The organism is Sphingomonas sp. PP-CC-3A-396 (assembly GCF_004343105.1).
Taxonomy (GTDB): Bacteria; Pseudomonadota; Alphaproteobacteria; order Sphingomonadales; family Sphingomonadaceae; genus Sphingomonas.
Window position 1 is genome coordinate 171,720 of the sequence record NZ_SLYF01000008.1, and the last position, 93,922, is coordinate 265,641.

At 65.4% G+C, this 93,922-nt stretch carries 95 protein-coding genes and 4 tRNA genes (1 of these 99 running past the window's edge); 52 read left to right on the forward strand and 47 right to left on the reverse strand.

Annotated features, from left to right (window positions below; translation table 11 throughout):
• On the forward strand, positions 1-1,285 hold the 3' portion of the coding sequence (locus C8J40_RS16285) for a DUF885 domain-containing protein (protein WP_207901250.1). It extends 497 nt beyond the left edge of the window; only the last 1,285 of its 1,782 coding nucleotides appear in the window; the start codon falls outside the window, past its left edge; it ends in the stop codon at positions 1,283-1,285.
• Between the two features lie 111 nt (positions 1,286-1,396).
• Positions 1,397-2,542, forward strand: coding sequence for a CaiB/BaiF CoA-transferase family protein (locus tag C8J40_RS16290; RefSeq protein ID WP_132897900.1), 1,146 nt, complete (start codon positions 1,397-1,399; stop codon positions 2,540-2,542).
• Between the two features lie 100 nt (positions 2,543-2,642).
• Here C8J40_RS16290 and C8J40_RS16295 read toward each other — a convergent pair whose 3' ends face one another.
• The 4 genes from C8J40_RS16295 to C8J40_RS16310 form a co-directional block, all read right to left on the reverse strand.
• Positions 2,643-2,891 (reverse strand): hypothetical protein, encoded by a 249-nt coding sequence (locus C8J40_RS16295; RefSeq protein ID WP_132897901.1) that lies wholly within the window; start codon positions 2,889-2,891, stop codon positions 2,643-2,645.
• A gap of 489 nt (positions 2,892-3,380) precedes the next feature.
• A tRNA-Ile gene (locus C8J40_RS16300) sits at positions 3,381-3,456 on the reverse strand.
• A 135-nt stretch (positions 3,457-3,591) separates the two neighbouring features.
• Positions 3,592-3,858: a hypothetical protein gene (locus C8J40_RS16305; RefSeq protein ID WP_031393308.1), complete on the reverse strand. Its 267-nt coding sequence runs from the start codon at positions 3,856-3,858 to the stop codon at positions 3,592-3,594.
• 154 nt (positions 3,859-4,012) lie between these two features.
• Positions 4,013-5,416: a M20/M25/M40 family metallo-hydrolase gene (locus C8J40_RS16310; protein ID WP_132897902.1), complete on the reverse strand. Its 1,404-nt coding sequence runs from the start codon at positions 5,414-5,416 to the stop codon at positions 4,013-4,015.
• Positions 5,417-5,538: 122 nt separating this feature from the next.
• Between C8J40_RS16310 and ettA the strand changes: the two genes are divergently transcribed.
• Positions 5,539-7,218: an energy-dependent translational throttle protein EttA gene (ettA, locus tag C8J40_RS16315; RefSeq protein WP_121884658.1), complete on the forward strand. Its 1,680-nt coding sequence runs from the start codon at positions 5,539-5,541 to the stop codon at positions 7,216-7,218.
• Between the two features lie 171 nt (positions 7,219-7,389).
• Positions 7,390-7,692, forward strand: a complete 303-nt coding sequence (locus C8J40_RS16320; protein ID WP_243693442.1) for a hypothetical protein — start codon at positions 7,390-7,392, stop codon at positions 7,690-7,692.
• On the opposite strand, the gene C8J40_RS16325 is transcribed toward C8J40_RS16320, so the two are convergent.
• Complete coding sequence (locus C8J40_RS16325; protein WP_132897904.1) at positions 7,693-8,265, reverse strand: Uma2 family endonuclease; 573 nt, start codon at positions 8,263-8,265, stop codon at positions 7,693-7,695. It lies immediately after the preceding gene.
• An 84-nt stretch (positions 8,266-8,349) separates the two neighbouring features.
• On the opposite strand from C8J40_RS16325, the gene C8J40_RS16330 reads away from it, so the two are divergent.
• Positions 8,350-9,543, forward strand: a complete 1,194-nt coding sequence (locus C8J40_RS16330) for a histidine kinase dimerization/phosphoacceptor domain -containing protein (RefSeq protein WP_243693443.1) — start codon at positions 8,350-8,352, stop codon at positions 9,541-9,543.
• A gap of 196 nt (positions 9,544-9,739) precedes the next feature.
• On the opposite strand, the gene C8J40_RS16335 is transcribed toward C8J40_RS16330, so the two are convergent.
• Entirely contained in the window at positions 9,740-10,624 is an 885-nt protein-coding gene (locus tag C8J40_RS16335; protein WP_132897906.1) for a diacylglycerol kinase family protein, read from the reverse strand.
• 92 nt (positions 10,625-10,716) lie between these two features.
• Between C8J40_RS16335 and hemB the strand changes: the two genes are divergently transcribed.
• Genes hemB through C8J40_RS16350 form a run of 3 tightly spaced genes read left to right on the forward strand, consistent with a single transcriptional unit; the run spans position 10,717 to position 14,460 of the window.
• Positions 10,717-11,709, forward strand: coding sequence for a porphobilinogen synthase (gene hemB / locus C8J40_RS16340; protein WP_132897907.1), 993 nt, complete (start codon positions 10,717-10,719; stop codon positions 11,707-11,709).
• Positions 11,706-12,245, forward strand: coding sequence for a GNAT family N-acetyltransferase (locus tag C8J40_RS16345; protein WP_132897908.1), 540 nt, complete (start codon positions 11,706-11,708; stop codon positions 12,243-12,245). The genes hemB and C8J40_RS16345 overlap by 4 nt, the downstream gene beginning before the upstream one ends.
• A complete protein-coding gene (locus C8J40_RS16350; RefSeq protein WP_132897909.1) occupies positions 12,238-14,460 on the forward strand; it encodes a fused MFS/spermidine synthase in 2,223 nt (740 codons plus the stop codon). Before C8J40_RS16345 ends, C8J40_RS16350 begins: the two co-directional genes overlap by 8 nt.
• A gap of 140 nt (positions 14,461-14,600) precedes the next feature.
• Here C8J40_RS16350 and C8J40_RS16355 read toward each other — a convergent pair whose 3' ends face one another.
• A complete protein-coding gene (locus tag C8J40_RS16355; protein WP_132897910.1) occupies positions 14,601-15,110 on the reverse strand; it encodes a hypothetical protein in 510 nt (169 codons plus the stop codon).
• A gap of 94 nt (positions 15,111-15,204) precedes the next feature.
• Between C8J40_RS16355 and C8J40_RS16360 the strand changes: the two genes are divergently transcribed.
• The 3 genes from C8J40_RS16360 (at position 15,205) to C8J40_RS16370 (ending at position 16,650) form a co-directional block, all read left to right on the forward strand.
• Positions 15,205-15,281, forward strand: a tRNA-Arg gene (locus C8J40_RS16360).
• 50 nt (positions 15,282-15,331) lie between these two features.
• Positions 15,332-15,408 (forward strand) — tRNA-Arg (locus C8J40_RS16365).
• Positions 15,409-15,699: 291 nt separating this feature from the next.
• A complete protein-coding gene (locus C8J40_RS16370) occupies positions 15,700-16,650 on the forward strand; it encodes an alpha/beta hydrolase (RefSeq protein ID WP_243693444.1) in 951 nt (316 codons plus the stop codon).
• A gap of 262 nt (positions 16,651-16,912) precedes the next feature.
• Here C8J40_RS16370 and C8J40_RS16375 read toward each other — a convergent pair whose 3' ends face one another.
• The 5 genes from C8J40_RS16375 to yaaA all read right to left on the reverse strand — a co-directional run bounded on the left by C8J40_RS16375 (position 16,913) and on the right by yaaA (position 22,075).
• The gene (locus C8J40_RS16375; protein WP_132897911.1) at positions 16,913-17,263 is read right to left on the reverse strand and encodes a DUF952 domain-containing protein; all 351 of its coding nucleotides are present in this window, start codon (positions 17,261-17,263) and stop codon (positions 16,913-16,915) included.
• Complete coding sequence (gyrA, locus tag C8J40_RS16380) at positions 17,260-20,025, reverse strand: DNA gyrase subunit A (RefSeq protein ID WP_132897912.1); 2,766 nt, start codon at positions 20,023-20,025, stop codon at positions 17,260-17,262. Before gyrA ends, C8J40_RS16375 begins: the two co-directional genes overlap by 4 nt.
• A 121-nt stretch (positions 20,026-20,146) precedes the next feature.
• A complete protein-coding gene (locus C8J40_RS16385; RefSeq protein WP_132897913.1) occupies positions 20,147-20,431 on the reverse strand; it encodes a hypothetical protein in 285 nt (94 codons plus the stop codon).
• A 211-nt stretch (positions 20,432-20,642) separates the two neighbouring features.
• Positions 20,643-21,329, reverse strand: a complete 687-nt coding sequence (locus C8J40_RS16390) for an SDR family NAD(P)-dependent oxidoreductase (RefSeq protein ID WP_132897914.1) — start codon at positions 21,327-21,329, stop codon at positions 20,643-20,645.
• Positions 21,326-22,075: a peroxide stress protein YaaA gene (yaaA, locus tag C8J40_RS16395; protein WP_132897915.1), complete on the reverse strand. Its 750-nt coding sequence runs from the start codon at positions 22,073-22,075 to the stop codon at positions 21,326-21,328. Before yaaA ends, C8J40_RS16390 begins: the two co-directional genes overlap by 4 nt.
• 163 nt (positions 22,076-22,238) lie before the next feature.
• On the opposite strand from yaaA, the gene C8J40_RS16400 reads away from it, so the two are divergent.
• Positions 22,239-23,531, forward strand: a complete 1,293-nt coding sequence (locus C8J40_RS16400) for a hypothetical protein (RefSeq protein ID WP_132897916.1) — start codon at positions 22,239-22,241, stop codon at positions 23,529-23,531.
• A 221-nt stretch (positions 23,532-23,752) separates the two neighbouring features.
• On the opposite strand, the gene C8J40_RS16405 is transcribed toward C8J40_RS16400, so the two are convergent.
• Positions 23,753-24,220 carry an Lrp/AsnC family transcriptional regulator gene (locus tag C8J40_RS16405; protein WP_055880606.1) on the reverse strand — a complete coding sequence of 156 codons (468 nt, stop codon included), beginning with the start codon at positions 24,218-24,220 and terminating at the stop codon, positions 23,753-23,755.
• A 167-nt stretch (positions 24,221-24,387) separates the two neighbouring features.
• Here C8J40_RS16405 and C8J40_RS16410 point away from each other — a divergent pair, with 167 nt between their 5' ends.
• Together C8J40_RS16410 and C8J40_RS16415 are read left to right on the forward strand one after the other, a co-directional pair.
• Positions 24,388-26,370, forward strand: coding sequence for a HAMP domain-containing sensor histidine kinase (locus C8J40_RS16410; protein WP_207901251.1), 1,983 nt, complete (start codon positions 24,388-24,390; stop codon positions 26,368-26,370).
• Positions 26,367-27,350, forward strand: coding sequence for a polysaccharide deacetylase family protein (locus tag C8J40_RS16415; RefSeq protein ID WP_132897917.1), 984 nt, complete (start codon positions 26,367-26,369; stop codon positions 27,348-27,350). The genes C8J40_RS16410 and C8J40_RS16415 overlap by 4 nt, the downstream gene beginning before the upstream one ends.
• Before the next feature lie 273 nt (positions 27,351-27,623).
• Here the strand turns inward: C8J40_RS16415 and rpsI are convergent, their stop codons facing one another.
• From rpsI to C8J40_RS16430, 3 genes are all read right to left on the reverse strand, one after another.
• Positions 27,624-28,181 (reverse strand): 30S ribosomal protein S9, encoded by a 558-nt coding sequence (rpsI, locus tag C8J40_RS16420; RefSeq protein ID WP_082443995.1) that lies wholly within the window; start codon positions 28,179-28,181, stop codon positions 27,624-27,626.
• Positions 28,181-28,660 (reverse strand): 50S ribosomal protein L13, encoded by a 480-nt coding sequence (gene rplM, locus C8J40_RS16425; RefSeq protein WP_060524218.1) that lies wholly within the window; start codon positions 28,658-28,660, stop codon positions 28,181-28,183. The genes rpsI and rplM overlap by 1 nt, the downstream gene beginning before the upstream one ends.
• A gap of 124 nt (positions 28,661-28,784) precedes the next feature.
• Positions 28,785-29,837, reverse strand: coding sequence for a COX15/CtaA family protein (locus C8J40_RS16430; protein ID WP_132897918.1), 1,053 nt, complete (start codon positions 29,835-29,837; stop codon positions 28,785-28,787).
• 312 nt (positions 29,838-30,149) lie between these two features.
• On the opposite strand from C8J40_RS16430, the gene C8J40_RS16435 reads away from it, so the two are divergent.
• Both C8J40_RS16435 and C8J40_RS16440 read left to right on the forward strand, forming a co-directional pair.
• Positions 30,150-30,533, forward strand: coding sequence for a MerC domain-containing protein (locus C8J40_RS16435; protein WP_132897919.1), 384 nt, complete (start codon positions 30,150-30,152; stop codon positions 30,531-30,533).
• Positions 30,534-30,575: 42 nt separating this feature from the next.
• The gene (locus C8J40_RS16440) at positions 30,576-31,043 is read left to right on the forward strand and encodes a transcriptional repressor (RefSeq protein ID WP_132897920.1); all 468 of its coding nucleotides are present in this window, start codon (positions 30,576-30,578) and stop codon (positions 31,041-31,043) included.
• 128 nt (positions 31,044-31,171) lie between these two features.
• Here the strand turns inward: C8J40_RS16440 and C8J40_RS16445 are convergent, their stop codons facing one another.
• On the reverse strand, positions 31,172-31,702 hold the full coding sequence (locus tag C8J40_RS16445) for a GNAT family N-acetyltransferase (RefSeq protein WP_132897921.1): 531 nt from the start codon (positions 31,700-31,702) through the stop codon (positions 31,172-31,174).
• A gap of 92 nt (positions 31,703-31,794) precedes the next feature.
• On the opposite strand from C8J40_RS16445, the gene dxs reads away from it, so the two are divergent.
• A complete protein-coding gene (gene dxs, locus C8J40_RS16450) occupies positions 31,795-33,717 on the forward strand; it encodes a 1-deoxy-D-xylulose-5-phosphate synthase (RefSeq protein ID WP_132897922.1) in 1,923 nt (640 codons plus the stop codon).
• Positions 33,714-33,881 carry a hypothetical protein gene (locus C8J40_RS20420; RefSeq protein WP_165911487.1) on the forward strand — a complete coding sequence of 56 codons (168 nt, stop codon included), beginning with the start codon at positions 33,714-33,716 and terminating at the stop codon, positions 33,879-33,881. The genes dxs and C8J40_RS20420 overlap by 4 nt, the downstream gene beginning before the upstream one ends.
• A 143-nt stretch (positions 33,882-34,024) precedes the next feature.
• On the opposite strand, the gene C8J40_RS16455 is transcribed toward C8J40_RS20420, so the two are convergent.
• Positions 34,025-34,696 (reverse strand): alpha/beta hydrolase, encoded by a 672-nt coding sequence (locus tag C8J40_RS16455; RefSeq protein ID WP_132897923.1) that lies wholly within the window; start codon positions 34,694-34,696, stop codon positions 34,025-34,027.
• A 201-nt stretch (positions 34,697-34,897) separates the two neighbouring features.
• Between C8J40_RS16455 and C8J40_RS16460 the strand changes: the two genes are divergently transcribed.
• The 5 genes from C8J40_RS16460 (at position 34,898) to C8J40_RS16480 (ending at position 38,189) form a co-directional block, all read left to right on the forward strand.
• The gene (locus tag C8J40_RS16460; RefSeq protein WP_132897924.1) at positions 34,898-35,698 is read left to right on the forward strand and encodes a TlyA family RNA methyltransferase; all 801 of its coding nucleotides are present in this window, start codon (positions 34,898-34,900) and stop codon (positions 35,696-35,698) included.
• 210 nt (positions 35,699-35,908) lie between these two features.
• Entirely contained in the window at positions 35,909-36,460 is a 552-nt protein-coding gene (locus tag C8J40_RS16465) for a TspO/MBR family protein (RefSeq protein WP_243693445.1), read from the forward strand.
• A gap of 28 nt (positions 36,461-36,488) precedes the next feature.
• The gene (locus C8J40_RS16470; protein WP_132897925.1) at positions 36,489-36,788 is read left to right on the forward strand and encodes an accessory factor UbiK family protein; all 300 of its coding nucleotides are present in this window, start codon (positions 36,489-36,491) and stop codon (positions 36,786-36,788) included.
• A 100-nt stretch (positions 36,789-36,888) separates the two neighbouring features.
• Complete coding sequence (locus tag C8J40_RS16475; RefSeq protein WP_132738469.1) at positions 36,889-37,392, forward strand: YbjN domain-containing protein; 504 nt, start codon at positions 36,889-36,891, stop codon at positions 37,390-37,392.
• On the forward strand, positions 37,389-38,189 hold the full coding sequence (locus C8J40_RS16480; protein ID WP_279432599.1) for a pyrroline-5-carboxylate reductase dimerization domain-containing protein: 801 nt from the start codon (positions 37,389-37,391) through the stop codon (positions 38,187-38,189). The genes C8J40_RS16475 and C8J40_RS16480 overlap by 4 nt, the downstream gene beginning before the upstream one ends.
• Before the next feature lie 407 nt (positions 38,190-38,596).
• Here the strand turns inward: C8J40_RS16480 and C8J40_RS16485 are convergent, their stop codons facing one another.
• A complete protein-coding gene (locus C8J40_RS16485; RefSeq protein WP_243693446.1) occupies positions 38,597-39,085 on the reverse strand; it encodes a helix-turn-helix domain-containing protein in 489 nt (162 codons plus the stop codon).
• Positions 39,086-39,143: 58 nt separating this feature from the next.
• On the opposite strand from C8J40_RS16485, the gene C8J40_RS16490 reads away from it, so the two are divergent.
• The 4 genes from C8J40_RS16490 to C8J40_RS16505 all read left to right on the forward strand — a co-directional run bounded on the left by C8J40_RS16490 (position 39,144) and on the right by C8J40_RS16505 (position 41,624).
• Complete coding sequence (locus C8J40_RS16490) at positions 39,144-40,253, forward strand: branched-chain amino acid aminotransferase (protein WP_132897928.1); 1,110 nt, start codon at positions 39,144-39,146, stop codon at positions 40,251-40,253.
• Positions 40,254-40,305: 52 nt separating this feature from the next.
• A tRNA-Gln gene (locus tag C8J40_RS16495) sits at positions 40,306-40,380 on the forward strand.
• Positions 40,381-40,466: 86 nt separating this feature from the next.
• Positions 40,467-40,883, forward strand: coding sequence for a secondary thiamine-phosphate synthase enzyme YjbQ (locus C8J40_RS16500; RefSeq protein WP_132897929.1), 417 nt, complete (start codon positions 40,467-40,469; stop codon positions 40,881-40,883).
• A 123-nt stretch (positions 40,884-41,006) separates the two neighbouring features.
• Positions 41,007-41,624 carry a hypothetical protein gene (locus tag C8J40_RS16505; RefSeq protein WP_132897930.1) on the forward strand — a complete coding sequence of 206 codons (618 nt, stop codon included), beginning with the start codon at positions 41,007-41,009 and terminating at the stop codon, positions 41,622-41,624.
• A gap of 166 nt (positions 41,625-41,790) precedes the next feature.
• Here C8J40_RS16505 and mfd read toward each other — a convergent pair whose 3' ends face one another.
• Both mfd and C8J40_RS16515 read right to left on the reverse strand, forming a co-directional pair.
• Complete coding sequence (mfd, locus tag C8J40_RS16510; protein ID WP_132897931.1) at positions 41,791-45,261, reverse strand: transcription-repair coupling factor; 3,471 nt, start codon at positions 45,259-45,261, stop codon at positions 41,791-41,793.
• 118 nt (positions 45,262-45,379) lie between these two features.
• Positions 45,380-45,646 (reverse strand): succinate dehydrogenase assembly factor 2, encoded by a 267-nt coding sequence (locus C8J40_RS16515; protein ID WP_132897932.1) that lies wholly within the window; start codon positions 45,644-45,646, stop codon positions 45,380-45,382.
• Between the two features lie 74 nt (positions 45,647-45,720).
• On the opposite strand from C8J40_RS16515, the gene recG reads away from it, so the two are divergent.
• Positions 45,721-47,772 carry an ATP-dependent DNA helicase RecG gene (recG, locus tag C8J40_RS16520; protein ID WP_132897933.1) on the forward strand — a complete coding sequence of 684 codons (2,052 nt, stop codon included), beginning with the start codon at positions 45,721-45,723 and terminating at the stop codon, positions 47,770-47,772.
• 2 nt (positions 47,773-47,774) lie between these two features.
• Here recG and C8J40_RS16525 read toward each other — a convergent pair whose 3' ends face one another.
• The 5 genes from C8J40_RS16525 to serS form a co-directional block, all read right to left on the reverse strand.
• On the reverse strand, positions 47,775-48,092 hold the full coding sequence (locus tag C8J40_RS16525) for a PilZ domain-containing protein (protein ID WP_132738446.1): 318 nt from the start codon (positions 48,090-48,092) through the stop codon (positions 47,775-47,777).
• A 106-nt stretch (positions 48,093-48,198) separates the two neighbouring features.
• Positions 48,199-49,422, reverse strand: a complete 1,224-nt coding sequence (gene tyrS, locus C8J40_RS16530) for a tyrosine--tRNA ligase (RefSeq protein ID WP_132897934.1) — start codon at positions 49,420-49,422, stop codon at positions 48,199-48,201.
• A 252-nt stretch (positions 49,423-49,674) separates the two neighbouring features.
• Positions 49,675-50,838 (reverse strand): M23 family metallopeptidase, encoded by a 1,164-nt coding sequence (locus C8J40_RS16535; RefSeq protein ID WP_132897935.1) that lies wholly within the window; start codon positions 50,836-50,838, stop codon positions 49,675-49,677.
• Complete coding sequence (surE, locus tag C8J40_RS16540; RefSeq protein WP_132897936.1) at positions 50,838-51,602, reverse strand: 5'/3'-nucleotidase SurE; 765 nt, start codon at positions 51,600-51,602, stop codon at positions 50,838-50,840. Before surE ends, C8J40_RS16535 begins: the two co-directional genes overlap by 1 nt.
• Entirely contained in the window at positions 51,602-52,864 is a 1,263-nt protein-coding gene (serS, locus tag C8J40_RS16545; protein WP_243693456.1) for a serine--tRNA ligase, read from the reverse strand. Before serS ends, surE begins: the two co-directional genes overlap by 1 nt.
• Between serS and C8J40_RS20930 the strand changes: the two genes are divergently transcribed.
• Entirely contained in the window at positions 52,808-52,930 is a 123-nt protein-coding gene (locus C8J40_RS20930) for a hypothetical protein (protein WP_279432601.1), read from the forward strand. The two genes, serS and C8J40_RS20930, sit on opposite strands and share 57 nt — an antisense overlap.
• A 95-nt stretch (positions 52,931-53,025) precedes the next feature.
• Positions 53,026-53,466 (forward strand): host attachment family protein, encoded by a 441-nt coding sequence (locus tag C8J40_RS16550; RefSeq protein WP_132738434.1) that lies wholly within the window; start codon positions 53,026-53,028, stop codon positions 53,464-53,466.
• Between the two features lie 72 nt (positions 53,467-53,538).
• Here the strand turns inward: C8J40_RS16550 and C8J40_RS20425 are convergent, their stop codons facing one another.
• On the reverse strand, positions 53,539-54,450 hold the full coding sequence (locus C8J40_RS20425) for a hypothetical protein (RefSeq protein ID WP_165911488.1): 912 nt from the start codon (positions 54,448-54,450) through the stop codon (positions 53,539-53,541).
• A 430-nt stretch (positions 54,451-54,880) separates the two neighbouring features.
• Between C8J40_RS20425 and dksA the strand changes: the two genes are divergently transcribed.
• Together dksA and C8J40_RS16570 are read left to right on the forward strand one after the other, a co-directional pair.
• Positions 54,881-55,351 carry an RNA polymerase-binding protein DksA gene (gene dksA, locus C8J40_RS16565; protein ID WP_132897938.1) on the forward strand — a complete coding sequence of 157 codons (471 nt, stop codon included), beginning with the start codon at positions 54,881-54,883 and terminating at the stop codon, positions 55,349-55,351.
• A 134-nt stretch (positions 55,352-55,485) separates the two neighbouring features.
• Positions 55,486-55,869, forward strand: a complete 384-nt coding sequence (locus C8J40_RS16570) for a PilZ domain-containing protein (protein WP_132897939.1) — start codon at positions 55,486-55,488, stop codon at positions 55,867-55,869.
• A gap of 114 nt (positions 55,870-55,983) precedes the next feature.
• On the opposite strand, the gene C8J40_RS16575 is transcribed toward C8J40_RS16570, so the two are convergent.
• On the reverse strand, positions 55,984-56,139 hold the full coding sequence (locus C8J40_RS16575) for a YdcH family protein (RefSeq protein ID WP_082463337.1): 156 nt from the start codon (positions 56,137-56,139) through the stop codon (positions 55,984-55,986).
• Between the two features lie 268 nt (positions 56,140-56,407).
• On the opposite strand from C8J40_RS16575, the gene C8J40_RS16580 reads away from it, so the two are divergent.
• Positions 56,408-56,623 carry a DUF465 domain-containing protein gene (locus tag C8J40_RS16580; protein ID WP_132738422.1) on the forward strand — a complete coding sequence of 72 codons (216 nt, stop codon included), beginning with the start codon at positions 56,408-56,410 and terminating at the stop codon, positions 56,621-56,623.
• A 143-nt stretch (positions 56,624-56,766) separates the two neighbouring features.
• Positions 56,767-57,231: a DUF1465 family protein gene (locus tag C8J40_RS16585; RefSeq protein WP_132897998.1), complete on the forward strand. Its 465-nt coding sequence runs from the start codon at positions 56,767-56,769 to the stop codon at positions 57,229-57,231.
• Between the two features lie 156 nt (positions 57,232-57,387).
• Here the strand turns inward: C8J40_RS16585 and C8J40_RS16590 are convergent, their stop codons facing one another.
• The 4 genes from C8J40_RS16590 to paoA all read right to left on the reverse strand — a co-directional run bounded on the left by C8J40_RS16590 (position 57,388) and on the right by paoA (position 62,228).
• Positions 57,388-58,347 (reverse strand): nitronate monooxygenase family protein, encoded by a 960-nt coding sequence (locus C8J40_RS16590; protein ID WP_132897940.1) that lies wholly within the window; start codon positions 58,345-58,347, stop codon positions 57,388-57,390.
• 91 nt (positions 58,348-58,438) lie between these two features.
• Positions 58,439-60,631 carry an aldehyde oxidoreductase molybdenum-binding subunit PaoC gene (gene paoC, locus C8J40_RS16595; protein ID WP_132897941.1) on the reverse strand — a complete coding sequence of 731 codons (2,193 nt, stop codon included), beginning with the start codon at positions 60,629-60,631 and terminating at the stop codon, positions 58,439-58,441.
• A gap of 5 nt (positions 60,632-60,636) precedes the next feature.
• The gene (locus tag C8J40_RS16600) at positions 60,637-61,587 is read right to left on the reverse strand and encodes a xanthine dehydrogenase family protein subunit M (protein WP_132897942.1); all 951 of its coding nucleotides are present in this window, start codon (positions 61,585-61,587) and stop codon (positions 60,637-60,639) included.
• Positions 61,584-62,228 (reverse strand): aldehyde dehydrogenase iron-sulfur subunit PaoA, encoded by a 645-nt coding sequence (paoA, locus tag C8J40_RS16605; protein WP_132897943.1) that lies wholly within the window; start codon positions 62,226-62,228, stop codon positions 61,584-61,586. The genes C8J40_RS16600 and paoA overlap by 4 nt, the downstream gene beginning before the upstream one ends.
• 108 nt (positions 62,229-62,336) lie before the next feature.
• Here paoA and C8J40_RS16610 point away from each other — a divergent pair, with 108 nt between their 5' ends.
• Positions 62,337-62,534 carry a hypothetical protein gene (locus C8J40_RS16610; RefSeq protein ID WP_132897944.1) on the forward strand — a complete coding sequence of 66 codons (198 nt, stop codon included), beginning with the start codon at positions 62,337-62,339 and terminating at the stop codon, positions 62,532-62,534.
• Between the two features lie 152 nt (positions 62,535-62,686).
• Here the strand turns inward: C8J40_RS16610 and C8J40_RS16615 are convergent, their stop codons facing one another.
• The gene (locus tag C8J40_RS16615) at positions 62,687-64,105 is read right to left on the reverse strand and encodes a dihydrolipoyl dehydrogenase (RefSeq protein ID WP_132897945.1); all 1,419 of its coding nucleotides are present in this window, start codon (positions 64,103-64,105) and stop codon (positions 62,687-62,689) included.
• 102 nt (positions 64,106-64,207) lie between these two features.
• Between C8J40_RS16615 and C8J40_RS16620 the strand changes: the two genes are divergently transcribed.
• The 3 genes from C8J40_RS16620 (at position 64,208) to C8J40_RS16630 (ending at position 67,610) form a co-directional block, all read left to right on the forward strand.
• Positions 64,208-64,834, forward strand: a complete 627-nt coding sequence (locus C8J40_RS16620) for a glutathione S-transferase family protein (RefSeq protein WP_132897946.1) — start codon at positions 64,208-64,210, stop codon at positions 64,832-64,834.
• Positions 64,835-65,084: 250 nt separating this feature from the next.
• Positions 65,085-66,122, forward strand: a complete 1,038-nt coding sequence (locus C8J40_RS16625; RefSeq protein WP_132739517.1) for a LacI family DNA-binding transcriptional regulator — start codon at positions 65,085-65,087, stop codon at positions 66,120-66,122.
• Positions 66,123-67,610 carry an MFS transporter gene (locus C8J40_RS16630; RefSeq protein ID WP_132897947.1) on the forward strand — a complete coding sequence of 496 codons (1,488 nt, stop codon included), beginning with the start codon at positions 66,123-66,125 and terminating at the stop codon, positions 67,608-67,610.
• 4 nt (positions 67,611-67,614) lie between these two features.
• On the opposite strand, the gene C8J40_RS16635 is transcribed toward C8J40_RS16630, so the two are convergent.
• Genes C8J40_RS16635 through C8J40_RS16650 form a run of 4 tightly spaced genes read right to left on the reverse strand, consistent with a single transcriptional unit; the run spans position 67,615 to position 69,721 of the window.
• A complete protein-coding gene (locus tag C8J40_RS16635; RefSeq protein ID WP_132897949.1) occupies positions 67,615-68,007 on the reverse strand; it encodes a VOC family protein in 393 nt (130 codons plus the stop codon).
• 45 nt (positions 68,008-68,052) lie between these two features.
• Positions 68,053-68,622, reverse strand: coding sequence for a DUF1190 domain-containing protein (locus C8J40_RS16640; protein WP_132897950.1), 570 nt, complete (start codon positions 68,620-68,622; stop codon positions 68,053-68,055).
• An 11-nt stretch (positions 68,623-68,633) separates the two neighbouring features.
• Complete coding sequence (locus C8J40_RS16645; RefSeq protein WP_132897951.1) at positions 68,634-69,047, reverse strand: DUF350 domain-containing protein; 414 nt, start codon at positions 69,045-69,047, stop codon at positions 68,634-68,636.
• 32 nt (positions 69,048-69,079) lie between these two features.
• Complete coding sequence (locus C8J40_RS16650; RefSeq protein ID WP_132897953.1) at positions 69,080-69,721, reverse strand: DUF2491 family protein; 642 nt, start codon at positions 69,719-69,721, stop codon at positions 69,080-69,082.
• A gap of 126 nt (positions 69,722-69,847) precedes the next feature.
• Here C8J40_RS16650 and C8J40_RS16655 point away from each other — a divergent pair, with 126 nt between their 5' ends.
• Genes C8J40_RS16655 through C8J40_RS16670 form a run of 4 tightly spaced genes read left to right on the forward strand, consistent with a single transcriptional unit; the run spans position 69,848 to position 72,737 of the window.
• Positions 69,848-70,282, forward strand: coding sequence for a YjfI family protein (locus tag C8J40_RS16655; protein ID WP_056058971.1), 435 nt, complete (start codon positions 69,848-69,850; stop codon positions 70,280-70,282).
• 25 nt (positions 70,283-70,307) lie between these two features.
• The gene (locus C8J40_RS16660; protein ID WP_056049207.1) at positions 70,308-71,057 is read left to right on the forward strand and encodes a PspA/IM30 family protein; all 750 of its coding nucleotides are present in this window, start codon (positions 70,308-70,310) and stop codon (positions 71,055-71,057) included.
• Positions 71,057-72,226 carry a glutathionylspermidine synthase family protein gene (locus tag C8J40_RS16665; protein ID WP_132897954.1) on the forward strand — a complete coding sequence of 390 codons (1,170 nt, stop codon included), beginning with the start codon at positions 71,057-71,059 and terminating at the stop codon, positions 72,224-72,226. Before C8J40_RS16660 ends, C8J40_RS16665 begins: the two co-directional genes overlap by 1 nt.
• On the forward strand, positions 72,216-72,737 hold the full coding sequence (locus C8J40_RS16670) for an ankyrin repeat domain-containing protein (protein ID WP_347812484.1): 522 nt from the start codon (positions 72,216-72,218) through the stop codon (positions 72,735-72,737). The genes C8J40_RS16665 and C8J40_RS16670 overlap by 11 nt, the downstream gene beginning before the upstream one ends.
• A gap of 138 nt (positions 72,738-72,875) precedes the next feature.
• Here the strand turns inward: C8J40_RS16670 and C8J40_RS16675 are convergent, their stop codons facing one another.
• The 5 genes from C8J40_RS16675 to hppD all read right to left on the reverse strand — a co-directional run bounded on the left by C8J40_RS16675 (position 72,876) and on the right by hppD (position 77,482).
• Complete coding sequence (locus tag C8J40_RS16675) at positions 72,876-73,832, reverse strand: rhodanese-related sulfurtransferase (RefSeq protein WP_132897956.1); 957 nt, start codon at positions 73,830-73,832, stop codon at positions 72,876-72,878.
• A gap of 55 nt (positions 73,833-73,887) precedes the next feature.
• A complete protein-coding gene (locus C8J40_RS16680) occupies positions 73,888-74,253 on the reverse strand; it encodes a Rieske 2Fe-2S domain-containing protein (RefSeq protein ID WP_132897957.1) in 366 nt (121 codons plus the stop codon).
• Positions 74,250-74,894: a maleylacetoacetate isomerase gene (gene maiA / locus C8J40_RS16685; protein WP_132897958.1), complete on the reverse strand. Its 645-nt coding sequence runs from the start codon at positions 74,892-74,894 to the stop codon at positions 74,250-74,252. Before maiA ends, C8J40_RS16680 begins: the two co-directional genes overlap by 4 nt.
• Positions 74,891-76,228: a homogentisate 1,2-dioxygenase gene (hmgA, locus tag C8J40_RS16690; RefSeq protein WP_132897959.1), complete on the reverse strand. Its 1,338-nt coding sequence runs from the start codon at positions 76,226-76,228 to the stop codon at positions 74,891-74,893. The genes maiA and hmgA overlap by 4 nt, the downstream gene beginning before the upstream one ends.
• A gap of 183 nt (positions 76,229-76,411) precedes the next feature.
• Positions 76,412-77,482 (reverse strand): 4-hydroxyphenylpyruvate dioxygenase, encoded by a 1,071-nt coding sequence (gene hppD / locus C8J40_RS16695; protein WP_132897960.1) that lies wholly within the window; start codon positions 77,480-77,482, stop codon positions 76,412-76,414.
• Positions 77,483-77,561: 79 nt separating this feature from the next.
• On the opposite strand from hppD, the gene C8J40_RS16700 reads away from it, so the two are divergent.
• Positions 77,562-78,062 carry a MarR family winged helix-turn-helix transcriptional regulator gene (locus C8J40_RS16700; RefSeq protein ID WP_207901252.1) on the forward strand — a complete coding sequence of 167 codons (501 nt, stop codon included), beginning with the start codon at positions 77,562-77,564 and terminating at the stop codon, positions 78,060-78,062.
• Here C8J40_RS16700 and C8J40_RS16705 read toward each other — a convergent pair.
• Entirely contained in the window at positions 78,017-78,892 is an 876-nt protein-coding gene (locus C8J40_RS16705) for a LysR family transcriptional regulator (protein WP_132897961.1), read from the reverse strand. The two genes, C8J40_RS16700 and C8J40_RS16705, sit on opposite strands and share 46 nt — an antisense overlap.
• Positions 78,893-78,994: 102 nt before the next feature.
• Here C8J40_RS16705 and C8J40_RS16710 point away from each other — a divergent pair, with 102 nt between their 5' ends.
• Positions 78,995-81,094 (forward strand): malate synthase G, encoded by a 2,100-nt coding sequence (locus tag C8J40_RS16710; protein WP_132898000.1) that lies wholly within the window; start codon positions 78,995-78,997, stop codon positions 81,092-81,094.
• Positions 81,094-81,621: a gamma carbonic anhydrase family protein gene (locus C8J40_RS16715; RefSeq protein ID WP_132897962.1), complete on the forward strand. Its 528-nt coding sequence runs from the start codon at positions 81,094-81,096 to the stop codon at positions 81,619-81,621. The genes C8J40_RS16710 and C8J40_RS16715 overlap by 1 nt, the downstream gene beginning before the upstream one ends.
• Positions 81,622-81,651: 30 nt before the next feature.
• On the opposite strand, the gene C8J40_RS16720 is transcribed toward C8J40_RS16715, so the two are convergent.
• Together C8J40_RS16720 and C8J40_RS16725 are read right to left on the reverse strand one after the other, a co-directional pair.
• On the reverse strand, positions 81,652-83,817 hold the full coding sequence (locus tag C8J40_RS16720) for a TonB-dependent receptor (RefSeq protein WP_132897963.1): 2,166 nt from the start codon (positions 83,815-83,817) through the stop codon (positions 81,652-81,654).
• A 166-nt stretch (positions 83,818-83,983) separates the two neighbouring features.
• A complete protein-coding gene (locus C8J40_RS16725) occupies positions 83,984-84,796 on the reverse strand; it encodes an N-formylglutamate amidohydrolase (RefSeq protein WP_132897964.1) in 813 nt (270 codons plus the stop codon).
• A gap of 16 nt (positions 84,797-84,812) precedes the next feature.
• On the opposite strand from C8J40_RS16725, the gene C8J40_RS16730 reads away from it, so the two are divergent.
• From C8J40_RS16730 to C8J40_RS16740, 3 genes are all read left to right on the forward strand, one after another.
• Positions 84,813-85,721: a transglutaminase family protein gene (locus tag C8J40_RS16730; RefSeq protein WP_132897965.1), complete on the forward strand. Its 909-nt coding sequence runs from the start codon at positions 84,813-84,815 to the stop codon at positions 85,719-85,721.
• Positions 85,722-85,735: 14 nt separating this feature from the next.
• Positions 85,736-86,569, forward strand: coding sequence for a transglutaminase family protein (locus tag C8J40_RS16735; protein ID WP_132897966.1), 834 nt, complete (start codon positions 85,736-85,738; stop codon positions 86,567-86,569).
• A gap of 203 nt (positions 86,570-86,772) precedes the next feature.
• Positions 86,773-87,009 (forward strand): hypothetical protein, encoded by a 237-nt coding sequence (locus tag C8J40_RS16740; RefSeq protein WP_235982616.1) that lies wholly within the window; start codon positions 86,773-86,775, stop codon positions 87,007-87,009.
• Positions 87,010-87,153: 144 nt separating this feature from the next.
• On the opposite strand, the gene C8J40_RS16745 is transcribed toward C8J40_RS16740, so the two are convergent.
• Together C8J40_RS16745 and C8J40_RS16750 are read right to left on the reverse strand one after the other, a co-directional pair.
• On the reverse strand, positions 87,154-87,882 hold the full coding sequence (locus C8J40_RS16745; protein ID WP_165911489.1) for a Crp/Fnr family transcriptional regulator: 729 nt from the start codon (positions 87,880-87,882) through the stop codon (positions 87,154-87,156).
• A 175-nt stretch (positions 87,883-88,057) separates the two neighbouring features.
• Positions 88,058-88,798 (reverse strand): arylesterase, encoded by a 741-nt coding sequence (locus tag C8J40_RS16750; protein WP_243693447.1) that lies wholly within the window; start codon positions 88,796-88,798, stop codon positions 88,058-88,060.
• Here C8J40_RS16750 and C8J40_RS16755 point away from each other — a divergent pair.
• The 4 genes from C8J40_RS16755 to C8J40_RS16770 all read left to right on the forward strand — a co-directional run bounded on the left by C8J40_RS16755 (position 88,797) and on the right by C8J40_RS16770 (position 93,632).
• Positions 88,797-89,495 (forward strand): ABC transporter ATP-binding protein, encoded by a 699-nt coding sequence (locus C8J40_RS16755; protein ID WP_243693448.1) that lies wholly within the window; start codon positions 88,797-88,799, stop codon positions 89,493-89,495. The two genes, C8J40_RS16750 and C8J40_RS16755, sit on opposite strands and share 2 nt — an antisense overlap.
• A complete protein-coding gene (locus C8J40_RS16760) occupies positions 89,492-91,990 on the forward strand; it encodes an FtsX-like permease family protein (protein WP_132897968.1) in 2,499 nt (832 codons plus the stop codon). The genes C8J40_RS16755 and C8J40_RS16760 overlap by 4 nt, the downstream gene beginning before the upstream one ends.
• Before the next feature lie 62 nt (positions 91,991-92,052).
• Positions 92,053-93,243, forward strand: coding sequence for a YihY/virulence factor BrkB family protein (locus C8J40_RS16765; protein ID WP_165911490.1), 1,191 nt, complete (start codon positions 92,053-92,055; stop codon positions 93,241-93,243).
• A complete protein-coding gene (locus C8J40_RS16770) occupies positions 93,243-93,632 on the forward strand; it encodes a ribonuclease HI family protein (protein ID WP_132897969.1) in 390 nt (129 codons plus the stop codon). Before C8J40_RS16765 ends, C8J40_RS16770 begins: the two co-directional genes overlap by 1 nt.
• The last annotated feature ends 290 nt before the right edge of the window (positions 93,633-93,922 follow it).

Consider the following 93,922-nt stretch of genomic DNA (forward strand, 5'->3'; position numbering starts at 1 on the left):
ACTGCTGGCGCAGGCGCGCGCGAACATCGTGGTTGCGCGGGTGCCCTCGATCTATGCGACGACGGTGGCGAAGCAGAACAGCGGTATCGTCGATATCGCCGAGAGCATGCTCGCGCCGCATAAGAGCGAGTTGTCGGCAGCGGACGCCAAGCGGTTCGACGCCGCGCTCGTGAAACTCAAGGCGGCGGTCGCCGAGCATCAGGTCTGGCTCGACAAGACGCTCGTCCCCGGTGCGAAGGGCGACTTCCGCCTTGGTGCGGCGCTCTACGACAAGAAGCTCCGCTTTGCGCTTCAGTCGGATCTGACCCGTACCGAGATCAAGCGTCGTGCGCAGGCCGCGATCGTCGATACTCGCGCGCAGATGTACGCGATCGCGCGGCAGATCTTCGGTGCCAAGAAGGACGCGCTCCTGCTCCCCGAAAAGCCCTCCGATGCGCAGCAACAGGCGGGGATCCAGCTCGCGCTCGAACTCACCTACGCCAAGCGGCCTGCACGCGACGGCATGATCGACGCCTCGACCAAGGCGCTGGCGCAGGCGACTGCCTTCGTCCGCGACAAGGGGCTGGTCGGGATGCCCGACGGTCCGGTGAAGATCATCACGATGCCCAAGTTCCAGCAGGGCGTCGCGGTCGCCTATTGCGATTCGCCGGGCCCGCTGGAGAAGAATCTCGGCACGTTCTTCGCGGTGTCGCCGATCCCCGACGACTGGACCGAGGCGCAGGCGACGTCGTTCCTGAGTGAATATAACGACTATATGATCCACGACCTGGCGGTGCACGAGGCGATGCCGGGGCATTTCCTCCAGCTCGCGCACGCCAATGCCACGCAGTCGACGCTGCGCGCGGTGCTCGGCTCGGGGCCGTTCGTCGAGGGCTGGGCGGTGTACGCCGAGGGGATGATGGCGGACGAGGGCTATCTGAACGGCGATCCGCTGTTCAAGCTGACCGTGCTGAAAATGCGGCTGCGCTCGATCTCGAACTCGCTGCTCGACATCGGCATCCACACCGAGGGCATGACGCGCGAGCAGGCGATGCAGCTGATGACGCACACTGCGTTCCAGCAGGAGCGCGAGGCGGCCGGCAAATGGGTCCGCGCATCGCTCGGCTCGACGCAGCTGCTGAGCTATTTCACCGGCTATTCGGAGCACATGGCGCTGCGGGAAGAGGTCAGGAAGCGTGAAGGCGCGGCGTTCGACCTGAAGCGCTACAACGATGCGCTGCTCGCGCATGGTTCGCCGCCGGTCCGCTATGTCCGCGAGCTGCTGCTCGACCTGCCGATCGGCTAAGTGCCGGTCGCTTGACCGGGTCTGCTAATGCTGTGACGCTGCTCCGATAAGAAGCCATCGGAGAGGTATCATGGCGGCAGGAGATGGTCTGCGCGGGACGGGGCTGCGGCGATGAGCGGCCCGCTTGCCGGGATCCGGATCGTCGAGCTTGCCGGGATCGGCCCCGCGCCGTTCGCCTGCATGATGCTCGCGGATCACGGGGCAGAAGTGATCCGGATCGAGCGCCCGGACGCGAAAAGGGGCGGGCCGGGCGGCGATCCTGCCAAGGACATCCTCCTGCGATCGCGGAAAACGATTGCGATCGATCTCAAGTCCGCCGCGGGAATCGGTGTCGTCCGCGATCTGGTCGCATCGGCGGATGGCTTCGTCGAGGGGTTCCGGCCTGGCGTGACCGAACGATTGGGGCTCGGGCCGGACGTGCTGCTCGGGACCAATCCGCGGCTCGTCTATGGCCGGATGACCGGCTGGGGGCAGGATGGGCCGTACGCGCAGGCTGCGGGCCACGACATTAATTACATCGCGCTGGCCGGCGCACTGCACGCGTTCGGGCGGGCAGGCGAGAAGCCGACGCCGCCGATCAACATGGTCGGTGATTTCGGCGGGGGTGCGATGATGCTCGCATTCGGCATGGTCAGCGCGCTGCTCCACGCGCGGACGACCGGGCAGGGGCAGGTGATCGACTGTGCGATGACTGATGGTGCCGCGCTACTGATGAGCATGATCTGGAGTTTTCGCGGGCAGGGCTTGTGGCGCGATGAGCGCGGCGTGAACCTGCTCGATAGCGGCGCGCATTTCTACGACACCTATGCCTGCGCAGACGGCAAATACGTGTCGATCGGCGCGATCGAGCCGCAATTCAACGCCGTGCTGCGCGAGAAGGCGGGGCTGACGGCAGATCCCGCGTTCGATCGCCAGATGGATCCGCGCGGCTGGCCTGCGCTGAAAGAAAAGCTGGCGGCGGTGTTCGCGACCCGGACTCGCGATGATTGGTGCGCGATCCTCGAACACACCGATGCGTGTTTCGCGCCGGTACTGTCGCTGGCCGAGGCGCCCGCGCATCCGCACAATGCTGCGCGGGGGACGTTCGTCGAGGCGGGTGGTGTGATCCAGCCAGCGCCTGCGCCGCGCTACTCGGTAACACCGACCACCACACCGCAAATGGCGGGCGAACGGACCGATACGGAGAACGTGCTGGCGGAGATCGGCTATACGACCGCAGCTATCGCGGCGTTGAAGACCGGCGGGGTCGTCGCCTGAGGCTCAAGGTCAGCGGTTCGGTGCGATCGGGTTCAGCCGGTTACCGGATAGCTGGCACGAGACAGAATGCGGGCCGGTGCTTGCACACCGGCCCAGTAGATTAGTTGCTGTCCGAGTTGTCGCTATCGCCGTCGATGGCGAGATACAGACCACCGCCAACTGCGATCGCGGCGAGCGCGATGATGATGATGCCGCCATCGCCGCCGACCTTGCTCTTGTCTGCGGTCTGCGAACCCGAGCGAGCAGCCTTGCTGACCGACAGGCTGGCAGCCGGAGCAGCACTTGCAGCGACAGGTGCGGCAACGAGGGCGAGGCCAGCAGTCGCCATGGCGAAGGATTTGATAAACATTACAAAGTCTCCCGAGAGCACGGCGAACACCGCCGTAGCCACCAAAAACCTACATGCAGGGTCGATTGTTCACAAACGTTAAAGACCGGGACTCTAATATTTGTAAAGTTGTGGTGGGTAGTATGTCCGCCACAGTTCACCGCAAGCTGCTCCTGGCTAGATATGGCGGGCAAGCTGTTGTTATTCGATAATTTAAAGCCATGAGAACCGCCGCAAGGTTTTTAGCGAACCGGGATTTTCGATGGATCAGGGGGGGCAGCGGCTCAGCGCAAATGATATGCCGCGCGAAATGCGGAGCAGTTGGTGGGCCCGGCAGAATCGCACTGCTTGGGGGTATCGTCGGCGCCGTTTCAGGCGATACCCCCAAATATCCCCCCATCTGCACCACCCTCTCAGTTCGCCATATGGAACGTGTGAGAAGAAAGACCCCCACAAACCACGCATTTCTGCGGCTTCTTGACGAGGTAAGGTAGTGATGATCGAGGAGATTGGTGGGCCCGGCAGGAATCGAACCCGCAACCTAGCCGTTATGAGCGGCCAGCTCTAACCGTTGAGCTACAGGCCCCACCGGCGCCTGCGTTAGCGCAAGCGATCATCGGGCAAAAGGGCGCAAAGCAAATGCGCAAAGAAAAAGGGCGCTCCCGAAGGAACGCCCTTTCCGACACTAAATCCTATCGAGCGTAAAAACGCCCGACAGATTTTAGTTCATGTTGTCGGTCTTCTCGTCGGCAGCGTCACGGACGTTGTCGGCAGCTGCGTTCATGTTGTCAGCAGCGTTCTCGAGCACGTCGGTAGCGACTGCGTTTGAGGTGTTGTCCGCCATGGCGTCCATGTTGTCAGCCTGCATTTCCATGTTGTCAGCCAGCATGTCCGCGTTGTTCTCAACGGCGGCGGCTTCTGGCGACTTGCTGCAGGCTGCGACGGACATCAGGCCGGCGGCAGCAGCGATCAGAACGATCTTCTTCATTCGAATGCTCCCAAGCATAGTTTCACTCGCGGCCGACCCGATTGCCGTCGCGAAGTCACGTCAAATAGCGGACCCCGGCGGGCGGTCAATCCGCTAAATTCATCTGTCCGCAAGGTTTGCGGCAGAACGATGACGTTTCGGTTGCTGCGACTGGTCACTTTCCGGGCACGATTGAACCGATTTCCTCAGGCGCGTTGGCGACCGTCGCGATCATCGCGGTCCAGGCCGCGACGTTCTGGCGAAGCTGTTCGGGGTCGATCAGATCCAGCGTATCCTCGGGCGTATGATGGTAATCGAAGTAGCGCAGGCCCGATTGATTGAGGTCGATTCCGGCTACCCCCGTGGCGATTACCGGGCCGACATCGGTGCCACCATGGGGGGTGTCGGCACCACGGACGATCCCGAGCGGGGCGAGCGCGACCGCCAGGCGATCCTCGATGGGCTTGGCGGCGGCGGGCAGGCTGCTCTCGAACCGCCAGACGCGATCGGCACCGAAATCCGATTCGGCAGCGGTCGCGTGGCGCTCGCCGGCGTGCGCCTTGGCGTAGGCGGCACCACCGAAGCCACCGCTCTCCTCGTCGCCGAACCAGACGACGCGGATCGTCCGGCGTGGGCGCTGGCCGCTGTCCATGACGAGCTTGGCGGCAGCCGCGGTGATCGCGATGCCCGCGCCGTCATCGATCGCGCCGGTGCCGAGATCCCAGCTGTCGAGATGGCCACCGACCAGCACGATGCCGGCCTTGGGATCAGTGCCCGGAACCTCGGCGACGACGTTACCCGATTCCTGCATCCCGGCCTGCTTGTCCTCGAGCACCAGCTTCAGCGTCACCGGCTTGCCCAACTTTACGAGCCGCTCAACATGCTCGGCATCCGCAACCGACAGCGCCGCAGCAGGGATCGGCGTCACGCCCGCTTCGAAATTGGTGTTGCCCGCGTGCGGCCCGCGGCCGTGATCGGTGCCGATCGACCGGATCACGATCGCCGCCGCGCCCTTCTTGGCGGCGACGTTCGGTCCGACGAAGCGCGCGGTGCCCTGCGATCCATAGCTCGACCCGTCCTGGGTCGGCTGCATCGCGTTCGAGACGAACGCGATCTTGCCTTTCAGGCTGCCGTCGGCGGCGAGCGCCAGATCGTTGTACGTCGCGAAATACACGATCGGCAGCGTCAGCCCGCCCGGCGGTGTCGCGCCCGAATTGCCGAGGCCGACCAGATGCAGTGTCTGCGCATAGGGGGCGACCAGCTCGCCACTTTCCGTGCCGCGCGACCAGACCGGCAGCTGGTATGGCTCGATCCGCACGTTCTTGAACCCTAGCGCCTTCAGCTTGGCGACCGACCAGGCGCGGGCCCGCGGTGCCGCCTCGGTGCCGGTCATGCGCGGGCCGACCTCGGTCGTGATCCCCTCGACGATCTTGTAGGCGGTGTCGTCGGTCAGCGCCTTGTCGCGGAGTGCAGCGACCTTCGCATCCGCCGCAGTCGGCGGGGCGGCGGTGCGCTGCGCCACGACGGGAACGGCGGTGATGACGGCACAGGCCGCCAGAAGTGGTGCGATACGCGTCATCGGCTATTCCCCTTGGTAGTCGACCCACCGTTAGGTCCGAGCGCGCGCGTTGCCAACCTTCGCGCCTGCCCTTACATGCGCAGATCAATCCCGCCCTCACGAACACCCGAACGGAGACCCACGTGGCCGGCCAATACGCCTATGTCATGAAGGACATGACGAAGACCTTCCCCGGCGCGCCCAAGCCGGTGCTGTCGAACATCAACCTGCAGTTCTATCATGGCGCCAAGATCGGCATCGTCGGCCCCAACGGTGCGGGCAAGTCGACGCTGATCAAGATCATGGCCGGCATCGACAAGGATTATACCGGCGAAGCATGGCCGGGCGAGAACGTCACCGTCGGTTATCTCGAGCAGGAGCCGCAGCTCGACGCCTCGAAGACGGTGCTGGAGAACGTCAAGGACGGCGCGCGCGGCGTCGCCGACATGGTCGACCGCTTCAATGCGATTTCCGCCGAGATGGGCGATCCCCAGGACGACACCGACTTCGACGCGCTGCTCGAGGAAATGGGGACGCTCCAAGAGAAGATCGACGCGGTCGATGGCTGGACGCTCGACAACCAGCTCGAGGTCGCGATGGAAGCGCTGCGCTGCCCGCCGGGCGACTGGCCGGTCGATAAGCTGTCGGGTGGTGAGAAGCGCCGCGTCGCGCTGACCCGCCTGCTGATCCAGAAGCCGGGGATCCTGCTGCTTGACGAGCCGACCAACCACCTCGACGCCGAAAGCGTCCAGTGGCTGGAGAACCACCTGAAGGATTATGCGGGCGCGGTGCTGATGATCACCCATGACCGCTATTTCCTCGACAACGTCGTCGGTTGGGTCCTGGAGCTCGATCGCGGCAAGTATTTCCCGTACGAGGGGAATTACTCGACCTATCTCGAGAAGAAGGCGAAGCGCCTCGAGCAGGAGGATCGCGAGGAATCCGGTCGCCAGACCGCGATCAAGAACGAGCTCGAATGGATCCGCCAGGGTGCCAAGGCGCGCCAGACGAAGTCCAAGGCGCGTATCGCCAACTTCGAACGCCTCGTCGCCCAGCAGGAAAATCGCAGTCCCGGCAAGGCGCAGATCGTCATCCAGGTGCCCGAGCGCCTCGGCGGCAAGGTCATCGAACTCGAGAACGTGTCCAAGGCCTACGGCGACAAGCTGTTGTTTGAGAACCTCTCGTTCACGCTGCCGGCGGGCGGCATCGTCGGCGTCATCGGTCCCAACGGCGCGGGCAAGTCGACGCTGTTCAAGCTGATCACCGGGCAGGAGACGCCCGACAGCGGCACGATCGACAAGGGGTCGACCGTGCGACTGGGTTATGTCGACCAGAGCCGCGATCATCTCGACGACAAGAAGAACGTCTGGGAGGAGATCTCCGACGGCCTCGATTCGATGAAGGTCAACGGGTTCGACCAGTCGACGCGCGCCTATGTCGGCGCGTTCAACTTCAAGGGCCAGGACCAGCAGAAGAACGTCGGCAAACTGTCGGGCGGCGAACGCAACCGCGTCAACATCGCCAAGATGCTGAAGCGCGGCGGCAACGTGCTGCTGCTCGACGAACCGACCAACGATCTCGATGTCGAGACGCTGGGCGCGCTCGAGGAAGCGATCGAGAACTTCGCGGGTTGCGCGGTGGTGATCAGCCATGACCGCTTCTTCCTGGATCGTCTCGCCACGCACATCCTGGCGTTCGAGGGCAACAGCCATGTCGAATGGTTCGAAGGCAATTTTGAATCCTACGAAGAGGACAAGCGCCGCCGTCTGGGAGATGCAGCGGATCGTCCGACCGCGCTGTCCTACAAGAAGCTGACTCGCTGATCATGGCGTGCTGAGAGGCTTGACGAGGAACTGGCGGCTCACAAATACTCGCATGTCGAGCGTGAGCGGTGGTTCCTCGTCGATCCTCTGAAGCGGCCATCGCTGGCTGGTTGCCGGTCGATCCTGATCGAGGATCTCTACATTACGGATACGCGGTGCCGGCTGCGGCGGATGGCCGACAGCGTCGGCGGGCGCGTGGTGCTGAAGCTGTCGAAGAAATACGACGTCCCTGATCCGCTCGCGCGGCCGCTGGTGACGACGTATCTGACGTTTGAGGAATACGCGCTGTTCGCGGCGCTGCCCGGGCTTGAGCTCGCGGAAATCGAGCAGTCGGATGCCGCCTCGCTGGACGCGGTGCAGGTGCCTGAATGGGCCCGGTCCGAGGTCATGTATGATCCGAACTTTCAGGGCGGCACGTTGGCGTTGCTCGATCCGGCAGGCGCACAGAGTTTCGTCCGGCAGGCGATGCGCTGACTAAAGCGCGGTGGTGTTTACCCTCAAGTCCGGGATCGTCGTCGACTCGATTCCCGTGTCGAAGGGCACATCACGCGACTGGGTGAAGCGATCACCGACTGGCGCCCACATCTGGTGGATCATCCCGGCGCGGACGTTGACTACCCAATATTCAGCAATACCTTCGCGCGCATAGATCTTGCGCTTGCGGCCGAGGTCGTTGCGCAGCGTAGTATCGGCAACTTCGATCACCAGTGCGAGCGATGCAAGCGGGATCAGGCCCTCGCCCTCCGGCTCTGCGGTCACGGCGATATCGGGCTCCGGGACGTTGTAGGGCGGCATCGAAACCGATCCTTCGACCAACGCCTCCAGATTGATCGGCAGATTATCGAGCGCATCAGCGATCAGGCGGAACAGCCGTGACTTGATCCGCGCGTGCGGCCGGTGCCGCGCGTTCATGTAGACGATTTCCCCGTCCAGCAGCTCGGTCTTGCCATAGCCCTCGAACGCGCCGGCGGCGTCGAGCATCAGATAGTCCTCGACCCGAAGCTTTACGGGGAGCGGCACGGTGGTAAGAGGCACCATCTCGTTCATGGGAGGCAATCTACCATGATCTGCGAGAGTCCCCAAGGCGTTCCGATCACGCCACCGGGCGCGTCCAGTATAGCGGAGTTCAACGTGGCTATCGTCGAAAACTCTCCCGGCGGGGATACTGCTCCGGGTGCGGGCGAGCTTCAGTATCGCCTTCGCCAGCAGTCGATCCTCGCCGATTTCGGGATCGAGGCTCTGCGCGCGCGGGATCTGCAGCCGATGTTGCAGCGCGCCACCGAATTGTGCGGCGAGGGGATGCGCTCGAAATATTGCAAGTTCCTCGAATATCGCCCCGAACAGGATACGCTGCTGGTGCGGGCCGGCATCGGCTGGGAGCCGGGCGTGGTCGGGTCGACCGAGATGCGCACCGATCTCGGCTCGCCTGCTGGGTTCGCGCTGGAGACGGGGCTGCCGGTGATCTCGAACCATCTCGAGAACGAACAGCGGTTTCGGACCCCTGAGTTCATGGCGAGGCACAATATCCGGCGCGCGATCAACGTGCTCGTCGAGACCTCGGGCAAGCGCTTCGGTGTGCTCGAGGTCGACAGTCCCGACGAAGGGCAGTTCGAGCCCGCCGATTTCGCGTTCATGCAAGGGTTCGCCAACCTCATCGGCGTCGCGATCGAGCGGCAGCAGGCCGAACAGCGGCTGAGCGAGGCGATGGAGCATCAGGAGCTGCTCACCCGCGAAGCGAGTCACCGCGTCAAGAACAGCCTCGCGCTGGTGTCGGCGATGCTCAACCTGCAGATGCAGGAGGACGACGATCCGCGGATCCGGCGGCTGCTCGGCGATGCGCAGGCGCGGATCACCGCGATCGCGCAAACGCACGACCAGCTTTGGCGCGGCGATCAGGTCGGCATCGTCGCGCTCAACGATCTGGTCTGCGGGATCGCGACGGGGCTGGGCGAGCAATCGCTCAACCACCGGATCGACTGCGATATCGAACCCATCCTGATCAGCGCTGACGTGGCGATCCCGATGGGGCTACTGGTCACCGAGTTGGTCACCAATGCGATCAAATATGCCTATGGCGACGACGGTGGCGTGATCCTGATCACCGTGCGCAGCGCGGATGGGCGAATCGTCCTGACGGTGTCGGACGAGGGCGGCGGATTGCCGGTGGACTTCGACCTGAAGACGGCGTCGCGCAAGAGTCTCGGAATGCGGATGATCGGCAGCCTTGCGCGCCAGCTGCGCGGGACCGTGACGATCGAGAATGCTGCGGTAGGGACGTGCGCGACGCTCGACGTGCCTGATCCGCGGGTTGAGGAGGCTGCTTAGGCAGCGTCTCTAAACTGAGCGCTGCGCTTCGCTACTGCGACCTTTCCAATTGGGCCCCGGCCTTCGCCGGGGTGGTGCGATCTAGGACGATGTTGCCCCGGTAATTGTTTCCCCGCGAAGGTGGGAATCCAGACTGGGCTCCCGCCTTCGCGGGAGAACAAGGAAGTTAGAGGTGACGCTACTTGCGACCGCGCCCTTAGGCCGGCGCCATCACGCGGATGATCCCGGCCGCGACCTTCGCCGTCACCGGCGTCTTCGCCAGCACCTCGCCATCGATCGAGATCGGCAGCGGCGGGATCGTGTTGATCTTCAGGCTCTTGCCGCGAAAATCGCGCACCTTTTCATGCCGCGACTCAAGCCGGAACACGCTGGAGAACCAGTTCTGCACCAGCCGGCGCTTCACATGGCCCATCACCGCCTGCACGACGATCTCGCCCGAATCGACCGCTGCTGCGTCGACCAGTTCGGTGCCGCCGTGATACGGCCCGTTCGAGATCCGCACTTCGACGACCCGAATCTTCACCGCGGTCGGGCCTTCGCCGACGATCAGCGTGAACGGGCGGAAGCGCATATATTGATACGTCGCCCAGGCCAGATAGCCGACCTTGCCGAAGACCTTTTTCAGTCCGTGCGGCACGGTCTCGGCGATCTTCGGGCTGATGCCCATCGCGGCGCAGTTCGCGAAATAATCGCCGTCGATCATGCCGAGATCGATCCGCCGTGGCTTGCCGGTGCGGATGACTTCGACCGCGCCTTCGATATTCAGCGGAATGCCAAGCGTGCGTGCGAAACTGTTGGCGGTGCCGAGCGGGAGGACGCCGAGGATCACGTCGTGCCCGACCATCAGGTCGACCAAGCCGCTGACCGTGCCGTCGCCGCCGCCGAGGATCAGCAGGTCGGGCTTCTTCGCCAGCGCGCGCAGGACGGTGGCCTCAAGGTCCTTCGGATCCTCGACCGCATGCGCATCGACCTCATAGGGCAGCCCCGACATCGCCGCACAGGCGCGCTTGAACAGCTTCTGCCCTTTGCGCGACTTGGCGTTGACGACGAGCGCCGCGGACGTGATCGTATCGTTCGACATAAGGCCCCCAACGCACGGCATGCGGTTTCGCACCCGTAACGCTTTACCCGTAAAACTTGATCCGTCGCCGCGCATCCCGCAAAGCCCGCCGCATGACCGCAAGCTATCCCGCGCTTCGCCTCCGTCGCACCCGCGCCTCCGCCTGGAGCCGCCGCCTCCATGCCGAGACCGTGCTGACTCCCGCCGACCTGATCTGGCCGCTGTTCATCGCCGAGGGGGAGGGCGTTGAGCAACCGATCGCCAGCCTGCCGGGCGTGTCGCGCTGGTCGGTCGACGGGATCGTCGCGCGCGGCCGCGAGGCGCGCGACCTCGGCATTCCGTGTATCGCGCTGTTCCCGTACACGCAGGTCGAGCGGCGGACGGAGGATGGTCGCGAGGCGCTCAACCCGGACAATCTGATGTGCCAGGCGATCCGCGCGCTGAAGGACGCAGTGCCGGAGGTCGGCGTGCTGACCGACGTCGCGCTCGATCCGTACACGAGCCACGGCCATGATGGTCTGGTCGATGATGCCGGCTACGTCGTCAACGACACCACTGCCGAGATGCTCGTCGCGCAGGCGCTCAACCAAGCGAATGCGGGCGCGGACATCATCGCGCCGTCGGACATGATGGATGGTCGGATCGGCATGATCCGCAACGCGCTCGAGGCGGAGTCGCACCACAACGTGCAGATCATGTCCTACGCCGCCAAATATGCGAGCGCGTTCTACGGCCCGTTCCGCGATGCGGTCGGCTCGCGCGGGCTGCTCAAGGGCGACAAGAAGACGTACCAGATGGACAACGCCAACGCGGAAGAAGCCCTGCGCGAGGTCGCGATGGACTTGGCCGAGGGCGCCGACACAGTGATGGTCAAGCCCGGCCTGCCGTATCTCGACATCATCGTTCGCGTTCGCCAGGCGTTCGAGGTACCGGTGTTCGCGTACCAGGTGTCGGGCGAGTATGCGATGATCGAGCATGCCGTCGCGGCGGGCGCGGCGGAGCGCGACGTCATGGTGCTGGAGACGCTGATGTCGTTCAAGCGCGCCGGTTGCTCGGGCGTGTTGACGTACCACGCGGCGCATGCGGCCAAATTGCTCGGCGGATGATCGAGACCGAGCGGCTGACCTTGCGCGGCTGGCGCGATGACGATGCCGCCGCGCATCACGCGATGTGCGCCGATCCGGCGGTGATGGCGTATCTCGGGCCGGCACCGTCGCCGACCGATTCCGCCGCGTGGGTGATGCGCCAGAACACGATCCTCGCCGACTACGGCGCTTGCTTCTGGGCGCTCGAGCGACGCGATACCGGGGCGTTCATGGGCTGGTGCGGGATCAAGCCGGGCCCTGTCGGTACGCCGATCGACGCTGAGCCGGAAATCGGCTGGAGCCTCGTGCGCGAGCATTGGGGGCAAGGTTACGCACGTGAGGCAGCCGATGCGGCGCTCGCCCGGGGCTGGCGGGTGTTGAACCTCCCGACGGTCTGGGCAATCACTGTCCCTGCAAACACGGCCAGCCGGGCGCTCATGGAGCGGCTCGGGATGGCCCGCGTGGTCGATGGCGATTTCGACCACCCGAAGCTCGCCGAAGACGACCGTCTCCGCCGCCACATCCTCTACCGGATCGACCGTCCCGCTTATGTCTGAAGCCCCTTTGATGGCGCGCTGGTGCCGGACGATGTTCGTCGCCACCATCCTGACCGGATCGTTCCTGCTGTTCCTCGTCCAACCGATGGTGGCGCGGATGGCGTTGCCGCGTCTGGGGGGCGCGCCGGCGGTGTGGAACTCGGCGATGCTGGTGTATCAGGCGCTGCTGCTGGCGGGTTATGCGTATGCGCACTGGCTCGGGCGGGTGCGACCGCGTGCGCAGGCGGCGATCCACCTCGGCGTGCTGATCGTTGCAGCGTTGTGGTTGCCGATCGGGCTGGTCGCGATGGCGCCGTCGGCGGAGGCGCAGCCGGCGCTGTGGGTGCCTTGGCTGCTCGGGCTGTCGATCGGACCGCTGTTCTTTGCGGTCTCCGCGCAGGCGCCGCTGATCCAACGCTGGTTCAGCGATGCAAGTGGCGGCGGCGATCCGTATGCGCTGTATGCCGCTTCCAACCTCGGCAGTTTCGCGGGCCTGATCGCCTACCCGCTGCTGGTCGAGCCATTGATGGCGGTGCACGGCCAGAGCCTGCTCTGGAGCGGCGGGTATCTGCTGCTGATCGTGCTGGTGCTCGCCTGCGCCACGCGGCTGCCTAAGACTGCGGCGGTCGATCACGTCGCCGCGACCAGCGCGCCGCCGAGTGCGAAGCGGATCGCGCACTGGATCGCGCTGGCGCTGGTGCCGTCGGGGCTGATGCTCGCGACGTCGACCTATATCACCACCGACATCGTCGCGATGCCGCTGCTGTGGGTGATCCCGCTCGGGCTGTATCTGTTGAGCTTCAGCGTGGCGTTCGCGAACGATCGCTGGCTCGCCGACCTGCTGACACGGATCGCGCCGATCACGATTCTGCTGTTCGGCGGGATCATCATGGGCGGCGTCAACGAACGCCCGTTCTTCAGCGCGGGCATCGCGCTGGTGCTGCTGTTCATGATCTCGGTCGCTCTGCACACCACGCTGTACCGGAAGCGGCCTGCGCCCGATCGGCTGACCGGCTTCTATCTGGCGATGTCGGCGGGTGGGGCGCTTGGCGGGGTGTTTGCCGCGCTAGTCGCGCCGGTGGTGTTCGACTGGACCTATGAGTATCCGCTGCTGATCCTGGCGGCCGGCGCACTGGTGCCGCAAAAGTATCTGTTCGGCCAGTTCCGCAGCATCTGGATGGCGCAGGGGCCGACCAGGTGGATCGCGCTCGCGGCGATTACCGTCACCCTCGTTGTCGTCGCCGGATTGCGGATTACCGACCCGACCGGCGTGTTCGGCGAGAGTCGGCAAGGTCTGGACTTCCTCGTCATCGCGACGCTCGGCTTTGCCGTCATCGGCGCGCGCGTCCCGTACATGATCGTTCTGTCGGGCGCACTCGTCCTGTTCGGCGGGTATCGCAGCCTCGAACTCTCGCTCGAATCAGGCGCGCGCGTCCGGAGTTATTTTGGCGTCTATACCGTGCGTGACGAGCCGGGACCCAATGGCGGTACGCGCGAGCTCGATCACGGCACGACCGTCCACGGCATCCAGTTGCGCGGCTCGCCCGACCGTGAGCGGACGCCGACCACCTATTACGCGGCCGGCTCAGGCGTTGGGCAGGCGATGCAGGCCGCACCGGCGTTATACGGTCCGGCCGCGCGGATCGGCGTCGTCGGGCTGGGGACAGGGACGCTGTCGTGTTACGCCAAGCCAGGCCAGCGCTGGCGGTTCTACGAGATCGACCCGGCGGTCGTCCGCATCGCGCGCGATACCGGCCAGTTCACCTATCTGTCGCGGTGCCTGCCAAACCCGGAGATCCGGTTGGGCGATGCCCGCGTGGCGCTCGCGCACGATGCGTCGAACAGTCTCGATTTGCTCGCGCTCGATGCGTTTTCCTCGGACTCGGTGCCGATGCACCTGATGACGCGTGAGGCGTTCGCGACCTATGGCAGGGTGCTGGCGCGAGACGGGCTGTTGCTGGTGCACATCTCGAATCGCTTCATCGATCTCGAACCGGTGATCGCCGCGGCGGCGCGGGAGGGCGGCTGGATCGCGGTCGAGATGAAATACCGGCCGTCGAGTTTGCTGGTCGACCGGGCCTCGGCATCGGACTGGGTGGCGTTGTTGCGTGACCCGCGTGCGATTGCGGCATTGCGCGCAAAGGATCTGGATTGGGTCCCGCTGACACCGCGGAAAGGCTTTGCGGCGTGGACCGACGATTACTCGACGATCCTGCCGCTGTTGAAAGGGTTGTGAGCTTAGTATCCTCCCCCGCAAGGGGGAGGTGGCGCGAAGCGACGGAGGGGGAGGGCACGGAGCGAGGGTTGCGCTTACCTCCCCCTCCGACTGGCAAGCGCCAGCCACCCCCCCTGGCGGGGGAGGATTGAGAGCGTACGCTACGCTGACGGCATGCTTGCCTGGATGCGGGTGATCGTAGCGCCCTGACGATCGCTCTCCGCCTGCGCCTTCGTGCGGATCGCCGCCAGCGCCGGATAATCCGGCTGCAACTTTGCCGCACGATCGGTCGCCAGCGCCTCGATATCCGTCACCAATGACGAGCCCTGCGCACGCCAGTCGTCTAGACCCGCCAGGGCGGTCTGTGCGGTAATCCACGCGTCGCTGCCGACCGCTGCACCGCGCGCCGATCGTGTCAGCGTCTCCGCCTTCGCCGCATCGCGCGCAAAACCGGTCGTGATGGCATCGAGCTTGCCCGAGATCGCCGCAATGTCCTTGTCGAGCGCGGGATCGGGGGCCGCTGCCGCGGCCTTCACCTCGGGCTCGGCAAATCCCAGCTTCTCGACCGGGCGCTTCCCGAGCGACGGATAGGTGTTCGGATCCTCGCTGCAGGCACCGGTTGCGAGGACCAGCGCGAACGATGCGAAGCGGAGCGAAGAGGCGTGTTTCATGCTTGCCGCTCTATGCCGCCAAGCGTTCGTGCACAACTTTCTCGCGGCAAACCCTTGCGCGCCCGAAAATGCCTGCTATCAGCGCCGCTCCAGTGCACCCATAGCTCAGCTGGATAGAGCATCAGACTACGAATCTGAGGGTCGGGCGTTCGAATCGCTCTGGGTGCACCAGGATTTTCCGCTTCATAGCGGGCTTGTCGAACCGGTCACGGGACGGCGATGCACCCATAGCTCAGCTGGATAGAGCATCAGACTACGAATCTGAGGGTCGGGCGTTCGAATCGCTCTGGGTGCACCATTCTTCATCATCGGGTTTTCGGCCACGCGGCGATGCGATCGAGCAATTGCGGCGTCGCGTCGCGTCGAGTGCCCATCTGTACGAGCACGTGCATCATTCCGCCCTTCTGTCGATCGACCGTAATGCGGGCTTTGCCTGGCGGTCGTGTCCGGTATCGTGCGAGCTTGTCTATCTGCGGGCGCACCGCCTTCGTAGGTCAGGCGTTCGACGCGGGCGGCGAGCTCCTCGATAGTGTTGCGACTTTGGACTTGGTTGCGCGTTCGGGGCACAAGCGAAGTGAAGGAGATGGTGATGAGGCGGACGGGCAAGGGATTGATCGGTGGCGCGCTGCTCGCGGCGGTGTCGGGGATCGCGCTGTCGCTCTATTCTAGCCGGGTCGCGCGGCGCGCTGAGGAACTGGTGCCTGCGGAGGGGCGCTTCCTCGATGTCGCGGGCGCCCGGCTCCACTATATCGATGTGGGGTCGGGGCCAGCGATCGTCATGGTGCACGGCCTTGGCGGGCAGTTGCGGAACTTCAGCTACGCGCTCGTCGACCTGCTCAAGGACGACTACCGCGTGATCGTCGTCGACCGGCCGGGCTCGGGCTATTCGACCGCGACCGGCAACACGACGCCGGGGATCGTCGCGCAGGGCGCGATCATCGCCGACTTCATCCAGAAGCTCGGGCTCGATCGGCCGTTGCTCGTCGGGCATTCGCTTGGCGGCGCGATCGGCTTGGCGGTCGGGCTGGACCATCCGCACCTGGTCCGCGCGCTCGCGCTGATCGCGCCGCTGACCCGACCGCAGGAAGAGGTGCCGGAGAGCTTCCGTGGCCTCGCACGTGTGCCGGCGGGGGCGCGTCGCGGGTTTGCACAGATCATCGGGACGCCGCTGAGCCGGCTGACCTCTGCAAAGACGCTCGAAGGTATTTTCGCGCCCGAGGCGGTGCCCGAGGATTTCGCGATTCGCGGCGGTGGTGCGCTTTCGCAGCGGCCGATCGCGATCGCGGCGGCGGCGGCGGATCTGGGCGGCGTGAACGACGATCTGACGCCGATGGTCGAGCGCTATGGCGAGATTGGCGTGCCGACCCGGATCCTGTTCGGGCGGCAGGATGCGATCCTCGATCCTGCGTATAACGGCCACCGGACGGCGGCGGCTATCCCGGGGGCGAAGATCGATACGATCGAAGGCGGGCACATGATCCCGGTGACGGCGCCGGAGGCTTGTGCGCGGTTTGTGAGGGCTGCGTTCGCGGCGGGGTGAGGGGGAGGGCAAACAGACCAACCTAACCGACATAGTACCACCCCGGCGAAGGCCGGGGCCCAGTTGGAAAGGTCGATGTAATGGAGCGATGCGCTCGATTAGCTACCATCCCCACCTGGGCCCCGGCCTTCGCCGGGGTGGTGTTCCTTCGTCATGGTGGTGTTGGAGTCGACACGCCCGCAACAAACTCGAGCTCCCGCTTCCTTGTTCTCCCGCGAAGGCGGGAGCCCAGTCTGGGTCCCCGCCTTCGCGGGGAAACAGACTAGCCCGCGACGGGGAGCTTCACCTTGCCCGTGTCGTCGCGTTCCAGAGGACCGTAAGACAGCACGACTTCCAGCAACAACGGCCCGCCGTAGATGTGCGGGAACAGCTGTCCCCCGCGCGACTCTTCCCACTTCACGTCGTCGCCGAGCGCTTCGAGGTCGATCGCCGCGACGTGCAGGTCCGACTGACCGGCGAAGTGCTTGTCGACCGTCTCCGTCAGCTGCTCGGCGGTGGACAAGTGGATATAACCATCGGCGACATCCACCGGCGCGCCCGCAAAGCTCCCGCTTTCCAAGGTCGCCAGTTGCTCCCCCGTCAGCACCTTGTACGCGATCGGATCGCGGCTCATTCGCCGTCCTCCGGGCCTGCTGCGTCGTCCTCGCCGATCGTGGCGCCGGTGTCCGGAGCGACCTCTGGCACGGCATCCGCCAGGTTGATCTCGGCGTCTTCCTCGGTTTCCTCGATCCGCGCGGCCGAGACGACGTGTTCGCCCTTCGCCACGTCGAACAGCTTCACGCCAGCCGAGTTGCGGCTGATGACGCGGAGCGACGCCAGCGTCGTGCGGATCAGTTTCGCCTGGTTGGTCACCAGCATCAGCTGATGGCCCTTCGCCGCGGCAAAGCTCGCCACCACCGGGCCGTTGCGCGCGATGTTGTCGATGTTGGTGATGCCCTGGCCACCGCGACCGGTGCGGCGATAGTCGTAGGCGCTCGACAGCTTGCCATAGCCGTTCTCGCAGACCGTCAGGATGAACTGCTCGCGGTCCTTGAGATCGTTGTAGCGGTCGGCGCCCATGCCGTGATCGCCCTCGCGCTCGCCCTTCCACGGTGCGAACTTGAGGTACGTCTCGCGCTCCTCGGGCGTCGCGCCGACACGGTGCAGGACCGACAGCGAGATGACCTCGTCGTCGCCCTTCAGCGTGACACCGCGCACGCCGGTCGACGTCCGGCTCTGGAATTCGCGGACGTCGTCACCGGCGAAGCGGATCGCCTTGCCGAGCTTGGTGGCGAGCAGGATGTCGTCATGCTCACTGAGTAGCGCAACGCCGATCAGCTTGTCCTCGGAACCCTCCTCGAAGCGCATCGCGATCTTGCCGTTCGACGGCACGTTGGTGAACGCATCCATCGCGTTGCGGCGCACGAGCCCGCGCTGCGTCGCGAACATCACGTGCAAGCGGCTCCACTCGCTGAGATCCTCCGGCAGCGGGAGCACGGTCGAGATCGTCTCGCCCGGTGCCAGCGGCAGCAGGTTGATCATCGGACGGCCACGCGTGGCGGGGCCACCCTCGGGCAGGCGCCAGACCTTGTAGCGATAGACCTTGCCGAGGTTCGAGAAGAACAGCACCGGGGTGTGCGTCGAGGTGACGAACAGCTCGGTGACGACGTCCTCGTCCTTCGTCGACATGCCCGCGCGACCCTTGCCGCCACGCGCCTGCGCGCGGAACGTGTCGAGGCTGGTGCGCTTGATATAGCCCTGCATGGTCACGGTGACGACCATGTCCTCGCGCTCGATCAGGTCCTCGTCGTCGATGCCGTTGGCGGCGGCGGCGATCTCGGAGCGGCGCGGGGTGGCGAATTCGTCGCGGATCGCGATCAGCTCGCCACGCATCACTTCGTACAGCTTAGCACGGTCGCCGAGGATGTGGAGCAGCTCGCCAATCGTGGCGGCCAGTGCCTTCAGCTCGTCGCCGATCTCGTCGCGGCCGAGCAGCGTGAGGCGGTGCAGGCGGAGATCGAGGATCGCGCGGACCTGAGGCTCGGACAGCTTGTAGATACCGTCGGCCTGCTTGTCCTCGACCGCCTCGACCAGCGCGATGTACGGCGCGATCTCCTCGACCGGCCATTCGCGGGCGAGCAGCTTGCCGCGCGCTTCGGCGGGGCTCGACGATCCACGGATGACCTTGACGACTTCGTCGAGATTGGTGACCGCGATGACGAGGCCGAGCAACAGGTGCGCGCGCTCTCTAGCCTTGGCGAGTTCGAACTTGGATCGCCGCGTGATGACCTGCTCGCGGAACGTGATGAACGCGCCGATGATGTCGCGCAGGTTGAGCAGCTCGGGGCGGCCGCCGCGGATCGCCAGCATGTTGGCGGGGAAGCTCGACTGCGCGGGCGTGTGCCGCCAGAGCTGGTTGAGCACCACGTCGACGGTCGCGTCGCGCTTCAGGTCGATGACGATGCGGACGCCCATGCGGCTCGATTCGTCGCGGATGTCGCTGACGCCTTCGATCCGCTTGTCCTTGGCGGCTTCGGCGATCTTCTCGACCAGGCCGTTCTTGCCGGTCTGGAACGGGATCTCGGTGAGCACGATCGAGCGACGGTCGCCCTTGCCCTCCTCTACGATGTGGCGCGAGCGGACGATGATCGAGCCGCGGCCGGTCTCGTACGCCGACTTGGCGCCCGCGCGGCCGAGGATGATCGCGCCGGTCGGGAAGTCGGGACCGGGGACGATCTCGAACAGTTCCTCGGTCGTGATCGCGCCATTGTCCATATAGGCGAGGCACGCGGCGATGACTTCGCCGAGATTGTGCGGCGGGATGTTGGTCGCCATGCCGACCGCGATGCCGCCCGCGCCGTTGACCAGCAGGTTCGGGAAGCGCGCCGGCAACACCGAAGGCTCGCGCTCGGAGCCGTCATAGTTGGGCGTGAAGTCGACCGTGTCCTTGTCGAGATCGCCGAGCAGCGCGTTCGCCACCTTGCCGAGACGCGCCTCGGTGTAGCGCATCGCTGCGGGTGGATCGGGATCCATCGAGCCGAAGTTACCCTGGCCGTCGATCAGCGGCACGCGCATCGACCAGTCCTGCGTCATGCGGGCCAACGCGTCGTAGATCGAGCTGTCGCCGTGCGGATGGTATTTACCCATCACGTCGCCGACGATGCGCGCGGACTTGCGGTAGGGCTTGCCGGCGACGAAGCCGCTTTCGTGCGCGCCGTACAGGATGCGGCGGTGGACGGGCTTCAGGCCGTCGCGGACGTCGGGCAGCGCGCGCGCGACGATGACGCTCATCGCATAGTCGAGATAGCTCGACTTCATCTCGTCGACGATCGAGATCGTGGCGATGCCGGCGGGCTCGCCGCCCTGGGGTTCGGCGAGTATGGTCTCGTCGGTCAAATCTGAACGCTTTCGGCTTGTTGCGGTGTTGTGACACACCTTAGCCGAGGGGGGTGGGCCTTACTACCCCCGCGCACGCGTACGCACGCGAGGGACAGTAGTTTCATCGTTAATTTCGGGCTTATTTGCAGGCGGTCTTGGTCTTGTTGCCGGCGAGCGAGCAATTGTACGTGACGGTCTTGCCGTTGGCGAGCTTGGTGGTGACCATGCGGCCCTTGGCGACGGTCGTGGTGCGCTTGGCGACCTTGGTGTTGCCCATCGGCGTGGTGGTCTTGGTGGTGGTGGTGTGCGTCGCGACGGTCTTCGGCTGGACGGTCTTGGTCTGCGCCTGCGTCGCGGCGACGGCGGCAGTTCCGGACAGAAGCGCGGCGCCGGCGAGGATCGCGAGGGGGAGGGACTTCTTCATGCGGGTATCCTCTCGTTTCGGCCTTGGTGGACGATGCGGAGAGACTGCGCCGGGAGACCTGAACGGAGTGTGGCAGGCAGGTGAAATCCACGTCATGCGCGGGGGAGGCGGTGTGCGTTGCAAGCTCGGTTCTCCTGCGCAAGCAGGAGTCCAGGGTTGCCGGCGGTAGCGTTTGGTATCCTGGGCTCCTGCGTGCGCAGAAGAACAGCGACTAAGGCGTGACCTCGACACCGTCCCAGGCGAACAGTTTACCGCTGTCCGGCGCTCGGAGTCCGTCGATGACGTCGAGCAACTGCACCGCCGCGCGGTCCGGCTTGAATAGGTTGCCAGGCGTCACATTACCATGGAACGGCTTCGACAAACCGGTGTCGACCGTCCCCGGATGCAACCCCACGACGATCCCGCTGGAGTTCCGCCGCTTGTCCTCGATCGCGATCGTCTTCACCAACTGGTTCAGCGCCGCCTTCGAGGCACGATAGCCATACCAGCCGCCGAGCTTGTTATCGCCGATGCTGCCCACCCGCGCCGACAGCACCGCGAACACGATCCGCCCCGCCTTCGGCATCGTCGGCAGGAAGTGCTTCGCCACAAGCGCCGGCCCGATCGCATTGATCGCGAAGTTGCGTGCCATCCACACCGGATCGAGCTCGCGCATCGCCTTCTCAGGCCCCTTGTCGCCGTCGTGCAGCAACCCCGTCGCGACGATCACCAGCGTCGGCGACCCGACCCGCAAAGCCGCCGCCGCAATGCTCGCCTCGTCCTCCAAGTCGAGATGCCGGTCTCCGCTTTCGGACCGCGCAAACCCGTAGACCTTGTCGAAAGCCCCTTCCTCAATCAGCGCCTCTTCCAGCGCCTTGCCGATCCCGCCCGAGGCGCCGATGACGACCGCGCTGCTCACTTGCGCACGAACCGGAACTGCGCGTCGCTGCTGCCCGTCGCGTCATAGGCGTAGCCGTCGCTGTCGAATCCCTTGATCCCCTCAATGTCGTCGACGCGGTGCTCGACCAGCCACCGCGCAACCATGCCGCGGGCTTTCTTCGCGTGGAAGCTGACGAACTTCTGCGCCTCGCCCTCGCGGAAGTCGATCGCGACGACGCGTATCGAGGAGGGCAGCTTGCCGTCCGCCGCCGCCCAATATTCCTGGCTGGCAAGATTCAGGATCGTCCCCGATCCCTCCGCCTCGACGTCGTCCGCGAGCAGCTTGGCGATCCGATCGCCCCACCATTCGGTCAGTTTCGTCTTCCGCGGCGCCCAGCGCGTGCCCATCTCCAGTCGATAAGGCCGCATCAGATCGAGCGGCCGCAACAGACCGTAGAGCCCAGACAGCATTCGCACGTGATCCTGCGCGTAATCCACCGCCGCCTCGTCAAGCGTCTTCGCTTCCAACCCGGTATAGACGTCGCCTGCGAACGCGAACATCGCCGGGCGCTCGGGCAGCGTGTCGAAATCGCGGAACCGGTCGGCGTTGAGTTTCGCCAGCGCGGGCGAGATGTGCATCAGTTCCGACAGCTTCTTCTGCGTCAGATGCGCGGCAGCGTGTGCCAGCGTTTTCGCCTCGTCGGCAAACCGCGGCGTAGTCGGCTCGAGCTTGGGCAGTGCGCTCTCGTAATCGAGCGTCTTGGCGGGCGAAAGGACAGCGATCATTCTCGCGATCTAGCGACCGCCGTAAGCGCGTTCAATCGACGTTCACCAGCTAATTTGCAGGCAGGGGATCCGGACCGCTTGCTTGAACGTATGCACCACGGACCATATAGCGTCGCGGCGCGCCACTTACGTAAGCGGGCCGACGCAGAGGGAGAGTTTCCGCATGAAGACCATTTCCAAGCTTGCACTGGTTGCGGCGTTCGCGACCGGCGCAAGCAGCATGGCGATCACCACGCCCGCCTTCGCCAAGGACAAGAAGGCTGACGCCGCTCCGACGGTTAAGCTCAGCCCCGAAGTCCAGAAGCCCGGCCTCGCCGCGCAGACCGCGCTGGCGGCCAAGGATTACCCGACCGCGCAGACCGCGATCGACCAGATCGATGCCGCCGCGAAGACCGATTACGAGAAGTATATCGGTGCCGCGCTCCGGTACCAGCTTGAGTCGGAGAAGCTCGTCGCTGCGCAGACCACCAACCCCAACGCACCGATCAACGAGACGACTCTCGCCACGCCGCTCGACGCGCTGATCGCCAACCCGGCGACGCCCGCCGCGGATCGTGGTCGCTATGCTTATCGCCGCGGTGCGCTGGCGTTCAACGGCAAGCAGTATCCGATCGCACTTCAGTATTTCTCGAAGGCGAAGGAACTCGGCTACACCGATCCCAACCTGTCGTTGCAGATCATCAAGGCGAAGATGGATAGCGGTGACGTCGCTGGCGCCACTGCCGATCTCGATGCCGCGATCACGCAGATGACCGCATCGGGCCAAAAGGCGCCGGAGGAATATTACCGCTACGCGATCGCCAAGTCGTACGCAGCCAAGCGCAAGCCAGAGACGATGGCGTGGCTCAAGAAGTGGATCACCGCGTATCCGTCGGCCAAGAACTGGCGTGACGTATTGATCCTGTCGGGCATCCAGAAGGACGCGTTGATCACGCTCGACGAACCGCAGAAGGTCGACATTTTCCGCCTGATGCGCGCGACCAACTCGCTGGCCGACCAGACCGACTATCTGCAATATGCGGACAGCGTGAACCGTCGCGGCCTGCCGAGCGAAGCGCAGGCAGTGATCAAGGAAGGTCTCGCCTCGGGCAAGATCCCGGCGTCGAACACGATGGCCAAGGGTCTGCTCGCAGATGCGACCAAGAACATCGCGGCGGACGGCCCCTTGTCGGGTCTCGAAAAGCGCGCTGCGACGGCCCCGAACGGCAAGCTCGCCGCGGGTACGGCAGATGCGTATCTCGGTCAGAACAACTACACGAAGTCGATCGAACTCTATCGTTTGGCTCTGACCAAGGGCGGCATCGACGCGGATGACGTGAACCTGCATCTTGGCATCGCGCTTGCGCGCTCGGGCGACAAGGCGGGCGCGGCGACGGCGTTCTCGGCGGTGAAGGCATCGCCCAAGGCGGACATCGCGAACCTGTGGACGACTTGGCTCGGCGCACCGGCTGCGTAAGCGGTCCGGTCTCTGGCTAAAGAACGGGGTGGCAGCGATGCCGCCCCGTTTTTGTTTGAGAATGGGAGCTTCGAAGCTCGATCCTCCCCTGTCACGGCCTCGTCAGGGGAGGTGGCAGTCCGCAGAACTGACGGGGGGTGTCGCGCGATCGAGAGGGTGTCACCCCTCCGTCTGGCAAGCGCCAGCCACCTCCCCTTGCAGGGGAGGATCGAAGTCGTAGCCTAGTCCACCACCACCGGTATCCCCGACAGCGCCTTGGCCGTCCGGATCGTCAGCGACGTCTTCACGCTCGCCACGTTCGGCGCCGGCGTCAGATGCGTCGTCAGGATTTCCTGGAAGCTCTTCAGATCCGCCGCGACGATCTTCAGGATGAAATCGATCTCGCCATTGAGCATGTGGCATTCCCGAATCTCAGGAATATCCGCGATATGATGCTCGAACGCCGCGAGGTCGTGCTCGGCCTGGCTGCGCAACGAGACCATGGCAAACACCGTGATCGGAAAGCCCAGTCGGCTTGCATCGAGATCGGCGTGATAGCCACGGATCGCGCCTGCCTCTTCGAGCGCGCGGACGCGGCGCAGGCAGGGCGGGGCGGTAAGCCCCACCTGGTCGGCCAGGTCGACATTGGTCATTCGACCGTCGGCCTGCAACAGCGACAGGATCTGCCGATCGATCCGGTCAAAACTCATTTCACGCAACTCCCGATAGGCATCGCAAACCAAGCGATTCATTCCTCATAGCGATAAGATTGTTGCGGTAAAACGCAATTGTCCCACTATGCGACGAACCCGGATCCGCACCAAAATGGATTGTTCCTTCGATGAGTCGGCGGCGTTAAGGAATCGGTACGGAGAGCGTGGTACGCCCACCGAAGCCGGGGAACGATGTGCGGTTCGACGATAGCCTGAAGACGATCCTCGCTGCCGACATGGCCACCGGTTTCGGCGCGCAATCCGCGTGGCGGCAACTGGTCGACCTGATGGGCCGCGGGCGGACGGCGGTCGATGAACCGGCGATCGCGCGGTTGCGGCTGTTGCGCCAGGCGGTGCCGGTCGAGGTTCGTGCCGCCAGTGCCCGCGCGCTCGCGTTCGCCCGGCCCGATGCGAACCTGGTCGGGTTCTTCGCCGAGGATGCGCTGGCGATTGCCGCACCGGTGCTGCGGACCGCGACTCTGGAGCCTGACGAATGGCTGGCGATCTTGCCGCGGCTAACGCCGGCTAGCCGTTCGGTGTTGCGCCATCGCCGCGACTTGCCCGCATCGGTCCAACGTGGCTTGCAGAGCTTCGGTCCCACCGACTTCGTGCTGCCGCAACCCGATGCGCCGGCCGAGCCCGAGCCTGTCGAAGCCGAGCGGATCGTTGCAGAGCCGATCGCTATCGAGCCAGCGCCGATCGAAGAGCCGACTGTGGCTGAAGAGGCGCCTTCAGCTGAAGCGCTGCCTAGAGCTGAAGAGCCGGTTGTCGAAGTGTTCGACACACCGTCGGTCGACACGCCCTTCGCCGGGGCACCCGAACCGTCGCTCTATTCCGCGCCTCCCAGCGAAACCCCCCTTAGCGAAACCCCGTTCATGGCGCTCGGCGCGGTCGCCCGCGGCCTTCCGTTCGTCGCCGAGGCGTTTCGCCACGCCAAGCTCGCCGAGACGGAAGCGGCCGTCGCTGAACCGGCTGAACCCGCGCCAGCAGACCGCTTCGAAATATCTGACCTCGTCGCACGGATCGAGGCGTTCAATCGCGACCGCACCGTCGACGCCGCCACGCCAACACCCGCGGCGGCCGAGATCGAGGGCTTCCGCTTCGAAACCGACGCGCAAGGCGTCATCCGGATGGTCGATGGCGTCGCCCGCTCCGCGCTGATCGGCGTGTCGCTCGCCTATGCCGCGCAACAGGGCGAGGCGCATCTCGATGGCGTCGCGGCCGGCGCATTCCGTCGTCGTTCACGGTTCAGCGACGCGCGGCTCGAGGTCGGCGGGCTGTCGGACGCGTTCGGATCGTGGCGGCTGTCGGGCGTGCCTGCGTTCGAACATGCATCCGGCCGCTTCATCGGCTTCCGCGGCACCGCGCGCCGGCCACGTCGCGACGAGACCGCGGCGCCGGCAAAGCCCGCATCGTCGCCGGTCGCCGATTCGCTCCGACAACTGGTCCACGAACTGCGCACGCCGACCAATGCGATCGCCGGGTTCGCCGAGCTGATCGAGACGCAGCTGCTCGGCCCCGTCTCGCCGACGTATCGCGACCGCGCGACAGCGATTCGGACGCAGGCGGGCGACCTGCTCGCCGCGATCGACGATCTTGATACGGCGGCGCGGATCGAAGGCCATGCGCTCGATCTGCGACTGACGACAGTGCCGGTCCGTGCGTTGCTCGACCGCGTCACCACGGACCTCCAGCCGCTCGCCGCATTGCGCGGGGCGAGCTTGTCGGTGGCGATGGCTGCGAGCGACTGCGCTATCCTGGGCGACGATCGCGCGGTCGAGCGGCTGGTCGGTCGCCTGCTCGCCGCGCTGGTGTCGGCCGGGCGCCAGGGCGAGCAACTCGGGATCGTCGTGCGGCCGGTGGGCGACACGATCACGATCGAGTTCGATCGCCCCGCCGCGCTCGCTGCGCATGCGACCGACGTGCTGCTCAGCATCGACGCCGAACAGGAGAACGACGGCGCACCACTACTCGGCACCGGCTTCGCGCTGCGTCTCGCGCAGAATCTCGCGGTAGAACTCGGCGGCGTCCTGACGATCGGCGCGGAACGCCTGACGCTGCAACTTCCCGCTGCCGATATCGTGGAAGCGGAGTGCCCGACCGCCGATGTCGCGGAAGCGGAGCGCACCGCCGACGACCAGCGGTGACCTACCGCCCGCCGCGGCCAACCGACGCGCAGCGGGTGATCTGGCCGGAGGATTTTGGTACCCGCTTCACTGTCTTCGTGGACGTCGAGGAAGAGTTCGACTGGCGCGCGCCGCTCGATCGCCGCAACCGCGCGACGACCGCGATGGCGGCGTTTCCCGACGCGCACCGTCGGTTCGCGGAGCGCGGTGTCGCGCTCAACTGCATGGTCGACCACCCGATCGCCACCGATCCCGCTTCGGTGGCGGTCCTGTCGCGCGTCCTCGAAGATGGGCGGTCGGAGATCGGCACGCAGTTGCACGCCTGGGTCAATCCGCCGTTCGAGGAGGTGGCGACATCGGCGTCAAGCTACGCGGGCAACCTGCCGCGGACGCTGGAGGCGGCCAAGCTTGAGACGCTCACGGCCGCGATCAAGACCGCGTTCGGCACCGCCCCGCGTGCGTATCGCGCTGGTCGCTATGGCATCGGCCCGAACAGTTTCGAACTGCTTGCAGGGCTCGGCTACCGGATCGATAGCTCGATCCGCCCCGGCTACGATTATAGCGGCGATGGCGGTCCGGACTTCTCGCTGGCGGATGCCGGAGCGTATCGCGAAGGCGGTATCGTCGAACTGCCGCTAACCACCGTTTTCACCGGCCGCGCGCGAAGGGGCGGCGGCAGGCTGTACACTGCGCTAGGCCGCCTACCGAAGGGCAGGGGGGTATTCGCGCGCGCGCGCCTGTTGTCGCGGATCGTGCTGACGCCCGAGGACATGCCGATCGAGGCTGCGCTGGAGGCGGTTGCGGTCGCGGCGGGCGAGGGGTTGCGGCTGTTCAACCTGTCATTCCACTCGCCGTCATTGGCGCCGGGTAACACCCCCTATGTTCGCGATGCCGCCGACCTGAAGCGCTTTCATGCATGGTGGACGACGATGCTCGACGAATTCGACCGCCGCGGTATCCACAACGCCTCGCTCTCCGAGATTATAGCCGCGCTGGGATGAGCTGAGCGTATCGGAACGATCCTCCCCCGCAAGTGGGAGGTGGCGCCGCAGGTGACGGAGGGGGGACACGGAACAGCGGTTTTCCTTACCTCCCCCTCCGTCTGGCAAGAGCCAGCCACCCCCCCCTGGCGGGGGAGGATCGCCGCAGACGCCGCTTTCTATCTTGGACTCCTGTGCGGGGGAGAACGATGTCGCCCTGCACCAATGCCCAAAACGAAATAGGGCGGCCCGTTGCCGGACCGCCCTTCTGATACGCAGATACTGAAAGCGAGATTAGCGCTTCGAGAACTGGAAGCTACGACGGGCCTTCGCCTTGCCGTACTTCTTGCGCTCGACGACGCGGCTGTCGCGGGTCAGGAAGCCTGCTGCCTTGACCGATGCGCGCAGCACCGGCTCGAAGCGGGTCAGGGCCTGGCTGATGCCGTGCTTGACCGCGCCGGCCTGGCCCGAAAGACCACCACCCTTGACGGTGCAGACGACGTCGTACTGACCTTCGCGCTCGGTGATCCCGAACACCTGGTTGATGACGAGACGCAGCGTCGGACGTGCGAAATACACTTCCTGGTCACGACCGTTGATCGTGATCTTGCCGGTGCCGGGCTTGACCCAGACGCGGGCGACGGCGTCCTTACGACGGCCGGTCGCATAGGCGCGACCCTGCTTGTCGAGGATCTGCTCGCGCAGCGGCATCGGCTCGCGGACTGGCTCGTTCGAGACCGGTGCGGCGAGATCGCCTTCGCTGGTCGGCAGAGCCTGCTCGGCGGGGGCAGCCGGCGCGGGCTGGTTGGTCAGGCTCGCGAGATCGGCGAGCGACTGGCGGTTGTCGGACATTATGCGCCCACCTTGTTCTTGCGGTTCATGCTGCCGATGTCGAGCACGGCAGGGTTCTGTGCCTCGTGCGGATGCTCGGTACCCTTGAAGATACGCAGGTTGCGCATCTGCTCACGACCCAGCGGACCGCGCGGGATCATGCGCTCGACAGCCTTTTCAAGAACGCGCTCCGGGAAGCGGCCATCGAGGACCTTGGCGGCAGTGATGCCCTTGATGCCGCCGGCGTAACCGGTGTGCTTGTAATAGATCTTCTTCGCGGCCTTGTTGCCGGTGAAGCGGATCTTGTCGGCGTTGATCACGACGACGTTGTCACCGCAATCGACATGCGGGGTGAACGACACCTTGTGCTTGCCGCGCAGGACGTTGGCGATAATCGATGCGGCACGGCCGACGACGAGACCTTCCGCGTCGACGATATGCCACTGCTTCTCCACCTCAGCCGGCTTTGCCGACTTGGTGGTCTTCATGAGCGCCTTCATGGGCGTTAGACCTTCCAGATTGAATGCAAGCGCACCAAGGGGAGGCCCCGCAGCGCGAATGCCGGCCTAATGCTGAAAGGGGGGCTTCAAGTCAAGCTTTCTGCCGGTTTCCTGACGGGTATTATTATACCCGCTGCGTAATGCGGGGTGCGGTGCCGACTGCGTGGGCGGCGAACATCGCGGCTATCAGGAGGAGTGCGGCGTTGCCCTGGTGCGCAACCGCGACGTCGATCTGCACGCCGGTCATCAGCGTCGCGATGCCGAGGATGATCTGCAACGTGACCAGTCCGACGACGAAGAACCCTGCGCTGCTGCCGGTCTTGGTCGCCTTGATCGCCAGCCAGATCAAGCCGGCGGCCGCGGCGAAAGCGAACCAGCGGTGGATGAACTGCACGACGATCGGGTTGTCGACCGCATTGCTCCAGGCAGGGTTCACCATCGGCACGTCGGCCGGGAACAGCCCGTCGCCCATTAGCGGCCAGCTTGCGAAGGCATAGCCCGCGTCGAGCCCGGCGGTGAACGCGCCATAGACGAGTTGCACGAACAGCAACGCCAGCGCGAGGATCGCCACCGGCCGCATGCCGGCAGGGGCGGCGAGCGGGTTGCGGTGTAGCGCCATCAGGTCAAGCGCGGTCCACACGATCCCCGCGAGGATCGTCAGCGCGGTCAGCAGATGCACGGCGAGTCGGATATGGCTGACGTCGGTCCGCACCGACAGCCCAGACGCGACCATCCACCAGCCGATCGCGCCCTGGAACGCACCAAGCGCGAGCAGCGCCGACAGCCGCCAGCCATAGCCGACGGGGATCCGCTTGCGCACCGCGAACCAGATCAGCGGCACCGCGAACACAAGTCCGATCACGCGGCCCCACAGCCGGTGCAGATATTCCCAGAAGAAGATCGCCTTGAACCCGGACACGGTCATGTCAGCATTGAACGCGGCATATTCGGGGATGCGCTTGTAGGCAGCGAACTCCACCTGCCACTGCGCGTTGTTGAGCGGCGGGATGATCCCGCTGATCGGCTTCCACTGCGTGATCGACAGCCCCGACTCGGTCAGCCGTGTGATCCCGCCGATGACGACCATCGCGACGATCAGGCCCGCGACCGTGTACAGCCACAGGGCGACCGCACGAGGACGGGCTTTGGTGAGAAAGGCGGCACTGGGTTGAAGCATGGCGATGAGATAGTCCTTTGCGCAGCCCGGCGCCATTCCTTCATGGTGAGGCATTGCTTCATGTTGCCGGACCGGCGGAGGTGGGGGGCGTAGCGCCCTGCCGCTCCTCCCGTCATCCTGACGAAAGTCAGGATTCAGAGTTACGCACGCTGCCGCCTGAGGCTCTGGATCCTGACTTTCGTCAGGATGACGACGGATAGCCACTACGCGATCTCTGGCGGCGATCCGACCTGACGAACCTAAAATTCCTCGCAAGAAAATCTGCAATGTAATGTTGTATCCTTTCAACTGCCCATCTATATCCGACGGACGATGACGCCTTCGGCTACGCATACCCACCGCTTCGCCGGCCTCGATCGCTATGCGATCGGGCTGTCGGGCCTGTGCATGGTGCATTGCCTCGCGACCTCCGTACTGGTCGCGCTCATGTCGACGGCGGGCGGTTTCCTGCTCGATCCGATCTTCCACGAAGTCGGCCTGACGATCGCGATCGGCCTCGGTGCGCTCGCGCTTGGACGCGGCGTTCTCAACCACGGCTATATGATGCCCGCCGCAATGGGCGCGCTCGGGCTCGGCATCATGGCGGGCGCGATGACGTTGCCGCACGACAGCGGCGGCGGCGAGACGTTGTGGACGATCGTCGGCGTCGGCCTGCTCGCATTCGGCCACGATCTCAACCGCCGCGCCGATAGCTAGGTTGGGTTGCTGGAACCCTTCCGGCATCCTACTTCATCCAGCATGGCGCACGCTCACACCCACACCGAACCGCAAGGCGCCGACCTCACCGTCGCAGCACAATCGACACTTGAAAAGGCCGGCGAGCAGTGGACCACGATGCGCGCCAGCGTGTTCGCCGCGCTGGCCAGCTTCGAGAAGCCGGCGTCGGCGTACGACATTGCTGAAGCCGTCTCGAAATCCGAAGGCCGCCGCGTAGCCGCCAACAGCGTGTACCGCATCCTCGACCTGTTCGTCGGCGCGAACCTCGCACGGCGGGTCGAGAGCGCCAACGCCTATGTCGCCAACGCGCATCCCGATTGCCTGCACGACTGCATCTTCCTGGTCTGCGACTCGTGCGGCCAGACAACGCATCTCGATAACGACACGATCACCAAGGGTGTGCGGAATGCGGCGGAGGCGGCGGGTTTCTCGCCAGTACGCCCGGTGATCGAAGTTCGCGGGCGGTGTGCCGACTGCGAAGCGAAGTAGCCTCGCTCCTTCTACGTCATACCGGGCTCGTTCCGGCATCCACCGTTCCGCACACTCGATAGACGTAATTTTGCGGAACCGTGGACCCCGGAACTAGTCCGGAGTGACGGAACGTGTGGGGTTAGGTTCTACATCAGATCCTTCCCCATCCGGATCATCGGCACCGGCACGTCTCCCGGCGTCTCGATCCGCTCGATCGGCAGATACCCGCAAGCCCGGTACAATGGCTCCCCCACCAGCGTCGCCATCATCTCCGCCCGCGCAAACCTCACGTCGCGCGCAGCCGCTTCGCAAACCGACAGCACCAACCGCCCGACACCCCGCCGCGTAAAATCCGGGTCGGTATACATCGCCCGGATCCGCGCCGCGTCGCGCGCCGGGTCGAGCAACGCCGCATCCCGCAACCCCGTACTGTGATCGCCACCGTACAAAGTCGCCCGCCGACTCCACCCGCCACACCCGGCTAGCCGCCCCTCCGTCTCGACCAACAGATACGTCCCGTCCGCGATCAACTGCGTATCGAGCCCCATCACCGCGCGGCTCGCCTCGACCTGTGCGGGCGTGAGGAAGTCGCCTTGCAACGCGCCGATCGCCCGCGCCATCAGCGCCGAGATCGCCGGAATATCCGCCGCGACGGCAACACGGTGCGTAAAGTTCATAATTGTGCACTTCCCGAGCGATTTCAGCGCGAATGCTACGTCAAGACACGGTAACAATCGACACGATACGCGCGCTGCATTAAGCCCGTCCGATGGCCGACCTTCCTGCGACACCGCTGCTCGACACCGTTTCGACACCCGCCGACCTCCGCAAGTTGCGTCCGGACCAGCTCCGCCAACTTGCCGACGAACTGCGGACCGAGACGATTTCGGCGGTCGGCACCACCGGCGGGCATCTCGGCTCGGGTCTCGGCGTGGTCGAACTGACCACCGCGATCCATTACGTGTTCGATACCCCGCGCGACCGGTTGGTGTGGGACGTCGGTCACCAATGCTATCCGCACAAGATCCTGACGGGGCGTCGCGACCGGATTCGGACGCTGCGCCAGGGCGGCGGGCTCAGCGGCTTCACCAAGCGCAGCGAGAGTGAATACGACCCGTTCGGCGCGGCGCATTCCTCGACCTCGATCTCGGCCGCACTGGGCTTTGCCGTTGCCAACAAGATCGCTGGCACCCCCGGCAAGGGCATCGCCGTGATTGGCGACGGCGCGATGTCCGCGGGCATGGCCTACGAGGCCATGAACAACGCCGCGCAGGCGGGCAACCGCCTGGTCGTCATTCTCAACGACAACGACATGTCGATCGCCCCCCCGGTCGGCGGGCTGTCGGCGTATCTGAGTCGTATCGTGTCGAGTCGGGAGTTCCTCGGCCTCCGCGATCTGGCCCGTAAGCTTGCCAAGCGGCTACCGCGACCGATCGCCAGCGGCATGCGCAAGACCGACGAGTTCGCCCGAGGCATGACGATGGGCGGCACGCTGTTCGAGGAACTCGGCTTTTATTATGTCGGCCCGATCGACGGCCATAATCTCGAACACCTAATCCCGGTGCTAGAGAATGTCCGCGATGCCGAGGAGGGCCCGATCCTCGTCCACGTCGTCACCAAGAAGGGCAAGGGTTACGCCCCCGCCGAGGCCGCCGCGGACAAGTATCACGGCGTGCAGAAGTTCGACGTGATCTCGGGCATCCAGACCAAGGCGCCACCGGGACCGCCGCAATACCAGAACGTGTTCGGCGCGCAGCTCGTCGCAGAGGCCGCCAAGGACGACCGGATCTGTGCGATCACCGCGGCGATGCCGTCGGGCACCGGCCTCGACGCGTTCGCCAAAGCGTATCCCGACCGGTTCTTCGATGTCGGCATCGCCGAGCAGCACGGCGTCACCTTCGCCGCCGGCCTTGCCGCGCAAGGGATGCGTCCGTTCTGCGCGATCTATTCGACATTCCTTCAGCGTGCATACGACCAGGTCGTGCACGACGTGGCGATCCAGAACTTGCCGGTCCGTTTCGCGATCGACCGCGCGGGTCTGGTCGGCGCGGACGGCGCGACCCATGCCGGCTCGTTCGACGTCACATATCTCGCGACGCTCCCGAACTTCGTCGTGATGGCGGCGGCGGACGAGGCCGAACTCGTTCACATGACGCATACTGCGGCGCAGTACGACACGGGCCCGATCGCGGTCCGTTATCCGCGCGGCAGCGGCACCGGCGTCGCGCTGCCCGAGACGCCGCAGTTGCTGGAAATCGGCAAGGGCCGTGTCGTGCGTGAGGGCAAGACCGTCGCGATCCTGTCGCTCGGCACGCGTCTCGAGGAGGCTTTGAAGGCCGCCGAAATTCTCGAGGCCAAGGGGCTGTCGACGACCGTCGCCGATCTCCGCTTCGCCAAGCCGCTCGATGTCGACCTGATCCGCAAGCTGCTGACCACGCACGAAGTTGCTGTGACGATCGAGGAGAATTCGGTCGGCGGCTTCGGCGCGCATGTTCTGACGATGGCGTCCGACGAAGGGCTGATCGACGGCGGGCTCAAGCTCCGCACGCTGCGCCTGCCTGATGTCTACCAGGATCAGGACAAGCCCGAAGTCCAGTATGCCGAAGCCGGTCTCGATGCGACTGCGCTGGTCGACACCGTCCTCAAGGCGCTCCGCCACAATTCGCGCGGGGTCGCTGAAGCGCGCGCATGACCGGGCCGACCAAGGGCCTCGTGATCATCGTTTTGGCGGTGATCGTGATGGTGTCGTTGAATATTGCGATGTGGCGGCGGATGCGGGGTGGCCTGGCAGCGGCGAAGGCCGAGCAGGCGGCGAATCCCGAACTGTTCGATCAGGACGGTTCGCGTATTTCGTGAGCGGCCAACCCCAACACACCACCCCGGCGAAGGCCGGGGCCCAGTTGGAGAGGTCGCAGTAACGGGGGATGGCGCTCAGTTAGCAACGTCCCCCAACCGGGCCCCGGCCTTCGCCGGGGTGGTGCATCTTTTGACGAGTTGGTTTAGCCGCCTAGGTAGTGCGTTTGTGCGGCGTCCGTTGCGCTCACCGCAAGGATCGACCGCGCCTTGCTCGGCGGCAGCGCCTGCCCCCGGCCATCGCCACTCGCCGCGATCACCCGCTCCAGCAGATCCTGCCCCTCGCGCCACCAGCCGATCCCGCTTGCCGCGTTCAGATGCCCCTGCGGCCCGGCATCGACGAAGTGGCTGCCCCAGTCCGCCGCCATGCTGTGCGCGCGCTCGGGCGTGACCCAAGGGTCGTCGCTGCTCGCCACCACGATCGAAGGGAACGGCAGCGGGGTGCGCGGCGTCGGTGAGAAGCCCTTCAACTCCGCCTGTGCGCCGCCGCGATCGACATCCGCCGGCGCGACCAGCAACGCGCCCGCCACCGGCCAGCCATAAGGCTGCGGGCTGAGTTCGGCCCACCACGCCACCGCGAGGCAGCCGAGGCTGTGCGCGGCAAGGATCACCGGTGCATCCGCGCGGCGGATCGCCTCGTCGAGTCGCGTCACCCAGGCGTTGCGGTGCGGCGTGTTCCACATGCCGAGTTCGACGCGCACGGTGTCGGGCCGCGCGTCTTCCCACAGCGTCTGCCAATGCGAAGGCCCCGATCCGCCGAGACCCGGCACGGTCAGGATGGTCGGCTGGACGGAATCATACGGTGCGAAACTACCCACAGCGCTTCTCCTTCTCCAAGGCCCCGTTTCGGGGTGAGAAGCGTGACCGGGGGGACGCTCTAGGGGACGCCGGCTGATCACGCTTCCCAAGCCTCAACGTAATCCTACCTGATCGGTAGGCAATAGCATTGCGGCGAAAGGAAGGCAGCTTGCGGCGATCGGATCGCGGGGCGATAGGCGGGGTATGGGAAAGTTGCGCGCATGGTAAAGATACGGGCAGACCAGATGCTGGTCGACAGAGGCCTTGTCGAGTCGCGGACGCGCGCGCAGGCGCTTATCATGGCGGGCCTCGTTTTTGCGGGGACCAAGAAGGTCGACAAGCCCGGCCAGACGCTTCCCGACGACGTGCTGCTCGACGTGCGCGGACGCGATCACCCCTGGGTTTCGCGCGGCGGGATCAAGCTCGCGCACGGCCTTGCGCATTTCGGCTGGGACGTGACCGACGCGGTCGCGATCGACGTAGGCTCTTCGACGGGCGGTTTCACCGACGTCATGCTGAAGAATGGCGTGACGCGCGTGTACGCGGTCGATAGCGGCACCAATCAGCTCGCCTGGTCGCTACGCCAGGACGACCGCGTGATCGTCCACGAACAGACCAGCGCCCGCATTCTGACGCCCGCGCATATTCCCGAACCGATCGACCTGATCGTATGCGACGCGAGCTTCATCGGGCTTGCCAAAGTGCTCGAACGGCCGATGAGTTTTGCCAAACCCGACGCAAGGCTGATGGCGCTGGTGAAGCCGCAGTTCGAGGCGGGGCGCGGCGAAGTGGGGAAGGGCGGCGTCGTCCGCGATTCCGCGATCCACCAGCGCGTCTGCGACCAGGTCGCGGCATGGCTGACCGGGCAGGGCTGGCATGTCGAGGGCGTGGTCGAGAGCCCGATCACCGGCCCCGAAGGTAACGTCGAATTTCTGATCGCCGCGATGCATGGCAAGGGGCCAGCACCGGACGTACCGGTTTCGGAAGCGCCGGCGGATCCCCAAAGACCCCCGTCATCCTGACGAAAGTCAGGACCCAGGATACCGAGGGCGATCCTGCTTGGCTCTGGGTCCTGACTTTCGTCAGGATGACGGAGGACGGTGTTGATGCGTGCCTAACCGCCACCCACCGTGCCGGAATGAACCACTAGCGGAACGATTCTCGCCAACGCACGGTTTACCGATCGCAAAATGCGCGCCACGACGAGCGCGCGTAAAGACGGAAGGATTTGTGTGGGCGGTATCGCTTCGAAGGGCCAGTTGAGGATGTCGTTCCTCCGCTGGGCGGTCGTGACCGTGCCCCTGATCCTATTGCTCGGTTTCCTCTCGGGTCGCTCGGTCAGCGTCGGTAGCGACAATGCCTGGTACATGACCCTCGCCAAGCCTGCGCTGAACCCGCCGGGCTGGGTCTTCCCCGTAGTCTGGACGACGCTCTATATCCTGATCGGGCTTGCGCTCGCGATGATCCTCAACGCGCGCGGGGCTCGGTTGCGTGGGCTCGCGGTCGCGCTGTTCGTCGGGCAGTTCGCGTTCAACCTCGCCTGGACGCCGATGTTCTTCGGCGCGCACAGGATTGGCGCATCGGTGCTGGTGATCGTCGCGATGCTCGCCTTGTCGATCGCCGCAACCTTCGTCTTCGCGCGCATCCGGCCCGCCGCGGCTTGGCTGATGGTGCCGTATATGGTCTGGATCAGCTTTGCCGGCGTGCTCGCGTTCAGCATCGGGCAGTTGAACCCCGGCGCCGAGACACTTGCACCCGCCAGCCATACGTCCCAAATGCTGTGACGAACTGATCTTACGGGAATTTGAAGCAATGCAGTCCGAAAACCGCGTGTTCGACGATATCGTCAAGGTCTTGAACGGTGCGGCCGGTACGCTTGCGGGCGTCGGGCGCGAAGCCGGTTCGGGCGCGCGTGAGCGTGCCCGCGAATGGCTTGGCGGGCTCGATTTCGTCAGCCGTGAAGAGTTCGATGTGGTCAAGGCGATGGCCGCCGCAGCCCGCGACGAAAACGACGTGCTCAAGGCACGGCTCGACGCGCTCGATGCTAAGTTCGCCGCGCAATCCACAGTAAATGTGCCGTCCGGGGCGTCATACGAGGCGGCGGTCGACTGACTTTTCCACAGTTTTCCGCAGAAACGGGTTCGATGGGGTTGCCGTGGCGTTTTTGCCTCGGCACCCTTTGTCGTGCGATAAGGACCGCCAGGACCCTATGATGCTCGACCAAGTAGACCACGACCACGAAGACGCCGCCCCGATCGACATGCTCGAGAGCTACTATGCCGCGCATGGCTGGGAGCACGAGCGTCATGAGGATGAGATCGTTGCGACCGTAAAGGGTAGCTGGACGACGTACGAACTCCGCGCGCTGTGGCGCGAAGACGATAGCGTGCTGCAATTCCTCGCTTTTCCCGACATCAAGGTGCCCGATGAGCGGCGCCAGGCTGTCTATGAGACGATCGGGCTGGTCAACGAGCAGCTCTGGATCGGCCATTTCGAGCTATGGTCGTCGAGCGGCATATTACTGTTCCGGCATGCGGCGATGGTCGACGGTGGCGATGAAGGAACGATGTCGCTGGACGCCGCCGAACTGCTAGTCGAATCGGCGATAGAGGAATGCGAGCGTTTCTACCCCGTGTTCCAGTTCGTGTTGTGGGGCGGCAAGAGCCCCAAGGAGGCAATCGCTGCGGCGCTGATCGAAACGCACGGCGAGGCGTGAGCGTGCGTTTCCCCGAAGGCCCGCTGTGGCTGATCGGTTGCGGCAACATGGGCGGCGCGATGCTGCGCCGCTGGATTGCCGCGGGGCTTGATCCGGCGACCGTGACGGTGATCACGCGGAGCGGGAAGGGTGCCCCCGAGGGTGTCCGCTCGCTGACCGCGTTGCCCGACGAGGAGGCGCCTGCGACGCTGATGCTCGCGCTCAAGCCGCAGCAGATCGAGGCTGCGCAGGCGTTGCTGGCGCCGATGAAGGGCGCACCGACGCTGCTGCTGTCGATCCTCGCCGGGGTCGATCATGCCGCACTGTCGGCGCGGTTCGCGGCTGAGATGATCGTCCGCGCGATGCCCAACCTACCGGTCGCGATCGGCAAGGGCGTGACGTCGCTCTACGCCCCCGGCGAACCTATCGCGGCGGCAGAAGCCTTCGCGGCCCCCCTCGGCCATTACGAATGGATTGCCGACGAAGCGCATTTCGATGCGGTTACGGCACTCGCAGGCTGCGGCCCCGGCTTCGTGTTCCGCTTCGCCGACGCACTCGCCAAGGCGGGCGCTGCGCTCGGCCTGCCGGCGGACCAAGCCGCACGCTTGGCGATCGCCACGCTAGAGGGCTCGGCGATCATGGCCGCCGATGCGGACGTGTCGCCCGCCGTGCTCGCGGACCGCGTGGCGAGCCCCGGCGGATCGACCCGCGAAGGTCTGAACGTCCTCGACCGCAACGATGCGCTGGTAACGCTGCTTAAGGAAACGCTAGCCGCCTCCGAATGCCGCAACGCTGAAATGGCGGCCGCCGCGCGCTAGGTCGTGGAGGGGAGGCGGGTCGTCATTCAAGCTTCAGCCGCTATCCGAACCTTGCCCTGCCATTCCAACCTTACCCCGTCATTCTAACCTAACCGCGTCATTCTAACCTTACCCGTCACTCCGCCCCTATCCCGTCACCCCAGCGAAAGCTGGGGTATCCCAGCGTGGCTCGCGACATCTGCCAAACCATGAGATCCCAGCTTTCGCTGGGATGACGGTTGAGGAGTGGGCAAGAATGGATGCGGGGTGAAGAGCAGTGGCGGCGGCAGCAGCTGACAGTCAGGCAGTCATCAGTCGGGCAAGTCTCAGTAAGGCGTGCATCAGACTTTGGTCCGGCAGGCATCGGGTATCGAGCAACATTCCGGCACGCAACGCGCTTCAGGCATCAGCACTCGGCGCCCGCGCGCTTACCCGCGCAACCCGATCACCTGTGACCGCTCGCTCTCCGGCACCAGGCCCTCCAGAACCGCCCAGAAGCCCGACACCGCGCTCTGTCCCGCACTCGCATACGCCGCCGACATCTGTACCCGCGCCGCCTCGAACAGCTCGCGCTCCATGATCGAACCCGCCGGCGTCAGTCTTAGCAACCGCTGCCGCCGATCGCGCTCGCCTGGCCGGGTCTCGACCAGCTTGCGGTCGGCCAGTTCGTTCAGGACGCGCCCGAGCGACTGCTTGGTGATCGCCAGCAACGACAGCAATTCGCTCACCGTCATGTCGGGTTTGCGCGCGATGAAATACAGCGCACGATGATGCGCGCGTCCCAGGCCTTCCTGTGCGAGCCCCTCGTCGATCGACCGCGTCAGGTGGCTATAGCCGAAGTACAACAGCTCCATGCCGCGGCGGAGCTCGGGTTCGCGAAGGAACAGGGGTGAGGCAGGCGAAGCTGTGGCAGACATGTTGACCGGTTTAGCCATCGCCCGTAGTCGTCGGCAACCCGCCTTGAGAGAGAATTCGATGTCCGCTCCAGCTTTTACGTCGCCCTCCGCCTTTCGGCATGAACCGAATGCGACCCCGGTCGAGGCGAACGAGCGCGCGAAACGGCTGATCGACCCCGGTTTCGGCCGCGTCTTCACCGATCATATGGCGATGATCCGCTACAGCGAGACCGAAGGCTGGCATGACGCCCGCATCACCGCGCGTGCGCCGCTGACGATCGATCCTGCCTCGTCGGTGCTGCATTATGCGCAGGAAATCTTCGAGGGGATGAAGGCGTATCGCCTCGCCAATGGCGGCACCGCGCTGTTCCGTCCCGAGGCGAACGCGCGCCGCTTCCAGGATTCGGCGCGGCGCCTCGCGATGCCCGAATTGCCCGAAGAGCTGTTCCTCGAATCGGTCGAGCGTCTCGTCAAGACCGATGCGAACTGGATCCCCGAGAGCGACGGCGGCGCGCTGTACCTGCGCCCGTTCATGTTCGCGTCCGAAGTGTTCCTCGGCGTGAAGCCGTCCGCCGAGTATCTCTACATGGTGCTCGCCTCGTCGGTCGGCGCGTATTTCAAGGGCGGAGCCCCGACCGTGTCGATCTGGGTGAGCCAGCAGTATACGCGCGCCGCGCAGGGCGGCACCGGCGCGGCCAAGTGCGGCGGCAACTACGCCGCCAGCCTGCTCGCGCAGTCCGAGGCGATCCGCAACGGCTGCGATCAGGTCGTCTTCCTCGACGCGGCCGAGCGTCGCTGGGTCGAGGAACTGGGCGGGATGAACATCTTCTTCGTGTTCGACGACGGCAGCATGGCGACGCCTGCGCTGACCGGCACGATCCTCCCCGGGATCACGCGCGACTCGATCCTCACGCTCGCACGCGCGAACGGTATCGAGGTCCGCGAAGAGGGTTACACGATCGACCAGTGGCGCGCCGATGCGGCGAGCGGCCGGCTGGTCGAGGCGTTTGCGTGCGGCACCGCGGCGGTGGTGACGCCGATCGGCACGGTGGCAAGCCCCGAGGGTCGCTTCACGATCGGTACGGGTGGTCCGGGGGCATTGACGATGCGGATGCGCGACGCGCTGGTGTCGATCCAGCGCGGCACCGCACCCGACGACAACAACTGGCTGCACCATCTCGCGGATTGACGTCCGCGGGGGCTTTTCAGACGCCGCCGCCCCGCTATAAGGCCGCCTCTGTTGGGGCGTCGCCAAGTGGTAAGGCAGCGGCTTTTGATGCCGCCATGCGCAGGTTCGAACCCTGCCGCCCCAGCCAGTCTCGGTTCCCGACCAATCTTCGTACCCGAGACGATCCTTGCTCGACTGCTGGAGCAACCCACCCGGTCGATCGTTCGGTATCGCATGCGCCAAGCCACCACATCGCTCACCATCGACACCCGCCGTCAGGGCCTCGTCGACGTTACCGACCCTATCGAACGATGGGTCCGCGATCAGCGGATGGTGGAAGGTTTGCTGACGATATTCTGCCGTCACACCTCCGCCTCGCTCCTCATCCAGGAAAACGCGGCGCCCGAGGTTCGCACCGATCTCGAAGCGTATTTTGCGCGGATCGCGCCGGAGTCGCGTGAGTATCTCCACGACGACGAGGGGCCGGACGATATGCCCGCACACCTGCGCACGGCACTCACGCAGGTTCAGCTCTCAATCCCGCTGATCGACGGGCGACTCGCGCTTGGGACGTGGCAGGGCATCTACCTGTTCGAACACCGCCGCCGCCCGCATCGGCGCACGCTCGCGCTTCACGTCATCGGCGACTGACGCAGATCATGAAAAATGCGTCAGGCCGGTGGCGCATTGGAGCGATGTCGTTCATCAACCGTTCCACCACTGACGGCTAATAAGCGGCGTTTCGCCGCATTCGCCGCGAACGGAGACGACACCATGTTCAAGATACAGGGTCGCAAGGTCGCACTCGCAGCGCTCGCAACGGGCACGCTGCTGTTGGCCGGATGCGCGACCGAGACCACTTATCGGCCCGCAACGGGGCAGGGGTTCAGCCGCACCGGCTATAGCGATCGTATGGTCGAACCGGGTCGCTTCCTCGTCAGCTTCGCCGGCAACAGCGTTACGTCGCGCGACACCGTGGAGCGCTACCTCTTCTTCCGTGCGGCCGAACTGACGTTGCAGAACGGCTATGATTATTACCTGATGGCCGATCGCGACACCAACCTCCAGTCGAGGACCTACTCGACACCGGGTCTTGGCGGCGGGTTCGGTTATGGTGGCTTCGGCGGCTATTGGGGTCCGTCGTGGCGTTATTACGGGCGCGGCTTCGGCTGGCGTAACTGGAGCCCGGGCTTTGGCGGCGGGTTCGGTGGATACGGCGGCGGCTTCGGTGGCCCCTGGGGCAACGACTTCGATGTCCGCACGATCGACCGGTATGAGGCGACTGCCGAGATCGTGATGCGCAAGGGCCCGATCCCGCGCGACAACATCCGGGCGTTCGATGCACGCAAGGTCGTCGACAGCATCGGACCGAGTGTCGTGCTGCCGAAGTAAGCACGTACTCTAGACGGCGAAAAGGCCGGGCTATTCTCGCGAATGGCCCGGCCTTTTTCAAGTGCCGTGTTCCTGCGAACGCAGGAATCCAGGATTGCAGACGATGGTGCTCGTAACCCTGGGCTCCTGCTTTCGCAGGAGAACCGCACACTCCTAAATCAGGCGCTTACCCCGCCGCCTTCGCCAGTCCCTTCGACAATTGCAGCGCACCATGCAGCCGCGCCTTCGGATCGCCCCACGCCCGCTGCAGCACCAGCTTGCTGTCCGGTCGCAACCGCGCGACGCCGTTCAGCCGCTCGACATACGCCAGCAGCTTGTCGATGTTCGGCGGCGTGTCGTTGTGGAACGACACCAGCACGCCGCGCGGCCCGACGTCGATCTTCGACACGCACGCGCGCTTTGCGTTCAGCTTGATCTCGATGACCTTGATCAAATTCTCGGTCGCGTCCGGCAGCGGCCCGAACCGATCGATCATCTCGGCCGCGAACGCCTCGATCTCCTGGCTCTCGTCGAGATCGTTGAGGCGGCGATACAGCCCCATCCGCAAGTCGAGATCGGGCACGTAATCCTCGGGAATAAGGATCGGCGCGTCGACCGTGATCTGCGGGGAGAAATCGCGCGGCCGCGACGAGGTCATGCCGCCGGCCTTGGCGTCCATGATCGCCTCCTCCAGCATCGCCTGGTAGAGTTCGAAGCCGACCTCCTTGATATGCCCTGTCTGCTCGTCGCCGAGCATGTTGCCCGCCCCCCGGATATCGAGATCGTGGCTGGCGAGCTGGAACCCGGCGCCGAGTGAATCGAGATCGGACAGCACCTTCAGGCGCTTCTCCGCGGTCACCGTCATCTGCCGTTCGGGCGGCGTCACCAGATACGCGTACGCCCGCGTCTTCGACCGACCGACACGCCCGCGCAACTGGTACAGCTGGGCGAGGCCGAAGCGGTCGGCGCGGTGGACGATCATCGTGTTGGCGGAGGCGATATCGATCCCGCTCTCGATGATCGTGGTCGAGACGAGCACCTCGAACTTCTTGTCGTAGAACGCCGACATGCGCTCCTCGACCTCGGTCGGCGACATCTGGCCGTGCGCGACGACGAAGCGGATCTCGGGCACCTGCTCGCGTAGGAAATCCTCGATCTCGGGCAGGTCCGCCACGCGTGGGGTGACGACGAAGCTCTGCCCGCCACGGTAATGCTCGCGCAGCAACGCCTCGCGCAGCACGACCGGGTCGAACGGCATGATGTAGGTTCGCACCGCGAGGCGATCGACCGGCGGGGTCTGGATCACCGACAGTTCGCGGATGCCCGACATCGCCATCTGCAGCGTGCGCGGGATCGGCGTCGCGGTCAGCGTCAGCATGTGGACGTCCGCTCGCAGCGCCTTCAGCCGCTCCTTGTGCGTGACGCCGAAGCGCTGCTCCTCGTCGACCACCACTAGGCCGAGGCGCTTGAAGTCGATGTTCTTCGCGAGCAGCGCATGCGTGCCGATGACGACGTCGATCGTGCCGTTCGCCAGCCCCTCCTTGGTCGCCTTCGCCTCGCTCGCGGTGACGAGCCGCGACAGGCGGCCCATGTTCATCGGGAAGCCTTCGAATCGGGCAACGAAGTTGTTGTAATGCTGGCGGGCGAGCAACGTCGTCGGGCATACGATCGCGACCTGCTTGCCGCCCATTGCCGCGACGAATGCTGCGCGCAAAGCGACTTCGGTCTTGCCGAAGCCGACGTCGCCGACCACGAGCCGGTCCATCGGTTTGCCCGCCGCGAGATCGCCGAGTACGTCCTCGATCGCGCGGTCCTGGTCCTCGGTTTCCTCGTACGGAAAGCGATCGACGAAGCTGGGGTAGCCGCTCGAATCGGGTTCGAGCACGTCGCCCGGATGCAGCGCGCGTTCGGCGGCGGTCGCGATGAGTTCGCCGGCGATCTCGCGGATCCGCTCCTTCATCTTCGACTTGCGGCGCTGCCAGCCCTCGCCGCCGAGACGGTCGAGCGTCGCGCCTTCCTCGGACGAACCGTAGCGCGAGAGGACGTCGATATTCTCGACCGGCACGTACAGCTTGTCGCCGCCGGCATAGCTCAGCGCGACACAGTCGTGCGGGCTCTGACCCACGGGAATTGAGGTCAGTCCCTCGTATCGCCCAATGCCGTGCTCGGTGTGGACGACGAGATCGCCCGGCGTCAGCGTCGCGAGTTCGGCGAGGAATGCGTCGGCGGACTTCTTGCGCTTCTTGCGGTGGACGAGGCGGTCGCCGAGCATGTCCTGCTCGGTGAGGACCGCGATCCCCGGCGCGGTGAAACCGTGGTCGAGCGGGAGGACGATCAGCGCGACGCCGAAGCTACGCGCGGTATCCGCGATGCCGAGCGCCTCCTGCCAGGTTTCGGCGTGCTTCCCGCCCTTCATGCCGTGATCGGCGAGCAGGCTCCCCAGGCGTTCGCGCGCGCCGATCGAGTAGCTGGCGAGGATCGGTTTCCGCCCCTGCTTGCGCAGTTTCTCGACGTGATCGGCGACGGCTTCGTAGATGTTCGCCTGCGCCGCACGTTCGGGGCCGAAATCGCGCGGGCCGTCGACGTCGAAGTCGAGCACGGTGTCGCTCGGCGGTTCGTGGAACGGCGAGGTGATGTGCGCGGCGAACGCCTCGACGCCGCCGGACCATTCCTGCGCGTCGAGATACAGTGCCTTGGCGGGCATAGGGCGATAGCTGCCGGGTTGGGCCGCCTCGGCGCGCTTGCGGTTCTCGTAATAGTCGGCGATCGATTCGAGCCGGCTTTCGACCGCCGCGGCGACGCCGTTGTCGCGTACCACCACGTCGTCGGCGCCGAGATGGTCGAACAGCGTCGCCATCTTCTCCTCGAACAGCGGCAGCCAATGCTCCATGCCCGCGATGCGGCGGCCTTCGGAGATCGCCTGGTACATCGGATCGCCGGTCGCGGTCGCGCCGAAAGCGTCGCGGTAGCGGGTGCGAAAACGCTTGATCGAGTCCTCGTCGAGCAGCGCTTCGGAGGCGGGGAGTAGGACGAAGCCGTCGATCCGGCCGGTGGTGCGCTGGTCCGCCGCGTCGAACGTGCGGACGCTCTCGATCTCATCGCCGAAGAAATCTAGGCGTAGCGCGTGGTCCTCGCCCGACGGGTAGAGATCGACGATCCCGCCGCGGACCGCATACTCGCCCTGGTCGTGGACGGTGTCGGTGCGGACATAGCCGTTCGCCTGGAGCAGCATGGCGAGCTTGTCGCGGCCGATCCGTTCGCCGGGCGCGAGCCGCGCGACGAGCTGACGGATGCGGAACGGGGTGAGGACGCGCTGCGTCGCGGCGTTGGCGGTGGTGAGTAGAAGCTGCGGCCCCTTGGGCTTGCCCTGCAGCCGTTGCAGCGCGGCGACACGCTCGGCCATGATGCGGAGCGTCGGCGAAGCGCGGTCGTAGGGAAGGCAATCCCAGGCCGGGAAGCTCAGCACTTCGAGATCGGGCGCGAAATACGCCGCGGTCGAGGCGACCGCGCGCATCGCCGCATCGTCCGGCGCGATGAACACCGCGCGCGTTTTTGCTGCGCGCGCGAGGTCGGCAAGTAGCGACGGCTGGAAGCCGGACGGTACGCCGGAGAGGATCAGCGGGCTGGTCGCGGAAAGGATCGTCTTGAGGTCTGGCATTGGTTTCCTAAAGCCCTCTCCCCGTCGGGGAGAGGGTTGGGTGAGGGGCTGTTCCGGGCGTTGCTCTGCTTGGCTGCCCCTCACCCCGACCCTCTCCCCGGAGGGGAGAGGGAGTGCGTTACTTCACGACCGTCACGTAATCGATGTCGCGCATCGCCTGCATCATCGGCCCGTCCCACTCCGGTGGACACACGATCGATCCGATCGCCCAGCCCATGATGTCGACATCCTGTTCCTCCAGCAGCGCCTCGAACCAGTCGAGCTGCTCGGGCGTCCATGTCCGGCCATAGGTTTCGAAGAAGCCGCCGATCATCATGTCGGCTTCGCGCGTGCCGCGGTGCGAGCTGCGAAAGCCCAGGCGCTTGAGGCGGGTCTCGTGGTCCATCGTATCTCCAAACACGAACAGCCGGCGACCGCTCTGGCAGCGGCCGTCGGCTTAGCTATATGAGGCAGATAGTCATGCGACCCGAAATCCTCAATCCGCTGTTCGCCGAAACCCTCGTCCTGAAAGGGGTGGGGCCCGCGCTCGCCAAGCCGCTCGACCGGCTGGGGCTCGCGCGCGTCGTCGACGTCGCCTTCCATTTGCCGACCGGCTATGTCGATCGCCTGCCACGTACCGAGCTCATGTCGAGCGACGCCGGGCGGATCATCACGATCACGCTGACCCCGCGCGACTACAGGATCAGCGCCGGGCGCGGGCCAACGCGCGTGCAGGCGACCGACGAGCACGGCAACTATGTCAGCCTCGTCTTCTTCGGCGGCAGTTCTGGCTGGGCGAAGAAGCTGCTGCCGATCGGCGAGGCCAAGCGGATCTCGGGGCGGCTCGACGAATACGGCCAGGAATTGCAGATCGTCCATCCGGACATCGTCGAACCCGACGAGGAATTGCGCGAGCGCGAGCCGATCTATCCGCTGTCGGAAGGCCTCACCTCGCGGCGACTGGCGGCGCTCACCACGCAGGCGGTCGCGCGCGCGCCGGACCTGCCCGAGTGGATCGAGCCGGGCCTGAAGGCGAAACGCGAATGGCCCGGCTGGCACGAATCGCTTGAGCGCATCCACGCGGAACCCTCGGACGCGAAGGCGCGCGAGCGGCTGGCGTATGACGAGGTTTTCGCGAACCAGCTCGCGATGACGCTGGTCCGCGCCGATACGCGCAAACGTCGAGGGCGAGCGCTCCATGGCGACGGGCGGCTGCGCGACCTGCTCAAGCTCCCCTACACGCTCACCGGCGCGCAATCGCGGACGGTCGGCGAGATCGAGGGCGATCTCGCGCAGACCGCACCGATGCTGCGGCTGCTGCAAGGCGATGTCGGCTCCGGCAAGACGCTGGTCGCGGCGATGGCAATGCTGATCGCGGTCGAGGCCGGCGCACAGGCGGCGATGCTCGCCCCCACCGAAATCCTCGCGCGCCAGCATTACGAGACGCTGCGGAAAACACTCGCCGGCCTGCCGATCAACGTCGGCGTGCTCACCGGTCGCGACAAGGGGCGCGTGCGGGAAGCGACGCTGATGGCGCTGGCGAGCGGCGAGATCGACATCCTCGTTGGCACGCACGCGATCTTCCAGGACGCGGTCGGCTACAAGGATCTCGCTCTGGTGGTGGTCGACGAACAGCATCGCTTCGGTGTCGCGCAGCGGATGACGTTGCAGGCCAAGGGCGTCGCGCCGCCGCATCTGCTGGCGATGACCGCGACGCCGATCCCGCGCACGCTGACGCTCGCGCAATATGGCGAAATGGACGTCAGCCGCCTCGACGAGATGCCGCCGGGCCGCCAGCCGATCGAGACGCGCGTGATCTCCGAGGACCGCCTTGACGACGTGGTCAACGCGCTCGGCCGGCATCTGGCGGATGGCGGGCAGGCATACTGGGTGTGCCCGCTGGTCGAGGAGAGCGAGAAGAGCGACCTAGCCGCCGCCGAAATGCGCGCGGAGACACTGCGTGCCCGCTTCGGCGACAAGGTCGCGCTCGTCCACGGCCGGATGAAACCGGCCGAGAAGGACGCGGTGATGGCCGAGTTCTCTGCCGCGCGCACGTCGGTCCTCGTCGCGACGACGGTGATCGAGGTCGGCGTCGACGTCCCCAACGCCACGCTGATCGTGATCGAGCATGCCGACCGCTTCGGCCTCGCCCAGCTTCACCAGCTCCGCGGGCGGGTTGGGCGCGGCACCGGGCGGTCGATCTGCCTGCTGATGCGCGGCTCGTCGCTCAGCGAGACATCCCGCGCGCGGCTCGCCTTGATGCGCGAGACCAACGACGGGTTCCGCATCGCCGAGGAGGATCTCCGGCTCCGCGGCGCGGGCGAACTGCTCGGCACGAAGCAGTCCGGCGAGATGGCGTTCCGGCTCGCGACGCCCGACATGATGGCCGACCTGCTACAATGCGCGCACGACGACGCGCGTCTGCTGATCGACCGCGACGGCGGGTTGGAGGGACCGAGGGGGCAGGCGGCGAGGACGGCGCTGTATCTGTTCGATCGCGACGCCGGCGTTGCCTTGCTACGCTCCGGCTGACGTCAGATGTTGCGGACCATCACCGTCAGCATGCCATAATAGTCGGACAGCGGGATCGTCTGTTCGAGTTCGCAGCCGATCCGTCCACCGAGCGACCAGCGTACGATCGCATCGACGCCGCCAAGTATTGGCAGGGTAATCCGCAGCCGATCGCCAGCCTCGGGCGAACCCTCGCATCGCGCCATCAGGCCGTTCGCGGACATGTTCACCAGCACCAGTTTCATGCTCCGGCCATCGCCGTCGATCGCATGCGTGCGGTGCATCACCTCGTCGCGTGGCTCGCCGCGGTGGTCTCGAACAGCCGTGGCATAATTTCGCATCGGATGTTCCCCGTTTTCTAGGACTATTGGCTTAACGGCGTCGCTGTGAACCTCGTGCGAACGGAGATGCTTAACGGCGTGTTTTCCACAACCAAAATGCCCTCCGTTACGAGGGAGTTAGCATCCCATGCCGCTTTTTCCCGAGGCTCAAACGGACCGGCGCCACGACCTCGATCGAGGCGGTCGGCTCCTTTTCGACGGTGCCGTCGATCCGCACCGCACCCTCGGCGATCTTCCGTCGCGCTTCGCCGTTGGAGGCGACGAAGCCGAGCCCGACGAGCGCCTCGACGATACCGATCGAGCCGTCCGCAACGGCAAAGCTTGGCAAGGAATCGCCCGATGCACCCTCCTCGAAGGTCTTTCGCGCAGTCTCCGCAGCCTGTTCGGCGGCAGCCCGGCCGCGACACATTGCCGTCGCTTCGTTGGCCAGAACGATCTTGGCGGCGTTGATCTCGGCACCTTCGAGCGCCTCCAGCCGCGCGATCTCGTCGAGCGGGAGGTCGGTGAATAGGCGCAGGAAGCGGCCGACGTCGCGGTCGTCGGTGTTGCGCCAGAACTGCCAGTAATCGAAGTGCGGCAGCTGGTCCTCGTGCAGCCAAACCGCGCCCGACATGGTCTTGCCCATCTTGCCGCCGTCCGCGGTCGTGATCAGCGGGGTGGTGACGCCGTAGACCTCGGTGCCGTCCATCCGGCGGGACAGCTCGATGCCGTTGACGATGTTGCCCCATTGATCCGAGCCGCCCATTTGCAGGCGGCATTCGGCGCGGCGCGACAGCTCCAGGAAGTCGTAGGCCTGTAAAATCATATAGTTGAATTCGAGGAAGCTCAGCGACTGCTCGCGGTCGAGCCGCAGCTTGACCGAATCGAACGCGAGCATCCGGTTGACCGAGAAATGCTGGCCGACATCGCGCAGGAACGGGATATATTCGAGCGCGTCGAGCCACTCGGCATTGTCGAGCATGATCGCATCCGTGGGCCCGTCGCCGAACGTGAGAAAGCGCTCGAAGATGCGCCGGATCGATGCGACGTTGGCCTTGATCCCGTCCTCGCCGAGCAGCTTGCGCGCTTCGTCCTTGAAGCTCGGGTCGCCGATCTTGCCGGTGCCGCCACCCATCAGGACGATCGGCTTGTGCCCGGTCTGCTGGAGCCGGCGGAGCAGCATGATCTGGACCAGGCTGCCGACGTGGAGCGACGGCGCGGTCGGGTCGAAGCCGATATAGCCGGGCACCACCTGCTTACCGGCGAGCGCATCGAGCGCGGCCGCATCGGTCATCTGGTGGACATAGCCGCGCGAGGTCAGCGTGGTGAGCAGGTCGGACTGGTAGGTCATGGTGCGTCTCGTTCCCCTTCCGCTTGCGGGAGGGGTTAGGGGAGGGGCTTCGTGGCTCCCATGCCCTCCCCCGACCCCTCCCGCAAGCGGGAGGGGAGAATCACGTCATCCCGGCCATCACCGTCATCCCAGCCTCAACCGTCATCCCAGCGAAAGCTGGGATCTTTGTGGGGCGGGTGCCGTGGCCCGAACCGGGATATCCCAGCTTTCGCTGGGATGACGGGAAGGGAGTGGGTTACGGTAGTGGACGGATCAGCTTCGCGGCAGTTGCGACGTCGGATCCACCGGTGTCCGCCCCTTGCGGAGTTCGAAGTGCAGTTCCGGACGATCCGCGAACCCGGTGTCGCCCGACAGCGCGATCGTCTGCCCTCGCTTCACACTCTGGCCGCGCTGCACCAGCAGTTTCGACGCATGACCGTAGACGCTGGTCCAGCCGCCGCCATGCTTGACGATCACCAGACCACCGAGCGCGGCGATGCCGTCGCCGACATAGGCGACCACGCCGTCCGCCGCGGCATGGATCGGTGTCGACATCGGCACGGCGATCTTGATGCCGTCGTTGCGTTCGCCGCTCGCACCCGGACCGAAGCGCTTCACGAGCTTGCCGTCGACCGGCCACAGGAACCCGCCGCTCGCCAGACGCGCTGGTGCGGTGACGACCGCGTTCGACGGCAGCACGCGGCGCGGTGTCGCGATCGGCCGAGCGGGCGCCTGGTTGCTCGCCAGCGCGGGCTCGCCACCGGTGAGGATGTCGTCAATGTCGAGCTTGAACGCCTGTGCGCGTTCCGAAGCACTTGGCCTGCCGCCGCCCGGAGCGTCGGGAATCTGGATCCGCTGATCGGCACGCAGCACGTACGGCTCGACTAACGCGTTGACGGCCACGATCCGCGACCACTCGACGCCGTACGCGCGCGCGATCGCGATCCCGGTCTCGCCGCGGCGGACCTGGTGATAACGCCCACCGGGGATCGTCAGCCGCTGGCCGGCGCGGATCGTATAGGGCGATTCAAGGTCGTTGGCGCGCGCGATGGCTTCCATGCTCGCGCCGCTGCGGTCGACCACACGGGCGAGCGTATCGCCGGGCCGAACGAGATAGGTCGAGTCGGGGATGGTCTTCGCATCGGCGCTGACCGGCCGCGCTTCCCAGGCGGGGCGCGGCGCGGGCAGGGCGGCAACTTCGCCGGTATCGCGGCCAGGAATATCCTGCGGCGGCGTGTCGTCCCGGCGCGATCGATTGTCGTCTTGTCGTGGCCGATCATCGTCTCGACGGGGCTGATCATCGCGCCGCGGCGGGGGATCGCGATACCGCTGGGCCGGCGCGGTGCCGTAACCGGCCGGACGTTCGACCTGCGGAATACACGCGACGAGCCCGAGCAGCGGCACTGTCGCCACCGCAAACAGGCTCGCGCGCCGCATCAGCGATAGGCCCGTTCGAGCATATCCATCGACTCGAAATGCGTCAGGTCGAGATGCAGCGGAGTCACCGACACATACCCCTCCGCGGTCGCTTCGAGATCGGTCGCGTGCGCGGGCGTCTCGACGGTCCGGCCAAGCGCGAACCAGTGATACTCGTAGCCGCGCGGGTCGGTGTTGCTGACGATCTGCAACCGACCATAGTCGCGCAGGCCCTGCCCGACGACGCGAACGCCCTTGACCGCATCGGCCGGCCCGGCGGGAAAATTGACGTTGACCAGCGTTCGCGGCGCAAGCGGTGCATCGATCAACGGTCGCAGCACGCGCTCGCCCCAAGCGGCGGCGGCTTCGAACGGTACGCTGTCGCCCATGCCCTCGCGGCTGTAGATCTGGCTCAGCGCGATCGACCGGATGCCGCCCAGCGCACCCTCCATGGCTGCCGAGACGGTGCCCGAATAGGTTACGTCCTCGGCGAGGTTCGCGCCGCGGTTGACGCCCGACAGGATCAGGTCGGGTGGGCAATCCTTCATGATCTTGGCGAGCGCCAACATCACCGCATCGGTCGGCGTGCCCGCAACGGCGAAGCGCTTCTCGCCATGCTTCCGCACGCGGATCGGCCGCGACAGCGTCAGCGAATGGCCCGCGCCGGACTGTTCGTCGGCAGGCGCCACTACCCAAACATCGTCCGAAAAGGTCCGCGCGATCGTCTCCAGCACCTTGAGGCCGGGCGCATGATAGCCATCGTCGTTGGTCAGCAGGATCCGCATCAGCGCTTGGGCTCCAACACTGTCAGACCGCCGAGATACGGCTGGAGCACCGCCGGCACCGCGACCGAGCCGTCTTCCTGCTGATAATTCTCCAGCACCGCGACGAGCGTCCGGCCGACCGCGAGCGCCGACCCGTTGAGCGTGTGGACGAACCGCGTGCCCTTCTCGCCCTCGGGCCGATAGCGCGCGTTCATCCGGCGCGCCTGGAAATCGGTGCAGGTCGAGACGCTGCTGATCTCACGGTAGCGCGCCTGGCCCGGCAGCCAGACTTCGAGATCGTAGGTGCGTGCCGCGGTGAAACCCATATCGCCGGTGCATAGGAGCATCCGCCTGAACGGTAGCTGCAACGCGTCGAGCACCCCCTCCGCACACGCCGTCATCCGCTCGTGCTCGGCTTCGGACATGTCGGGGGTGACGATCGAGACCATCTCGACCTTGTCGAACTGATGCTGGCGGATATAGCCGCGCGTATCGCGCCCTGCTGCGCCTGCCTCGGAGCGGAAGCACGGCGTCAGCGCGGTGAAGCGCAGCGGCAGCTCGGCTTCGGTCAGGATCTGTTCGCGGACGATGTTGGTGAGGCTGACCTCCGCGGTCGGGATCAGCCAGCGACCATCGGTGGTGCGGAACAGATCTTCCGAGAATTTCGGCAGCTGGCCGGTCCCGAACACCGCCTCGTCGCGAACCAGCAGCGGTGGCGATACCTGCTCGAAACCGGCCTCCGCCACATGATCGAGCATAAACTGGCCAAGCGCGCGCTGCAGCTTGGCGGCAGGCCCGCGGACCAGCGTGAAGCGCGCGCCGGACATCGCCGCACCCGTCTCGAAATCGAGGCCGATCGCCGGGCCGATCGCGTCGTGCTCGCGGGCGGTGAAGGTGAAAGTCGTGCGCGTGCCGCGGGTGTGGACGAGCGCGTTGTCGTCCTCGCCGCCGCCCTCGGGGACGTCCGCTGCGGGAAGGTTGGGGATCGCCGCGAGCATGTCGCCAAGCTCCCCGCTCAGCCGCGCCTCGTCCGCCTCCAGCTGCGGCAGCGCCTCCTTCAGGCTCGCGACCTCGGCCATCAGCGCCTGCGCCTTCGCCTCGTCCTTCTGTGCCTTTGCCTGGCCGATTGCCTTCGACAACGAGTTTCTAGCGGTTTGGGAAGCCTGCGCGATCGCAACGGTGGCGCGGCGTGTTTCGTCCAGTTCAATAAGTCTTTCAACGTCGACATGAGTCCCACGTCGTTCGAGAGCTTCTTCGAAGGCGGCGGGATCGTCGCGGATCAGGCGTATGTCGTGCATGCCCGAGGCTATGCCGAGACGGGTGCGCAGGCGCAAGGCAGGCCCTCCTAATCCCCCCTTCGCCGGGAAGGATCGAGAGGGTCCGCAACCTCTCGAGTTTGCGGCGCGTTCATTCATCACACGCACAGCGAAGAAGGAGATATCGCATGCATCTTCCCCATAACTCGGTCGTGCTTGTCGCGGATGGTCGGAAAATGCTGTTTCTGCGTAACGAGGGCGACAATACGGACTTCAATCTGGTCGTCGAAAAGGCGCAGGAGCACGTCAATCCTGCCACCCGCGATCAGGCAACCGATGCCGCCGGGCGTGCATCGTCACCGCGTGGTGGTGTGCAGAGCTCGGTCGAACCGACCGATTTCCACCAGCTCGAAGAAGATCGTTTCGCCGCCGAAGCTGCCGATTTCCTCAAGGTCCGCGCGCTCAAGAACGATTACGAGTCGCTCATCGTCGTCGCACCGCCCAAGACCCTCGGCGAGTTGCGCAAGCATTACCACAAAGAGGTCAGCAGCCGGCTGACGGGCGAGCTCGACAAGGATCTGACCGGCCATCCCATCGCGGACATCGAGAAAGCGCTAAAGGCGGCCTGACTTCAGCGCCTAAGCAAAAGGCCCCGCCGGACATCTCCGGCGGGGCCTTTTTAATGCGTGCTGCAATACCTGTCAGGCGGCGATCGCGGCCGGCTTGGCGAAGCGTTTGCGGGCAACCAATGCGGCTGCGGCTGCACCGAACAGCAGCACCATCGGCGGCGCGGGAACCGGGGCAGGAGGCCCGCCGCTCGACCCCGTACTGCCGCTCGAACTGGCGCTGCTCGCACTCGACGCGCTGCTGGCGCTGCTCGCGCTACTGGCACTCGACCCGCTCGAGCTTGCCGACGATGCACTGCTGCCCGACGAGGCCGAGCTTCCCGACGATCCGTTCGAGCTCCACCCGCCGGTCGAATTCCAGCCGCCGTTCGATCCCCAGCCCTTGCTGCTCGAGCCATAGCTCGACCCGTCATGGCCGGGTTTGTCAGGCTTGCCGCCCGACGAACTGCCGCTGCTGGCCGACGATGCCGAGGACGCGGACGATGCCGATGATGCGCTGCTCGACGAGGTCGACACGTTGCCGCTGGATGACGAGGACACATCGCCACTGGAGCCGCCGGCCGACGTCGACCCGCCGCTCGACGTCGACGAGATGACGATACTGCCGCTCGAGCCGCCGCTTCCGCCAAAGCCGCCGCCGAAGCCACCGCCAAGCCCGCCGCCGAAAAAGCCACCGCTTCCGCCAATGACAACGGGCGCAGCACCAGCGCCGCCGCCGCCGATATACCCTTCGCCTACCGGCGCGGGGATCGGGACCGGCGCTCCATTGGCGACCGTGACGACGGTCGGAGCACAGGTCGTCCTGGTCGTGGTGGTGACGCGGCGAACGCGGGGTCGCTGCACCGCGGCGATCTGCGGGCGGGCCACGCGCTTGACAAGTACCCGCTTGGTATTGGCGGTGCGATTGGAGCTTTCCGCAACATGCACGGCGCCGCCGCCGATCAGGGCACCACCACACGCACAGGCGCACAATTTGGCCAAGGCCATCCTAACCGACATAGCGTCATTCTTTCGTTGCCGGCACCCTCGTGTTGCCGGATCCCCGTGTGCGATGATTACGACATCGCTATCCCACTAACTGCAAAACAAACCGTTAAGCGCAATAGCATTAACCACATTCGGCGGGCTGAATCACCTGTTTGCCGACATCGATGGATCCGACTCGCGGTTAACGTGCCGGCTTGGGACATCTTTGATCGTCTGGGAAGCGAATGGGGGAGAAGCCGCAGCCAATGGTCGGCTGCCCGGCGTGAAACGCCAAATTGTATACTTGTAATATAATGTCGAGGCGGGCGATGTTTGCGCAAGTCCGGTCGCTTGTGGTCGTCTCCGTGCACGACTATAGGCCCATTCACCATTTGGGGGCGGTCCTCGGAGATCAGCGTGGTTGATCCGACGGGGCCAGAGGGAGAGTGGTATGGCAACCGTGATGAATCGTATGGACGATACCGGAACTACCAACCGAAACGCTGCGAACGACAGCGACGTGGAAGGCTATCGGCCTGATGCCGACGAACCCTTTATGAGCTTGAGGCAGCAGGCGTATTTCCGTCGTAAGTTGCAGGAGTGGAAAGAGGCGATCCTTCGGGAGTCGCAAGAGACCTTGTCGCAGTTGCAGGTGGATTCGCTGCGCGAGGCGGATCTCACGGATCGTGCGTCGAGCGAAACCGACTGGTCGATCGAACTCCGCACGCGTGACCGGCAGCGCAAGCTCGTTTCGAAGATCGAGGCGGCGATTCGCCGGATCGACGAGGGCGAATATGGCTATTGCGAAGTCACCGGCGAGCCGATCAGCCTGGCCCGGCTTGAGGCACGACCGATCGCGACGATGACGGTCGAGGCGCAGGAGCGGCATGAGCGCAACGAGAAGGTCTCGCGCGAGGATTGATTCGGGATATCCCCTCGATCGAGCCTGAGCTAGAGTCGCGATCGGCTGGCGCCCGCCGTTAAGTATTTCGGCGGGTATTTGGTCTATACGTGAACGTGGCTTCGGCCACTGGGCCTCGACGGTGCGAGACAATAATGGACAGCTTCGATCGTACGACAGCCACGGATCGATCTTCGGACGGCGTAGCGCAGGATGCACCGTCAGGAGATTCGGGTTCCGGAAAGCGGGCATTGCCGCGCGACAGTCTCTTGCTGGTCGCGCAATGCCAACTTGGTGACGAGCGCATCGTACACGAGGTTCGCGTCCGCAATCTGTCCGAGGGAGGGCTGATGATCGAGCTGGACCGGCCAGCCGAGGTTGGCACGCGCGTCTGGCTCAATCTGCGCGGGATCGGCGAGATCGTCGGCAAGGTCGCGTGGAGCATGGCCGGACGGATGGGGATCGCGCTCGATAAGCCGATCGATCCTAAAAAGGCGCGCAAACCAACTAGTGGAACCGCCAAATCATCTGTTTCGTGAGTTTTTAGGTTTAGTGATACCTTCGTGCAGCGACGCCGGATGCGTCTGACCGTGACGATCGCTCCTCAAATCCCTGCCTGAAGAGCGATCGCAGGATAGGGGTGGTTCAGACCATTACAGGCTGACGATCTCTTCCTTGAGCCGCAGTTTCTGCTTCTTCAGGCTCGCGAGGATAGCAGCGTCGGGCAAAGGCCGGTGCGTTTCGGCGGCGATTCGCTGATCGAGCACGGCGTGCTTGGTTTCCAGGGCTGTCTGATGCGTCGTCTGCACAGTGAAGTACCTCCTGCATTAGGTTTGGGTCCTGAGTAAACCACCATGTCACGACAATGTCTTCATCGAAAATGGACCAAATCGATTGGGCGACCGGTTCAGGCGATGACCCGTTTTTTAGGCGGTAAGATCAAGACCCATGTCGGCCGGGTCCATTTATGCGTAGTTTCGTTGCATGACGCGCTGGCGCCCGACGCGATCCTCGCGACGCTTTAGCGCTCGCCAGCGCGTCCGCATTTGCTAAGGACTCGGGCGACGGAGGATCGGCATGTATCTTAGAGACGGCGTGGACGAGGCGCAGATTCGGGTTCGGCTCGACGGGATGCGGATCGAGCACCGCGACCTCGACGATGCGATCGCCGCCCTGATCCTGCTGCCGGTCCCGGACCAGTTGCAGATTGCACGATTGAAGAAGCGGAAGCTCAGGCTGCGCGATGAGATCGCCGCGTGCGAGGACATACTCGTCCCCGATATCATCGCCTAAGCGGCGGTGATGACGAGCATCAGGACGCACTGATCACCGTCTGTGTCCAAGGTGCATCGTTTTGGTACGTTTCGTACAAACCGCCGGTTTGAACGCTGGTCATCACACTGGGCGGGGCGGGGTGGCTATGGCATCGCACCTTGATGAATGGTCTGCAGGAATCGCCTTTGCATCGGCGACTGGTCGATGCGCTGTATAGCGAAGCGATGGTGTTGGCCGATGAGGCACGCACCTATTTCGATGAGGTAGGGCGCACGGACCGGGATACGCTCGATCCGATGATCCGCGTAAGCTTCAGTTGCGAGTCGCTGAAAGTGACGACGCGATTGATGCACGTGATTGCCTGGTTGTTGACGCAGCGAGCGATCGAGGCGGGCGAGTTACACCCTCGCGATGCGCTCGATCCCGCACGACGGCTTGGCGATGCTCCGGCGACCGACCAGAGCCTGCTCGATGTCCTCCCCACGCGGGCGCGGACGCTGATCGAGGCCAGCGCCGATCTGCATCGCCGGGTCGGCCGGCTTGATCGGGGACTGGACCAGATTGACCTCGATGTCACCAGCCCCGCCTTGTCGATACAGCGCATGCTCGCACGGGCATCATTCTAGGGCGAACCCGGGGCCGCAGTCACGATCCGACCGATTAGTACGGATACGCCTCGAGCCGAGGAGGCTGGGGCAATCCGCTACATCGCGCCGTCACCTACAGAGGCGGGGGTGGCACTGGCTCACGAACGAGGCCCAGCAGGGCTTGGGATGGAGCGGTCAGAGCGCCAATCGCGCCCGCGCCGCGCGGTACTCGCGCTCCAGCCGATCGATACGATCGGCGACGCTTTCGACCTTACTGACCGCGCCGATGCCCTGGCCCGAACCCCAGATGTCGCGCCACGCCTTCGGCTTCGATCCGTTGCCGCCGCCGAAGTCCATCGTCTTGAGATCGCCCTCGGGCAGATTGTCGGGGTCCATGCCCGCCGCCTCGATCGACGCGCGGAGGTAGTTGCCGTGCACGCCGGTGAACAGGTTCGAATAGACGATATCGGCCGCCTTGCCCGCGACGATGCCGTCCTTGTAAGCCGCATCCGCGTTCGCCTCGGTGGTCGCGATGAACGGCGAACCGATATAGCCGAAGTCCGCGCCCATCGCCTGCGCCGCGAGCACCGCGTCACCGGTCGCGATCGAACCCGACAGCGCGAGTGGCCCGTCGAACCACTGGCGAATCTCTTGGACTATTGCGAACGGCGATAGGCGACCGGCATGACCACCGGCGCCGGCTGCGACCGCGATAAGACCGTCGGCGCCCTTCTCGACGGCTTTGCGCGCAAACCGGTCGTCGATCACGTCGTGCAACGTGATGCCGCCCCAGGCATGGACCGCAGTATTGAGATCCTCGCGCGCGCCGAGCGACGTGATGACGATCGGCACCTGCCACTTGGCGCAGGTCTCGAGATCGCTCTCGAGCCGGTCGTTAGATTTATGGACGATCTGGTTGACCGCGAATGGTGCCGCCGGGCGATCGGGATTGGCGCGGTTATGCGCGCTGAGTTCCTCGGTGATCCGGTGCAGCCACTCGTCGAGCATCGCCTGCGGGCGCGCGTTAAGCGCCGGGAACGATCCGACGATGCCCGCCTTACACTGCGCGATCACCAGCTCGGGGCCGGAAATGATAAACAACGGCGAGCCGATGACGGGCAGGCGCAGGTTTTTTAGAATAGCGGGTACGGTCATGCCAGTTTCCTAGCGCAACCTATTCGCCCGCGCCAGACCCGGTTTTGCCCTCCACCCCGGCCGGCGATGCGGCGAAGTGGAGGGCAGGGTATCAGGCCATCTTGCCGATGACCTTGTCGAGCGTCAGCGGGTATTCGCGGATGCGGACACCGCACGCATTGTAGACCGCGTTGGCGATCGCCGCGCCGACGCCGCACAGGCCAAGTTCGCCGATGCCCTTGGCCTTCATCGGCGACGACTTTTCGTCGAGTTCGTCCATGAAGAACACGTCCTGCACTGGAATGTCCGCATGCGCCGGTACATGGTATTCGGCGAGGTCGTGGTTGACGAAATAGCCGAACCGCGTGTCGACGATCGCGTCCTCCATCAGTGCCGCACCCACGCCCATCGTCATCGCGCCGATCACCTGGCTGCGGGCCGATTTCGGGTTGAGGATACGACCTGCGGCGAACGCACCGCTCATCCGGCGGACGCGGATCTCGCCGGTTGCCGAGTCGACACCGACCTCGACGAAATGTGCGCCGAACGTGGCTTGTGCGTAAGTCTTGGTCAGGTCGCCGAACTCGATCGTGTCCTCGGCGGAGAGGCCGGCATCGCCTGCGGCCTCGGCAAGCGAGACGCTGCGGTTGCCCGACTTCACCTTGCCGTCCTCGAACACGACGTCGGTCGAGTTGAACCCGAGTTTCCGTGCAACCGAGTCACGCAGCGCCATGCACGCGGCATAGACGCCCGCGGTCGAGCTGTTGCCGCCCCACTGGCCGCCCGAGCCCGACGAGGCCGGGAAGCTGCTGTCGCCGAGCAGGACGATGACCTTGTCCATCGGCACGCCCATCATTTCGGCCACCGTCTGGCCGATGATCGTGTAGCTGCCGGTGCCGATGTCGGTCATGTCAGTGGCAACGGTGACGACGCCCTTCTTGTCGATCCCGACGCGCGCGCCCGATTTCATCGTGACGTTGTCGCGGAACGCCGACGCCATGCCCATGCCGACCAGCCAGCGGCCGTCGCGGACCTGGCCGGGGACGGGGTTGCGCTTGTTCCAACCGAAGCGTTCGGCGCCGGTCTTCAGGCAACCGACCAGGTCACGCTGCGAGAACTGACGCGTCGGCTTTTCCGGATCGACCTGCGTATCGTTGATGATCCGCAACTGGACCGGGTCCATCTTCAGCTTCTCGGCCAATTCGTCCATCGCCGCTTCGAGCGCGAGCAGGCCGACCGCCTCGCCCGGCGCGCGCATCGCGTTGCCCTCGGGAAGATCGAGCACGGCAAGACGAGTCGCGGTCATCCGGTTGGCGCCCGCATACAGAAGACGGGTCGCATTCGGCGCGGTTTCGGGACCGCCACCGGGGAGATCGCCCGACCAGCTCTCATGCGCGATCGCGGTAATCTTGCCGTCCTTCTGCGCACCGATGCGGAGGCGCTGGATCGTCGCGGGGCGATGCGTCGTATTGTTCATCACCTGCGGGCGGGCGAGTGCGAGCTTCACCGGCCGTCCACCGATCGCACGCGAGCCGAGCGCAGCCATGACCGCATCGCTACGGACCCAGAGCTTCGACCCGAAACCACCACCCACATAAGGCGACATCACATGGATGTTCTCCTTGGGCAGCAGCAGCGTCTCGCTCATGTCGCCAACCGCCCAGGCGATCATCTGGTTGGAGGTCCAGAGGGTGAGCTTGCCGTCCTTCCACGCTGCTGTGGTGGAGTGCGGCTCCATCATCATGTGGCTCTGGTCGGGCGTGGTGTAGCGCTCGTCGACCTTGACCGCGGCCTTGGCGAACGCACCCGCGAAATCGCCGACGGCGGTGTCGGGATTGCCGCTCTTCGGCTTGGTGGCTGAGCCCTGCGCGGCGGCGAGATCGAACTTGCCGGTGGTCCGTGCGTAGTTGACGCGGAGCAGCTTGGTAGCGGCACGCGCCTGCTCGAACGTCTCGGCAACGACGACCGCCACGGCTTGGTCGTAATGCTGGACCTCGGGCCCGGCGAGCATCCGCGCCGTGTGGTTCTTGGCCTTGCCGAGCTTGCCGGCGTTTTCGTAGGTGACGACGGCGAGCACGCCCGGCGCTGCCTTCGCATCGGCCGTGTCGATGCTCTCGATGCGGCCCTTGGCGATCGCCGCGCCGAGGATGTAGCCGTAGGCCGCGTTGGGCGCGGCGTCGTTGCGCTCATAGGCGTAGTGCGCGGTGCCGGTGGTCTTCAGCTTGCCGTCGACGCGGTCGAGCGGCTGGCCAAGCACCTTCATGCGGTCGGTCGGGTTCGCCGTGGCGGGGGTATCGAACTTCATGGGCGTCAGGCCTTCGCTTCTTCGAACACGGCGCCGATGGTACGTTCGACCAACGGCAGCTTGAACGCGTTCTGTGATGTGGTGCGGGCGCCGGCGAGGACGGCCGACGCGGTCGCCTTGGCGCCGTTGGGCATCTGCGCCTCGGCCGCTTCGACGCGCCATGGCTTGTGCGCAAGACCACCGAACGCAAGACGCCCGCGGCCGCCCGGCTGGATCACGGCGGCAACCGAGATCAGCGCGAACGCGTACGACGCACGATCACGCACCTTCTGGTAGATGTGCGTACCGCCGATCGGCTTCGGCAACGTGACCGCAGTGATGAGTTCACCCGGTGCAAGCGACGTCTCGATGTTCGGCGTAGCACCGGGGAGGCGGTGGAAGTCCGCGATCGGGATCGCCCGCGTCTGGCCGGCGGCGTTCACCGTCTCGACCGTCGCATCCAGAACGCGCATCGCAACCGCCATGTCGCTCGGGTGCGTTGCGATGCACGCATCGCTCGTGCCCATCACGGCGAGGTTGCGGTTGAAGCCGCCGATCGCGGCACACCCACTGCCGGGCTGACGCTTGTTGCAGGGCTTGGTGGTGTCGTAGAAATACGGGCACCGCGTCCGCTGGAGCAGGTTGCCCGCGGTCGTCGCCTTGTTGCGGAGCTGACCCGATGCGCCGGACACCAGCGCACGGCTGAGCACGCCGTAATCCTTCCGGACGCGCGCGTCGGCGGCGAGATCGGTGTTGCGGACCAGCGCGCCGACACGGAGACCGCCCTCGGAGGTCGGCGTGATCTTGTCGAGGCCGAGGCCATTGACGTCGATCAGGTGCTGCGGCGTCTCGATCTGGAGCTTCATCAGGTCGAGCAGGTTCGTGCCGCCCGCGATGAACTTCGCGCCCGGCGTGCGGACTGCGGCGTTGGCGGCTTCCTTCGCCGAAATCGCGCGTTCGTAGGTGAAGGCCTTCATGCGCTGCGCTCCGTACCCGCGACGTCGTGGATCGCGTCGATGATGTTCGCATAGGCACCGCAGCGACAGATGTTGCCACTCATCCGCTCGCGCAGTTCGTCGGTGGTTACCGCAGGCTGAGCTGCGATATCGCCAGTGACATGGCTCGGGATACCAGCCTTGATCTCGCCAAGCGTCGCGACCGCCGAACAGATCTGGCCAGGGGTACAATAGCCGCACTGATAGCCGTCATGCTTGACGAACGCCGCCTGCATCGCGTGCAGCTTCTCGGGCGTGCCGAGGCCTTCGATCGTCGTGATCTCTTCGCCTTCGTGCATGACCGCAAGCGTCAGGCAGCTGTTGATGCGGCGACCCTCGACGATGATCGTGCACGCACCGCACTGACCGTGATCGCAGCCCTTCTTGGTGCCGGTGAGCTTCAAATTCTCACGCAGCGCGTCGAGCAACGTGGTGCGCGTGTCGACGTTGAGCTTGGTGGTGCGGCCGTTGACCTTCAGCGTCACCAGCATGGTCGGCGGAGCCGACTGCGCGGTACCCTGCGTCTGTGCCTGCGCGGCGGGTGCCGCTGCCAACGTGGCCGACGCGACGCCACCGGCGATCACGCCACGGCGCGACACCGGAAAACCTTCATCCTGATGCATATAAACCCCTGTATATGTTGGCCTAACGGGTGAGGCGCGGCAAAGTTGCGCTGCTTCGCATTTGGTTCCGTGAATTCTGGGTCATCAATCTTTGGATAGGGTATTGTAATGCGGACGATTTCTTCCAGCGTGTCGGTCCGGCTGTATCATCTCGACGACAGCGGCGAGGGCGATGCGGCGACGACGCTGTTCTATGGGCCGCTGAGCGAGGCGCTGGCGATCGCCGCGCACCAGGAGGAAGATGTCCAGGCGGGGCTGTATCTGGCGACGGAAAACGACGTCGTCGCGTATCTGGACTTGGAGTAGTAGCTCAGATCTAACGATCCTCCCCCGCCAGGGGGAGGTGGCACCGAAGGTGACGGAGGGGGAGGATACGGAACAGAGGTTTCCCTTGCCTCCCCCTCCGTCTGGCAAGCGCCAGCCACCTCCCCCTTGCGGGGGAGGATCAGAAGCGAGCTTCAAGTCCCCGGCGTAAACCCGTCATCGCGATCCGGCGGAGTCGGCGCATGCACCTCGCTACAGATCGATCGGAGCGCGCCCTTCATCCCCTCCTCGAACGTCGGATGATAGAATGGCAGGTCCAAAACCTCGGTCGCCGTCCAGCCGCTCTGGATCGCCCAGGCAATCAGGTGCGCGCTATGCTCGACCGCCGGCCCCGCCATCGTCGCACCGGTCAGCCGCCCATCACGGCGGTCGGCATAGAACCGCACCAGCCCCGCATTGCATGCTTCGACCTTGGCGCGCCCCTGGTCGTCATACGATGCGGTGCCGATCACGCTGTCCGCATCATCGTCCTTGGCGATCTTGCCGATCACCGCGACGTTGGGGTGCGTGAAGGTGATCGCGAACGGCACGGTCCGCTTGCCGGGCGTCACCTCAGGATAGCTCGCCGCATTCCGCCCCGCGATCGTGCCTTCGATCGACGCCTCGTGTAGCACGGCACGGTCGTGGTCGGCATCGCCCGCGATGAAGATCGGCGCGGTACCGCACTGCATCGTCTCACGATGATACTCCGGCATGCCATGGTCATCGAGCGTCAGGCCCGTCGTCTCCAGCCCGATACCCTTGATCCGCGGCGGCCGCCCGGTCGCGACCAGCAGATAGTCGAAGCGCTGCTTGCCGGAAGCCGACCCACTCCATGACAGCGTGACGCCATCATCACCCTCGGGCTTCACCTCGAGCTCGACACCGAGCAGGATCGGCATCTCGCGCGACAGGATCGCGTGATAGGCTTCACCGACATGGTGGTCCTTCAGCCCGCCGATCGTGTCACCCGTATCGAACACCATCGTCTCGACGCCGAGCCGCGCCATCGCCTGCGCCAGTTCGAGCCCCAAGGCGCCCGCACCGACCACACCGAGCGACTTGGGCAGGTCGTTCAGTTCGAAGATGCTTTCGTTGGTCAGAACCCGGTCGCGCACCGCGTCGAACATTGCGGGGATCATCGGGCTCGATCCGGTCGCGATCACCACCGCCTTTGCATGAACCTCGCGACCATCGCTGAGCGACAGGACCGTCGCGCCGGCGAATTTCGCACGCGCCTCGATCTTCACGTCGTCGGGCAGTTTGTCGATTGAAGCCTCGACCCCGGCGACGAACGCGTCGCGTTCCTCGCGAACCCGCGCCATCACCGCGACGCCGTCGACCTTGCCCGACGCCTCGACCCCGAACACCGAAGCCTGCTCGACCGCGTGCATCGCATTCCCCGCCGCGATCAACAGCTTGGAAGGCATACATCCCACGCTCGCACAGGTCGTACCGCCAAAGCCCTCGTCGATCAGCAGCGTCTTCGCATCATTGCGACGCGCACTGCGCTCGGCGGCGAGGCCCGCGGTCCCGGCGCCGATGATCGCCACGTCGCAGGTCAGCTTCGTCATAAGTCTCTCCGTTGCCGGAGAATTCCGGAGCCATGGTCGACGAAACCTTCGACACCGCCCAGCCGTTCCGCAGTGCAGCACATTCCCTGACGAAGGACGCTCATGTTAACCCTCCACCACCTCAACTACTCGCGTTCGATCCGCGTGCTCTGGCTGCTCGAGGAACTCGGCATCGAATACGACCTCGTCAAATACGAGCGTGACGAGAATTTCCGTGCCCCGCCCGAGCTGAAGGCAATCCATCCGCTCGGCAAAGCGCCGGTCCTCGTCGACGACGCACTGACACTCGCCGAAAGCGCGCCGATCCTGTCATACATCGACGAACGCTACGGCGACCGCCGCTTTTCGCCGCCGGTCGACAGCGATGCCGCCGCGATTCACGACGAGTGGCTGCAATATGTCGAAAGCTCGGCCGCGTTGCCGATCATGATGACGATGTTCGGCAAACGGATGGGCGGACTGCCCGAGGGGCTGACCAAGTTCACCGGCCCCGAGGTGACCAAGACGCTCGACTATATCGCTGTAGGCGTCGGCGATGGCCCGTATCTGATGGGCGAGCAACTCATGCTGGCCGATATCCAGATGTGCTACATGCTGGCGATCGCGGAGAGCACGGGCTTGCTGAAGGAGCATCCCGAAGTCGCCGCCTATCTCGATCGCCTGCGCGCGCGCCCGGCGTTCATCTCCGCAACGGAGATCGGCGGACCGTTGATGCCAACGCGCCGCTAATCGCGTGACCGCCATCCCGGCGCTGGGTCGGGGTGGCGGCCCCCACATGGTCTGCGCATACGTATTCAGCGGCATGGTAGCGGTAGCGGCTTGATTCTGTGGCACGATTGTCACGGTGCCGCCGCGCCGTTCGTTGACGCGCCCCGCATTCTCGAGTGATGCTCGATCACGGTCACCCCGCCAGCAAGGCGCGTGTGGAACCGTGAGGATGCTGGAGGACCCGATCGTCGTGACTGCCGCCGCCAAGCCTATGGGCAAGCTCACGGGAAAGCCGACTTCGTTCGACATCGCGCAACTGGCGGGCGTGTCGCAACCGACGGTTTCGCGGGCGCTGCGCGGCAGCCCGACGGTCAATCTCGCGACGCGGCAACGGATCGAGGCGATCGCGCGACAGCTCAACTACACCGTCGATCGCAGCGCCTCCAACCTCCGCAACGGCACGACAAAGACGATCGCGCTGCTGTTGTTCCGCGATCCGACGCCCGACGAGACGGTGGTCAATCCGTTCTTCCTCGGCATGCTCGGCGCGATGATGGCGGCGTGCGCGTCGCACGGTTACGACCTGCTCGTGTCGTTCCAGCAATTCTCCAGCGACTGGCACACCGATTATGAGGACAGCCACCGCGCCGACGGGCTGATCCTGCTCGGCTATGGCGATTATGCCGATTATCGCGCGCGGCTCGAGATGCTGGTCGCGCAGGGGACGCATTTCATCCGCTGGGGCTCAGTTCAGCCAGGCCAGCCTGGTCTGACGATCGGCTGCGACAATATCGCAGGCGGGACGGCGGCGGCGCGGCATCTGCTCGAACGGGGGCGTAAGCGGATCGCGTTTCTCGGTAGTGCGACCGATCATTATCCCGAGTTCCACGACCGCTATCGCGGCTATGTCGCTGCGCTCGGCGAGCAAGGCCTGACGGTCGATCCGCGGCTCCAGGTCGAATCGATCTCGACCGAGGAGGACGCGACCAGGGCCACACACGAACTGCTCCAGCGCGGCGTCCAGTTCGACGCGATCGTCGCCGCGAGCGATTTGATCGCACTGGCCGCGATGCGCGTGCTGGCAGGGGCGGGGATCGCCGTGCCGTACGATGTCGCGATCGTCGGGTTCGACGACATCCCCGCGGCCAGCCTCGCCAACCCACCACTTACGACGATAGCGCAGGATAGCGGTCTGGCCGGGCGGCGGCTCGTCGAGATGCTGCTCGCGCGGATCGGCAATCGCCCGGTCGAGAGCATGATGCTGCCCACCCAACTCGTGATCCGGCGCTCGTCGGGTGAAGGACGCTGAATGCTGTCACGTAGAGAGAAGCCGGTCCAGGGGTTCTGGGGGTTGTGGAACATCTCGTTCGGGTTCTTCGGGATCCAGATCGGCTTCGCGCTGCAGAATGCGAACGTCAGCCGGATCTTCCAGTCGTTGGGGACCAGCGTCGACGATCTCGCCTTTCTGTGGATCGCCGCGCCGCTGACCGGGCTGCTGGTCCAGCCGGTGATCGGACATTACAGCGACCGGACCTGGGGCAAGCTCGGGCGCCGGCGGCCGTATTTCCTCGCCGGCGCGATGCTCGCCACGATCGCGCTGCTGGCGATGCCCAACGCGCCGGTGCTGTGGGTGGCGGCGGTGCTGCTGTGGATGCTCGACGGATCGCTCAACGTTGCGATGGAGCCATTCCGCGCGTTCGTCGGCGACATGCTCGGCAGCCGCCAGCGGACCGCCGGGTTCGCGTTCCAGACCGCGTTCATCGGCGCGGGTGCCGTGATCGGGAGCCTCGCGCCGATCATCTTGACCGATGTGTTCCAGATCGCCAACACCGCGCCCGCGGGCGGTATCCCACCGTCGGTCCAATACGGCTTCTACATCGGCGCGCTCGCGTTGTTCTTCGCGGTGCTGTGGACCGTGCTGACGACCAGCGAATATTCGCCGGCCGAGATGGCAGCGTTCGAGGACGAGGGTGAGGTTGCACCGCGCGGTACGGTCGTACGGTCGAGCGCAAAGCTCGCGCCGGTGTGGATCGCACTCGGGGCAATCGTCATCGCCGCGGTGGCGCGGTTCGGGCTCGACAAGCCGGTCTACCTGCTCGGCGGCGGGCTGATCGCGTTTGGCGCTGCGTTGCTGGTCAGCGCGGCGCTCGTGCGGTCGGGTAGGGAGTCCAACGTTCTCAGTCAGATCGTCGGCGATCTTGGCACCATGCCGCAAACGATGAAGCAGCTAGCACTCGTCCAGTTCTTCACCTGGTCGGCGCTGTTTATCATGTGGATCTACACCACGCCGATCGTCACTCAGCATGTGTTCGGCACGACCGACACGACCAGTGCGGCGTATAACGAGGGCGCGAACTGGGTCGGCGTGCTGTTTGCGGTGTATAACGGCGTCGCCACTTTGTGGGCGTTCGTGATGCCATCGCTCGCGGCGCGGATCGGCCGCCGGAATGCCCATATCCTCGGGCTGCTCAGCGGTGCAGCCGGGTTTGCGTCATTCCTTGTGGTGCGCGACCAGTATCTGCTGATCGGATCGATGGTCCTGATCGGTATCGCGTGGTCGTCGATCCTGACGATGCCCTATGCGATCCTGTCCAACGCGCTGCCGCAGGCGAAGCTCGGCGTGTACATGGGGTTGTTCAACATCTTCATCGTGTTGCCGCAGCTGATCGTGTCGTCGGTGATGGGGCAGGTCGTGCGGACGTTCTTCCCCGGCGACGCAGTGTGGGCGATGCTGATCGCCGCGGGGGTGATGGGCGTGGCTGCGCTGGCAATGCTACGAGTGCCGCGGGCCGCCTAGTCGCTTAGAAATAGGGCGCGTCGGTCATCCGTTGTGACATCCACCAGAGTATCCCGCGCGGATCGCGGATGCCGCCCTGTCGGTCGCCATACGGCATGTCGGAGACCGGCATGATGCTTTCTCCGCCCGCCGCGATCGCCCGTGCCATCGCGGCATCCGCATCGGCGACGTAGAGGTACAGCGATACCGAACTCGCCGGGAATTGGTCGGACGCTTCGCTCAGCATGATCGCCGAGGTGTCGAACAGCATCTGGCAATTGGCGATCCGGCCGGTCGGATCGCTGCTCCGGCCGATCTCGCGCGCGCCGAACGCGGCTGTGAGGAAGTCGATATACTCGTTGGCGCCGTCGACGAAGATATACGGCGTGACGACGGCAAAGCCCGCTGGAACATGCATCGTATCTCTCCCCCCTGATCGGAAGACCGGTTCGCTATAGGCGGATCAGCCGCCGAAGCTGCGTCCGCCGAACCCGCCACCGAAACCGCCGCGCGAGATCACCGAACTGCGCGACTGAACGCGGGCAGGGGCTCTGGCGGTGGTTGGCGTGAAGGCATCAGAGCCTACGCGGGTGCGGCCCGTGACATAGTCGCGGTTGATACGCCCGCCGGCGCCGCCATAATAATTGCCGTCACGATCCCGGTACATCGGCGCGCCGCGGTTGCCGAAGCCGCCGTTAAGCGCCTGCCCGACGAGGAATCCGGTCAGCAACGGCGTGAAGAAGCTGCCGCCGCTACCGTTGTTGCGCGGCTCGCACTGCGCGGCGCCGTATTGCTCCTCGCAGGTCTGCTTGTCCTCAAACCGAGGCGCGGTCTTCGCCGCATCGGCCTTGGCCTGCTCGAACGCGGTGTCGCACTGGACCGCCGACAAGGCACCCGCCGCGCGGCATTCCTGCACCGACGCATAGCTTTGCGCCTCGACGGGCTTGCCGCCGACATCGCCGTCGCACGCGGTCAGCGAGATGCCCGAGCCTGCGATCAGGCTGGTGAGGACGATCGATCTGGAACGCTTCATCGCTATGCCCCTCAGTTCGTCATGCAGGCGGCGTTGAGGATGCCGACGCACAGCGAGATGCTTGCCATATAGGTCGCCGCCGCGATTTCGCCGCGCACGATCCGGTCGTTGAAGTCGCGCATCACGAAATGCTGAACCACTAGGAACGTCACGATCTGGATCACGCCCGCAAGCAACGCCCAAACCGCGAACTCGACTAGCGAAACCGTATGCGTCAGCGCGGAGGCCAGCGACAGGACATAGCCGAGCAAGGCCGCGCCGAGCGTGATCGCCGCGGCGGTGTTGCCTTCCCGGATCAGCGACTTCTCATGATACGGCGTCGCGACCTGATAGACGATCTTGAAGACGATCGTGAACGCCCCCGCCGCGACGAACGCGATCAGGAAGGCGAGCGCGCTGGCGCCGAAGCTGTATTGGTCGATCATGCTGGTTCCCCCGAAGCCGTTCGTGGCAGACGCTAGGCGCGGAACTCGCCGAGTTCCAGTGCCACGCCGAGCATGATCTCGAACGAGACGTCGCCGGACTCGGTCTCCATGTCGATCGCGAGCAGCAATTCGCGCCCGTCGTCGCCCGGCAGGTCGCGGCTGAACAGCATGCAGGTCTGGAAGATGCGGCGGTCGACGACCCCGTCGCGGTCGTCGTGGAGTTCTTCCCAGAACGTCACGGGCTCCTGCTCGCTCGCTTCGGGGCCGAACCATGCGCGGCTGTATTCGGGCAGACCTTCGGCGGTGAAGGTGCGTGCCTTGAGCCGGCTCTTCCACGCCGGCCGCTCGGCGGCGGACGACGGGTAGCTGCTGTCCCATGGTGCGAACAGCGTGACATCGGTGACGTCCTGCCCGTCACGGTCGTTCGACACAGCCTGGAACATGATGTCGTCGTCGGTGTAGAACCGGTGGACGAAGCCGCCTTCGTTAAGGTCGATCAGCCCCTGCGCAACGATCACCAGCGTATCGCGGTCGAACGGAAACAGGAGTTCCGAACCGAAACGGCGCCACGCCAACGGATCGACCGTCACCGTGCGCCCCAGCGTGACGTTGCGAATGACGGGCAGCGCATTGCCGTCAAGCGCTGGCTTGCGGCCGAACAGGCGATCGAACATGCAATCCTCGTATCTCTGATTGGCCCCCCGCATAGGCCAAAGAGCGTGCCGTCGCAAAGCGCCATTGGCGCGCCCGCCGCCCACGCCTATGTGTTGCCGCGAGCGACAAGCACGGGAGTTCTTGCATTGACCGACATCTGGACCGTCCGCAGCCTGAAGGCGGCGCTCGACACGTCCGAGCCTGCGAAAGCCGGCGAGTTTTCCGCGCGGATCCTGGAAGGCGCGGACCCGGTGTTGCTGGTGACGATGCACCACCACGGCGACCTCGAACTGTTCGTCAACGTCAGCGAGGCGCAGATCGCGTGCTCGACTTTGCTGTGGCCCTGCGACGAGCAGGAGGATCAGCTGGCGTTCAACACCTTCCTGTTGAAGTCGCAGAAGCTGGTGCCGCTGTCGAACTTCGGGATCGGTACGGTCGATGGCCGAGACTATTACGAGTTGTTCGGCGAACTGGCGACGTCGAGCCCGCTCGATACCGTGATCATCGAACTGCGCACGCTTGCCGAGAATGCGATCGATGCGGCCACCGACCTGCGCCACGCGCAGATTCCCGCCGCCTGATTTAGATACAAACGGAGAGACTGGCATGGCCATCTGGAGCAAGCTTTTCACCCTCGGTCGTGCTGGCGCGCACGAAGCGGGCGCGGCGGTCGTCGATGCGAACGCGCTGCGTATCCTCGACCAGGAAATTCGCGATGCCGACAAGGCGCAGGGCAAGGCACGCGACGATCTCGCGGGGCTGGTAGCGCGCCGCCGCATCCTCGAAACCGAAGTCGAGAGCTTCCGTGCCCAGGCGACGAAGTACGAGGCTTCGGCGCGGATCGCGGTCGAGAAGGGCAACATGGATCTCGCGCGCCAGGTCGCGCAGCGGATCGCCGATCTCGAACAGGACATCGCGCTAAAGTCCCCACAGGTCGAGGACATGCGGGCCGCCGAGGAGCAGATCCACACCGCCGTCGCGCAGACCGATCGCAAGATCGAACAGCTCCGCCGCGAGGTCGAGGTCGTCAAGGTCAACGAGTCGGTGCAGAAGGCGCAGGCCTCGGTCGCGTCGGGCAGCATGGGCGCCGGCAACAAGCTCGGTTCGGCGGCGGACAGCCTCGCGCGCATCCGCGAGCGGCAGGCGATCCGTGGCGAGCGGATCAAGGCAGCGGGTGAGTTGGAAGACCGTCGCACGGGTGCCGATCTCGACGAGAAGCTGCGGTTAGCGGGGATCGGGCCGGGCCAGTCCTCGGCGGACGATGTGCTCGCGCGCCTGACCGCGCCGAAGACCCCGCAAGTGGGCCAGACGCTGCAGATCGAGCAGCGCGACGACTCCAAGACGTCGGACTCCTGATGCGCCGGATCGCGGTCGACCCGCGCGGCGACTGGCGCGAGCGGGCCGACGCGATCGGGTTCGTCTATCACGATACGGACGGTGAACCGTACTGGGACGAGGGCGCGGCCTACGCCTTCACGCTGGCGGAGATCGAGGACGACCTCGAACCCGCTGCCGAACAACTGCATGCGATGTGCCTCGATCTGGTCGACGAGGTGGTCCGCGATCAGCAACTGATGGAACGCCTCGCGATCCCGCGCGAGCAGTGGAACTACGTCGCCGAGACGTGGCGAACACGTCAGCCGTCGCTCTACGGCCGGTTCGACTTCGCCTATGACGGGACCGGGCCGGCCAAGCTCTACGAGTATAATGCCGACACGCCGACATCTGTATTCGAATGCGCGACGTTCCAGTGGATGTGGCTGGAGAATCTGCTTGCCAGCGGTGCGCTGCCGGCGGGGACGGACCAGTTCAACAGCCTGTTCGACAAGCTGCGCGAGCGGTTCCGCGCGCTGTTCCCGAGTGGCGGCTTCGTCCATTTCGCGGCGGATGCGAGTGCCATCGAGGATCGTCAGACAGTACGGTTCTTCGAGGATCTGGCGTCGCAGGTCGGGATCGAGCCGAAGTTCGTCGAGATGAAGGATATCGGCCTCGCCGCCGACGGCCGCTTCATCGATACCGATGGCTACGAAGTGCAGGCGGCCTTCAAGCTGTATCCGTGGGAGTTCATGCTCCGCGAGCCCTATGCGCCCAATCTCTCGCGCGCCGACGTGCGCTGGATCGAGCCGGCGTGGAAGTCGATCCTGTCGAACAAGGGCATCCTGCCGCTGCTGTGGGAACGCCATCCGGAGCACCCGAACCTGCTGCCCGCGTTCTTCGACGACGATCCTGCTGCGAAGATTCTCGGGCCGAAATATGTGCGCAAGCCGCTGTTTTCGCGCGAGGGTGCGAACGTCGAGGTGATCGGCGAGGACGGCCACGCGGTGCTCGACCAGGGCTATGGCGCCGAGGGCGCGATCCGGCAGGCCTATGCGCCTCCACCCGTGTTCGACGGCCGCCATCCCGTGATCGGCGCGTGGATGGTCGGCAACGAAGCCGCGGGGATCGGCGTTCGTGAAGATGAAACGGTCGTGACGCGCAATCTCGCGCGGTTCGTGCCACATATCATCGAGGCGAATGATGACTGACGCGCGAGACCTCCCCCCGCTGCCGCCAATGGAGCGGCTGGTCGAACTAATGTTCGACGCGGCGCGGACGGGGCGGGACGAGATGATCCCGGCGTTGTTGCAGGCGGGCGTCGATATCGAGGTGACCGACGCGAAGGGCTACACGCCGCTGGTGATCGCGAGCTACAATGGCCAGGCTCCGGCCACCGCGGCGCTCCTGGCGGCAGGCGCGCAGGTCGACGGCGGAGCCGACGCGCGCGGCAATACCGCGCTGATGGGCGTCTGCTTCAAGGGCTATACCGAGATCGCACAGATCCTGCTCGACGCGGGTGCTGACGTTAACCGGCGTAACGGCGTCGGACAGACCGCGCTGATGATGGCGGCGCTGGTGAACAAGACGGCGGTCATCGACTTGTTGCTGGAGCACGGCGCGGACCCGAGGATTGCGGATGCGGCGGGGAATAGCGTGCATTCACTGGCGGTGTCGCAGGGTAATGCCGAGTTGGCGTCGCGGTTCGCAACGACCTGTTAGTCCCTACGCTACCACCCCGGCGAAGGCCGGGGCCCAATTGGAAAGGTCGCAGTAACGGAAGACTGCGCGTCGTTAGCACCGTTTCCCACTTGGACCCCGGCCTTCGCCGGGGGGGGGAACTCGTGAAGGTCTTGCGGATCAATCCGCCCCATACGTCTTCGGCAACACCGCCCCGACATGCGCTTCGCCCCGCGCCTCAGCCAACCGCATCTGCCGCTCGCGCTCCGCATAACCCGCCCGCTGCGTATCGTCCCGCGCGTCATGACACGCCGGGCAACTCACCCCATCGACATACAGCGGCGACGAACGATCCTCCGCACTCACGGGCATCCGGCATGCACGGCAAAGAACATGACTTCCCAACGCAAGCCCATGTCCAACCGCAACCCGCTGATCGAACACGAAACACTCCCCCTCCCACAGGCTCTCCGCCTCGGGCACGGTTTCCAGATATTTCAGGATACCGCCCTTGAGGTGATACACATCGTCCAGCCCCTCGGCCTTCAGGAACGCAGTCGACTTCTCGCACCGTATCCCGCCGGTGCAGAACATCGCGATCTTCGGGGGGGGGCCGTGCCCGACCAGTTCGTCACGATGCTCGCGAAACCATGCCGGAAAGTCCCGGAACGTCCGCGTCTGCGGATCGACCGCGCCGGCAAACGTGCCGACAGCGACCTCGTAATCGTTGCGCGTATCGATTAGGATCGTCCCCGGCTCGGCGATCAGCGCGTTCCAGTCCTCGGGCTCGACATAATGGCCGACACCCCCCAGCGGATCGATCGAAGGCTCGCCCATCGTCACGATCTCGCGCTTCAGCCGCACCTTCATCCGGTGGAACGGCATCACCGCGGCGCGCGACTCCTTGACGTCAAGGTCGGCGCAGCTCGGCAGCGCGCGGATATGCATGAGCACCGAGTCGATCCCCTCTTCGGACCCGGCGATAGTCCCATTGATCCCCTCGGCGGCGAGCAGCAAAGTACCCTTCACGCCGTTGGAACAGCACACCAGCGCGAGCGGCGGCTGGATCGCGGCGATGTCGGCGAACGGCGTGAAGCGGTACAGCGCCACGACGCGGATGGGGAGGGTTTCGGTCATCGGTTCATCGTGCAGGGGAGGATGTGCGCTCCCTTAGCGCAAGTCGCCCGCCGCGTCAGCCTGCGGTAACGATCATCCCGTCGACCACCGCGACCGGCCAGGGCGTCAGCCGCGTACCCCCGCACGGTCCGCCGACACAGACTCCGCTGTCGATCTCGAACAACGCGGAATGCCAGCTACACGCGATCAGGTCCCCACGCGGCGTGAGATACTCGTCGAGCACCTGCGCGAGCGGCAGGCCCATATGCGGGCAACGGTCGACATAGCCGAACACTGCGTCGTCCTTGCGCACGACGAAGCCGTGGAAGCGCCCGGCACGCATCTGGAGTACGAAATTCCGCGCCTTGCCGTCGGCAATCGCGTCAAGCGGCGCGAGCTTTATCCCGCCCGGCGTGGCTGTCAGTCGTTCGCCGTCGCTCATGCGCGGTCAGCGTCCGGCTGCCGGTCCGGATGCGCGGCGGCAAAGGCGGGGAGGGCGCGGGCCTTATCAGCGGCGCTCTTAAGGCGCGGATAGGGCGAGAGGTCGACCGCGAACCGCTCTGCCGAGTAAATCTGCGGCACCAGATGGCAGTCGGCGATCGTCGGCGTCGCACCAAACGCGAAGCCGTCGCCGTGCCGCGCGATCAGCGTCTCCAGCGCAGCAAACCCGTCGCCGATCCAGTGGGCGATCCAGCGGTTCACCGCCGCCTCGTCCGCCCCGAACTCGGCGCGCAAAGCGTTCAGAATACGGAGGTTGTTCACCGGGTGAATGTCGCATGCGATCGTCGACGCCATCGCGCGAACGATCGCCCGACCATCCACACCGACGGGGAGCAACGGTGGATCGGGATACGCCTCGTCGATCCATTCCAGGATCGCAGGGCTCTGCGTCAGGACTGCATCGTCGGTCTCCAGCGCCGGAACGAGCCCCTGAGGATTGAGCATCCGATACTCGGGCTCGCGTTGCGCGCCGGTGCGGAGATCGTGCGCAACCTGTTCGTACGCGATCCCCTTCAGCGCCAGCGCGATCCGGACGCGGTAGGCGGTGGTCGAGCGCCAATAGCCGTGTAGCGTGAGGTTCACTTCGGCAGCACCGCCTTCGGGAAATCCGACCAGACCGCGTCGTAATCCAGCTGCGAATGCTCGAGCGCATAAGCGGTCGGCTTATACGGCCAGCAGCTCTCCAGCATGAACGCCATCGTGCCGTCGATCTTGTGCGGCTTCAACTCCGCCGCGCTCGCACCCTGCCAGCTTGCCAGATCCGGCCCGTGGCCCGACATCAGATTGTGGAGCGAAATCCCGCCCGGCGCGAACCCCTCCGCCTTCGCATCATACGCACCGGTGATCAGGCCCATAGCCTCCGACATGACGTTGCGGTGGAACCACGGCGGCCGGAAAGTCCCCTCGGCGACCATCCAGCGCGGCGGGAAGATCACGAAATCGGCGTTCGCGCGGCCCGGCACGTCGCTCGGCGAGGTCAACAGCGTGAAGATCGACGGATCGGGATGGTCGAAGCTGACCGTATTGATCGTGTTGAATCGCGACAGATCGTACCGCCAAGGCGCGAGGTTGCCGTGCCATGCGACGACGTCGAGCGGCGAGTGATCGAGCGTCGTAGTCCACAGCGATCCCATGAACTTCTGGACGACCTCGACCGGCTCGTCGCGGTCCTCGAACCACGCGACCGGCGTCTCGAAATCGCGCGGGTTGGCGAGGCCGTTGGCGCCGATCGGGCCGAGATCGGGCAGGCGGAACAGCGCGCCGTGGTTCTCAGCGACATAGCCGCGCGCTTCGCCGTCGGGGAGTTCGGCGCGGAAGCGGACGCCGCGCGGTACGAGCGCGATCTGGCCGGCCGCGATGTCGATCCGCCCGAGTTCTGTGAGCAACCGTAGACGTCCGGACTGCGGCACGAACAGCAGTTCGCCGTCCGCATCCATGAACACGCGGTCGGTCATGTCGGTGTTCGCGGCGTAGACGTGGAGTGCGACGCCTTCCAGATCGGCGGGATCGCGGTTGGCGAGCATCGTCGTCATGCCGTCGATCAGGTCGGTACCGGGGGCAGGCGCTTCGATCGGGTCCCAGCGCAAGCGATTGGGCGCGAGCGGCGCGTCGGTGGTGCCGGGCGCAAACAGCTTGGCGCCGGCGTAGCGCTCGAACGGCGGATGCTCCGCGGTCGGGCGCATCCGATAGAGCCAGCTGCGGCGGTTCTCGTGGCGCGGTGCGGTGAACGCGGTGCCGGAGAGCTGCTCGGTGTAGAGGCCGAACGCGGGGCGCTGCGGCGAATTGCGGCCGATCGGGAGAGCACCGGGGATCGCCTCGGTCGATACGTGATTGCCGAAGCCGGGCTGGTACGCTCCGTGGTCGTCGGTCTGGCCGGCGGTCTCGCCTGCGGCATTGGTCGGCTGGTGGATTGTCATGGCTTCCTCTCCGTCACCTGTTCCGATCAACGCCCGAACCGCCGGCCGTTCAAACTCTTTTCTAACCGCAGCCCCGTCGGTCACGGCGAAGCCGTGCCCTATGGGGCGGCTCCGTCCGCGCCGGCCGGTCGACGGCAGCGCCTGCGCGCTGCATCTCGACCGAAGTTGCGCTTCGATCCTCGATCAGGCGTCGACGGTGATCACCCCGCGGCGGATCTGATCGAGCTCGATGCTCTCGTACAACGCCTGGAAATTGCCGTTGCCGAAGCCCTCGTTCCCCTTGCGCTGGATGATCTCGAAGAAGATCGGGCCGAACATGTTCTCGGTGAATATCTGCAGCAACAGCCCCTCCTCGCCGACATTGCCGTCGATCAGAATGCGGTTGCGGCGCAGGCGTTCGAGGTCGTGGCCGTGGTTCGGCACGCGCTTGTCGACCAGTTCGTAATAGGTCTCGATCGTGTCCTGCAGCTTGACGCCGCGCGCGCGCAGCTTCTCGACCGTCTCGAAGACATCGTCGGTGGTCAGCGCCAGATGCTGGATACCCTCGCCGTTATAATCCTTGATAAATTCCTCGATCTGGCTCTTGTCGTCCTGGCTCTCGTTCAGCGGGATGCGGATCGCACGGTCGGGCGCGATCATCGCCTGGCTGAACAGGCCGGTCGCCTTGCCCTTGATGTCGAAATACTTCTGCTCCTCGAAGCCGAAGATCTGCCCGTAGAATTCGGCCCACGTCCGCATCTGGCCACGCTTCACATTGTGTGTGAGGTGATCGAGCAGGTCGAGCCCGACGTTGTTCTCGGCTTCAGCTTCGGCCGCGCCCGGAACCTGGTTCCAGTCGTCGTACAGGCTGCCGGCCGCGCCGTGCTTGTCGACCAGATACAGCAGCGAACCGCCGATCCCTTCGAGCACGTAGCTGCCCTCGCCGAGCGCACCCATGCTAGCATCGGCTGCCTTGGCGCCGCGTGCAAGCGCCGCGTCGAACGCTTCCTTGGCGTCGTGAACGCGGAACGCCATGCCGCTTGCCGACGGGCCATGATCCGCACGGAATGCCGCCGCATGGCCACCGTCTTCACGGTTGAGCAACAGGTTGATGCGGCCCTGCTTGTAGCGCGTGACGGCCTTAGTCGGGTGGGTCGAGGCGGCGACGAAGCCGAACTGCTCGAACTGCGCGGCCATCCGGTCGGGATCGGGCGAGGTGAACTCGGCGAACTCGAACCCGTCGAGACCCATCGGGTTTACGTCCATATGGTCCATGATCACATCCTGACAGTTGGTATCCGTTGTTACCAATCTGGCGGGTTGAACAACTGGTGTCAATCGTTACGATTTTGATATGCCCAACTCCGATGCCACCCGCGCACTCGTCCTGGACGATTTCATCCCGTATCGCCTGTCGATCACCTCCAACCTCGTCAGCGAGGCGGTGGCAGACACGTACGAGGCACTGTTCGGGCTGACGATCCCGGAGTGGCGGCTGGTCGCTGTGGTCGCCGAGGCGGACGGGATCACGCAACAGCAGGTCGGGCAGCAGACGCGGATGGACAAGGTGACCGTCAGCCGCGCGGCGATCGCGCTGGTCGAGCGGGCGCTGATGCAGCGGCATGCGAATCCGGAGGATCGCCGCTCGCATCTGCTGAAGCTGACTGATGACGGTCACACGCTCTATGCGTCTGTCGCACCGAAGGCGCTCGATCTGGAGCGCCGGATTTTTGCCGGGTTCTCAAGCGCGGAGGTCGAACAGTTCGTCACGATGCTACGCCGGATCGACGCGGTGACGATCGACCTCGTTCATGACACCCACGGCGGCGTTGGCGACCAGAGACCGCGCAGGTAATCGAGCAGCGCGGTGGTACCAGACGACACCGGCCCGCGCGCATGCACCGCGTAAATCCCGACATCCGCCGAACCAGCCAGTTCCGGGAGCACACGCACGAGCCTACCGCTCGCCAGATCCGCGCTGACGTCCCATAGCGAGCGTAACGCGATGCCGACGCCGGCCAGCGTGAGTTCGCGGACGACTTCGCTGGAATTGGTCGCAACATAGCTCGGGCGATCGATCGTGACCTCCCCCTCGGGGCTGGCCAAGCGCCAGGGCATCTGCCCCTTCGCCGCAAGCAGGCGGTGGTTCGTAAGCTCGGCCGCGTCTCGTGGTGCGCTATAGCTTGCTGCGGCGCAGAGGACGCGGCGGCTGTCGGCGAGACGATACCCCGTAAGGCTCGGCGGGACCGCAGGCGCGATCCGGATGGCGAGGTCGAGCCGGTCGCCGATGACGTCGGAGAAGCCATCGGACAAATCGAGGTCGAGTTCGATCGCCGGATACGCGTCGAGGAACGGCTTCAGGTGCGGCGCGATGTGGAGGCGACCGAACGACGTGGGGGCGCTGACCCGCAATGGTCCAGCCGGCGTATCCGTACGGTCCGACACGCGCGCTTCCACGTCGCGGATCGCTGCGAGAATCTCCACCATGTCGCGGTGATAGGCAGCACCCCGCGCGGTGAGGTCGAGGCGGCGGGTGGTACGGTTGAGCAACCGCACGCCAAGCCGTGCCTCCAGTCGCGCGATCCGCTTCGAGACCATCGCCGGCGAGATACCCATCGAACGCCCCGCCGCGCTGAGGCTGGCGGTCCGGACCACTTCGGCGAAGAGCACGATGTCGGGATCCATTCGTTCTCCAGGCGATCAACAGCTTTCGGTTTATGGTGTCTAGTGGCGAAGGTGGCGGGCGTCTATTGTGTTGCCCAAGTATAGGAGAGCAGCATGGCCGAGATGATCGAAAAGGCGGGTCTGACGATCGCCGCATCGCTGGTAGACTTCATCGAGACCCAGGCGCTGCCGGGCACGGGTCTTGAAGCCGGGGCGTTCTGGCAGGGCGTGTCCGACATTTACGCCAGGTTTGCGCCGGAGAACGCTGCGCTGCTGGCGGTTCGCGACGAACTGCAGGAAAAGATCGACGCGTGGCACGAAGCCCGCGCCGGCAAGCCGATCGACCAGTCCGCGTATCAGGCGTTCCTGCGCGAGATCGGCTATCTGGTCGACGAGCCCGCGCCCTTCGCAGTCGCGCCGAGCAACGTCGATGCGGAGGTCGCCTCGCTCGCCGGCGCGCAACTGGTGGTGCCGATCCTGAATGCCCGCTTCCTGCTCAACGCCGCGAACGCGCGGTGGGGGAGCCTGTACGACGCGCTCTACGGCACCGACGCGATCCCTGGCGCGGCGTCCGGCAAGGGCTATGACGCCGCCCGAGGCGCGCAGGTGATCGCATGGGCGAAGGCATTCCTCGACGATGCCGTGCCGCTGGCTAGCGGGTCGTGGACCGACTGGACCGGTGGCACGCCGCAGCTTGCCGAGCCGAGCCAGCTCGTCGGGCATGCTGGCGTTAATATCCTGTTGCGTCACAACGGCCTGCACATTGAACTGGTGATCGATCCTCAGCATCCGATCGGGCGCGACGATCCTGCGAACCTCGCCGACGTCGTCCTCGAATCCGCGCTGAGCACGATCGCGGATCTCGAGGACTCGATCGCCGCGGTCGATGCCGAGGACAAGGTCGCCGCCTACGCCAATTGGCTCGGGTTGATGAAGGGCGACCTGGCCGCCAGCTTCGACAAGGGCGGCCGTACGGTCACGCGGTCTCTCGAACCCGACAGGCAGTACACCGGCCCCGACGGTAGCGCCTTCACGCTCCCCGGCCGCAGCCTGATGTTCGTGCGCAACGTCGGCCACCTGATGACCACGCCCGCGATCCTGCTCGCGGATGGCAACGAAGCTCCCGAGGGTATCCTCGACGGCATCGTCACGTCGCTGATCGGCTTGCACGACCTCAAGAGCACCGGCCCGATCCGCAACAGTCGCGCGGGCTCGATCTACATCGTCAAGCCGAAGATGCACGGTCCCGACGAAGCCGCCTTCACCAACCGGCTGTTCGACGCGATCGAAGACCTGCTCGGTCTCGCGCGCCACACGATCAAGGTCGGCGTGATGGACGAGGAGCGGCGCACCTCGGCCAATCTCGCCGCCTGCATCGCCGCGGTCAAAGACCGGGTGGTGTTCATCAACACCGGCTTCCTCGATCGCACCGGCGACGAGATGCACACGTCGATGCGCGCCGGCCCGATAATCCGCAAGGGCGAGATGAAAGCCTCGTCGTGGATCAAGGCGTATGAGGATCGCAACGTCCAGATCGGGCTCGCCTGCGGGCTCAGCGGCAAGGCACAGATCGGCAAGGGCATGTGGGCCGCGCCGGACCGGATGACGGACATGCTCGAGCAGAAGATCGCGCATCCGATGACCGGCGCGAATACCGCCTGGGTGCCGTCGCCGACCGCGGCCACGCTGCACGCGACGCACTACCACCGCGTCGACGTGTTCGCGCGACAGGCGGAGCGCAAGGCCGAGCCCGTCGCCTCGCTCGATGCGCTGCTGACGATCCCGGTGGCGACCGGGCACAACTGGCAGCCCGACGAAGTTCGCGAGGAGCTGGAGAACAACGCGCAGGGTATCCTCGGCTATGTCGTGCGCTGGGTCGACCAGGGCGTCGGCTGTTCTAAGGTGCCCGATATCCACGACATCGGCTTGATGGAGGACCGTGCGACGCTGCGGATCAGTTCGCAGCACATGGCGAACTGGCTGCTCCACGGCATCGCCACGCCCGACGAGGCGGATGGGGCGCTGCGGCGGATGGCGGCGAAGGTCGATGCGCAGAATGCGGGCGATCCGCTGTACCGGCCGATGGCAGGGCATGAGGGCGACAGCCTCGCGTTTCAGGCCGCCCGCGCGCTCGTGTTCGATGGTCTGACGCAGCCGAGTGGGTATACCGAACCGCTGCTCCACGCGTTCCGCGCGCGGGCAAAGGATAGGGACGCTGCCTGATGCCACTCTACGCGATCGAAGGAAAACGCCCTACGCTGGCTAACGACGTCTGGGTCGCGCCGTCCGCCGACGTCATCGGCGACGCACGGCTGGGGGAGGGGGCGAGCGTCTGGTTCGGGGCGGTGATCCGCGCCGACAACACGCCGATCTTCGTCGGGGCGCGGACCAATATCCAGGAAGGCGCGATGCTGCACTCCGACCCCGGTGCGCCGCTGACCGTCGGCCAAGGCTGCACGATCGGCCATCACGCGATCCTTCACGGCTGTACGATCGGCGACAATGTCCTAGTCGGGATGGGCGCGACGATCCTCAACAACGCGGTGATCGGCGAGAATTGCCTGATCGGTGCTAATGCGCTGGTGACGGAGGGCAAGGTGTTTCCGGCGGGAAGCCTGATTGTTGGCGCGCCTGCGAAGGCCGTACGGGACTTATCGCCCGAAGCGATCGCCAGCCTGAAGGTATCGGCCGCAGCCTATGCGGCCCGGCAGCGCGTCTATGCCGAAGGGCTTGAACGGATCGACGACTAGGGGCCAGCGCACAGCGCTGGCCCAGTCACTTCACAGCCCGAAGCGCAGCGTTGCGCGGAAATCACGGCCGGCGAGCGGCGCGAAGTCCTTGAGGAAGCTCGTCGCGCGCCGAGCATTCACGTCGAACAGGTTGTTCGCGCTCAGCAACAGCGTCGTCTTCGAATCCTTGCCGAACGGGCTAAGTCCAATCGACGCGTTGACCATCGTATAGTCGTTGGTCTTCGTTTCGAACGCGGCGATCCGGTTCTGGTCGAACACGTGCTCGACCTCGACGCGGCCGTTGATCCGGTCGCCTTGCGCCTCGATCCCGCCGAGCACACGCATCGGCGGAATGCGCGGGACGGGGCCCTGGTCGACGATGTTGGCATGCACGTAATCGCCCAGCACGTCGGCGTTGACCGCATAGCCGCCGATCTGCGCCACCTTCACCGAAGCATCCGCCTCGAACCCGTAATAGCGGGCGTCGGCCTGCTGATACTGGAAGCAGGGCAGGTCGACCACGCGGCCCGACGGATTGGCCGCCGCCTGGCACACCGACGCCGCGACCTGATTCTCCGAGATATAGTTCGAGAACCAGTTGTAATAGGCCGACGCGTCGAAGCTGAAGCCGTCGCCGTGCGCGTGCAGCGTGCCTTCGAGGCCCCAGGACTTTTCCAGCTTGAAGTCGGGGTTGCCGAGTTCATACGCCTGCGTGCCGGCATGCGCGCCGTTCGCGAACAACTCTTCGGCCGACGGTGCACGCTCGGTCCGCGACCCATTCAGGCCGACGCGGATGCTGTCGGTGAGTGCGTAGGAGGCGCCGAGCGAGCCCGATACCGAATGATAGCTCTGGCTCCCCCGGAAGAAGCGCAGATCGTCCTCGGGCGTCCGTGCAGCGAGATCGGTGATCTCGTAGCGCACGCCACCCTCGGCGCGGAACTTGCCCGATTCATACTGCTGGAGCGTGAACAGGCCGGTCTGGTTGGTCTCGTTCTTCGGCAGGAAGGCCTCGTCGCCGACCACGTTGAAGATCCGGTTGTAGAACTGCACGCCCGACGCGCCCTGCCAGCCGCCGCGGTTCGCCTGGACGACTTCGAGGCGCCCTTCGAGGCCCTTGTTGTAGAACGCGGTGCCGACCGAATTGTCTTCTTCCAGCTCGAAGTGACGATAGCTCGCCTGGCCGACGCGGACACGGATCTTCGAAAACACGTCGCCGCCGGTATCGATCTCGCCGCGCAGGTCGACGCGGTTCTGGACGACGTCGAGACGCGGTGCCTCCTGCTCTTGGCCGGCTTGCGTGGCGTAGCGGATGGGCACGCCGTACAGGCTGTCATAGTGGCTGTACGACACGCCGAGGCTGCCATTGTCGGTGATGATCGAGGCGCCGGCGCCCGCGGTCCAGGTTTCCGACTGCGTATTGGGGAGCTTGCCCTTCAACTGCGCCGAGGCGGCGTAATCGATCGGATCGGCTTCGTTGGGGTCGATGGGCTGCGTGGCGGCCGTCGCCAGCGCCTGCGCGCGGGCGTCGCGCGACAGGATATAGCCGCCGGTGCGCAGGTCGCCGGATTTCAAATACGAGCCGTCCGCATGCAGAACGAGGTGCTGGCCGACCGCGACGTCGCCGGCCATGCCGCCCGACCGCTCGTTCGCCGCCGAGCCATAATTGGCGATCCCGTTCAACCGGTAGCCGTTCTCGGGCACCGACCTCGGAATGCGCGTGTCGATCACGTTGACGACGCCACCAACCGCCGACGTGCCGTAGAGCAGCGCGCTGGGCCCGCGCAGGATTTCGATGCGCTCGGCGAGCAGCGGGTCGATGATGACCGCGTGGTCGACCGATGTGTTCGACACGTCGATCGAGCCGATACCGTCGGTCAGCACGCGGATGCGGTCGCCCTGGAAGCCGCGCAGGATCGGACGCGAGGCACTGGGTCCGAACGAACTGGCCGAAACGCCGGGCTGGCGTGCGAGCGTCTCGCCGAGCGACGGACGCAATTGACGCGTGAGTTCCTGGCCAGTCAGCACCGTCGTACCCTGCAACACGTCGCGCTCGCTGGTCTGGAGCGGCGCAGTGACGATGATGTCGCGCTGGTTGGTCGAGCCGACCGATGCCGGAGTAGGGGCGGGCGTCGTGGTATCCGTGGCGACCGTCTGGGCGTGAGCCTGAGGGGCGAGGAGCGCAGCCAGGGCGGTGGCGCCGAACAGCATCGTCTTCATGAAATTCCCTTATCGTCGTCGGGGTATCGTCCCAGTACGACTCGTTGGGTAAATTTGATGATACATCATATCAAGTGACAATCTTGCCATGTACGCACTTGGTCATCGCGCTGTTACTGCAATGCAACACAGATCAAGACCTGCTTAGCGAGACTGGATCGCGCGGTCAGGCCAACGCCTGCGCAGCGGGCAGCACCTCTGCCTGCGCAGCGGGCAGCACCCGCGCCAGCCGCTCCGCCCACGCCGCGCACCCCTCGCTCGACCCCAGCAGATCCTGCCGAATCTCGATCTCCGCATACAGCCGCCGCTGCGGATACGCATGACGCGGGATGGTGTAGTCGATCAGGTCCATCCGGTACGGTTCGTTGTCGCCCACCACCAGATCCACCTCGTCGCGCAACACGTCGAGCAGCGCGTGTGCGAACCCGGTGTCGCCGCCGTCGTGCAGGATGCCGATATGCCAGGGCCGCGCCTGATCCCGCAACGCGCCCTTCATCGCCGGCGTGAAGCTGTGCAGCGCGACCAGCATTGTCGTCATGCCGGCCGCATCGCGCCGCGCGATCTCCGCCGCGATCGCCGCCTGATACGGTGTGTGGATCTCGGCGAACCGCGCGGCGCGATCGACCTCACCAAGCGCAACATTCCCCGGCACCACGGTTCCGTCGCTGATCTCGGCGATCAGATCCGGCTGGCTCGGACTCCGGTTGCAGTCGATCACCAGCCGCGAATAGGTCTGGCGGACGAACACCGCGTCGAGCCTCTCCGCGAGCAGCGCCCCCAGTTCGCCGATGCCGATGTCCCAGCCGATATGCCGCGACAGCTCCGCATCGCTCAGGCCCAGCGACCCCAGCGCCTTCGGTACGGCATTTCCCGCATGATCGCCGATCAGCAGGAACGATGACGCGCCTTTGGGGTTGACCACCACGACCGGTGCGGCATCTTCGGTCCCAAGCAGCGTTTGGCTGGCAGTGCTGTTCATGCGACGTGGATCCTCGATGCCATCTCTAACGCTCTCTCATGTAACCAAATACTCGTATCGCCAACCGGTTGCATTCGGCGAGCACCGGATCATGGTCCGGCCGCGCGAAAGCTACGACCAGCATCTGATCGACACGCAGCTCACGATCACGCCGGAGCCCTCCGACGTCCGTTGGCTGCACGACGTGTTCGGCAACGCGGTCGCGATCGCCACCTTCGACAAGCGCGCCAAGGACCTCGTGATCGACAGCCGCGTCCGGCTCGATCACACCCCCGCCGAACTCCAGAACGTCGATATCGAACGCTACGCGCGCTTCTATCCGTTCACCTATTCGTCGGAGGAGATGCCCGACCTGCTCCGCTCGATCGAGCGCCAGCATCACGATCCGCTGCGCGAGATCGACACCTGGGCGCGGCGGTTCGTCGCGCCGGGCGGGCAGACCGATACGCTCGCCATGCTCTCGGAGATGACCGCGGCGATCAAGCGCGAGTTCACCTATGTCCAGCGCCCCGAGAAGGGCACGCAGTCGCCGATCGAGACGCTCGCCAAGCGCAAGGGCACCTGCCGCGATTATGCGATGCTGATGATCGAGGCGGTCCGCGCGCTCGGCTTCGCGGCACGGTTCGTATCGGGCTATGTCTACAATCCGACACGTAGAGAACATCGCACCGGGGGCGGCAACACGCATGCCTGGGTCCGCGTCTACATTCCCGGCTCGGGCTGGGTCGAGTTCGATCCTACCAACGGGATCGTCGGCAACCGCGGTCTCGTCCGCGTCGCCGTCGCGCGCGACATCTACCAGGCGGTGCCCGTCTCCGGCACCTGGAGCGGCTTTCCCGGCAGCTTCCTCGACATGAGCGTGTCGGTCGACATCACCGTCGACGAAGATGAGGCGGCCAGTCAACAAACATCACTAACAGCTTGAATAGGGGGACATCGATGCTGATCCGGGCCGGCTATGACATTCGTTTCGAAACCGACGTCGAAACCCCGATGCTGGCGATGCTCAGCGTGCATCCGTCGCGCAACAAGGATCTGGTGACGCCGCACCGGCTTGCCGCCGATCCCGATGTGCCGACCTATGATTATCTCGACGCGTTCGGCAACGTCTGCACGCGGTTCACGGTGCCGAGCGGCGGCCTCACCTTGTCGTGTGACTTCACGATCGAGGACAGCGGCCTGCCGGACCCGGTCTCCCCCGACGCCGTCCAGCACGCGGTACAGGACCTCCCCGACGACATCCTGATCTACTTGCTCGGCAGCCGCTATTGCGAGACCGACCGCCTGTCGGAGACTGCCTGGTCGCTGTTCGGCCACGTCCCCGCCGGTTGGCAGCGCGTTCAGGCGATCGTCGACTTCACGCACAACCATGTCGAGTTCGGCTATCATTTCGCGCGATCGACCAAGACCGCGTGGGACGTGTACCAGGAACGGCAGGGCGTCTGCCGCGACTTCGCGCATCTCGCCGTTACCTTGTGCCGATGCATGAATATCCCCGCACGCTATTGCACCGGCTATCTTGGCGATATCGGCATCCCGCCGGTCGACGCGCCGATGGACTTCTCCGCTTGGTTCGACGTGTATCTCGGCGGCGCGTGGCACACGCTCGACGCGCGGCATAATCGCCCACGGATCGGGCGGATCCTGATGGCGCGGGGCCGCGACGCCACCGATACCGCGCTGACCACCAGCTTCGGCCCGGCGCGGCTGATCGGCTTCGACGTCCACACCGACGAGGTCGACGCGCCAGGCCGGGTCGAACAGGCGGGCTAAACCGGCTATGGCGTCAAGTTAGGCCTTGTCGCATGTAGCGCGTTCGGCCTAACGGCACCGATCCCCTAACTTATGCCGCGATGCACAACATGACCTCGACCCCAGACCAGTCCGCCCCATCCCAGCCTGCCCCGTCCAACGCAAACGCGCTGCTGTTGCAGGCGATCGCGCTGCGCCAGTGCATCACCGCGACCTATAATCGGATGGTCTGCACGCTGGCGCCGCACATCCTCTACACCAAGCATGACGACGTGTTCGTCGACGCGATCACGCTGGAGCGCGACGGTCAGCCTCCAAAGGAGATCAAGCTCGGCACGTTCAAGCTCGCCGGACTGAAGGATATCGAGGTGATCGATCGCCCGTTCGTCCCCGACGCGATCTTCAACCCCGGCGACATCAAGTACGACCGCGTCACGCTGTTCGTAGTAGACCGCACCTGACCTACTAGCGATCCTCCCCCGCCAGGGGGAGGTGGCAGGCGTGAGCCTGACGGAGGGGGAGGACACGGAACAGCGGTTCCTCTTTCCTCCCCCTCCGTCACCTTCGGCGACACCTCCCCCTAGCGGGGGAGGATCAGAATCTCCCTAAACCGCAGGCGGCAACCAGGCCGTCTCGATCTCGCCATAGCGATCGGTAAACCCGGTCGCCGCGACCAGCGCCGCCTCGTCGACGATCCGCACCCGCCGCCCGGTCCGCTCGATCACGCCTGACTTCTCCAGCGCCCGGATCGTCCGGTTCACATGCACCTTGGTCAGCCCCAGCGCATCGCCGATATCGGTTTGTGTCAGCGGCAGGTCGAATGAGTCGACGATCCCGCCCGCCGTCACGCGCAACCGCGCCATGATGTCGAGCAGCAACGTCGACAGCCGCTCGCTCGCGCCCATCCGTCCGATCGTCGTCAGCCGGTCGCTCATCGCGACGTTTTCCGCCGCGGCGATCGCATACAGCAGCCCGGCGATCCGCGGTTGCGCGCGGAACAGCAGCCCGAGTTCGGTCTTTGGCAATTCGATCACCCAGCAATCCGAGATCGCGGTCAGCGTCGCCGCCGCCTGCGACCAGGCCATGCTCGACGTACCGATCAGGTCGCCCGCATAATGAAATCGCAGGATCTGCCGGCCGCCGGTGATCAGCTTGGTCGAGGAGTGCAGCCACCCCTGGCGCACGACGTACAGCGCATGGCTCTCGCCACCTTCCGCCATCAGGATGTCGCCGGCCTTCAAGCGCCGTTCGCCGCGCTCGGCCCGCGTGATCGCGTCACGCTCCGCATCGGTCAAGTCGAGATGTCGACCAAGCCGTGCGATCAAACCGCTCAATTGCATTGCATCGCCCCCTTTGTACTCCCGGCGTTGCACCAACCACGCGCGCGGCGAAAGAGGGAATGCAATGTGATGTCCGTCGCGGAACCGGACGGGGGGATGGATTCTTCGCCGTATCGCGTCGTAGCCGTGTTGCAACCGTCACGCAGACTTGGGCTGCAAGCAAACGGGATCATTCAGTATTTCTCAAAGCGGTCATTATCACCGGTCCGACACGCGCCGCGATCCGGTCGACGCCGTTGCGGTTGGGATGGACATGATCGGCCTGCATCAACTGCGCCTTGCCGATTACGCCATCGAGGATGAACGGGTACAGTGTCGCGTTATAACGCTTGGCAAGATCGGGCCAAATGCCGTTGAACTGCACCGCAAAATCCGGGCCCAGATTAGGTGGCGCCATCATACCCGTCAGCATGACCGGAATGCCGCGACGCTTCGCTTCGTCCATCATCGCCGTCATGTTGGCGCGTGTCTCGGCCGGCGAAATCTGCCGCAGCACGTCGTTGCCACCGAGTCCGATCACCACGAGGTCCGGTTTGCGCTTCATGTTGTCGAGCGCGAACGCGAACCGCTGCCGTCCCGCCCCGCTGGTATCGCCCGATACCCCGGCGTTTACGATCGTCGCGTTGATACCGTCCTTGCGCAACCGGTTTTGCACCGTATCCGGCAGGCTCTGCCCGCGATCGAGGCCGTAACCGGCATACAGACTGTCCCCGAATGCAAGGATCAGTCGCTCGGGACCCTGCGGCGCTGGGGTCGCAACAACCGGCGAAATCGCGTTCGTCGCCGGCGGCGGGGCAGGGGCCTCGGGTGTTCGATCGCAGCCGGCCAGCAGCCCCGCTTGGAGAAGCGCCAGTCCGCCCCCATAAAGAGGCCAGCGTCCCATCCGTTTCTCCAAGATATTGGTCTCCATGTCCGAACCTGCTTCCGTCGATATGGTGATCTCGGCGCGCGATGTCACGCTGACACTCGGCGCATCGACTGCCGCGACGACGATCCTCAAGGGCATCGATCTCGACATCGCCCAAGGTACCAGCGTCGCGCTGCTCGGGCCTTCGGGGTCTGGCAAGTCGTCGCTGATGGCGGTGCTCTCCGGCCTGGAGCGCGCGACCAGCGGCCGGGTCGAAGTCGCCGGGCTTGATTTTGGCAAGCTCGACGAAGACGCTCTGGCCCGCGCGCGGCGTGGACGCATCGGGATCGTCCTCCAGGCCTTCCATTTGCTGCCGACGATGACCGCGCTCGAGAACGTCGCCGTGCCGATGGAACTGGCCGGGATGCCCGACGCGTTCGATCGAGCAGAAGCCGAACTCGCGGCGGTCGGCCTCCCGCACCGGATCGGCCACTACCCCACGCAGCTTTCCGGTGGCGAGCAGCAACGCGTGGCGATCGCCCGCGCGCTCGGTCCGCGTCCGGCGCTCGTCTTCGGCGACGAACCGACCGGCAACCTCGACGCCGCCACCGGCGCCTCGGTCATGGATCTCCTCTTCGACCGCCGCGCCGCGACCGGCGCTACGCTGATCATCATTACCCACGATCCGGTACTCGCGGCGCGCTGCGACCGCATCGTCGAACTCGCCGACGGCCGGATCGCCGCGGATCGCTTGCGGTGAGCGAATGGCGGCTGGCGTGGCGGCTAGCCCGTCGCGAACTCGATCTTCGCTTTCGCGGGCTGCGGCTTCTGCTGGCATGCCTGTTCCTTGGCGTCGGCGCGCTGGCCGCGATCGGCAGCCTGACGCAGTCGATCGACGCCGAGCTTGCTTCCCGCGGTAGCGCGATCCTGGGCGGCGATGTCGAGTTCGGTACGTCGCAGCGTGCCGCGACGCCTGACGAGCGCGCGGCGATGGCGCGGCTCGGCACGGTGTCCGAGACCGTCCGCATGCAGGCGACCGCGATCCGCGGCACCAACAGCGTGCCGGTCCAGCTCAAGGGCGTCGACGCGGTCTATCCGCTCTACGGCACGCTCGCCGTACAGGGTGGATCGGTCGCGAAGGTCGACGATCCCAAGACGATCTGGATCGTCCCGGCCTTGGCGCAGCGGCTTGGCGTTGGGCCCGGCGCGCGCGTACGGCTGGGGACCGCGGACTTCACCGTTGCCGGCGTGATCGCGAATGAACCTGACCGGCTGGGCGAAGGCTTCACGCTCGGCCCCGTCGCGATCGTCTCGATGGCGGGCATAGCGCGGACCGGTCTGGTCCAGCCCGGCAGCCTTTACGAGAGCAAGTACCGCGTCCGGCTGTCGCCAAGCGCCTCGCCGACGACCGCGGTCGATCGGTTCAAGGCGGCATTCCCGACCGGTGGATGGGAAACCAAGACGCGCGACCGTGCCGCGCCCGGTGCCGAACGCTTCGTCGATCGCATGGGGCAGTTCCTGTTGATGGTCGGGCTGTCCGCACTCGTCATCGCCGGGATCGGCGTCGGCAACGGCGTCTCCTCCTACCTCGCCGCCCGCCGCAGCAGCATCGCGGCGTTGAAGGTTCTCGGCGCGACGTCTGGTCTGATCGCCAAGATCTACCTCCTCGAAGTGGCGGTCGTGGCGGCGATGGGGATCGTTCTTGGTCTGATCGCGGGTGCGGTGACGGTGCCGTTGATCGTCTGGCTCGCAGGCGACGTTCTGCCGGTGGCGCCGCGCTTCTCGCTCCAGTTCGTCCCGCTCGCGCTCGCCGCTGCTTACGGCATGCTGATCGCGCTGGCCTTCACCGCGCCACCCCTGATCGAGGCGGGCAGCATTCCCGCGGCGGGCTTGCTCCGCGGTGTCTTCGGCAATCGGTCGGTCCCTTTACGCCGGACCTTGCCCTGGGTCCTCGGTGCCGGAGCCGCGATCGTCGCGCTCGCGCTGTCGACCGCGGACCAGCCAGGCCTCAGCGCTGGCTTCCTCGCGGCGGTGGCGGGCGTGCTGCTGGTATTGGCAGCGTTCGGCTGGGCGGTACGCAGAGTCGCCGCAGCTCTTCCCCGTTCGCGCAAGCCGTTGCTCCGGCTCGCCATCGCTGGGCTCCACCGCCCCGGCGCGCGGACCGGCACTCTGGTCGTTGCGCTGGGGCTCGGCCTGACACTGTTCGTCCTGCTCGCCGGCATCCGCACGAGCATCGACGCGAACATAGAGCTCACCGTACCCAAGCGCGCGCCGGCGCTGTTCGCATTGGACGTTCCGCCCGACCGCGAGGCTGAGTTCCGGCGGACCATCGAAGGCGTCGCTATCCACCCGGTCATCCGCACCGTGCCCGCGATGCGCGGTACGATCACCGGCTACGGCACGACGCGTGTCGCTGATCTCAAGACGCTCCCCGATGGCGCATGGGCTTTACGCGGCGAACGCGGGCTCACCTATTCTGCAACCTTGCCCGAGGGCAGTGAACTGACCGCCGGTCGGTGGTGGCCGCGCGAGTACAGCGGACCGCCGCTGGTCTCGATCGACGAACGACTGGCCAAGGTGCTCGACCTCAAGATCGGCGATCCGCTTTCCTACACCTTGCTTGGCGTCGAGCGGACCGCGCACATCGCATCGTTCCGCCGGATCAGCTGGGACACACTCGGCTTCAACTTCGTGATGGTGTTCTCGCCTAATGCGATCCAGGACGCGCCGCATAATCTCGCGGCGACGATCGAGCTCGCACCGGGGCAGGAAGCGCCCGTGATGCGCGCGCTGCTGCCGCGCTTCCCATCGGTATCAGTGATCGAGGTGCGCGGCGTGCTGGGTCAGGTCCGCGATATCGTCTCGCAGATGGCGACCGCGATCACCGCAGCCGCGTCGGTGGCGATCCTTGCCGGGATCGCGGTGCTGATCGGCGCGATTGCGGCGGCGCGAGAGGCGCGGACCTATGACGGCGTGATCCTGCGGACGCTCGGCGCGACCCGGCGGCAGGTGCTCGCGGTGCAAGCGCTTGAATACGCGTTCCTCAGCATCGTGCTGTCGGTGCTGGCATTGCTGTTGGGGCTGGGTGGCGCCTGGTATGTCGTGACGCAGCTCTTCAGTTTCGAATGGCGCCCGGACTACGCGACGGTGTTGGCGACGTTGCTGGGCGGGGCGGGGTTGACGATGGTGATCGGCTTGATCGGTGCGTGGCCCATTCTCGGCGCACGGCCGGCGCAGGCGTTGCGGCAACTCTGAGGGTCCGTTTGTGTCCGCGCGGCGTTGGGGGGCAATACACCGGAGGGGGCAAGACGCTAAGCATGAACGAAACACCATCCGAGCATCAGGCCACCAGCCCCTGGTCGATGTCGGCACGCGAATGGTGGACGGTCCTGAAGCGCACTTGGGCCGAGGGGAACGACGACAATATTGGCCTGATCGCGGCGGGCACCGCGTTCTACGGGTTCGCCGCGATCGTCCCGCTGCTGGCATCGGTGGTGCTGGTCTACGGGCTGGTCGCCGACACTGCGACGGTGGTCGCGAACATCCGCGCGCTGTTCAACGTCCTTCCCGACGACGCCGCCCGCGTGATCGGCGATCAGCTCGCGACCGTCGTCAATACGTCGGAGGGCAAGAAGGGTTTCGGCCTGGTCATCGCGCTGGGGATTGCCTTGTACGGCGGCACGAAGGGCGCATCGTCGATCGTCACTGCGCTCAACATCGCTTATGAAGAGAAGGAGACGCGAGGGTTCATCGCGCTGAACCTGCTGGCGTTCGCAATCACAGGTGGTGCCGTTTTGCTGGCCTTAATCGCCGCCCTGTCGACCGCGGCATTCGCGCTTCTCGACAGCCTGATCCCTGGCGCTCCCGAAATCCTGCTTCTGGCGATCCGTCTCCTCAGCTACGGCGTGCTTGCCTCGTTGGGCGTCACCGCGGCGGCTTGCCTGTACAGGTTTGGTCCCAATCGTCACAAGGCCAAATGGGCGTGGCTGACCCCCGGATCGCTGACCGCGACGGTGATATGGCTGGGCGCGACGATCGGGTTCGGCATCTACGTCTCGCGCTTCGGCAATTACGGTGCGACCTATGGCTCGCTGAGCGCGGTCATCGTGCTGCTCACGTGGTTGTGGTTGTCGGCCTATGTGTTCCTGCTTGGCGCAGAGCTGAATTCGGAGCTCGAACACCAGACGACGAGCGACACGACGACCGGTGCGTCGGCTCCGATGGGCGCACGAGGCGCGACCGTCGCCGACACGGTCGCTACTGAGGTCGCGCCTCAGGCAGTTGCTCGATCTGTAGAGAAAGACGGGGCAGGGGTCTTGGCAGTTGCGCATTTGAGCGGCGTACAGGCAGGGCTACCCGCATCGCTTCTGGCGCTCGTCGGGCTGAGGTCTATCCGTCGCGGTTCACCGATCGCGGGGCTCGGCATGATCGCGATCGGCGCAGTGCTCGCACATCGCAAGCATATTGCATCCGGTCAGGTGACAACGAACCCGCGAGACAAAACCTGATGGCCTATGGTCAGTCTACCAAGCTGTTCTTCGATGGCGGATGCCGGCCAAACCCCGGCCCGATCGAATGCGCAGTCGTTCGCAAGGGCGTCATTCATTACCGCCACGATCTGGGTGACGGCAGCAACAACGACGCCGAATGGCTGGCCGCCATCCATGCGCTGGAAGTGGCAGTGCAAAGCGGCGACCGCGATATCACGCTGCTCGGCGATTCCACGCTGGTCGTCACGCAAGCCAACGGCACGGCGCGGTGCCGTTCGCCAGAGTTGGAAGCACACCGGGCAAGGTTCGCGGAATTGGCCTCGGATTTCGATCGGCTTCGCATACGGCATATCGGCCGAACCCAGAACCTCGCCGGCATAGCGCTCGCCAGGTTGCATCCTCGCTAAGGCGAGCAACTCCCATCTAGCCGCGCTGGGCCGTTGAAGCTCGTTTTTCCGAAAACCGACCCGAAACTGTAAAAAAGCGTTTGACGGTTCTGTGAACCCCGCCTAGAGGGGTGTCACCGCAGCGGAGTGCCTTACGGGCTTCTACCGCGGTCGCAAAAAACCAGATGCTGCAAGCTTTCTCGGAAGGGAGGGTTGTGCGAGTGTCGGTATTTTTGTCGGCTCTTTGACATTGTAGGTTAAGATGAAGGGACATGTGGGCGGCGGCTTGCGGTTCTCGGGCTCCTCAAGGG

Bases quoted from the DNA above. Each gene is read 5' to 3' on its own strand.
- C8J40_RS16290 (WP_132897900.1), top strand. From the start codon at position 1,397: ATGAGCGGCCCGCTTGCCGGGATCCGGATCGTCGAGCTTGCCGGGATC.
- C8J40_RS16295 (WP_132897901.1), bottom strand. From the start codon at position 2,891: ATGTTTATCAAATCCTTCGCCATGGCGACTGCTGGCCTCGCCCTCGTT.
- C8J40_RS16305 (WP_031393308.1), bottom strand. From the start codon at position 3,858: ATGAAGAAGATCGTTCTGATCGCTGCTGCCGCCGGCCTGATGTCCGTC.
- C8J40_RS16310 (WP_132897902.1), bottom strand. From the start codon at position 5,416: ATGACGCGTATCGCACCACTTCTGGCGGCCTGTGCCGTCATCACCGCC.
- C8J40_RS16320 (WP_243693442.1), top strand. From the start codon at position 7,390: ATGGCCGACAGCGTCGGCGGGCGCGTGGTGCTGAAGCTGTCGAAGAAA.
- C8J40_RS16325 (WP_132897904.1), bottom strand. From the start codon at position 8,265: ATGAACGAGATGGTGCCTCTTACCACCGTGCCGCTCCCCGTAAAGCTT.
- C8J40_RS16335 (WP_132897906.1), bottom strand. From the start codon at position 10,624: ATGTCGAACGATACGATCACGTCCGCGGCGCTCGTCGTCAACGCCAAG.
- hemB (WP_132897907.1), top strand. From the start codon at position 10,717: ATGACCGCAAGCTATCCCGCGCTTCGCCTCCGTCGCACCCGCGCCTCC.
- C8J40_RS16345 (WP_132897908.1), top strand. From the start codon at position 11,706: ATGATCGAGACCGAGCGGCTGACCTTGCGCGGCTGGCGCGATGACGAT.
- C8J40_RS16350 (WP_132897909.1), top strand. From the start codon at position 12,238: ATGTCTGAAGCCCCTTTGATGGCGCGCTGGTGCCGGACGATGTTCGTC.
- C8J40_RS16355 (WP_132897910.1), bottom strand. From the start codon at position 15,110: ATGAAACACGCCTCTTCGCTCCGCTTCGCATCGTTCGCGCTGGTCCTC.
- C8J40_RS16370 (WP_243693444.1), top strand. From the start codon at position 15,700: ATGAGGCGGACGGGCAAGGGATTGATCGGTGGCGCGCTGCTCGCGGCG.
- C8J40_RS16375 (WP_132897911.1), bottom strand. From the start codon at position 17,263: ATGAGCCGCGATCCGATCGCGTACAAGGTGCTGACGGGGGAGCAACTG.
- C8J40_RS16385 (WP_132897913.1), bottom strand. From the start codon at position 20,431: ATGAAGAAGTCCCTCCCCCTCGCGATCCTCGCCGGCGCCGCGCTTCTG.
- yaaA (WP_132897915.1), bottom strand. From the start codon at position 22,075: ATGATCGCTGTCCTTTCGCCCGCCAAGACGCTCGATTACGAGAGCGCA.
- C8J40_RS16400 (WP_132897916.1), top strand. From the start codon at position 22,239: ATGAAGACCATTTCCAAGCTTGCACTGGTTGCGGCGTTCGCGACCGGC.
- C8J40_RS16405 (WP_055880606.1), bottom strand. From the start codon at position 24,220: ATGAGTTTTGACCGGATCGATCGGCAGATCCTGTCGCTGTTGCAGGCC.
- rpsI (WP_082443995.1), bottom strand. From the start codon at position 28,181: ATGTCCGACAACCGCCAGTCGCTCGCCGATCTCGCGAGCCTGACCAAC.
- rplM (WP_060524218.1), bottom strand. From the start codon at position 28,660: ATGAAGGCGCTCATGAAGACCACCAAGTCGGCAAAGCCGGCTGAGGTG.
- C8J40_RS16430 (WP_132897918.1), bottom strand. From the start codon at position 29,837: ATGCTTCAACCCAGTGCCGCCTTTCTCACCAAAGCCCGTCCTCGTGCG.
- C8J40_RS16435 (WP_132897919.1), top strand. From the start codon at position 30,150: ATGACGCCTTCGGCTACGCATACCCACCGCTTCGCCGGCCTCGATCGC.
- C8J40_RS16440 (WP_132897920.1), top strand. From the start codon at position 30,576: ATGGCGCACGCTCACACCCACACCGAACCGCAAGGCGCCGACCTCACC.
- C8J40_RS16445 (WP_132897921.1), bottom strand. From the start codon at position 31,702: ATGAACTTTACGCACCGTGTTGCCGTCGCGGCGGATATTCCGGCGATC.
- dxs (WP_132897922.1), top strand. From the start codon at position 31,795: ATGGCCGACCTTCCTGCGACACCGCTGCTCGACACCGTTTCGACACCC.
- C8J40_RS20420 (WP_165911487.1), top strand. From the start codon at position 33,714: ATGACCGGGCCGACCAAGGGCCTCGTGATCATCGTTTTGGCGGTGATC.
- C8J40_RS16460 (WP_132897924.1), top strand. From the start codon at position 34,898: ATGGTAAAGATACGGGCAGACCAGATGCTGGTCGACAGAGGCCTTGTC.
- C8J40_RS16470 (WP_132897925.1), top strand. From the start codon at position 36,489: ATGCAGTCCGAAAACCGCGTGTTCGACGATATCGTCAAGGTCTTGAAC.
- C8J40_RS16475 (WP_132738469.1), top strand. From the start codon at position 36,889: ATGCTCGACCAAGTAGACCACGACCACGAAGACGCCGCCCCGATCGAC.
- C8J40_RS16485 (WP_243693446.1), bottom strand. From the start codon at position 39,085: ATGTCTGCCACAGCTTCGCCTGCCTCACCCCTGTTCCTTCGCGAACCC.
- C8J40_RS16490 (WP_132897928.1), top strand. From the start codon at position 39,144: ATGTCCGCTCCAGCTTTTACGTCGCCCTCCGCCTTTCGGCATGAACCG.
- C8J40_RS16500 (WP_132897929.1), top strand. From the start codon at position 40,467: ATGCGCCAAGCCACCACATCGCTCACCATCGACACCCGCCGTCAGGGC.
- C8J40_RS16505 (WP_132897930.1), top strand. From the start codon at position 41,007: ATGTTCAAGATACAGGGTCGCAAGGTCGCACTCGCAGCGCTCGCAACG.
- mfd (WP_132897931.1), bottom strand. From the start codon at position 45,261: ATGCCAGACCTCAAGACGATCCTTTCCGCGACCAGCCCGCTGATCCTC.
- C8J40_RS16515 (WP_132897932.1), bottom strand. From the start codon at position 45,646: ATGGACCACGAGACCCGCCTCAAGCGCCTGGGCTTTCGCAGCTCGCAC.
- recG (WP_132897933.1), top strand. From the start codon at position 45,721: ATGCGACCCGAAATCCTCAATCCGCTGTTCGCCGAAACCCTCGTCCTG.
- C8J40_RS16525 (WP_132738446.1), bottom strand. From the start codon at position 48,092: ATGCGAAATTATGCCACGGCTGTTCGAGACCACCGCGGCGAGCCACGC.
- tyrS (WP_132897934.1), bottom strand. From the start codon at position 49,422: ATGACCTACCAGTCCGACCTGCTCACCACGCTGACCTCGCGCGGCTAT.
- C8J40_RS16535 (WP_132897935.1), bottom strand. From the start codon at position 50,838: ATGCGGCGCGCGAGCCTGTTTGCGGTGGCGACAGTGCCGCTGCTCGGG.
- surE (WP_132897936.1), bottom strand. From the start codon at position 51,602: ATGCGGATCCTGCTGACCAACGACGATGGCTATCATGCGCCCGGCCTC.
- C8J40_RS20930 (WP_279432601.1), top strand. From the start codon at position 52,808: ATGAGTCCCACGTCGTTCGAGAGCTTCTTCGAAGGCGGCGGGATCGTC.
- C8J40_RS16550 (WP_132738434.1), top strand. From the start codon at position 53,026: ATGCATCTTCCCCATAACTCGGTCGTGCTTGTCGCGGATGGTCGGAAA.
- C8J40_RS20425 (WP_165911488.1), bottom strand. From the start codon at position 54,450: ATGGCCTTGGCCAAATTGTGCGCCTGTGCGTGTGGTGGTGCCCTGATC.
- dksA (WP_132897938.1), top strand. From the start codon at position 54,881: ATGGCAACCGTGATGAATCGTATGGACGATACCGGAACTACCAACCGA.
- C8J40_RS16570 (WP_132897939.1), top strand. From the start codon at position 55,486: ATGGACAGCTTCGATCGTACGACAGCCACGGATCGATCTTCGGACGGC.
- C8J40_RS16580 (WP_132738422.1), top strand. From the start codon at position 56,408: ATGTATCTTAGAGACGGCGTGGACGAGGCGCAGATTCGGGTTCGGCTC.
- C8J40_RS16585 (WP_132897998.1), top strand. From the start codon at position 56,767: ATGAATGGTCTGCAGGAATCGCCTTTGCATCGGCGACTGGTCGATGCG.
- C8J40_RS16590 (WP_132897940.1), bottom strand. From the start codon at position 58,347: ATGACCGTACCCGCTATTCTAAAAAACCTGCGCCTGCCCGTCATCGGC.
- paoC (WP_132897941.1), bottom strand. From the start codon at position 60,631: ATGAAGTTCGATACCCCCGCCACGGCGAACCCGACCGACCGCATGAAG.
- C8J40_RS16600 (WP_132897942.1), bottom strand. From the start codon at position 61,587: ATGAAGGCCTTCACCTACGAACGCGCGATTTCGGCGAAGGAAGCCGCC.
- paoA (WP_132897943.1), bottom strand. From the start codon at position 62,228: ATGCATCAGGATGAAGGTTTTCCGGTGTCGCGCCGTGGCGTGATCGCC.
- C8J40_RS16610 (WP_132897944.1), top strand. From the start codon at position 62,337: ATGCGGACGATTTCTTCCAGCGTGTCGGTCCGGCTGTATCATCTCGAC.
- C8J40_RS16615 (WP_132897945.1), bottom strand. From the start codon at position 64,105: ATGACGAAGCTGACCTGCGACGTGGCGATCATCGGCGCCGGGACCGCG.
- C8J40_RS16620 (WP_132897946.1), top strand. From the start codon at position 64,208: ATGTTAACCCTCCACCACCTCAACTACTCGCGTTCGATCCGCGTGCTC.
- C8J40_RS16625 (WP_132739517.1), top strand. From the start codon at position 65,085: ATGGGCAAGCTCACGGGAAAGCCGACTTCGTTCGACATCGCGCAACTG.
- C8J40_RS16630 (WP_132897947.1), top strand. From the start codon at position 66,123: ATGCTGTCACGTAGAGAGAAGCCGGTCCAGGGGTTCTGGGGGTTGTGG.
- C8J40_RS16635 (WP_132897949.1), bottom strand. From the start codon at position 68,007: ATGCATGTTCCAGCGGGCTTTGCCGTCGTCACGCCGTATATCTTCGTC.
- C8J40_RS16640 (WP_132897950.1), bottom strand. From the start codon at position 68,622: ATGAAGCGTTCCAGATCGATCGTCCTCACCAGCCTGATCGCAGGCTCG.
- C8J40_RS16645 (WP_132897951.1), bottom strand. From the start codon at position 69,047: ATGATCGACCAATACAGCTTCGGCGCCAGCGCGCTCGCCTTCCTGATC.
- C8J40_RS16650 (WP_132897953.1), bottom strand. From the start codon at position 69,721: ATGTTCGATCGCCTGTTCGGCCGCAAGCCAGCGCTTGACGGCAATGCG.
- C8J40_RS16660 (WP_056049207.1), top strand. From the start codon at position 70,308: ATGGCCATCTGGAGCAAGCTTTTCACCCTCGGTCGTGCTGGCGCGCAC.
- C8J40_RS16665 (WP_132897954.1), top strand. From the start codon at position 71,057: ATGCGCCGGATCGCGGTCGACCCGCGCGGCGACTGGCGCGAGCGGGCC.
- C8J40_RS16670 (WP_347812484.1), top strand. From the start codon at position 72,216: ATGATGACTGACGCGCGAGACCTCCCCCCGCTGCCGCCAATGGAGCGG.
- C8J40_RS16675 (WP_132897956.1), bottom strand. From the start codon at position 73,832: ATGACCGAAACCCTCCCCATCCGCGTCGTGGCGCTGTACCGCTTCACG.
- C8J40_RS16680 (WP_132897957.1), bottom strand. From the start codon at position 74,253: ATGAGCGACGGCGAACGACTGACAGCCACGCCGGGCGGGATAAAGCTC.
- hmgA (WP_132897959.1), bottom strand. From the start codon at position 76,228: ATGACAATCCACCAGCCGACCAATGCCGCAGGCGAGACCGCCGGCCAG.
- hppD (WP_132897960.1), bottom strand. From the start codon at position 77,482: ATGGACCATATGGACGTAAACCCGATGGGTCTCGACGGGTTCGAGTTC.
- C8J40_RS16700 (WP_207901252.1), top strand. From the start codon at position 77,562: ATGCCCAACTCCGATGCCACCCGCGCACTCGTCCTGGACGATTTCATC.
- C8J40_RS16705 (WP_132897961.1), bottom strand. From the start codon at position 78,892: ATGGATCCCGACATCGTGCTCTTCGCCGAAGTGGTCCGGACCGCCAGC.
- C8J40_RS16710 (WP_132898000.1), top strand. From the start codon at position 78,995: ATGATCGAAAAGGCGGGTCTGACGATCGCCGCATCGCTGGTAGACTTC.
- C8J40_RS16715 (WP_132897962.1), top strand. From the start codon at position 81,094: ATGCCACTCTACGCGATCGAAGGAAAACGCCCTACGCTGGCTAACGAC.
- C8J40_RS16720 (WP_132897963.1), bottom strand. From the start codon at position 83,817: ATGAAGACGATGCTGTTCGGCGCCACCGCCCTGGCTGCGCTCCTCGCC.
- C8J40_RS16725 (WP_132897964.1), bottom strand. From the start codon at position 84,796: ATGAACAGCACTGCCAGCCAAACGCTGCTTGGGACCGAAGATGCCGCA.
- C8J40_RS16730 (WP_132897965.1), top strand. From the start codon at position 84,813: ATGCCATCTCTAACGCTCTCTCATGTAACCAAATACTCGTATCGCCAA.
- C8J40_RS16735 (WP_132897966.1), top strand. From the start codon at position 85,736: ATGCTGATCCGGGCCGGCTATGACATTCGTTTCGAAACCGACGTCGAA.
- C8J40_RS16740 (WP_235982616.1), top strand. From the start codon at position 86,773: ATGGTCTGCACGCTGGCGCCGCACATCCTCTACACCAAGCATGACGAC.
- C8J40_RS16755 (WP_243693448.1), top strand. From the start codon at position 88,797: ATGTCCGAACCTGCTTCCGTCGATATGGTGATCTCGGCGCGCGATGTC.
- C8J40_RS16750 (WP_243693447.1), bottom strand. From the start codon at position 88,798: ATGGAGACCAATATCTTGGAGAAACGGATGGGACGCTGGCCTCTTTAT.
- C8J40_RS16765 (WP_165911490.1), top strand. From the start codon at position 92,053: ATGAACGAAACACCATCCGAGCATCAGGCCACCAGCCCCTGGTCGATG.
- C8J40_RS16770 (WP_132897969.1), top strand. From the start codon at position 93,243: ATGGCCTATGGTCAGTCTACCAAGCTGTTCTTCGATGGCGGATGCCGG.